Here is a 115,343-nt window from a genome sequence, read left to right as displayed (position 1 = left end):
CGACCTCGGAGACCAAGTCGTGGATTTTGCGGCCGAGCCGAGCGACCTTGCCCGCCGAGAGCCCGTCGTTGGCGGCGTTCAACAGGATGTCCTCGGCCGCCGCGCAGTCCTCATCGTTCAACCGCTGCACGGCGTCGGCAACCGTAGCCGCATAACCGAGCGACAGGTCACCGGTGGCCAGGTCCTTGCTCACCCGCTCCAGACGCGGCAACTGCCGGGCCAGGGTGATGCGTTCCTTGGCGCGGCCTTCCCGCATCCCCAGACGGCACCGCAGCCACGCTTGCGTTGAGGGGAATCCCCAGTGCTTCATTTCACCGGTGCGATCCACTACTGCGATCGTGCCCGCGAGCGCGAATTCGATTTGATCTGCGGCCCTCGCGAGCGTCTCGGTCAGCTCCATACAAGCGGCGCCGGAGTCGGGGGCGGGCCGGTGGGCGAGTTGGGTGGCGATCGCGGCTACCGCTTCCACCAATTCTGCGGTGGAGGCGGTCTCTAGATCCGCGACGATCGAATGCATGTCTTGATTATATCGACGGTGACGGATTGCAATTATCTGATTACGGACATTTCGATTGGCCGCAGGTGGCCAACAATTCACCGGGCGCAAACAGGTCGCGGCGGGCGGCACCGTTGGGTGGTTGATCAGGTCGCGGCGGCGGCACCGTTGGGTGGTTGATCGTCCAACGGTCGGCGGGTGGCCCGGGATGGGTGAGTCGGAGTCTCAGGCGGTTGCTGCTGGTGGATGGCTGAGCGGAGCCGGACTGACCCACAGCGCACGAGCCTCCGCCCCTTCGAGCGTTGCTGTCACGTTGGCGCAGGCCCCAGAGGTCCAAAGGTGCGCTTGGGCCGAGGCGGCGCTGCCGCCTGAGGTTGCGCCGACAACCCGCGCTTCGCGCGGCCCAAAGGTTCGAACATCAGCGACAAGCAACACCCGCACTATGACAGGAAAGCGCGACCGGCCGCCTACTTTCTTGTCGCTGCCGCGTTTGAGCAGCAGACCGCACCCACCCCGCACCCGGGAGATAGGCGCTAGCTAAAGGGGTGACCGAGGCCGCCAACCCCAAAGGGCTAATGATGTAAGCGGGAAATGTGCTGACCCCGCAGTGAAGCGCCAAAGCCCCAGCGCCCCACCCACTTTCTTGTCGATGCTGAGTTTGGACAGTGGATATCGCCCACCCGCAGGCGGGAAGAGGGATGAGCCAAAGGGGTGGCCGATGCCGCGAGGCGCAAGGCGCGAGGCGCGAGGCGCAAGGCGCCTATGGTCTGGCCGGAGTGGTGCCGTGGCCGCAGGTTGGCGCGAATTGCAGGCCCTGTCGCTACCTTCTTGTTGGTGACTAGAGAGAGAACCTCTAGTTGAGTCGACCTGTAGTTAGGGCGTTGGACAGGGCGGTTAGGGCGGCGGGGTAGGCGGAGTCGGAGGGCGCGGCGAAGCCTATGAGGAGGCCGCCGGGGCTGGTGCCGGGGTCTTGGTGGAGTTCGGTCAGGCCGCGGAGGGCGATGCGGGCGGTGGTGCAGACGGCGAGGGCCTGCTGCTCGTTCATGCCTGTGACCAGGGTGGAGAGGCCTGCGGGTACGCCGTGGACGGTGAGGTGGGAGAAGGCGGCCAGGCGGTCCAGGAGGAGACGGCGGCGACGGCTGTAGCGGAGGCGGCACGCCCGGATGTGGCGGTCGTAGGCGTGGGAGGCGATCAGGTCGGCCAGGACGAGCTGGGTGAGGGTCTCGGTGTGGGTGTCGGCTTCTTCTTTGGCCTGGACGAAGGGGGAGACCAGGTGGTGGGGGAGGGCCAGCCAGCCCAGGCGGAGGTTGGGGGAGAGGGTCTTGGAGATCGAGCCGGCGTAGACGACGTGGTCGGGGGCCAGGGCCTGGAGGGCGCCGATGGGCTGGCGGTCGTAGCGGAACTCGCCGTCGTAGTCGTCTTCGATGATGAGGGCGCCGGTGGAGCGGGCCCAGGTGCGGATGGCCCGGCGGCGGTGGGGGTGGAGGGGGACGCCGAGCGGATATTGGTGGGAGGGGGTGAGGAAGACGGCCTTCTCGGTGGTGAGGGATTCGACCTGGGCGCCGCGGGCGTCGACGGGCAGGGGCGTGGTGGTGAGGCCGCCGCGTTGGACGGCTTCGCGGTAGGCGTTGTGGCCGGGGTCCTCGTAGGCGGTGGTTCGTACGCCGTTCTGGCGGAGGACGTGGGCGAGGAGGGTGACGGCCTGGTGGTAGCCGGAGGTGACGACGATCCGGGTGGGGTCGGTGCGGACGCCGCGGGTGCGGCCGAGGTGGGCGGCGAGGGCGGTGCGGAGTTCGAGCTGGCCCTGGGGGTCGGGGGTGGCGTGGGCGGCGTGGTGGAGGACCCTGCGGGTGGCGGCGAGCCAGGCGCGGGTGGGGAACGTGCCCGCGGCGGGGCGGCCGGGGCGGAGGTCGTGGGCGGGGGGTTCGGTGAGGACGGCGGGCGGCGGGGCGGGGGTCTGCGGGATGTCGGCGACCCTGGTGCCGGAGCCGGGGCGGATGGTGAGGAAGCCCTCTTCGGCCAGCTGGTCGTAGGCGGCGGTGACGGTGCCGCGGGAGAGGGCGAGTTCGGTGGCCAGGGCGCGGGTGGACGGCAGGAGCGTGCCGGCGGTGAGGCGGCCGTCCTGGATCGCGGTGCGGAGGGCGGATTCGAGGGCGGCGCGGCGTTTGCGGGCCGGGTCCAGTTCGAGGTGGAGATCGGAACCGGACCAGGAATCGCGCATGAAACTGGATCTTATTAGTGGTCCGGTCCGATCGTAGGGTCGGGGGCATGATCGTGATCGCGCATTTGAGCGACGTGCATGTCGATGACGCCCGGAGCGTGGAGCGGACCCGGGCCGTGGCGGGTTACCTGCAGGGCCTTCCGTACGAGCTGGACGCCGTGGTGGTGACCGGTGACATCGCCGACCACGGGCTCGCCCAGGAGTACGAGGTGGCCCGTGAGCTGCTGGAGCTGCGGCATCCGACGTTCGTGTGCCCCGGCAACCACGACGAGCGGGACGCGTTCCGGCGGCATCTGCTGGGGCGGGAGTCGGGGAGCGGGCCGATCAACCAGGTGCATCGGGGGGACGGGTTCGTGCTGGCGTTGTGCGACTCGTCCGTGCCCGGCAAGGATCACGGGGAACTGGACGAGGAGACGCTGGGGTGGCTGGAGTACGTGCTCGCCGGGACGCCCGGGGACACGCCCGTGATCGTCGGGTTCCACCATCCGCCGGTGCCGCTGCACGTTCCGTACGTGGACGGGATCCGGCTGTTCGGGGAGGAACGGCTGGCCGAGCTGGCGGAACGATATCCGCGCCTGGTGGCCTTCCTGGTCGGGCACGCGCACACGGCCGCGGCCTCGTCGTTCGCGGGGCGGCCGGTGCTGGTGGCGCCGGGGGTGGTCTCCACGGTGCGGCTGCCCTGGGAGCCGGGCGACGGGGTCGTCCGGCTGGACGAGCCGCCCGCCCTCGCCTTCCACGTGCTGGACGAGGGCGGGCTGACGACTCACTTCCGGGTGGTCACGCCGGAGGCAGGCCCAGGGCTCGGGCGATGAGCATGCGCTGGACCTCGGAGGTGCCCTCGCCGACCTCGAGGATCTTGGCGTCGCGGTAGAAGCGGCCGACGGCGTACTCGTTCATGAAGCCGTACCCGCCGAAGATCTGGGTGGCGTCGCGGGCGTTGTCCATGGCGGCGTTGGAGGAGACCAGCTTGGCGATGGCGGCCTCCTTCTTGAACGGTTCGCCGGCGAGCAGCCTGGCCGCGGCGGCGTAGTAGGCGAGGCGGGAGGTGTGGGCGCGCAGCTCCATGTCCGCGATCTTGAACTGGATGGCCTGGTAGCGGCCGATCTCCTTGCCGAACGCCTCACGTTCACGGACGTAGCGCAGGCATTCGTCGACGCAGCCCTGGGCGAGGCCGACGGAGAGCGCGGCGATGGCGATGCGGCCCTCGTCGAGGATGCGCAGGAACTGGGCGTAGCCGCGACCGCGTTCGCCGACGAGGTTCTCGGCGGGCACGCGGACGTCGTCGAACGACAGTTCGCGGGTGTCGGAGGCGGACCAGCCGACCTTGGAGTACTTCCGGCCGACGGTGAAGCCGGGCGTGCCGTTCGGAACGATGATCGTGGAGATCTCGCCGTCGCCGGTGAACGCGGTGACGGTGACGAACGCGGTGATGTCGGTGCCGGAGTTGGTGATGAACGACTTCGAGCCGTTGATCACCCAGCTGTCGCCGTCGAGGCGGGCGGTGGTGCGCATGCCGCCGGGGACGTCGGAGCCGCCGCCGGGTTCGGTGAGGCCGAACGCGGCGAGGTTCTCGCCGGAGGTGAGGCGCGGCAGCCACCGGGCCTTCTGGGCGTCGGAGCCGAAGCGGTAGATGGGCATCGCGCCCAGGGAGACACCGGCCTCCAGGGTGATCGCGACGGAGGAGTCGACGCGGGCGAGCTCCTCGAGGGCCAGGCAGAGGGCGAAGTAGTCGCCTCCCATGCCGCCGTGCTCCTCGGGGAACGGCAGGCCGAAGAGGCCCATCTTGCCCATGGCCGCGACGATGTCGTACGGGAACTCGCCGCGCTCGTACAGGTCCCCGATCACCGGGGCGACGGTCTCGCGGGCGAACCGCTCGACCGTGCTCCGCAGCTCCTCCTGCTCGTCGGTGAGCGTGAAGTCGATCATCTGGGTCTCATTCCTTCTTCCTGGTCGCGGCTTCGTCGCCGCGGTGCGCGGACCTTGGTGCGCGGCGCCCGCTCACGACGGTGACAGGGCCTGGACGACGCGGGACGGGGACGGGCGGCCGAGGCGTCCGGCCATCCAGCGGCTGGTGGCGACGAGCTCGTCGAGGTCGACGCCGGTGTCGATGCCGAGGCCGTGGAGCATCCAGACGAGGTCCTCGGTGGCGAGGTTGCCGGTGGCGCTCTCGGCGTACGGGCAGCCGCCGATGCCGCCGGCGGAGGCGTCGACGGTCGTCACGCCGGCGCGCAGGGCGGCGAGGGTGTTGGAGAGCGCCTGGCCGTAGGTGTCGTGGAAGTGCACGGCGAGCCGGTCGGTGCCGATCCCGGCGGCGGCGCAACCCTCGATGAGGGCGGTGACCTGGCCGGGCGTGCCGACACCGATGGTGTCGCCGAGGCTGAGCTGGTGGCAGCCCATGTCCATGATCCGGGCGGCGACGGAGACGACCTGCTCGACCGGCACGTCGCCCTCCCACGGGTCGCCGCAGGCCATCGACACGTACGCGCGCACCCACAGGCCCTCGGCGAGGGCACGTTCGACGACGGGCGCGAACATGGCGAGCGACTCGTCGACCGAGCGGTTGAGGTTGCGGCGGGCGAACGACTCGGTGGCGCTGCCGAAGATGGCGATCTCGCGGCAGCCGTCGGCGAGGGCGCGGTCGAGGCCGCGTTCGTTGGGGACCAGGACCGGGTAGCGCAGCGCCGGGTCGCGGTCGAGGGCGGCGAGGAGCTCCTCGGCGTCGGCCAGCTGCGGGATCCACTTGGGGTGCACGAAGCTGGTCGTCTCGATCGTGCGCAGCCCGGCGGCGGCGAGCCGCGCGACGAACTCGGCCTTGTCGGCGACCGGGACGATCGTGTCCTCGTTCTGGAGCCCGTCGCGGGGGCCGACCTCGTAGATCGTCACCCGGTCCGGGAGCCCGTCCAGCGGTACGCGCATCAGCCCTCCTCGATCACGGCGAGCACCGCGTCCAGGGCGACCTGGGCGCCGGTGCGGGCGGGCAGCCGCGCGACGACGCCGGCGACGGGCGCGGTGACCGTGTGCTCCATCTTCATGGCCTCGACCACGACGAGCGGCTGGCCCTCCTCGACGCGATCTCCTTCGGCGGCCTTGACCGCGAGGACGGTGCCGGGCATCGGGCTGCGGAGCACGCCGTCACCCGTGGCGGCGGCGGTGCCGCCGCTCTCGGCGCGGACGTGCTCGGTCAGCGACCAGGTGCGCCCGCCGCGACCGAGCCACAGGGTGTGCCCGTCACGTGCGGCCTGGTAGGTGAGCGTGCGGCCCCCGTACGTCAGGGTCAACGACGATGCGCCCCCTGCCAGGGACGCGCCGCCTGGCAGCGATGCGCTGCCTGTCAGGGGTGCGGTGCCTGTCAGGGGTGCGGTGCCTGTCAGGGGTGCGGTGCCTGTCAGGGGTGCGGTGCCTGTCAGGGGTGCGGTGCCTGTCAGCGATGCGCCGCCTGTCAGGGACGCGCCGCCTGGCAGGGACGCGCCGCCCGATAGTGGTGTGCTGCCCGACGTGCTGCCTGGAAGGGGCGGGCCCGCCGACAACGCAGCGGGGACTGGTGTGCTGTCGCCGACGGTGACCTCGGCGGCGGACGCGCGGCCGCGGACGCCGACCTCGACCGCCTCGCCGCCGGACGGGGTGATGATCCACGGGGTCCGGGCGGGCCCGCCGGGACGCCAGCCGTCGGGGATCGCCCACGGGTCGGGGTCGGCGGTCTCCAGCGCCAGCATGCGTTCCAGGGCCGCCGCCGCCAGGACCTCGTCCGGGACGGCGTCCTCGCCGGTCAGCTCGTCCAGCGAACGTTCGACGAGGCCGGTGTCCAGACGCCCGGCGGTGACGTCGGGGTGCCGCAGCAGCGCCCGCAGGAACGCGACGTTGGTGCCGACGCCGAGCAGCGTGTACGAGCCGAGCGCGCGGTCGAGCCGCGCGAGCGCCGCGGCGCGGTCGGGGCCCCAGGCGACGACCTTGGCGAGCATCGGGTCGTACGCGCCGCCGACCTCGGTGCCGGTGTCGAGCCCGGAGTCGACGCGGACGTGGCCGCCGGACGGCTCCGACAGGGCGAGGACGCGGCCGCCGGTGGGCAGGAACCCGCGCGCCGGGTCCTCGGCGTAGACGCGGGCCTCGACGGAGTGGCCGCGCAGCGTCACGTCCTGCTGGGCGAACGGCAGCGGATCGCCCGCGGCCACCCGCAGCTGGAGCTCGACCAGGTCGAGGCCGGTGACCTGCTCGGTGACGGGGTGCTCGACCTGAAGACGGGTGTTCATCTCCATGAAGAAGTAGTCGCCGGGGCGGTCGGCGGAGACGATGTACTCGACCGTGCCCGCGCCCACGTAGCCGACCGCCTTGGCGGCGGCGACGGCGCTGGCGCCCATCCGTTCGCGGGTGGCCTCGTCCAGCAGCGGCGACGGCGCCTCTTCGACGATCTTCTGGTGGCGGCGCTGGAGGCTGCACTCGCGCTCGCCGAGGTGGACGGCGTGGCCGTGCGCGTCGGCGAACACCTGGATCTCGATGTGCCGCGGGTTCTCCACGAACCGTTCGACCAGCAGGGTGTCGTCGCCGAACGAGGCGCGGGCCTCGCGGCGGGCCGAGGCGATCGCGTCGGCCAGCTCCGCGGGGTCGCGGACGAGCCGCATGCCCTTGCCGCCGCCGCCCGCGGACGGCTTGAGCAGGACGGGCAGGCCGACCTCGAGCGCGGCGCCGGCCAGCGCCTCGTCCGAGAGGCCCGCCTCGTCGCGGCCCGGCACGACCGGGACCCCCGCCGCGGCCACGGTCAGCTTGGCGCGGATCTTGTCGCCCATCGCCTCGATCGCCTCGGCGGGCGGGCCGATGAAGACCAGCCCGGCGTCGCCGCAGGCGCGGGCGAACGCGGTGTTCTCGGCCAGGAAGCCGTAGCCGGGGTGCACGGCCTCGGCGCCGGTCGCCAGGGCGGCCTCGACGACCTCGCCGATGTCGAGGTAGGAGCCGATGCGGACCGCCTCGTCGGCGTCGCGCACGTGCCGCGCGCCCGCGTCCGCGCCGGTGTGGACCGCGACGGACGCGACGCCGAGGTCGCGCAGCGTGCGGAAGACGCGCACCGCGATCTCGCCGCGGTTGGCCACCAGGACCTTCCCGAACATCGGGCTCGTCCCGAACGGCGCGCCTGTCTCGACCATCATGTCCTCACATCCGGAAGACGCCGTAGCCGACCGGCTCCAGCGGTGCGTTGGCGGCGACGGACAGGCCGAGGCCGAGGACGCGGCGGGTGTCGGCCGGGTCGATCACGCCGTCGTCCCAGAGCCGCGCCGTGGAGTAGTACGGGTTGCCCTGGTCCTCGTACTGCTCGCGGATCGGCGCCTTGAACGCCTCCTCGGCGTCGGCGGGCCAGTCCTCGCCGCGCGCCTCGAACTGGTCGCGGCGGACGGTGGCCAGGACGCTGGCGGCCTGCTCGCCGCCCATCACCGAGATGCGCGCGTTCGGCCACATCCACAGGAAGCGCGGCGAGTACGCCCGGCCGCACATGGCGTAGTTGCCCGCCCCGAACGAGCCGCCGATGACGACGGTGAACTTCGGCACGCGCGCGCAGGAGACGGCGGTGACCATCTTGGCGCCGTGCTTGGCGATGCCGCCCGCCTCGTACTCGCGGCCGACCATGAAGCCGGTGATGTTCTGCAGGAAGACCAGCGGGACGCTGCGGCGGTCGCACAGCTCGATGAAGTGCGCGCCCTTCTGCGCGGACTCGCCGAACAGGATGCCGTTGTTGGCGATGACGCCGACCGGGTGGCCGTGGATGCGGGCGAAGCCGGTGACCAGCGTCGCGCCGTACTCCTTCTTGAATTCCTGGAAGCGGCTGCCGTCGACGACGCGGGCGATGACCTCGCGCACGTCGTACGGGGTGCGCGGGTCGGGCGGCACGACGCCGTACAGCTCGGCGGGGTCGAGGGCCGGGGCCTCCGGGGGAGCGGTCTGCCAGGGGCGCGGCTCGCGCGGGCCGAGCGTGCCGACGATGTCGCGGACGATGCGGAGCGCGTGCGCGTCGTCGTCGGCGAGGTGGTCGGTGACGCCGGACGTGCGGGAGTGCAGCTCGCCGCCGCCGAGCTCCTCGGCCGTGACGACCTCGCCGGTCGCGGCCTTCACCAGCGGCGGGCCGCCCAGGAAGATGGTGCCCTGGCCGCGCACGATCACGGCCTCGTCGCTCATCGCCGGGACGTACGCGCCGCCCGCCGTGCACGAGCCGAGCACCGCGGCGATCTGCGGGATGCCGCGGCCGGACATGGTGGCCTGGTTGTAGAAGATCCGGCCGAAGTGCTCGCGGTCGGGGAACACCTCGTCCTGCCTGGGCAGGAACGCGCCGCCCGAGTCGACCAGGTAGACGCACGGCAGCCGGTTGTGCAGGGCCACCTCCTGCGCGCGCAGGTGCTTCTTGACGGTGACCGGGTAGTACGTGCCGCCCTTGACGGTGGCGTCGTTGGCGACCACGACGCACTCGCGTCCGGCGACCCGGCCGACGCCGGTGATGATCCCGGCGCCCGGGGCCTCGCCGTCGTACATGCCGTGCGCGGCCAGCGGCGACAGCTCCAGGAACGGCGAGCCCGGGTCGAGCAGCGTGTCGACGCGGTCGCGGGGGAGCAGCTTGCCGCGCGCTACGTGCCGGTCGCGCGCCCGCTCCGGCCCGCCGCGCCCGGCGCGGTCGAGGCGCTCGCGGAGCTCGGCGGCCAGCTCCGCGTTGTGCGCGGCGTTGTCCTTGAACGCGGCGCTCCCGGGATCGGCGCGCGTGCCCAGCTCAGGTCCGGTCATCACCCGTCCTCGTCGACGAACAGCAGGCGGACAGTTAACGAGCATTAACAAGGTCGATGTTAACCATCATTAACATCCTCAGTCTAGACTTCCATCATGACCTCTCCAGCAGGGAGGATCACACCCGCCGTGCCGACCCGCAGGGCGGAGATCCTCGCCGCCGCGGCCGAGCTGTTCGCCCGGCGCGGCTACCACGGCGCGTCCATCGGCGATGTCGGCCGTGCCGTCGGGCTCACGGGCCCGGCCCTCTACCGGCACTTCACCGGCAAGGAGGCGGTGCTCGCCGAGATGTTGCTGGACATCAGCAGGCGGCTGCACGCCGAGGGCGTGCGCCTGTCCGCCGAGCCCGAGCCGGGCCGCGCGCTCGACGCCCTGCTGGGCTGGCACATCGCGTTCGCGCTCGACAACCCCGCGCTGATCACCGTGCACGAGCGCGAGCTCGACAACGTCCCCGAGGCGCAGCGCCACGAGATCCGCCGCCTTCAGCGCGCCTACGTCGAGGAATGGGTCGGCGTCCTGCGCCGCCTGCGCCCCGGCCTGCCCGAGGACCGTACCCGCGCCGCCGTGCACGCCTGCTTCGGCCTGCTCAACTCCACCCCGTACAGCGCCGCCGCCCTCGACCGCGACGCCATGGCCGGCCTCCTGCACACCATGGCCAGATCGGCCCTCACCACCGCCTGACCCGGCCGCCCTTCAGCCGCCGCCCGTCGCACGGGGGCAGGCGCTCAGCACTGGGCGGTCTTGCCGTCCAGGGAGTCGGACACGGCGCTGGCGAAGGCCTCCGGCGGGACGTCGGCGCCGCTCAGGATCTTGCGGGCGCAGCCGCGGAACGTCGTGGTGAACGTGGCGTAGTGCTCGCTGACCGGGCGCGGCCGGGCCCGGGTCAGCGCCGTCACGACGGCCTCGGCCAGCTCGGTGAGCCGGTCCTGGGTCACGCTGTCCGGCTCGCCGCCCGCGTTGTCGCGGTCCGACGCCTGCCGCGCGCGGTCCGAGCAGGTGGCGACGGTGCCGACGGCGTCCGCCCGCAGCACGCCCGGCGGCATCCCGAACGCCGAGAACCGGGCGGGCGCGAAGCCGCCGCAGGAGAAGATCTGCCGCTGGCTCTCGGTGCCGGTCAGGTAGCCGATCAGGGCGAGGGCGTCCCCCGCGTGCCGGGAGCGCGCCGACACCGCCAGGCTCTGCCCGCCGAGGACGGTCGCCCCGGGCGCCGCCGCGACGCCGAACCGCAACCGCCCGTCGTCGCGCAGCCGCGGGTCGTTGGCGAAGTGCCGGTAGGCGTAGGGCCAGTGCCGCAGGAGCGCGTCGTCGCCGCCGTCGGTGAACGCGTCGATGCTCTCCTGCTCCTTGAAACCCCGGGCGAACGACGTCCACAGCGGCCTGCCCGGCCTCATCCGCCGTGCCACCGCCGTGAGCGCGGGGTGCACCCGGCCGGCGAGCTCCGCGCGGGACGGCCGGTGCGTTTCGGTGAGGAGCCCGGCGCCGCCGTGGTTCCACACGTACTCCAGCGCGTTGACGGTGAGCCCCTCGTAGTCGCCGAGCTGGGCGATGTGGTCCTCGCCCGGCCAGTCCTGAGGAAGGGCGGGAAGCTCGGCCTTGTCGCGGTGGTAGAGCAGCCCGACGTCGAGGTTGAACGGCACGGCGTACTGGCGTCCCTGGTAGGCGCCCATCGCCAGCCCGGCGGGGAAGAAGTCGCGCCGGTCGTCGAGCGGGCGCCGGTCGATGTCGTCGAGCGCCTGGATGTGGCCGTCGTGGGCGAACTCCGCCGTCCACTGCGCGTCCATGATCAGCACGTCGTAGGCGCAGGTGCCGGACTCCTGAGCCGCCTTGAGCTGGCTGTACTGCAGGTCGGCGGACGGTGACACCTCGACCAGCCGGGCCCTCGGCCGTCCCCCGCGGGCGCCGGCGTTCCAGCTCTCGACGAGGGCCCGCCGCTGGTTGCCGAGGCTCACGTCGGTGCCGCCCGCGACGGTGATCTCGTCGCCGCACGTGCCGGGCAGCCCGTCGTGGGAGGAGGTGAGGCCGGGCACGACCGCCGCCAGGGTCACGGCCGCCGCCCCGGCGGCGGCGCAGAGGAGCGCGGCGAGCCGGTGGTCTCGCGTCCGGTCGAGGAACCTGGTGCCCATCGCGGTCACCGCATCTCCGAGAGCAGGCGCGCGGCCTGTGCCTCGTCCGGGTCGCCGTTCAGTTCGACGCACCGGCCGCCGACGGCGGCGCGCGCCTGCTCGACGGGCGTGCCGTCGCACCGTGACGGGCCGGTCAGCAGGAACGTGACCGTGACGTCGCGGTGCCGCTCCCGGAAGTCCTCGAGCCGGTCGAGCGCCCTGTCCAGGCCGGGGTTGGTCCGGGCGGACTGCCCGTCGGTCACGACGACGATGTTCCGGACGCCGAACCGCAGGTCGGCGGCGGTGATCGCGTCGGCCAGTGGCAGGTCGGGGCGGGCGGCGACGAGGCCGAGCAGCCGGTCGTTGACCAGGCCGCCCCGGTGCGAGGCGACCAGGCCGCCGCGCACGTGCGTGGTCACCGCCGTCTGCCCGCCCGCGGTGACCTTGGCGAACGACTGGAGCCCGAGGACGTCGTCGCCCTTGAGCTGCGCGACCATGCTCCGCAGCACGGAGACGGCGTGCGTCAGCCGGGACCGGTTGACCCGCGTCGTCGTCGGCGAGCCCATCGATCCGGACGTGTCGACGAGCACCGACACCAGCGCCTTGTCCCGGACGGAACTGATCTTGTCGAGCGAGTCCTGGACACCGGGCACCGCCGGGCCCTTCATCACCGCGGGCACGGTGCCGTCCGGCGGGGCCGGGCGCAGCCCGCCGCCGGCGTCGCGCAGGCCCTGGGAGGTCAGCGGCCGGTCGGCGAGCCAGCCGCGGAACCGCGCGACGGCGCCGGCGCGCTCCCGGTCGTCCTGGCCGGGCCATCGCACCTGGACGAAGCGGTAGTCCAGGGCCGGCAGGTCCCGCGCGTAGTAGGGGCGCAGCTTCCAGCGATCGTACGGGGGTCTGGCCGCGTCGACCGCGTCGCACCGGTCGCCGAGGGCGCGGCCGGCGTTGTAGTCGTTGAGCACGTGCTCCGGCACGGCGACCGCGTACCCGCGCGGCGGGCCCGCCTGCCCGCTGGACGCCCGTTCGCGGAACTCGCACAGCAGCGCCACCGCGTCCGGCGCGAGCAGGTCGGGCGGGCTGACGAACCGTTCGGCGGCCTTGCCCGAGTCGGCGAGGCCGGTGTTGGTGACGGCGGTGTGCAGGACCGGCGTGACGGCCAGCGCCGCCGCCGAGCTCTCCGGGATCGGCCGCGCGACGGCCTTCAGCCCCGCCGCCTTGAACCGTTCGAGCAGCTCGGCGGTGGTCTCCCGGCCGGGTCGGCTCGCCTCCCGGTAGACCACGCCGTCGTCCTCGCCGAACAGCGCGAGCACCATCGGCGACCCGCCGACCGGCGGCGGCCGCGTGGCCAGCGTCGGCGGCGGCCCGGCGGCGCCCAGGTCGGCGCGGTCGGCGGCGTAGGCGTACTCGGCCTGGGAGGACGCGACCCAGACGTCCGGCTGCGGCCCGAGCAACTGCGCGCCGGCCCCGGTCTGGTCGAGCCGCCAGTCACGCGCGAACCCGTTCCGCACCGGCGTCGCGCCCGGCTCGGCGGTGACCGTGACCGAGTACGCGGTGCAGCCGTCGGCCCTGGTGCCGGCGGTGAACGCGGCGGCCGCGGCCCGCAGCGGCGTCAGAGCCTCGGGGGTGGTCATCGCCCGGATCTCCAGCGGGCTCGCGCAGCCCCGCCCGGAGCTCAGGGATCCCCGCACCGCCGCGACCGCGCCCAGCACGAGCCCGGCGGCCGCCGCGCCCGCGGCGGCCCAGACCAGAACGGTCCACGACCAGCGGGCCAGATCGCCGGGCAGCAGGTGCAGCAACCTGCGGAGGATCTCCGGATGCCGGTAGAGCACGGTCACCCCGACCGCCAGCAGCACCAGCGCGAAGCCGACCCAGGCGACCAGCGCCACGCCGACGTTCCGCGACAACACCAGCAGCAGGGGAGAGGAGGCGACCAGCGCGGAGACGATCAGCGAGGTGGTCAGCTCGACCGTGAACGAACGGACGAAGGTCGTTCTCCTCGGGGGAGGAGGTGGCGCTTCCCGTCGCTGGGTGTCGCCCGGTTCGACCATGCAGTCCTCGTCGCCGTCCCTGCCCCCCGGATCGTTCCGATTCTAGAGCGGTGGTCGCGCTGCGTCAGGGCCTTCGCGCGGGCCGGAGTCGGCCGGATCTTGACTTCCGCTTTGTGGCGTAGGTCATATAAGGACAGGAGCGGCCTGGGCTTCGAGGAGACCCGGATGGGGGCCGCCGTACGGGTGTGGAGGGTGTCATGGGTGTGGAGGGCGGAAGCTTCTACGAGATCGCGGCGGCGCGTCCCGGCCGGCCGGCGGTCCTCACGTCCGGCGGGCACGTCACGTACGGCGAGCTCCACGAGGAGGTCAACCGGCTGACCCACGGGCTGCGCGGGCTCGGCGTGGCGCCCGGCGACACGGTCGCCACGGTGCTCGGCAACCGGCCGGAGTTCCTGACGGTCCTGCTCGCCGCGATGCAGGCCGGCATCTATCTGGTGCCGGTCAGCCGGCACCTGACCGCGCCGGAGATCCGCTACATCCTGGCCGACAGCGGCGCCAAGGCCGTGGTGACCGAGCCCGAGTACGCCCCCATGGTGGCAGGCGCAGTAGCAGGCGCAGCGGCAGGCTCAGTGGCAGGCGCAGCAGCAGGCGCAGCAGCAGGCTCAGTAGCAGGCGCAGCGGCAGGGCCGGCGGCGGGCGCGGTGGCAGGCGCCGCAGCGGGCCCAGTGGCGGACGGTGCGGTGGCGGACGGCGGCACCGGGATCGCGCTCATCTCCACCGAGCCCGTCGACCCGGCCGACCTGGCCCACTCAGCAGACTCAGCAGACTCAGCAGACTCAGCAGACTCAGCCGATCCCGCCGGCCCTGCCGGGTCCGCCGATGGCGCCGGGAGGTTCCGGCTGCTGGCGGACGTGTGCGCCGCGGGACGGCCGGAGCCGCCCGCCGAACGCCGGATGGGCTCGCTGATGCTCTACACCTCCGGCACCACGGGACGGCCGAAGGGCGTCCGGCGGCCGATCCTCGACATCACCCCGGAGACCCTCTTCCGGATCATGTCGTCGGGCCTCGGCAGCCACCTCGGCCTCGAACCCGGTGACGAGGTGCACCTGGCGGTCGGCCCGCTCTACCACTCGGCGCCGTGCGTGCACGCCCTGATGGCCCTCAACCTCGGCCACGCCATCGTGGTCAGCCCGCACTTCGAGCCGGAGGAGACGCTCGGGCTGATCGACCGGCATCGCGTCACCAACACGTTCATGGTGCCGACCATGTTCCACCGGATGTTGTCGCTCCCCGCCGAGGTGCGGGAGCGGTACGACGTGTCGTCGCTGCGGCAGGTGTACCACAGCGCCGCGCCGATCCCGGTCGAGACCAAACGCCGGATGATGGACTGGTGGGGGCCGGTGCTCTACGAGTACTACGGCTCGACCGAGTGCGGCGCGGTCGTGGTCGCGCGGCCGGAGGAGTGGCTGGAACGGCCCGGCACGGTCGGCCGCGCCGTCGAGGGCGTCGAGATCCGGATCCTCGACGAGGACGGCGACGAGCTGCCGGCGGGCGCCCCGGGCATGATCTACGCCACCGGCCACGCCGGCTTCGCGTACCACCGCGACCCCGCCAAGACCGCGTCGGCCATGCGCGGCGCCTTCTACACGCCGGGCGACATCGGCCACCTGGACGAGGACGGCTGGCTCTACATGAGCGACCGCCGCACCGACCTGATCATCTCCGGCGGCGTGAACATCTACCCGGCCGAGATCGAGTCGGTCCTCCTCCAGCACCCGGAGGTCGCCGACGTCGCCGTCATCGGCGTTCCGGACGAGGATTGGGGGCAGAGCGTCCTCGCCCTCGTCGAACCGCGCGCCGCGGACCCGGCCCCCGGCCTGGCGGACGACCTGCTGGCGCACTGCGGCCCCCGGCTGGCCCGCCTGAAGCATCCGCGCCGCATCGAGTTCCGCGCCTCGCTGCCGCGGACGCCGTCCGGCAAGCTGAGCCGGAGCCGCGTCCGCGACGCCTACGTCCGTGACCAGCAAGAACGCGCGGCCGCCACCAGCGAGTAGGCGTGGGACGAAAGAGATCCGAGTTATTCGGGCATCGTTCGAACGCTTCGCCGGGCCGCTGCGTATTACCCGGCATGACGGACCAGAAGGTGGCGCCTTTCGACGGCGGTGCGGTGGTCGGCCCTGAGACCGAAGGTGCGGTGGCGGTGTGGCCGTGCGCGAGTTGCGGACGTCCCGTCCCGCAGCCCGTGCGCGGCGCGCGGACGGTGCGTTACTGCGCGGACAACGACGAGGCGTGCGCGGTGGAGGCTCGGAAACGCCGCGCACGAGGCCGGGAGACCCCCGGGCTGACCGGTCAGGTCGCCTGGGCCTGGGAGATCGTCGAACGGCTGGAGGGTGCGGCCGACCAGCTCGCGGGCGCGCTGGCGTCCGAGCTGTCCGTGGCCGGCGTCGAACGGCAGGTGGCGGCGGCCCGCGCGGAGTCGGCCACCCACATCGCGGCGGCGCAGGAGGAACGCGACGCCTCGCAACGCCAGGCGGAGTCCGCCTGGCGGGAGGCCACCGTGGCCCGTGCCCGCGCGGAGAACGCCGAGAGCGCCGCCACGGTGGCGCGCTCGGAGGCCGAACAGGCGGTGGCCGAACGGGACGCCGCGAACCAGGAGCGCCACGAGGCCAAGGCCGCGGCGGAACAGGCCAATGCCGCCCGGCTCGCCGCGGAGAGCGAGCGCGACCATGTCACCGAGCGCGAGGGAGAGTTGCTCGCGGCGCTCGAGGCGGCGCGGGCCGAACTGGTCACCCTGCACTCGCGTCTGTCGGAGACGGAGACCGAGACGCAGGGACAGCGCATCGAGGCGGCCGCGGCGCGGCGTGCCGCCGAGGACCTGCGTTCGGCGGTGCGCGACGCCGAGGCCAAGCGCGGCCAGGCCGTCGCGGACCGCGACCAGATCCAGGCGCGGGTGCACGAGGTGGAACAGCACAACTGGCAGCTGGCCCAGGCGGTGGAGGAGTTGCGTGCCACGGTCGAGGCACTGACGGGTGAACGGGATGCGGCGCGGGCCGAGGCGGAACGGGCGCGCAAGCACATCGACACGCTCACCCGTCTGTCCGGCCGTGGTGCTCAGCACGGGCAGCCGGGGCGCCGGCCGGTCGAGCCGGAGCCGCCGACCGGGCTCCACTCCCTCAGCGACCTCAACGGGGTCACTCCGGTCCACGGGATCAACGGGGTCAACGGCATCAACGGGCTCCGGCTGCCCCGCACGGGCTGACCGCCTCGTGCCGACCGCCTCGCACTGATCAACCTGCACCGACCCGCACTGAGCGACTCGTCCTGACCGACCACCGATCGGCACACCGGCACACCGGGAGGAGGTGACGCGTTCTCTCCAAGCTTTGGCCCAGCACCGGCCGCCGCACCGGGGCGGCGGCCGGTGCATCCATCTGTGCGGAGTTCTATCCGTGCCCGTGCTTCATCTGCGACGGAGCCAGGCGGTGTAGTCCAGCGCTCCCGCGTGCACGGCGGAGTGCACCGCCCGCGCGATCCGCGCACCCCACACCGACCGCGGCCCGGCGAACGGTTCGGCTGCCCCGGCGGGGCCGGGACGTTCCAGCGCCGCGACGCAGACGGCGTCGGAAGCGGTGCCGGTGCACGGGTAGCCCGCTTCGAGGAGCGCCTGGGTCTTGGCCTCCGTCGCGGTCATCACGGCGTTGACGAGGGCCGCGTCCGTGAGCGCCACCGGGACCGCGACGACGATGTTGACCGTCCCCGGCGTGGAGGCGCCCGGTGTGCACGAGCCCGGTGCGGACGAGCCCGGTGCGCACGAGCCCGGCGTGGACGGGCCCGGCGCGGGGGTGCCGAAGGCGACGGCGGCGAGTTCGGGGTCGGCGGCCCCTGCCGGTGCGGCGGCCCAGGTGGGCACGCGCAGCCCGGTGGTCGCGGTGACCACGACCCCCTCGTCGGCGCGTTCGACCGTGCGGTCCACCGCGGCGGCCGTGAGCATCCCGACCCCGGGACCGGCCAGGCCGTACGACGCGGCGATCTCCAGCAGGTGCGCGGCCGGGTCCGTCCGCGAGTAGTCGCCGGGCACCTGCGCGTTCAGGACCCATCCGGCCGGGCCGATGCCGCCGCCGACCAGCGCCGACGAGATCATGCGCCGGCCCTCGCCCGCCCGCCAGATCGTCGCGGCCAGGCCGCCGTCACGCCGGACGAGTTCCACGTTCACGGGCGCTCCAGGGAGAGGATCGGACGGCCGTCGGGGCCGGGGGAGACCTGGACCCGCGCGTCGAAGTGCTCGGCGATGGCGGCCCTGGTGAGGACGCCGGCGGGCGGCCCCTCCGCCGCCACCGTGCCGCCCGACAACAACACCAGCCGGTCGGCGTACTGCCCGGCGAGCGTCAGGTCGTGGATCGTCGTCACGACGGTCAGCTCGTCGGCGAGCCGGAGCCGGTCGATCAGCTCCATCACCTGCTGCTGGTGGCCGATGTCGAGCGCGGTCGTCGGCTCGTCCAGCAGCAGCACCGACGTCTGCTGAGCGAGCGCGCGGGCGAGCACGACCCGCTGGCGCTCGCCGCCGGACAGGTGGTCGAGCGACCGGGACGCCAGCCCGGTCAGGGCGAGCCGGTCGAGCACGTCGGCCGCGACCGCGCGGTCGCGCGCGCTCTCCCGGCCCAGGTGCGGGATGTAGGGGGAACGGCCGAGCAGCGTGTAGTCGAAGACCGTCATCCCGGCGGGCAGGTTGGGGCTCTGCGGCGCGTAGGCGACCAGCCGCGCCCGCTGCCTGGGCTTGAGCGTGCGCAGGTCGGTGCCCGCCACCGTCACCTCGCCGTCGCCGTGGCGCAGCCCGAGGATCGCGCGCAGCAACGTCGACTTGCCCGCGCCGTTCGGCCCGATGACGGCCGTCCACGAACCGCCGGGCACCTCCAGCGACACGCCCTTCAGCACCGGGCGGCCGTCCAGAGCCACGTCCAGGTCCCGCACCGCGATCGTCATGCCGCCACCTCGTGCGGGGACGGCCCCCCGCACCCCCCGGCGACGACGGCGAACACGGACTCGCTTCGCCCGCTCACGTCGCCACCTGCCTGCGGGTCGCGCGCAGGATCACCACGAAGAACGGCGCCCCGATGAACGCCGTCACCACGCCCAGCGGCAGCTCGCCGGGCGCCACCACGGTACGGGCGACGAGGTCGACCAGCTCCAGGAAGGCGGCGCCGACGAGCAGGGAGAGCGGCAGCACGACCCGGTACGACCCGCCCGCGACCCGCCGCACGATGTGCGGCACCACGATGCCGACGAAGCCGATCAGGCCGCTGACCGCCACCGCGCAGGCCGTGGCCAGCGACGCGGCGGCGAGCACCGTCAGCCGGACCCGGGCCGCCGACACCCCGAGCGCCGCGGCCTCCTCCTCGCCGACGCTCAGCACGTCCAGCAGCCGCCCGTGCAGGAGCAGGACCACCGTCGAGACGACCGCGTAGGGGAGGATCATGCCGAGGGTCGGCCAGTCGGCCAGGCTGAGCCCGCCCAGGATCCAGGAGAAGATGCGCTGCAGCTCCTGCGCGTTGGCCTGCTGGAGGAACGTCTGCACGGCGGCGAGGAAGTTGGACACCGCCACCCCGGCGAGCACCAGCGTGGCCGCGCCCGGCCCGTTCCCGCGGCCCGCCATGCTGCCGAGCCCGTACGCGAGGAACACCCCGAGGATCGCGCCGGTGAACGCGGCCAGCGGCACCGCGAGCGCCGGGTCGCCCGGCATCACCACGATCACCAGGGTCGCGCCGACGCCGGCGCCCGCGGCGGCGCCGAGCAGGTACGGGTCGGCGAGCGGGTTGCGGAACACGCCCTGGTAGCCCGCCCCGGCCAGGGCGAGCAGCCCGCCCACCGCCGCGCCCAGCAGGACGCGCGGCAGGCGCAGCTCGAACAGCACGTTGAGCTCGACCGGGCTGAGCCCGGAGTCGAGCTCGACGAACGGCAGCCGGTCGAGCAGCGCCTTGACGACGCCGCCGGCCGGAAGCTCGGCCGCCCCCACCAGCAGGGCGGCCAGCATCGTCGCCGCGAGCACCGCGACGGCGACGATGAGCTGGAGGGGCCGCAGCCGAGCGGGGGTCACGCGCCGGTGGACGCCTTCTGCACCGCGGTCCCGATCGTCTGGACGAACTCGGGCAGGCGCGGGCCCCAGCGGGAGGCGATGTCGTCGTCCAGCGGGATCACGCCCTTGTCCTTCACCGCGGCGAGGCCCTGCCAGCCGGCCCGCTTGGCGACCGTGGCCTCGTTCTGCCCGCAGCACCTGGTGTCGGCGAGGAAGATCAGCGTGGGGTCGCTCTTGAGCAGGAACTCGGGGGACAGCTGCGGGTAGCCGCCGGCCGCCTTCTCCGCCTTGTCGGCGATGTTCTCCAGGCCGAACAGGCCGTACACCTGGCCGATGAACGTCGAGGACGTCACGGTGTGCAGCTGGTTGTCGAGCTCGTGGTAGTAGGTCAGCTTCTTGCCGGCGGGCACCTTGGCGGTGGTGACCGTGTCCTGGATCCGCTTCTTCATGTCGGCGGTGAGCCTGGCCGCCTCGGCCTCGCGGCCGGTGGCCTTGCCCAGGTCGGCGATCTCGTCGTACGCCTCGTCCAGCTTGGTCGCGGCGGGCTCCAGCAGGACCGGGATCTTGACCTTCTCCAGCGCCTTGACGATGCCGTCCATGTCGTCGGACAGCACCACCAGGTCGGGCTTGTAGCCGATGATCGCCTCGGCGTTGGGCTTGAACCCCGACAGCTTGGTCTTGGGCGCCTCGGCCGGGTAGGTGGAGTACTCGTCGGCCGCGACCACCTGCTTGCCCGCGCCGATCGCGAACAGGGTCTCGGTGTGGGTGGGGGAGAGGGACACGATCCGTTCGGGCGTGGCCGGGATCGTGACCGCGCCGTTGGCGGCCTGGACGGTGACCGGGGAGCCGGAGGTCTCGCCGCCTCCGGAACCGGTCGAGCCGCCGCCGCACGCGGCGGCCGACAGCGCCATCACGCCGATCGTGACGGCTGCGCCCAGGGAGCGCAGGCCGCCCAGGGAACGAAGGGGTCTCACAGAGGCCTCCATGCTGGCGGAAAGCCGTGACCCGGTGAGGGGACGGACCGGCCTTCCGCGAGGTCGATGAACGTCGGCGCGTGCGGAGGCGACCTGGCTCGGCCACTCGGCGGACCGGGGGGTCCGCGGGGCATCACAGTTGCGGGACAGCGCCGGGGTCACACCGGACTTCGCTCCATGACGCGCGTGATCTGCAACGTTAGCACCAGCCGGGACGGGTCCCCGCCGCGGTGACGGAGTGAGCGCTCACTTAGACCTTGACGGAGTGAGTGCTCACTCCGTACCGTGGTGGGCATGGTGCAGGACGGATTGGAGCGCAGGCCGGAAGGCGGCGTGCCCGACGGCGTGCCCGACGGCGTGCCCGACGGCGTGCCCGACGGCGTGGAGGACGGCGTGGAGGACGGCGTGGAGGACGGCGTGGAAGGCAGGGGCGAGAACGGAGCCGAGGACGGAGCCGGGGGCGGGCTCGGCGGCGGGGGCGCGAAGGCGGCCCGGCGGCGGGCGCCCGGGATGACCCCGGAGCAGCGCCGCGAGATGATCGTCCGGACCGCGCTGCCGCTCGTCGCCGAGCACGGCGCCGCCGTGACCACCGGTCAGATCGCGCGCGCGGCGGGCATCGGCGAGGCGACGATCTTCCGCGTGTTCGCGGACAAGGACGCGGTGCTGGACGCCTGCGTCGCCGAGGCGACGCGCGCCGACCACGTGCTCGCCGAGCTGGCCGGCATCGATCTCGACCAGCCGCTGGCCGGCCGCCTGGGCGAGGCGGCGGAGGCGATGGAGGCCTATCTCACCCGCATGGGCATGGTGATCGGTGCCCTGCACGCGACGGGCCGCCGCGACCGCGGCCGCCCCGGGGGCGGCGAGCACCCGGACGAGCACCCGGACGGGCGCGGGGGCGCCGCGCTCGACCGCGACGCGGCCATGCGGGACACGGTCGAGGCGCTCGCCTGCCTCTTCGAGCCAGAACGTGCTGCGCTGCGGCTGCCGCCCGAGCAGCTCGCGGCGATGTTCATGGGCCTGGTGTTCGGCCGCGCCCGGCCGCCCGTGCGGCCCGCCCCCTCGCTCGACGAGACCCTCGACGTCTTCCTGAACGGAGCCCTGACCGAAGGAGAACGGGCATGACGATCAGCCTCAACCACACCATCGTCCCGGCCGCCGACAACGAGGCGGCGGCGCGCTTCTTCGCCGGCGTGATGGGGCTGGAGTGCACCGGCCCGCATCCGCACGCCGCCCACTTCGTCCCGGTCAAGGTGAACGCGGGCCTCACGCTCGACTTCATGACCGTTCCGGACGCGCGCGGCCACCACCTGGCGTTCGACGTCGACCCGGCCACGTTCGACGCGGTCCTGGCCCGGCTGGACGAGCGGAACACCCCGTACGGCGACCACCCGGCGAGCCCGGACAACGGCCGCGTCGACACCGGCCACCCGCTCGGTGACCGGGGCCTCTACTTCGCCGACGCGACCGGCAACCTCTACGAGGTCATCTCCACCGAGTGACGGTCAGGCCGAGGCGGCGAGCGTCCTGAGGAAGGCGCGGGTGCGCTCGCGCTCGTCGCGGCCCAGGAACTCGCCCGCCACGAAGTCGGTGACCCCGGCCTTGGCCAGCTCCTCCAGCTTGCCGGCCACCGTGTCCTCGTCGCCGAGGATCGCCAGGTCGGCGGGGCCCTCCGCGCCCTCGCGGTCCATCATCGCGCGGTAGGACGGCAACGTCCCGTACACCTGGAACGCCTGGGCCGCCCGCTCCCGGGCCGCCGCGACGTCGCCGGTCACGCCGACCGGCAGGATGCACACGATCCGGGGCGCGGGACGCCCGGCGGCCTCGGCCGCCGCGGTGATCGTCGGCGCGATGTGGTCGCGGACGGTCGCCGGGCCGGTCATCCAGAGCACGGTGCCGTCGGTGCGCTCGGCGGCGAGCCTGAGCATCTTCGGCCCGAGCGCGGCGAGCAGCACCGGCACCCGGCCCTCGTTCGGCACCGACAGCCCGATCTGGGCCTTCACCGTCTCGCCGCTGAACGACACCGGCTGCGCGTCCAGCAGCGGCAGCAGCACCGAGAGGTACTCGTCCATGTGCCGCAGCGGCCGGCCGAAGTCGTAGCCGAACATGTCCTCGATGACGATCTGGTGGGACAGGCCGATGCCGAGCGTCAGCCGCCCGGGGCCGGCCGCGAGCGCGGTGGTGCGCGCCTGCTGCGCCAGCGTCGCGGGGTGGCGCGGGTAGGTCGGCACCACGGCGGTGCCGAGCTCGATCCCGGACGCCTGCGCCCCCGCCACCGCGAGCGCGGTGAGGGCGTCCACGCCGAAGATGTTCGACAACCAGGCCGAGGAGAACCCGTCGTCGGCGGCACGCCGGACGTCGTCGGTCAGCTTGACCAGCGAGTCCGGACCGCCACGTTCGCTCAACGACACGCCGATGCGCACGAGGACCTCCTGGGTTGCACGAAAAGACTTATCGGTCCCTTTTTATCAGCCGGGCGGCGGGCCAGGCCCGGCGGGCCCGGTCAGGAGGTCTCGCAGTGGGCGGCGGCCAGGCGCGCCAGGGTGCGCGACGCTGTCTCGACCTCCCGGATCGACACGCACTCGTCGGGCGCGTGCATGAGGGAGATGTCGCCCGGCCCGTACTGCACGGTGGGGATGCCGCCGATCCCGGTGAGCAGGCGCAGGTCGCTGCCGTACGGGGCGCCCCACACGCCGGGCTTCGCGCCCGCCACCGCCACGTGCGCGTCGGTCAGCGCGGCGAGCAGGCCGCCGTCCGCGGCGGGCAGCCGGCCCGCCGCGAACCGGCCGCCCCACCACTCGACCCGGGCCGGGTGGCGCGACAGCCAGGGGTCGGCGGCGCACGCGTCCGCGACGGCCCTTTCCAGGGCCCGGCGGGTGACGCGGGTGTCCTCGTCGAGCGCGACGCCGATGCGTCCCTCGGCGACCAGCTCGCCGGGCACCGACGACGACCAGTCGCCCGCGCGCACGCTGCCGATCTCGATCGCGTACGGGATCGTCCAGCGCCGCATCAGCGCGTCGACGCCGGTGTTGCGCTCGGCCTCCAGCGCGCGCAGCGCGGCGAACACCGGCCAGAACTTCTCCACCGCGCTCACCCCCGAGTCGCGGAACGCGGCGTGCGCGGCCTGGCCGGTCACGCGCAGCCGGAACGTCAGCGCGCCCGCGTTGGCGGGCACCACCTCCAGCCCGGTCGGCTCGGGGACCACGCACGCGTCGGCGCGCCAGCCCCGGCGCAGCAGCGCGTACGAGCCGAGGCCGCCGTCCTCCTCGCCCGCCACGCAGGCCACCAGCAGGTCGCCGCGCAGCCGGACGCCGTCGCGGCGCAGCGCGCGCACGGCCATGAGCGCGGACACCAGCCCGCCCTTCATGTCGCAGGCGCCGCGCCCGTACAGCAGGTCGCCGTCGACCCTGCCGCTGAACGGGTCGTCGCTCCACGCCGCGAGGTCGCCGGGCGGGACCACGTCCACGTGCCCGTTGAACATCAGCGAGCGGCCGCCGCCGCTGCCCGGCAGCCGTGCGACCAGTCCCGCGGCCCGGGCGCGCGGCACCTCCATGCCGGGGAAGCCGGGCTCGGCGGTGACCTCGTCCACCGGGATCTCCCAGTGGTCGACCTCCAGGCCCTCGGCGCGCAGCCAGGCCGCCAGCCGGTCCTGGATCTCGAACTCGGCGGGCGAGCCGCCGACGCTCGGGATCGCGACGAGTTCGGACAGCAGCGCGACGGTCTCGGCGTGCGCGGAGGCGTGCGGGGAGGAGGTCACGTCAGGGCCGGTCCGTCAGGTAGCCGCCCATCTTGCGGAACAGCTCGCGGGCGGGCAGGTCGGTGCCGTCCTCGGTGCGGACCCGTTCGATGACCAGGCCGTGGCCGCGCCCGCGCCGGGCCTCCGCGCCCGCGACGATGACCACGCCGTCGCCCTCGGGGATGAAGACGCGGCCCGGCGTGCCGCCGTAGACGCCCTGCGACACCGACGCCTTCAGCACGCGGACGCGCTCGCCCTTGTAGTAGGTGAACGCGTTGGGGTACGGGTCGGACTGCGCGCGCACGAAACGTTCGAGGTCCTCGGCGGGCCACGTCCAGTCGATGGCGCTGTCGCGGAGGGAGCGCTTGTGGAAGAAGCTGGCCTTCGACCGGTCCTGCGGGGTGAAGTTCGTCTCCCCGGACGCGATGAGCGCGAGCGACTCGTGCACGATCGGGGTGATCAGGTCGACGGTCGCGTGGAAGAGGTCGGTCGCGGTGTCGGCCGGCCCGACCGGGACGGCGCGCTGCACGACGATGTCGCCGGCGTCCAGGTCCTCGTCCATCATGTGCGCGGTGACGCCGACCTCGGACTCGCCCGCGATGAGCGCCCAGATGATGGGGGAGAAGCCGGCGTAGGCGGGCAGCAGCGAGTCGTGCACGTTGAGCGTGCCGCGCTTGGGCAGGTTGAAGATCTCCGGCGGGATCCAGGTGCGCCAGTTGTTGGCGACGATGAGGTCGGGCTCGGCCTCCTTGAGTGCCACCATCAGTTCCTCGTCGTCGGGCCGGTTGCGCAGCAGTACGGGAACGCCGTGCTCGGCGGCCAGATCGGCGACCGAGTCGCTCCAGATCTTCTCGTACGCGTGGTCGCTCTTGGGGTGCGTCACGACGAGGACGACCTCGTGCTCGGACTCCAGAAGTGCCTGCAGGGTGCGGTGTCCCCAGGTCTGGTAGCCGAACATCACGACCCGCATGGTGCCTCCTTGTGAGGGGGAAGACGACAGGTTAGGCTCACCTTAGTTTAGGTGAGCCTAACCTAATCGTATGAGCGTGTCCGCCACCCGGAAAGGCCCCCCATGTCCCTCGCGGCGAAGCATGTCCACGATCTGGTCGGCATCGGCTTCGGTCCCTCGAACCTCGCCCTGGCCATCGCGCTGCGCGAGTACAACGAGCAGAGCGGCGGAGACCCGATCGACGCGGTCTTCCTGGAGAAGCAGGCGGCGTTCGGCTGGCACAGGGGCATGCTGATCGAGGGCACCACGATGCAGGTCTCGTTCCTCAAAGATCTGGTCACCATGCGCAATCCGGGCAGCGACTACAGCTTCCTGAAATACCTTCAGGCCAAGGGCAGGCTTGTCGACTTCATCAACCACAAGACGATGTTCCCCTCGCGGATGGAGTTCCACGACTACCTCGAATGGGCCGCGACGTCGTTCACCGACGAGGTGGAGTACGGCGCGGAGGTGGTGGCGGTCACGCCGGTGACCGTCGACGGCGTGGTCGAGGCGTTCGACGTGCTGGTCCGGGAGGGAGCCTGTGCGGACGAGCTCACCACCCGCCGCACGCGCAACCTGGTCGTCGCCGCCGGGCTCGAGCCGGTGCTCCCGGCGGGCGTGGTCAGCGGGGAGCGGATCTGGCACAGCGAGGAGCTGCTCGACCGCCTGCCGTCGCTGCGCGACCCCCGTCGCGTCATCGTCGTCGGCGCCGGGCAGAGCGCCGCCGAGGTGACCGACCACCTGCACGGCTCCTTTCCCGCCACCGAGGTCTGCGCGGTCTTCGCCAAGTACGGCTACACGCCCGCCGACGACAGCTCGTTCGCCAACCGCATCTTCGACCCGGTCGCGGTGGACCACTTCTACGCGGCCGGCGAGCAGGTGAAGGGCATGCTGCGCGACTACCACGCGTCCACCAACTACTCGGTCGTCGACCTCGACCTCATCGACGAGCTCTACCGGCGGCACTACCAGGAGAAGGTGCGCGGCGTGGAGCGGCTGCGCATCATGAACGCCTCGCGCCTGGAGGACGTCGTCAGGACCGGCGACGGCGTGCGCGCCACCGTGCACTTCCTGCCGACGGGCGAGCGCACCGTCCTGGAGGCCGACCTCCTCGTCTACGCCACCGGCTACCGTCCGGGCGACCCGCTCACGCTGCTCGGCGAGGCGGGCAGGTTCTGCCACCGGCTGCCCGCGGGCGGCCTGCGGGTCGAGCGCGACTACCGCGTCGCGACCACCGGGGACGTGCGCTGCGGCATCTACGTGCAGGGCGCGACCGAGCACACGCACGGCATCACCTCGACGCTCCTGTCCAACACGGCCGTCCGGGTCGGAGAGATCGTCGAGTCGCTCGCGAGCCGCCTCCGCGAGGATGCCTACGCGATGTCCCGCTGAGGCCCCTCCCGGACGGGCCTCCTGAGGCCCCCTCCGGCTGAGGCCCCGTCCGAGGTCGCCCTTCCGGCTCGCGGCGGGCCGCCGGTGCGAAACGACCCCACACCGGCGGCCCGCCGCGGTACGTCCGGGGCGCGCCGCGGCGGACCGGATCTCAGGCTCCGAATCTCAGACCTCGGCCGTCGGATCTCGGCCCTCGGGCTCAGGCCTCGGCCCTCGGGCTCAGGCCTCGGCCCTCGGGCTCAGGCCTCGGGGACGTGATGGTGGCGGCCGATCGGGATGACCAGCGGCGTCCCGCTCACCGGGTCCGGGGTGACCTGGCAGCGCATGCCGAAGACGTCCTCGACCAGCTCGGCGTCGATCACGTCGGCGGGGCGGCCCTCGGCGACGATCGCGCCGGCCTTCATGACGATGACGTGGTCGGCGTACCGGCACGCCTGGTTGAGGTCGTGCAGGACCATCACGATGGTGCGGCCCTCGCGCCGGTTGAGGTCGACGACCAGGTCGAGCACGTCGATCTGGTGGGCGAGGTCGAGGAACGTGGTCGGCTCGTCCAGCAGCAGGATCGGGGTGCCCTGCGCGACCGCCATCGCGATCCAGGCGCGCTGGCGCTGCCCGCCCGACAGCTCGTCGATCGGCCGGTCGGCGTGCTCCAGCATCCCGGTCGCCTTCAGCGCCTCGGTGACGGCGTCCTCGTCGCCCGACGACCACTGCCGCCACCAGTTCTGGTGCGGGGACCGGCCCTGGCCGACCAGGTCGGTGACGGTCAGCCCCTCGGGCGCGACCGGCGACTGCGGCAGGATGCCGAGCCGCTGGGCGACCTGCCGCGTCGGCGTGGAGTGGATGGACCTGCCGTCCAGGTGCACGGTGCCGGCGCGCGGGTTCAGCAGGCGGGCGAGCGCGCGCAGCAGCGTCGACTTGCCGCACGCGTTCGCGCCGATGATGACGCTGATCTGGCCGGGCGGCACCACCAGGTCCAGGCCGTCGACGACGACGCGGTCGTCGTAGGCCAGCCGCAGCCCGCTCGCCCGCAGGTCGGGCCCCGGCGCGTCGTCGTGCTCGGGGGCGGCCTTGGCGGCGGCGGCCGTGCGCGACAGCGACTTGATGAACGTCACGGGGTCATCCTCCAGAGCCCGCGCGGTTGGTGCGGGCGAGTTGCCACAGCAGGAACGGTGCGCCGAGGACGCCGGTCACGACGCCGACCGGCAGCACCATGTCGGACAGAAGCCGCTGGCTGATGAGATCGCTCACCAGCACGATCGCCGCGCCGGTGAGCGCCGCGGCGGTCACCGGCGGCGCCGGGGTACGGGCCAGCCGCTGCGCGATCTGCGGCGCGGCCAGCGCGACGAACAGGACGGGCCCGGCCGCGGCCGTGGCGAACGCGGCCAGCGCCGAGCCGCACAGCAGCAGTGCCAGGCGGGTGCGCTGGACCGGGGTGCCGAGCCCGCCGGCGACCTCGTCGCCGAGCAGCAGCGTGCGCTGGAGCCGGCCGAGCAGGAGGACGGCGGGCAGCAGCACCAGCAGCGCCAGCGCGAGCGGCCGCGCCTGCGGCCAGCCGCGGTCGTTGAGGTTGCCGACGATCCAGCCGAGGATCTTCTGCGCCTGGTACGTCTCGGTGCGGCTGACCAGGTAGGCGGTCAGGCTCGTGCACATCCAGCTGATGCCGATGCCGACCAGCACGATGCGGTAGCCGGTGGTGCCGCGGTTCCACGCCAGCAGGTACATCGCCAGCCCGGCGGCGAGGGCGCCGATGAGCCCGAGCGACTGGGTGCTGAGCCCGCCGCCGACGCCGAGCACCAGGCCGGCCGCGACCGCGGCGCCCGCGCCCTGCGTGATGCCGAGCATGTCCGGGCTGGCCAGCGGGTTGCGGGTGACCGACTGGAAGATCGCGCCCGCGGCGCCGAACGCCAGCCCGCACAGCAGCGCGACCATGGCGCGCGGCAGCCGCAGCTCGCGCACCGCGAACAACGTCGCGAAGTCGCCGCTGCCCCACAAGGCGGGCACCACGTCGGCCGGCGGGACGGGGAAGTCGCCGCTGCCGAACGCGATCGTCACGCAGAACGCGCCGAACGCGGCGGCGGCGAGCACCAGCCAGACCAGGACCAGGCGGGGCCGCACCATCCCCGAGACCGGCGGCCTCGAGACGCGGAACCAGGCGCGGCCCGGGGAGCGGGCTACGTGGACGCCGGGCACGGAGGGCGTGGAGGACACGCGGGGCATGGCCTACAGCTCCGCGAGCCGGCGGCGGCGGACCAGCGCGATGAAGAAGGGCGCCCCGAGGAACGCCGCGACCAGGCTCACATCGATCTCCTGCGGGCGGGCGACGACGCGCCCGATGATGTCGGCGGCCAGCAGCAGGCACGGTGCGACGAGCATCGAGCCGGGCAGCAGCCAGCGGTGGTCCGGTCCTGTGATCATCCGCACTGCGTGCGGGACGACGAGGCCGACGAACACGATCGGCCCGACGACCGCGGTGATGGCGCCGGTCAGCAGCGTGACGGCGAGCGCGGCGCGCAGGCGCACCAGGCCGAGCCGCCGGCCGAGCGCCACCGCGACGTCGTCGCCGAGGGCGATGCTGTTGAGCGCGGTCGCGATGCTGAGCGCGAGCAGCGCGCCGGCCGCCAGGAACGGCGCGACGCGCAGCAGCGTGCCGGCGTCGTGCCCGGTCAGCGACCCCGACGACCAGTACCGGTACCGGTCCAGCGCCTCGGGGTCGGTGAGCGCGATGCCGCTGGTCAGCGAGTCGAGCAGGTAGGTGACGGCGATGCCGGCGAGGGCCAGCTTCACCGGTGAGGCGCCGCCGCGGCCGCGGCTGCCGAGCAGGTACACCACGACGGTGGCGGCGAACGCGCCGGCGAACGCGAACCAGATCGAGGTCATCAGCGCGGTGACCCCGAACACGCCGGCGGCGGTGACGATGCCGAACGCGGCGCCCGCGCTGACGCCCAGCAGGCCGGGGTCGGCGAGCGGGTTGCGGGTCAGCCCCTGCATGACGGCGCCGGCCAGGCCGAGCGCCAGCCCGGCGAGCACGGCGGCGATCGTGCGCAACATCCGGGTGCTCCGCACGATCGCCTCGGTCTCGGCGTCGACGGCCGGGTGGCCCGGGTCGGCCAGCGCGCGGACGACGACGTCGAGCGGGATGGACCGGCTGCCGATGGCGAGCGAGGCCAGGCACAGCAGCACGAGCGCGACGGCGGCCACGACGATCAGGAGCGGGCGTCTGAGCGAACGTCCTGCCTGCGGTGGTGCGTCGGCAGGCGGTGGAGCCTTCCGCACGTTTCGTGCGGATGCCGTGCTCTGACGTGTCACAAAGATCCGATCTGGCTGGGTATGGCAAGGCATACCTCAGGGGCCGTGGCCGTGCAACCCCCGGCGGGGATTGAACGTAGGTAAGGCTTACCTTAGTATCCAGTTCGCCGGTGTGTCCCGCCCTGCGCGGTTTCTCCCCCCTCGGGGATGTGTTCCGGCGGTGGCCCCGGTCGTCCGTCCGGCGTTCGACCCGAGTCCGAAGAGGAAACGATGTCCCAACCCCCCAAGCCCTTCGCGGGCATCCGGCGCGTCCGGCGCACGCTGACCGCCGTCGCCGCGCTCACGCTCGGTCTGTCCCTCACCGCCGCGTGCGGTTCGGACTCCGATGACAAGGCGGGCGGCGCCGCCTCGCCGAGCGCCGCGGCCACCGGGGCGTCCTTCCCCGTCACCGTCGAGCACACGTTCGGCAGCACGACGATCCCCAAGAAGCCCGAGCGCATCGTCACCATCGGCCTCAGCGACCACGAGCCGGTGCTGGCCCTGGGCTACAAGCCGGTCGGCGTGACGGACTGGTTCGAGCGCAAGCCGTTCTCCGACTGGCCGTGGGCCAAGAGCGCGTGGGGCGGCACCGAGCCGACCGTGCTCGGCCTGCGCGAGGACGGCGTCAAGATGGAGAAGCTGCTCGCCCTCAAGCCCGACCTCATCTTCGCCATGTACTCGGGCGTCCAGAAGCAGAACTACGACCAGCTCTCGAAGATCGCGCCCGTGGTCGCGCAGCCGAAGGGCTACGACCCCTACGCCGCGCCGTGGAAGGAGTACACCCTCCTGGCCGGCCGCGCGCTCGCGTCCGAGCAGAAGGCCAAGGACCTCATCGCCGGCATCGACGCCAAGTTCGCGCAGGTCCGCAAGGACAACCCGCAGTGGGCGGGCAAGACCGCCGTCGCCGCCGACAGCTTCGAGGCCGGCAAGTACTCCGCGTTCCAGAAGGGCGACCCCAAGTCGGCGTTCCTGGCCGACCTCGGCTTCACCGTGCCCGAGGAGATCACCAAGAAGGCCGGCAAGTCCAACGTCATGGAGTTCGGCTCCGAGGGGCTGAACGTCCTGGAGGTCGACCGCCTGGTGTGGCTGACCACCGGCAAGGAGCCGCACGGGCGCATCAAGGGCGACAAGGTCTACAAGGAGCTCAAGGTGGCCAAGGAGGGCCGCGACCTGTTCCTGACCTACCAGGACCCGCCGATCGGCGCGGCCCTGTCGTTCAACACGGTCCTCAGCATCCCCTACGCGATCGAGCAGACGGTCCCGCTGATCAAGAAGTAGCCGATCGGCGGCCGCACCGAACGACGGCGACGCCGACGGCACCGAGCACGACGGCGTCACCGAGTTCGCCGATGACACCGAGTTCGCCGATGACACCGAGCACGCCGATGACACCGAGCACGCCGATGACACCGAGCACGCCGATGACACCGAGCACGCCGATGACACCGAGAAGCACGCTCACTGCGGCGACGTGCGGGAAGGCTGGGGGACGATGTCCGGTGGCGGTTTCGAGCTGCCCGAGACCGAGCTGGCGCTGACCGGGGCACAGACCGGGATCTGGCTGGCGCAGCAGATCGAACCGGACAGCCCGGCCTACACGATCGGCTGTCACGTCGAACTGCCCGCGGGCGCGGACGCCGGCCGGCTGGCCGCGGCGGTCGCCCGGACGGTCGGCGAGGCCGGCAACCTGCACGTGGTGTTCGGTGAACGGGACGGCCGGCCGGTGCAGATCGCCCGGCCGCCCCGCGGTGAGTGGTCGCCCCACATGCTGGATCTGGCTCCCGAGCCCGATCCCGAGTCGGCGGCCCGCGCCTGGATCGGCGCGGACCTGGCGCGGGCCGCCGACCTCAGCGAGGGCCCGCTGTTCTCGCACGCGCTCATCCTGCTCGGCGACGGGCGGATCTGGTGGTACCAGCGTTACCACCATCTGCTCGTCGACGGCATGGGCGTGCTCATGCTCATCCTGCGGGTCGCCGAGCTGTACGGCGCCCCGGACGCGGCGCCGCACGGCTGGTCGCTGGCGGGGCTCGTCGAGGGCGACGAGCGCTACCGGCGTTCCGGCGAGCACGCCGCCGACCACGCGTACTGGCGCGACCGGCTCGCCGGGCTGCCCGAGGAGCCGGCCCGGCTGGTCGAGGTCGCGCCGGTCCAGGCCCGCCGGACCGAGCGGCGCACCGTGGAGTTGTCCGCCGGGCGCACCGACCGCGCGCGGTCGGCCGCCGCCGCCCTCGGCACCCGCCTGTCGCGGCTGCTCATCGCCGCGACGGCCGCCTACCTGCACCGCACCACCGGCGCCCAGGACGTGGTGCTGGGCCTGCCCGTCACCGCCCGGCTGGATCCGGAGCTGAAGAACTCGCCCGGCCTGCAGTCGAACGTGCTGCCGCTGCGCCTGACGGTGCGGCCCGGCATGACCGCGGCCGAGCTCGTCCGGGACGTGGCCCAGGGCATCCGCGACAACGCCGCGCACAGCCGGTACCGCGGCGAGGACCTCGCCCGGGAGCTGGGCCGGACCGGCGGGCTGCGCGACCTGACCGGCCCCGGCGTCAACGTGATGCCGTTCCACGAGGGCATCCTCTTCGGCGACCTCCCGGTGAAGGTCCACTACCACTCGCTCGGCCCGGTCGCCGACCTGTCGGTGGTGATGTACGACCGGCCCGCCGGGCAGGGCGTCCGCGTCGACCTGGACGCCGACGCCGACGTCTGCACGCCCCCGCGGCTGGCCGAGCACGAGCGCCGGCTGCTGGCGACGCTGGACGCGATGGCCGCCCACCCGGACCGGCCCCTCGGCGCCCTCGACCTCACGACCTCGCACGAGCGCTGGCAGGTGCTGGCGCAGTTCGGCGGCACGCTGCCGCCCGTTCGGGAACTGTCGTGGACCGCCGCGTTCGAGCGCCGGGCGGCCGAGGCCCCCGGCGACCTCGCGGTGATCTGCGAGGACGAGCGCCTCACCTACGCCGAGCTGAACGAGCGGTCCAACCGCGTCGCCCGGCTGCTGCGCGCCCGCGGCGTGTCCGCCGAGGACATCGTCGCGGTCGCCGTGCCGCGTTCGGCCGACATGGTGGCGGCGCTGTTCGGCGTGATGAAGGCGGGCGCCGCCTACCTCCCGCTCGACCTGGACCACCCCGCCGACCGCGTCGCCTACATGGTCGAGGACTCCGGCGCCCGCGCCGTCGTCTCGGTCGCCGCCGCGGCCGGCGACCTGCCGGCGATCCCGCACGTGCTGCTCGACGACCCGGCGGTCGCCGCCGAGCTGGCGGGCCTGGACGGCGCCGACCTGCCCGAGCCGCCCGGCGGCCTCGGCCGTGCCGCGTACGTCATCTACACCTCCGGCTCGACCGGAAGGCCCAAGGGCGTCGTCGTCCCGCACGACGGCATCGGCAGCCTCATCGCGACCGCCGCCGACCGGCTGGGCGTGGTGCCCGGCAGCCGCGTCGTGCAGTTCGCGTCGATCGGCTTCGACGTGGCGGTCTGGGATCTGGTGATGTCGCTGTGCGCCGGCGGCACCGCGATCGTCGTCCCGGCGGAGCGGCGCGTCGCGGGCGAGGAGCTCACCTCCTACCTGGCCGAGCACCGCGCCACCCACATGATCCTGCCGCCGTCGCTGGTGGCGGCGCTGCCGGCCGGATGCGAGCTGCCCGCGGGCGGCGTGCTGGTCGTCGGCACCGAGGCGGTGCCCGCCGAGCTCATCGCGCGGTGGAGCGACCGCATGCGCGTCGTCGTCGCGTACGGGCTGACCGAGGCGAGCGTCAACTCCACGTTGTGGCTCGCCGATCCGGCCGCCGAGGGCCCGGTGCCGATCGGCGTCCCCGACCCCGGCACCCGCTGCTACATCCTCGACCCGGCGCTGCGGCCCGTTCCGCCCGGCGTCCCCGGTGAGCTGTACGTCGCGGGCCGCGGACTGGCGCGCGGCTACCTGGGGCGGCCGGGCCTGACCGCCGAACGGTTCGTCGCCGACCCGTTCGGCGCGCCCGGCGACCGCATGTACCGGACGGGCGACCGGGTCCGCTGGCGCGCCTCCGGCGACATCGACTTCCTGGGGCGCGGCGACGGCCAGATCAAGATCCGCGGGTTCCGGATCGAGCCGGGCGAGATCGAGAGCGCCCTGATGGCGCACGCGTCGGTCGCGCAGGCCGCCGTCGTGGCGCGCGAGGACCACCGCGGCGTCAAGCGCCTGGTCGCGTACGTGACCGGCGCCGCCGCCCGGCCGGACGTGGTCGAGGTGCGCGCGTTCGCGGCCGGGAGCCTGCCCGACTACATGGTGCCCGGCACGATCGTGGTGCTGGACGGGGCGCTGCCGCTCACGCCGAACGGCAAGCTCGACAAGGACGCGCTGCCCGAGCCGGAGTGGACGGCCACCGCCGGGGACGCGCCGCCGGCCACGCCCGCGGAGCACGTCCTCGCCGGGTTGTTCGCCGAGGTGCTCGGCCTGCCCGCGGCGGGGATCCACGACTCCTTCTTCGAGCTGGGCGGCGACAGCATCGTCGCCATCCAGCTGGTCAACCGAGCCCGCCGGGCCGGCCTCGCCATCACCCCGCGCGACGTGTTCCGGCGCCGGACCGTCGCCGCGCTCGCGGCGGCCGCGGACGAGGCGGCCGAGGCGGGGGACGCCGTCACCGGACGCCCGCACGACCCGGGCGCCGGGGTCGTCGAACCGACCCCGATCATCCGCTGGCTGCGCGCCCAGGGCGGGGAGATCGACGCGTTCTACCAGTCGGTCGTCCTGGACGTTCCCGCGGACCTGGACGCCGAGGACCTCGCCGCCGCGCTGCAGGCCGTCCTCGACCACCACGGCATGTTGCGCGCACGGCTCGACCCGTCCGACTGGACCCTGCACGTTCCGCCGCCCGGGTCGGTCCGGGCCGCCGACCTGATCGAGCGGGCGCCGACGGGCCTTCTCGCCGCGCATCGGGAACGGGCCGTGGCGCGGCTCGACCCGGAGGCGGGGACGATGCTCCGGGCCGTGTGGTCCGCCGGCGAGGGGCGGCTGCTGCTGGCCGGGCACCACCTGGTGGTCGACGGCGTCTCGTGGCGGATCCTGGTCTCCGACATCGAGCGGGCGCTGGCGGGGGAGGAGCTGGAGCCGGTCGTCACCTCGTTCGGCGCGTGGTCGCGGCTGCTCGCCGCCCACGAGCGCACGTCCGGCGCGGGCGCCTGGCGTGAGGTGACCGGCGAGCCGGTCGCGGTGTTCGGCGACCGGCCGCTGGACCGGGAACGCGACGTCGCGGCGAACGAACGGTCGCTGACGGTGTCGCTGCCCGGCGACGTGACCGCGTCGCTGCTCACCGGCGTGCCCGCCGCCTACCACGGCACGGTCGACGACGTCCTGCTCACCGCGCTCGCGGTCGCCGTGTCCGGATGGCGCGCCGAGCACTCCGAGCTGCTCGTCCACCTGGAGGGCCACGGCCGCGAGCAGGACGAGGTGGCCGGTGACGCCGACCTCGCGCGGACGGTCGGCTGGTTCACCACCCTGCGCCCGGTGCGGCTCGCGGCGGGCGACGTCGACCGGGCCGACTTCGCGGCGGGCGGCGCGGCCGTCGGGCGCGCGTTCAAGCGGGTCAAGGAGCAGGCGCGGGCGGTGCCGGCGGGCGCCGGGCTCGGCTACGCGGGCGAGGCCGCCGCCGCGCAGGTGCTCTTCAACTACCTCGGCCGCTTCCGGGCGGAACGTTCCGGTGACGCCGAGGGTGAGAGCGGGAGCGAGCCGCTGGCCGCGGGACGTGACCCGCGCATGCCGCTGGCGCATCCGCTGGAGATCAACGTGCTCGTCCGGGACGTGGCGGCGACCGGGCCCGAACTGAGCGCGACCTGGTCGTGGCCCGACGGCGTGCTGGCGTTCGCCGACGTGGCCGACCTGGCCGGGGCCTGGCTGGAGGCGCTGCGCGGCCTCGTCGCGCACCTGCGCTGCCTCGGCGCCGGCGGCCACACGCCGTCGGACTTCCCGCTCGCGGCGATCGCGCAGGAGGAGATCGACGAGCTGGAGGCGTCGTTCGGGGAACTATCGGACGTCCTGCCGGTGACGGCGCTGCAGGAGGGCCTGCTCTTCCACGCGCTCTACGACGAGGACGCCGACGACGTCTACACCGTCCAGCAGGTCATCGAGCTGAGCGGCGACGTCGACCCGGACGCGCTGCGCCGCTCGGTGCAGGCGCTGCTCGACCGGCACGCGCCGCTGCGCGCCGGGTTCCTGCAGCGGGCGGACGGGCGGGTCGTGCAGTTCGTCCCGGCGGCGGCCTCCGTGCCGTGGCGCGAGGTGCACGGCGCGGACGCCGAGGAGGTGGCGGCGCAGGAGTTCGCGGACCGTTTCGACCCGGCCGCGCCGCCGCTGCTGCGCGCCGCGTACGTGCGCGGCGCCGGCGGACGCCGCACGCTCGTGCTCACGCTGCACCACCTGACGTCGGACGGCTGGTCGGTGCCGATCATGCTGCGCGAGCTCGCGGCGGGCGCGGACGCGGCCGCCGGTACGGGCGCGGGCAGCGGGACGGGCGCGGTCAGCGGTACGGGCACGGTCAGCGGGACGGGCGCGGGTGTGCGGCGGGCCGGGCCGGCGTCGTTCCGTGAGTACTTCTCCTGGCTGGCGGGCCGCGACAAGGAGGCGGCGCGGGCCGCCTGGCGCGAGGCGCTGGCCGGGCTGGACGAGCCCACGCTCCTGGCCGGCGCGGCCGGCGCCGCCGCCGCGGGCGGGGGCGCGCCGGGCCCGATGGGGCAGGTGCGCACCCAGCTGGACGGCGCCGTCTCGCGCGAGCTCGTCGCCTGGGCGCGTTCGCGCGGGCTGACGCTGAGCACGGTCGTCCAGGGCACGTGGGGCCTCCTGCTGGGCCGCCTGACCGGGCTGCGGGACGTGGTCTTCGGCTCGACGGTGTCCGGCCGCGAGGCCGAGGTCGACGGCGTCGAGTCGATGGTCGGGCTGCTGGTGAACACCCTGCCGGTACGGGTGACGTGGCGGCCCGACGAGCCGTTCGCGGCGCTCTTCACCCGGCTGCAGGACCGGCAGGCCGAGTTGCTCGACCACCAGCACCTCGGGCTGGCGGAGATCCAGCGGCTGGCAGGGTTCGCGGACGCCGGGACGCGCGGGCTCTTCGACACGCTCGTCGCGGTCGAGAACTACCCCCTGGGCGACGCCCTGGCCGTCCCGGGCGCCGCGTTCACGATCTCGGGCGTGGACGTCCGCGACGCCTCGCACTACCCGCTGTCGCTGACCGTCGTGCCGGGGGACCGGCTGGAACTGCGGCTCGAACACGACCTGGCGCGGTTCGGGCAGGACACCGTCGAGCGCCTGTCGGACGGGCTCGTCCGGTTGCTGGAGGCGGTCGCCGCCGGCGCCGGGACGCCGCTGGGCCGCCTCGACCTGCTGCCGGCGGACGAACGTGCCGCCGCGATGTCGGTGGGGGAGGCGCACGAGATCCCGGCGGAGACGCTCGCGTCGTCGATCGCGGCGCAGGCGGCCCGCACGCCGGACGCGACCGCCGTCATCTTCGGCGACGAGGAGGTCACCTACGCGGAGCTGGACCGGCGGGCCGGGCGGCTCGCGCGGCGCCTGGCCGCCGGGGGCGCCGGGCCGGGCACGTTCGTCGGGGTCGCGGTCCCGCGTTCGGCCGAGCTGGTGGTCGCGCTGCTGGGCGTGCTGAAGTCCGGCGCCGCGTACCTGCCGCTGGACGTCGGCTACCCGGCCGACCGGCTGGCGTTCATGGTCGCCGACTCCGGGGCGCGGACCGTGGTCACCACGGCCGGCGGCCCCGCCTTCGACGGCGTCGAGCGGGTCATCGTCGGCGCTGGGGACGGTGCTGGGGACGGCGCTGGGGACGGTGCTGGGGACGGTGCTGGGGACGGTGCGTTGGACGGCGCGGGGGACATCGGCGCCGAGGCGGCTCCGACTCCGGCGCGGCCGGGCGACCCCGCGTACCTCATCTACACCTCGGGCTCGACCGGACGTCCCAAGGGCGTCGTGGTGTCCCACCGCGCCATCGTCGGGCACCTGGAGTGGGCGCGGCGCACGTTCGGCATGGACTCCGGCGACCGCATGCTGCAGCAGGCGTCGGCGAGCTTCGACGTGTCGGTCTGGCAGCTGTTCTGGCCGCTGTACGGAGGCGGCGCCGTCGTACTCGCCGAACCCGGCGGCCACTTCGACCCGCTCCACCTGGCCGGGCTCGTCCAGCGGCGGCGCGTCACGCTGCTCGACAACGTCCCGTCGATGCTCCAGGCCGTGCTGGCCACCGAGGAGCTCGCGGACGGCTCCTGGGCGGCGAGCCTGCGCAGGGCGTTCGTCGGCGGCGAGTCGCTGGGCGCCGGCACGGCGCGGCGCTGGCTGGAGCTGACCGGGACGCCCCTGCACAACTGCTACGGCCCGACCGAGGCGACCGTCCAGGTCACCTGGGGCGACGGCTCGGTGCCCCCGGACGGTGACGGCGTCCCGATCGGCGGGCCGGTCTGGAACACCCGGCTGTACGTCCTGGACACCTGCCTGCGGCACGTCCCCGAGGGCGTCCCCGGCGAGCTCTACATCGCGGGCGACCAGCTCGCGCTCGGCTACCACGCGCGGGCCGGGCTGACCGCCGGCCGTTTCGTCGCCGACCCGTACGGGCCGCCCGGCGAGCGCATGTACCGGACGGGCGACCTCGTGCGGCGGCGGGCCGACGGCCTGCTGGACTACGTCGGGCGCACCGACCACCAGGTCAAACTGCGCGGCAACCGCGTCGAGCTGGGCGAGGTCGAGGCGCGCCTCGCCCGCGCGGACGGCGTCGCGGGCGCCGTGGCCGTCATCCGGGGCACCGGCGCGGGCGCACGCCTGGTCGGCTACGCCGTGGCCGCGGCCGGCGCGGACCCGGACGCGGCGGAGCTGCGCGCGGCGCTGGCCGCGGAACTGCCCGCGCCGATGGTGCCGACCGCGGTCGTGGTGCTGGACGCGCTGCCCCTCACGCCGAACGGCAAGGTCGACCGCGACGCCCTCCCCGAGCCGGAGGCCGCGCCGCGCGAGGTGCGGGCCGCGGCGAACGAGCGGGAACGGCTGCTCTGCGAGATCTTCGGCGCGGTGCTCGGCACCGGCGTCGGGGTGGACGACGACTTCTTCGTCCTCGGCGGCGACAGCATCAACTCGATCACCGTCTCCGGCCGTGCTCGCAAGGCCGGGCTGCCGATCAGCCCGCGCGACGTCTTCGCCCACCGCACACCCGCCGCCCTGGCCCTCGCCGTGACCACGGACCCCGCCGGTGCCGGGGACGGTGCCGGGGACGGCTCGGCCGCGGCGGAGCTGATCGAGCTGACCGACGAGGAGCGCGCGCACGTGCGCGCGCTGAGCCCGGTGCCGGTCGAGGACGTGTGGCCGCTGTCGCCGCTCCAGGAGGGCATCTACTTCCACGCCACCTTCGACACCGACGCCATCGACGTCTACACCTCGCAGGACGTCTTCACGTTCGCCGAACGCGTCGACGCGGACCGGCTGCGCGCGGCCCTCGTGGCGCTGCTGCGGCGCAACCCGAGCCTGCGCGCGGGCTTCACCGGGGACGGGCTGCCGCGGCCGGTGCAGTTCATCGGGACCGACGTGCCGCCGCCGCTGCGCGAGATCGACCTGACCGGGCTCCCGGCGGACGAGCAGGAGACCCGGGTCGCGGAGCTGCTGGCCGCCGGCCGTACCGAACGGTTCGACCTGGCGGCGCCGCCCGCGATGCGGCTGCTGCTCATCCGGCTCGGCGGCGGCCGCGACCGGCTGGTGCTCAGCCACCACCTGATCCTCTGGGACGGCTGGTCGGCGTGGCTCTTCCTGGACCAGCTGTTCACGCTGTACGCGCAGGCCGGTGACGAGGCGGGGATGTCGAGGCCCGGCACCTACCGCGACTACCTGGCGTGGCTGGCCGGGCAGGGCTCCGCGACCGCGCTGAACGCCTGGCGGGACGCGCTCTCCGGACTCGACGAGCCGACCCTGGTCCGGCCCGCCGACGACGGCCTGCACCCCGTCATCCCGCGCAACCTCGACGTCGACCTGCCCGCCGCGCTCACCGGCCGGCTGCGCGCCACCGCCCGCGAGCGCGGGCTGACGCTGAACACCGTCCTCAACACCGCCTGGGGCCTGGTCCTGTCGGCCCTGACCGGCCGCGGCGACGTGGTCTTCGGCGCGGCCGTGGCCGGGCGCCCGGTGGCGGTGCCCGAGGTGGAGAACACCATCGGGATGTTCCTCAACACGGTGCCCGTGCGGATCACCCTCGACCCGGCCGAGCCGGTGCGCGGCCTGCTGCGCCGCGTCCAGGACGAGCGGGTCGCGCTGATGCCGTACGAGCACGTCGGCCTGGGCGACCTGCAACGCGAGGCCGGGCACCGGCGGCTGTTCGACACGCTCTTCGTGCTGCGCGACGCCGACGGCGAAGACCGCATGCTGGAGTTCACCCGGAGCAACGGCATCGTGGACGTCGTCAACGCCGACGCCACGCACTATCCGCTGACGCTCATCATCACGCAGGGCGCGGGGCTGCGCGTGACGTTGTCGTACCGGCCCGACGCGTTCGGCCCGGACGAGGCCGGTGCGCTGATGGAGCGCTTCACCCGCGTGCTCGACGCGCTCGCCGGCGCCCCCGGCACCCACCTCGGCGCGGACGGCCCGGAAGACCTGGTCGGCGGGATGGACCTGCTGCTCCCCGGCGAACGGTCCGTGCTCGCGGAGGAGTGGGACGCCGCCGTGCGGCCGGTGCCGGCGCAGACCGTCGCCGAGCTGCTGTCGGAGCGCGCGTCGCGGTCGCCCGGCGAGATCGCGCTGGTGTTCGGCGCGGAACGGCTGACCTACGCGGAGCTGGACGCGCGCGTCAACCGCATGGCCCGGCTGCTGCTCGCGCGCGGCGCCGCGCCCGAACGGGTGGTGGCGCTGGCGCTGCCGCGCACGGTCGACATGGTGGTCGCGCTCTTCGCGGTGCTCCAGACGGGCGCGGCGTACCTGCCGCTGGACCTGGAGTACCCGGCGGAGCGGATCGCGTTCATGCTGGACGACACCGCGCCGGCGTGCGTGCTGACGACGGCCGCCGTGGCCGCCACGCTTCCCGGCGCCCTGCCAGGGACGCCGCCCGGCGCCGGGATCGAGCGCATCCTCCTCGACGACGCCGCGATCATGGCCGAGCTGGACGGGCTGCCCGGAGGGCCCCTCGAAGACGCCGAGCGGCCCGCGTTCGCGCCGGGCCTGCCGCACCGCTGGGAACACCCCGCGTACGTGATCTACACCTCGGGGTCGACCGGCCGGCCGAAGGGCGTCGTCACCCCCTACCGGGGCCTGACGAACATGCAGTTCAACCACCGCGAGGCCATCTTCGACCCGACGATCGCGTCCGCGGGCGGGCGGCGGCTGCGGATCGCGCACACCGTGTCGTTCTCGTTCGACATGTCCTGGGAGGAGCTGCTGTGGCTCGTCGAGGGCCACGAGGTGCACATCTCCGACGAGAACCTGCGGCGCGACGCCGAGGCCCTGGTGGCCTACTGCGACCGCGAGCTCATCGACGTCGTCAACGTGACGCCCACATACGCCCACCACCTCATCGACGAGGGGCTGCTCGACGGGCACCGGCCGCCGCTGGTGCTGCTCGGCGGCGAGGCGGTCTCGGAGACCGTGTGGACCGCGCTGCGGGACACGCCCGGGACGTTCGGCTACAACCTGTACGGGCCGACCGAGTACACGATCAACACGCTCGGCGCGTCCACCGGCGACAGCGCGACGTCCACCGTCGGCCGGCCGATCTGGAACACCCGCGCCTACGTCCTGGACGCGGCGCTGCGCCCGGTGCCGCCGGGCACCCCGGGCGAGCTCTACATCGCCGGGGTCGGGCTGGCCCGCGGCTACCACCGGCGCGCGGGGCTGACGGCCGCGAGCTTCGTCGCCGACCCGTTCGCCGCCGAGCCCGGCGCCCGCATGTACCGGACGGGCGACCTGGTACGCCGCCGCCCCGACGGAAACCTGGACTTCCTGGGCCGGACCGACGACCAGGTGAAGATCCGCGGCTACCGGGTCGAGCTCGGCGAGATCGGCGCCGCCCTGGAGGACCATCCGCTCGCCGCCCACGCCGCCGTCATCGCCGACGCCTCCGGGCCGGGCGGCGTCAAGCGGCTCGTCGGCTACGTCGTCCCGGAGACGCCGGGCGGCGACCCGGACGCGCTCGTCACCACGCTGCGCGAGGCGTTGAAGGCGCGGCTGCCCGGCTACATGGTCCCGGCCGCGCTGATGGTCGTGGACCGCCTGCCGATCACCGTGAACGGCAAGCTGGACGTGCGGGCGCTGCCCAGGCCCGAGGCCGGCGCCGCCGCCGGCGGACGCCCGCCGCGCACGCCGCGGGAGCGCGCACTGTGCGAGATCTTCCAGGAGCTGCTCGGCGTCGGGCGGGTCGGGATCGACGACGACTTCTTCGACCTCGGCGGGCACTCGCTGCTGGCGACCCGGCTGGTCAGCAGGGCCCGGACGGTCCTGGACGCCGACCTGGCGATCCGTGACCTCTTCGAGGCGCCGACGGTCGCCGAGCTGGCCGCACGGGCCGCGGCGGGCGAGGCCGGCGTCCGCCGTCCTGAGCTGGCCGTGGCCGCCGTACGGCCGGACGAGCCGCCGCTGGCGTTCGCGCAGCAACGCCTGTGGGTGATCGGACAGCTCGAAGGCCCGTCCGCCGCGTACAACTTCCCGCTGGTCATGCGGCTGCGCGGCGTCCTCGACACCGCGGCGCTGCGCGCGGCGCTCACCGACGTCATGGCGCGGCACGAGGCGCTGCGCACGCTGATCGCCGAACGTGAGGGACGCCCGTTCCAGCGCGTGGTGCCCGCCGCCGGGGCGCGGCCGGAGTTCGCCGAACTGGAGGCGACCGAGGCGCAGGTGGACGCCGTGCTGGCGACCGTGCTGGGCCGCCCCTTCGACCTGTCCGCCGAGCTGCCGCTGCGCGCCACCGTCGTCCGGCTGCCCGGCGGCGAGTGGGTCGTCGCGCTGCTGCTGCACCACATCACCACCGACGAATGGTCCGACGGGCCGTTCCTGCGCGACCTGTCGGCGGCGTACGAGGCGCGCGCGGCCGGGCGGGCGCCGGAATGGGAGCCGCTGCCCGTCCAGTACGTGGACTACACGCTGTGGCAGCGCGAGCTGCTCGGCGACCGCGGCGAGGCCGGGAGCCTGGCCGCCCGGCAGCTCGCGTACTGGCGGGAGACCCTGCGCGGCGCGCCCGAGCGGCTCGAACTGCCGGCCGACCGGCCGCACCCGGCCCGGCCGAGCATGTCGGGCGGCGAGCTGACCATCGAGCTGGACGGCGACGCCGCGGCCGGGCTCCGGCGCATCGCCCAGCGCGCGGGCGCGAGCATGTTCATGGTGTGCCACGCCGCCGTGGCGGCGCTGCTGCACCGCCTCGGCGCCGGCGACGACCTGCCGCTCGGCGCGCCGATCTCCGGCCGCACCGACGGCGCGCTGGACGAGCTGGTCGGCTTCTTCGTCAACACGCTCGTCCTGCGGACCGACGTGTCGGGCGCCCCGACGTTCGCCGAACTGGTGGACCGGGTCCGCGAGACCGACCTGGCGGCCTTCTCCCACCAGGACGTGCCGTTCGAGGCGGTCGTCGAGGAGGTCAACCCGGTCCGCTCGCCCGACCGCAACCCGCTCTTCCAGGTCATGGTCGGCTACCGCAACCGTGCCGGGGACGGTGCCGGGGGCGGGGTGACGCTGCCCGGGCTGGCGGCGGTGCCGCAGTTCGTGGAGGCGCGCACCGCCAAGTTCGACCTGGTCTTCAGCTTCGCCGAGGACGCGGCCGGCGGCCGGATCGGCTGCGTGCTGGAGTTCCGTTCCGACATCTTCGACCGTTCGACGGTCGCGGTGCTGGGGGAGCGGCTGTCGCGGCTCGTCGCCGCCGTCGCCGCCGACCCGGACGTGCCGGTCGGCGACGTCGACGTCCTCACCGAGGCCGAACGCCACCAGGTGCTGACCGGCTTCAACGACACCGGCCGGGACGTGGACGGGCTCACCTTCCCCGGCCTGTTCCGGCGGAACGCCGCCGCGCGCCCGGACGCCGTCGCCGTGGTCGACGGCCCGCGCTCGGTCACCTACGCCGAGCTCGACGCCCTCTCCGACCGGATGGCCTCGCTGCTCGCCCGGCACGGCGTGCGCGCCGAGGGCATCGTCGCCGTCGCCGTCCCGCGTTCGGTCGAGATGGTCGCGGTGATGCTGGCCGCGACCAAGCTCGGCGCGGCGTTCCTGCCGCTCGACCTGGCCCACCCCGCCGACCGGCTCGCCTACATGCTCGACGACGCCCGCGCCGCCGTCGTCGCCGTCACCGAGCAGGTCGCCGGCAAGGTGCCCGAGGTTCCGGGCGTGGAGGTGCTGTCGCTGGACACCCCCGCGGTCGCCGCCGAGCTCGCCGGCATCGAGGCAGGCGAACCGTTCGGCGAGGTCGCCCTCGACCAGGCCGCGTACGTCATCTACACCTCGGGCTCGACCGGGCGCCCCAAGGGCGTCGTCGTCCCGCACGAGGGCATCGCCGGCCTCGTCGCCACCGCCGTGGACCGGATGGGGCTGCTGCCCGACAGCCGGGTGCTGCAGTTCGCGTCGATCGGCTTCGACGTCACCGTCTTCGAGCTGTCGATGGCGCTGTGCCACGGCGGCTCGCTGGTGCTCGTCCCGGACGAGGCACGGGTGCCGGGGCACGAGCTGACCGGCTTCATGAACGAGCAGCGCGTCACGCACGCGATCCTGCCGCCGTCCCTGGTCGCCGCGCTGCCGGCCGGCTGCGTCCTGCCCGAGGGCGCGACCGTGCTGGTCGGCACCGAAACCGTCCCGCCGGACGTGATCGCCCGCTGGGCCGGGCACCTGCGGCTCCTGGCCGCCTACGGCCTGACCGAGGCCACGGTCAACTCCACGTTGTGGGCCGCCGAGCAGGGCTGGACCGGCGCGGTGCCGATCGGCGTCCCCGACCCCAACACCCGCGTCTACGTGCTGGACGGCCGGCTGCGGCCCGTGCCGCCCGGCGTCGTCGGCGAGCTGTACGTGGCGGGCAGCGGCCTGGCCCGCGGCTACCTCGGCCGTCCCGGCCTGTCGTCCGAACGTTTCGTGGCGTGCCCGTTCGGCCCGCCCGGCACCCGGATGTACCGCACCGGCGACCGCGCCCGGTGGCGCGCCGACGGCAACGTCGACTTCCTCGGCCGCGCCGACGACCAGGTCAAGATCCGCGGGTTCCGGATCGAGCCCGGCGAGATCGCCGGCGCCATGACCCGGCATCCCGCCGTCACCCAGGCGGCCGTCGTGGCCGACCGCACCGGCGCCGACGCCCGCCTGATCGGCTACGCGGTCACCACCGGCCCCGCCGAGCCGGGCGAGATCCGGGCCCACGTCGCGTCCCTGGTGCCCGACTACATGGTCCCGGCCGCGATCGTCCTGCTCGACGGCCCGCTGCCCCTCACCCCCAACGGCAAGCTGGACCGGCGCGCCCTGCCCGCGCCCGACTGGTCGGCGCGCACCGGCACCGCGCGGCCGGCCACCGGCCGCCAGCAGGCCCTCGCCGCGCTCTTCGCCGAGATCCTCGAACTGCCCGAGGTCGGCGCCGACGACAACTTCTTCGAGCTGGGCGGCCACTCCATGTCGGCGATGCGCCTGCTGGGCCGCGTCCGCACCGTCCTGGACGCCGACCTGGCCCTGCGCGACGTCTTCGACGCCCCCACCGTCCGGGACCTGGCCGAACGTCTCGGCACGGCCTCCGGCCGCCCGCGCCTGACCCGCGCCGAACGTCCCGCCGTCCTGCCCGCCGCCCCACCGCAGGAGTGGCAGTGGACCCGGCACCGCGCGGGCGGCCCGTACGACATGGCCTTCGCCCTGCGTTCACCGGACGCCACCGCCGCGGCGGCGGCGCTCGCCGACCTGGCCGGACGCCACGAGCCGCTGCGCACCGTCATCACCGAACGCGACGGCCGCCTGGTGCAGCGACCGGCGGGCCTGTTCCTCGAACACGTCCACGTGACAGCCCTCGACGAGGGCCTGACCTCGCTCGCCGCCGAACGCGCCGACCTCACCCGGCCGCCGCTGCGCGCCCGCCTGGTCACCGACGCCTCCGGCGCCCAGGCGCTCCTCCTCGCCATGCACTACATCGGCGTCGACGAATGGTCGGTCGTCCCGCTGCTGAACGACTTCGCCACGGCCTACGCCGCCCGCCGCGACGGCCGGGCGCCCGAGTTCGAGCCGCTCCCGGTCTCGTACGCCGACTACACCGTCTGGTCGTCCGGCCTGGACCACCGGCTCGCCTACTGGCGGGACACCCTCGCGGGCATGCCCCGCGAACTGGCCCTCCCGTACGCCCCATCCGCCCGCGAGCCCCGCGGCGACTTCGTCCACCTGGTCTTCGACCCCGGCCTCCACCGGGCCGTCGACGCCCTGGCCGCGCGGACCGGCACCAGCATGTTCATGGTGCTCCAGGCGGCCCTGGCCACCCTGCTCACCCGCAACGGAGCCGGCACCGACCTGCCCATCGCCTCGTTCGTCGCGGGCCGCACCGAGGAGAGCCTCACCGACCTGGTCGGCTGCTTCTTCAACACCGTCATCCTGCGCACCGACACCGCGGACGCGACGTTCCGCGAACTCCTGGCCCGCGTCCGCGAGACCAACCTCGACGCCCTGGACCGCCAGGACGTCCCCTTCGACCAGGTGGCCAAGGCCCTCGGCCTCGCCGCCCCGCAGGTCATGCTCGTCCACCACGAGAAGGCCCGCATGGACGGCTCCTTCGCGGGCGTCCCCACCGGCGCGCTGAACGCCCACTTCACGGTGAGCTTCTTCGAGCCCCCGGGAGACGGCCCCGTCGACTGCCTCCTGGAGTACGACACCGCCCTCTTCGACCGGGCCACCATCGAGCGCCTGGCCGCCGAGTTCCACACCATCCTGACCGAGGAGACCGCATGAACCCCTTCGAAGACCCCGAGGGCCGCTACAACGTCCTGGTGAACGACGAGGGCCAGCACTCGCTGTGGCCCACGTTCGCCGACGTCCCCAGCGGCTGGACGGTCACCTTCGGCGAGGACACCCGGGACGCCTGCCTCGCCTACGTCGAGGCCAACTGGACCGACCTCCGCCCCACCTCCCTGATCGAGGCCATGAACGGCTGACCGCCCCCCGCGCGGAAGGCACGCGACTCCGCTGGCCACCGAGGTGAACGATCAAGCGTCCCACCTCGCCCCCGCACTCGTACTCGCCCACCGGAACGGGCCTTTACCCCTCGTCAGGGCAGCCGCCGTCCCACCCCTCCGAGCCGACCACTGGGCTGGCCGTCGCGTCGCTGATCACCGGTGCCCTCGGCTGCGGCGCGGTCGTCGGCCTGGCGCTCGGCATCGCCGCCCTCGTTCAGATCGACCGCCGGGGACGGCGCGGGCGCGGGCCGGCCGTCGCCGGCATCGCCGCGTCCATGGTCTGGGTCGTGATCCTCACTGTCATCGTCACCGCGTCGCTGGTCGGCGGGGGCGGCGAATCCCGGCGACCGCCGGTCTCGAGCCAAGTACTCCGGAGAGCCCGAGTCGCAGCTCAGCTCCATGTGTCCGACCGAACGGGCCTGGCGCTGGGGCGCCCGCGGCGACCGCGTCATCCAGTGCGTCGTCGTGTCGGCGGCCCCTGCGCGCCGGTGAGTGCGTCAAGGAATCCCCGCTCAGGCTGCGGGCCGCGTTCGTCGCGACCACGTCCTGCCGCACACCGCGCAGATGATCGTCAAGACCTCGCTGCCCGCGGGGGCCTGGCCTGGTCAGGAGAAGGCGGGCCGGCAGGTGATCGACAGGTGCGAGCGCCTGCTCACCAGGTTCTTCAAGAGGAACCCGCCGTCGCAGGACCTCCGGTACACGTCCCTGTCCCCGTCCGAAGGGCACTGGAAGTCGAACGTCCGCACCGTCCTCTGCTTCGTCGTCGCCGGTAGGGGCCCGCTCAAGAGGCCGATGATGCCCTGACCGCCGGGCCGTCCCGGACCACACCGCGCACCTCGTCCAGGGTGAAGGCCTCCGGGTCGAACTCGGGCAGCCACCAGGTCGCGCCCGCCGCCGCGTACGGCGCGGGATCGACGCCCACCGGCGGCCCGACGGCGATGTCGAACGCCCCGTCGTCCTCGCGCAGCCCGGCGAGCATGCCGGTGACCTCGGCCAGCTGGTCGGGATGGGAGAGGTTGACCGGGAAGAACCCGTCGTGCCGCGCCGCACGCCGCAGCGGCCTGACCTTGCCGGGCAGCCCCGCGGCCCAGACCGGGATCCCGGGCCGCTGGACGGGCCGCGGCAGGAACGTGAAGTCGTCGACCGTGTAGTGCTCCCCGTGATGCGTGACCGGCTCGCCCGTCCACGCCGCGGCGAGAACGCCGAGCGACTCGTCCAGCATCGCGCCGCGCACCCGGTCGTCCACCTGCTCGCCGGTGCCTGACAACTCCCTGCCGAACCGGTCGTCGCCCAACCCGACCCCCAGAACCAGCCGCCCGCCGCTGAGCCGGTCGAGGGTCACCGTCTCCCGCGCGACCTTGGCGGGCCGCCGCCGGGCGAGCGGCGTCACCATCGGCCCGATGCGCACCCGTTCGGTAGCGGCGGCGATCGCCGCCAAGGTGATCCACGGATCCCCGACACGGCTGACCGGCGCCTGCCAGCGCAGGTGATCCCACACGAAGACACCGTCCCACCCGGCCTCCTCCGCCTCCCCGGCCACCCGCGCCACCACCCGCGGATCAGCGAGCTCGTCGAACAACGGCAACCACAGTCCCGAACGCAGACCGTCCACGAGCCACCTCCAGTAAGCAAGCCGTCCACGACCAGGATGGAACGCCCGCACCCTTTCGCCCAACCCGAACACCAGCCTCAACCTTACTTTGTCAAGGCCAGCGCCAGTGAGCACCCATCACACGAGATCAGACCCGCACCCGCCCGCGCTGCGCGGCCAGCGCGATCCTCATCGCCCTGACTACGCGCACGGCCTCGTCGTGCGCCACGGCCGGCCCCCGTGCCCGACCGGCCCGACGCCCGGGGGAGGAGCGAACAGATACCCGGTCGCACCCGGTGGGCCCACTCGCACTAGCACCCCGAAGCTCACGGCTAGCAGCATGACGTGCACGTCTGGAGCCAGATGTATGGGGCTGGTCCACGAACTCGCCCTGACCCGGGCTCGCGTGTGGATGTGTGTGCGGTTGTCTCACCCCGCACGGTGGCCCTAGGTGTGCGGCTGACATCACGGGTAGGCGCCGCGCTCGTTGCGCGTGCGCGGTGGTCGCACGGGTGCGTCATGTTGGCATGACAGGGTGCGGGCGCCCGTATGTGCGCGGACGCGGGGTTAGTGGGTGATGTGGTGGTCGTGGGGATGAGGTGGGACTGTTTTGTGGGTGATCCGGCGGGTGGCTGAGCGGGCCTGGGGGCCGGGGAGGTTGGTGGCGTTGGCGTAGGTGATGGTCGCGTGGGCGATGGCGCCGGTGTTCAGGAGGAGGGCCTTGGGGCTGATGTTGGCCGTGGTGTCGCAGGCCAGGTGGTAGCAGGCGTCGTACGCGGCTTTCGCCGTGCCGCCGAACTTCTTGGCCTCTTCGGCGGTCTTGAGGCCCTCGGCGCCGGTGAAGAGGCCGCCGGCCGGGATGCCGACCTTGATGAACGGGCCGTAGTCGGAGCGGCCGCTGAAGTCGGTGCCGGTGTGCGGGACGCGCCGGGCGTCGAAATAGCGCTCGAAGGTCTTCTCGATCGCGTCGGAGCCGGGCGGGCCGGCGGGCGCGCCCTCCTTGTCGGAGTCGTCGCCGTCGTAGATCCCGAGCATGTGGTTGGGCGAGGCGGCCATGTCGTAGTTGAGGTAGAGCCTGATCCGGTCGCGCTCGTTCCGGGGCAGGGCCTCGACGTAGTGCTCAGAACCGAGCAGGCCGAGCTCCTCGGCGCCCCACCAGGCGAAGCGCGTCTTGTTCTTCACCGGCGATTCGCCCATGCGGAGGGCGACCTCCAGCAGCGCGGCGCTGCCGGAGCCGTTGTCGTTGATGCCGGGGCCGGCGAGCACCGAGTCGAGGTGGGCGCCGCTCATGACGACCTTGCCCGCGTCGCCGGCCGTGGACTCGGCGAGGACGTTCCAGGTGGTGCGGACCTCGCTCTCGGTGTCGGTCCTGATCCGGGCGACCGTTCCCGCGGGGGAGGCCAGGTCCTTGCCGAGGGCGAAGTCGGCGCCGACCACCGGGATGGTGACGTCCGCGCCGGTGATGCGGCCCAGCAGGGTGTCGGTGCGCCCGGACTGGCCCTCGTTGAAGATGATCACGGCGGACGCGCCCGCCGCCTGGGCGTTGACGGCCTTGACCTTGAAGTCGCAGGTGCCGCGTTGCAGCAGGGCGATGTTCCCCGGCTTGAACCGGGAGAAGTCGGACGCCTCGCAGCCCGAGGTGGAACGGGGCTTCGCGGGCGGCGGCAGCAGGAGGTCGACGCCCTGCACGGTCGCGGTGACGTCACCGCTCCGGGACGAGACCATCGTCGCGAAGTCGCCCACCACGCTGCCGTCCGGCAGGGTCGGCTTGTAGGACTTGGGCTTCGGCGAGACCCGCTCGAGGGTCGGTGTGCTGTTCTCGCGGTAGAAGGGGAATTCGAACGGCTGGACGCTGACGTCGTAGCCCGCCTTCCTGAGCAGGCCGGCCACGTAGTCGCGGGACGCCGCGTACCCGGGGGTCCCCGACGCCCGGGTGCCGCCGTGGGCGTCGGCGATCTCCTGGAACGCCTCCAGGTGCCGTTCGACCGCGGCCACCGGGATCGACGTGGCGAAGGCGTCCGGACGGGGCTCGGCCCTGGCCGCCGTGGTGAGGCCGAGCGGCAGCGCGGCGAGAGTCGCCACGGCGGTGGCCCGGTACGCCGTACCACGAAGGTGCATCGCGAACTCCTTCACTCCGTGCTCCGGCCGGAGCACGGCCTCCCGAGAACCGTCACGAACGGTCAGTGATGTCCGTATGAGGAACGGTTCGTCCTGGAGTGCTCGCATGCCTCGGACGCCCCCGCCAGCCCCACGGGGGCTACCTACCCACTCCTGATCTTGTCGATCACGTCCGGCTGTGATGGGCGTCGTCCGACCAGGCCTCCCAGAGCGCCGCGTACCGGCCGCCGGCGCGGACGAGGTCGTCGTGCGCGCCGTTCTCCACGACCCGGCCGCCGTCGAGGACGACGACCCGGTCGGCCTGCGCGGCCTGGGTGAGCCGGTGGGCGACGATGAGCGCGGTCCGGCCCTCGATCGCGGCCGCCGCCGACGCCTCCAGCACGCGGGCGCCGGCGCTGCCCGCCTCGGCCGTGGCCTCGTCCAGCACCACGACCGGCAGATCGGCGAGGACGAGGCGGGCGAGCGCGAGCTGCTGGGCCTGCGCGGCGGTGAGCCGGTGACCGCTCTCGCCGACGACGGTGCCGAGACCGTCCGGCAGCGCCTGCGCCCAGCTCAGCGCGCCGACGCGGTCGAGCGCGGCGTGCAGTTCGTCGTCGCCGGCGTCCGGCGCCACCAGCCGCAGGTCGTCGGCGAGCGTGCCGGCGAACACGTGGACCTCCTGGGTGACGAGCGCGACCGTGCGTGCGCCGTTCATCGCCGCCCCGTCCGAGCCGACGGTGATGGTGCCCTCGTCCGGATGATGAACGCCCGCGATCAGCTTGGCCAGGGTGGTCTTCCCGGCCCCGCTCGCCCCGACGAGGGCGACGCGTTCCCCGGCCGCGATCTCCAGGTCGATCCCGCGCAGCACCGGGTGCCCGGCCCGGTACGCGTACTCGACCTCACGGACCTGAACGGCGGCGCCCACATGCGCCCGAGACCCGTCCGCGTCGCCGGGGGCCTCCGGGGCGGGGAGGTCGGCGACGCCCACCAGGCGGGCCAGGCCGGCGGTGGCGGCCTGGGCGTCGTCCACCAGGCCGAGGGCGATGTTGATCGGGGTGAAGAGGCTGTGGAAGTAGAGGGCGGCGGCGCTCGCCGTGCCGATGCTGACGGCGTCGTTGCGGACGAGCACGAAACCCATCACCAGCACCGCGGACAGGCCCACGAACTCGGCGAGGTTGAGGCGCGAGTAGAAGCGCGTCACCAGGCGCATGCCGCGCAGCGCGAGGTCGACGGCCTTGCCGGAGGCGGTCGCGACCTGGCCGACGTGCTCGTCGTTGAGCCGGAACGCGCGCACGGTCGAGGCGCCGCCGATCGTGCCCAGGAGGCGTTGCTGCTGGTCGCCGACCGCCACGCGCTGCGCCGCGTACAGCGGGACCGCGCGGCGGACGTACCAGCGCACGGTCCAGGCCTGGATCGGCACCGCCAGCAGCGCGACCAGCAGGAAACGCCAGTCGAGGATCGCCAGCGCCACCAGCGTGAGGCCCAGCGTCAGGACGGAACGGGCCAGCGCGGGCAGGGCGTCCCGGAACGCGCCGGTGATCATCGTGACGTCGTTGGTGACGCGGGAGGTGAGATCGCCTGATCCGGCGCGTTCGACCCGTTCGAGCGGCAGCCCGAGCGCGCGTTCGACGAACAGCTCGCGCAGGGTCGCCAGCATGTTCTCGCCGAACCGGGCGACCAGGATGATGCCGAGGGCGGTCGCGACGCCCTGAACGGCCGCGATCACCGCGAGCCAGGTGACCGGCGTCGTGATCGCGCTCGCCGGGCGGCCGTCGGCGACCAGGTCGATGATGTGGCCGAGCACGGGCGCGGTGAGCAGCCCGACCGAGGTCGCGGCGGCGAGCACCAGCAGCCCCGCCACCGCGATCGTGCGGTGCGGGCGGGCGAGTTCGCGCAGCGCGGCGCGGGTGCGCGCGGCGTCGGCGGTCGGCAGCAGTTCGCGCTGGTCCTCGGGGGGCATGCGTTCTCCTCGGCTCGGTCAGGCCAGGACCGCGGCGCGGTAGGCGTCGTGCGCGTGGACCAGGTCGGCGTGGGTGCCCTCGGTGACGACGGCGCCGTCCGCCACGTACACCACGCGGTCGGCGGCGGCGAGCAGCGCCGGGCTGGTGGCCACCATGATCGTCGTACGGCCGGCCCGGGCCGCGCGGACGCCGGCGGCGATCCGCGCCTCGGTCACCGCGTCCACCGCCGTCGTCGGGTCGTGCAGGACCAGGACGGGCGGGACGGCGGCCAGCGCGCGGGCGAGCGCCACCCGCTGGCGCTGCCCGCCGGACAACGACCGGCCGCGCTCGGTCAGCGGGGTCGCGGTGCCGGACGGCAGCGAACCGGCGACCTCGTCGGCCGCGGCGGCGGACATCGCCGCGTCGGTGGCCTCTCCCGCGGCGGCCACGTTGTCGAGCAGCGTGCCCTCGAAGAGGTCGGCGTCGTGCTCGGCGACCACGACGGCGGTACGGATCGCGGTCGGGTCCAGTTCGGTGAGCGGGCAGCCGTCGAGCTCGATCGTCCCGCCGTCGGGGTCGGCCGCGCGGCCGAGGAGCCGCAGCAGCGCGGTGGCCACCGCCGGATCGGCGACCACCCCGACGTGCTCGCCGGGCGCGACGTCCAGGTCGAGGCCGTGCAACGACTCGTACGAGACGTCGCGCAGCCTGAGCCCGCCCCGCACGTCCGCGGGCACGTCGCCGGTGCCGCCGGCGACCGCGTGCGGCGTCGCCAGCACCGCCGCGATGCGGGTCGCGGACGCCCGCGCCTGGGCGAACTCGCCGTTCGCCCACGACATGATCGACAACGGGGTGAGCAGGAACTGCGCCAGCCCGACCGCGGCGACCAGCTGCCCGATCGTGATGTCGCCGGACGCGGCGAGCCGGCCGCCGACCAGCGCCACCACCGCGATGAAGATCCCTGTCAGCGCCAGCATGCCGCCGTCGTGCCAGGCCTGCGCGCGCGCCGCCCGCAACGTCGCCGCCAGCGAGTCGCGGCTGGTCCGCCGGTAACGATCGACCGCCGTGGGCTCGGCGCCGAGCCCCTTCAGCACCCGCAGCCCCGAGACCAGGTCCGCGGCCACCCCCGACGCGTGCGCCGCGCGTTCCTGCTCGGCGCCGCTCCGCCGTTCCAGCGGTTTGCCCATCAGATGCGCGAGCAGCAGCACCGGGGGAATCCCCAGCAGCACGACCAGCCCGAGCGGCACCGAGACGCGCAGCAGCGCCACCCCGCCCGCGATCAGACCGGCCAGCGCCGCGATGCCCGCGACCAGCGCCAGGTGCACGGCGCCCACCCGCTTGGCGTCACCGCTGGCGATGTTGACCAGCTCGCCCGGCAGCCGCCCGGCCTCCGCACCGCCCCTGGCATGCAGGATCCGCTCGGTCAGCTCCAGCCGCACCTCATGGGCGGCCTGCTCCGAGGCCCGCTCGGCCGCGCGGAAACTGAACCGGTAGCTGAGTGAGAGCCCGGCGAACACCGCCGCCAGAACGGCGATCCAGCGGAGCAGCGCATCGGTGTCCCCGGTCGACACCGCCTCGTCGATCACCACCCCGATCACGACGGGCACGAGGGCCTCGCCCGCCTGGTGCCCGGCGGCCAGCAACGAGCCGCCCGTCGTGTACCGCCACTGACCGATGATCGCGCGTCTCAGCACGCCGGCTCCTTCACACAGCAGGTCGGACAGGCGTCGTTGCCGGGCAGCGTCACCCACAGGCAACACGTGCGCCGCCGCCCGGACGTCATGTCGATCAGTCCGGCGATCGGCCCCCCGACCGCCGCCGTCAGCTCCTCGGCCCCTGCCGCACCTGGCATGCCGAGCAGGTCGAACGGCTCCACGAACGCCTCCGCCACCGAGCCCCAGAGCCCCCTCCGCCCGGCCCGCGTCAGCGCGTTCAACCTCTCGATCACGGGAGCGTGCAGGCCCTCGATCAACGTCTCCCGGATGATCCGCCCCTCACCGGGAGCCACCTGCGGCTCGATCAGCCCGATGAGCATATGCGGCGCCTCCGACAGCGGCAGCACCGCCGTCGTCTCCATGGTCATCACCGGAACGCGCCGCGTCATGGCCCACCCCATCACCACCGGCAGCGCCGTCCAGTAGGAGAACCCCTTCCACCACAGGGCCGCCGCCACATGCGGGGGAGCGCTCCACCGCTCCGCCGCCGCCTGGATCATCTCCTCCAGCGGCATGTCCTCGACGGACGCCCACCCGTCCTGCGTCCCCGCCCGCAGCCCGGGAGCCACCCCTGCCGCGTTCCCGGCGCGCAGGCCCGCCACCAGCGGCCCGAGCGCCTCAAGCGCCCGCCCGCCGACCAACGTCCCCTCCACCGCACCTCCGAGACCCGCACAAATAAGGCATGCCTAACTTAACCCCAACCCCCACCCCACCCAACCCCTCACCCGACTCCACCCCGCCACCCCCCGCCTTGCCCGGGCTGTGTCTGTCCGCGTCGGACCGTGGTCCCCTTCTCCGGTCGCGCACCGGAGAAGGGGACGCGGGGGCGCCGACGCTCGGGCTGGTCTCGTTGGACGTGCCCGGCCTGAGCCATGGACGGTGGTGGGGGCGGGGGGCGCCTGTCGTGGCGGCTCGCCCGGCGGGCCCCGGGCTGTGCGCGGGGCCAGGGTCTACAACCGGTGGTTGTGGCCTGGCGCGAGGCGGTTGTTTGATCGGGGGATCTGTTGCCCGTTGGATGTCGGTGTTCGTGACGGGGTCGGTCGGGTGTGGCAGGTGAACGATGGGGGCCGAGCAGTCGCTGGAGGTCAAGAAGCCGCCGGGGGCAAGACGGTCGCCGGGGGTGAGGCGGCCACGGGAGGGCAGGCGGTCACTGGGGCGGCCATTCGCCTGGTTCTGGGCCTCCTACGCGGTCAGCGCGCTTGGGACCCGGCTGGCGTTCGACGCGTTCCCGCTGATCGCGATCATGGTGCTGGACGCGGGGCCGACGCAGGTGTCGGCACTGGCGGCCGCCGGGCTCGCGGTGGGCGCCGCGGTGGCGGTGCCGCTCGGGCCATGGGTGGACCTCCACCGCAAACGGCCGGTGATGATCGGCATGGACCTGGTCAGGTTCGCGGTGCTCATGAGCGTTCCCCTCGCGTTCACGTTCGGCCTCCTCACCTTCGTTCAGCTCCTGATCGTGTCGGTCGTGGTCGCGACGGCCGACATCAGCTTCGGCGCGGCCAGCGGCGCGTACCTGAAGGCGATCGTGCGGCCTGCGGACCTGCTCGCGGCGAACGCGCGGCTGGAGTCCACGACATGGACCACCACGGTGCTCGGGCCTCCTCTCGGCGGGGCCGCGATCGGAATGTTCGGCCCGGTGATCACGGTGATCATGAACGCGGTCAGCTTCCTGCTGTCCGCGCTGGGGATCCGTGCGATCGCGACGCAGGAGTCTGCCCCGCGGGCCGCCCGGCAGCGTCAGCGGCTCGGTGACCTGCTCGAAGGCTGGCGATACCTCCTTGGCCACCCCATCCTGCGCCCGCTGTTCCTGAACACGATCTTGGTGAACGGCCTCATCATGGTGGCCTCGCCGCTGCTCGCCGTTCTGATGCTGGGAGATCTCGGCTTCGCGCCCTGGCAGTACGGACTGGCGTTCGCGCTGCCCTGTGTCGGCGGGCTGATCGGCTCCTGGCTGTCGCGTCGGCTCGTGGGGAGGTTCGGGCGGGACGCGGTCATGCTCACCGCAGGCACGCTGCGCGTGTGCTGGCCGATCGGGTTGGCCTTCATCGGCCCTGGAACCTGGGGGCTCCTCCTCGTCATCGTCGTTCAGTTCGGCCTGGTCACCTGCATAGGCGTCTACAACCCCCTGCTGGCCACCTGGAGGCTCGACCAGACCCCGACGGACCGCGTCGCCCGAGTGCTGACCGCATGGTCGGTCACCAGCAAAGCCACCACCGCGACCATGACAGCCCTGTGGGGCTTGCTGGCCGCCGTCACCAGCCCCCGAACAGCCGTCGCGATAGCCGGTCTCCTCCTCTTGCTGACCCCCCTCCTACTCCCATGGCGCCGCCCCACCGACCCCACCTCACGTCCCCACCCGCATTCCACGGCGGGCGTCTAGCCGGCCTCCGCCAACGCCCGCCCCTGGCAGTGCTGATCGGACGAGGCACGCCGGAGCAGACCCGGGGCCCGCACTCGCCGGACGCGGGCCACCCTCCGTGACCGCGGGAGCAACCGTACGCATCTCGCGCCCGCCCTACACCCGACCAGCCCGGCCCCCACACGCCGTCACCGCGACCCCGTCGCGCCCATCACCGCGCCGCCCCGGACGCCCGTCACCGCACCGCCAGCACACCCCTGACCGCGCTGCTAGCAGGCCTGTTGCCGCGCCGCCCGGACGCCCGTCACTGCACCGCCAGGAGGGCAGTCACCGAGCCCGGCACGTCCGTCACCGCGCTGCCCGGACGCCCGTCACCGTGCTGCCCGGACGCCCGTCACCGTGCCGCTCGGACGCCCGTCACTGCGCCGCCAGGAGGGCAGTCACCGAGCCCGGCACGTCCGTCACCGCGCCGCCCGGACGTGCGTCATTGCGTCGCCAGCATGCCCCTGGCCGCGCCGCTAGCAGGCCTGTCACCGCGCCGCCCGGACGCCCGTCACTGCGCTGCTAGCAGGCCTGTCACCGAGCCCGGCACGTCCGTCACCGACTCCGGTCGCGCCCGTCACCGCGCCGCCAGGACGGGCGTCATTAAGCCCGGCGTGTTCGTTGCCGCGTTCCTCGTGGTGGCGGTGACCGTGGCGGTCGCCGCGTGTTCGTCATGGCGCCACGGGCCTGTGCGTCATCGAGCCCGGCGTGTCTGTCACCGCGTTCGTGGCGATGGCGGTCAGCACGTTTGTCACCGCGCCACCGGCACGTGCGTCACCGAGTTCACGGGCTGGTCACCGAGGTCGTGCCGCGCGCCGACCTGGACGTGCGGGTGGCCGAGCCGGCGGGCGTGATCGCCGCCGAGAGCCCGATCGGCCTGCGCCTGGGCCGCCAGGCGTTCTTCGCCATCGAGGGCCGCCCCTGGAAGACCAGGTCGCGCCACCGTGTTCGTCATCGCGCGTTGGTCATCGCGCGCCTCCAGCGCGTCCGTTGTCACAGCGGCCGTTGGCTTGTGGCGGGGTGGTCAGAACTGGCCCAGGTAGAAGTGGGTGCCTTGGTCGTCGGTGCATTCGGAGCTGATGCCGTAGGGCTGGGTTTCGGGGTCGGTGGCGGTGCCGCCGGACTTGCGGACGCGGTTGACGGCGGTGGTGATGTCGCGGACGGCGTACATCGGGACGACGGTGGGCTGGTCGTGGCCGCCGTGCAGACCGGCGGGCGGAGACACCTCGCGGCCCCGGTTGGTGATGAGCCAGCCGTCGGTGACTCGGCCGGGGGTGAACTCCCAGCCGAGCACGGCGCCGTAGAACGCGCGGGCGCGTTCGGAGTCGGGGACCTCGAAGGTCAGGTAGGCGACCTCGCCGTCGGCAGGCGAGCCGGAGGGAGGGGCGTCGGCCGCGGGAGGCTCGTTCGGCGGGAGCGAGGCGATGGGCGTGGGCTCTCCGGTCTCCGGGAGGCCGGGGTCGTCGGAGGGCTGGTAGACGGCGAAGGTCAGGCCTTGGTCGTCGGTGCACAGGGAGATGAGCCCGTACGGCTCCTCGGTGGGCTCGGCGGCCTCTCCGCCGGCGGCGCGGACGCGCTGGACCGCCTCGCCGACGTCGTCCACGGTGAAGCAGACGAAGAGCGTGCGGTGCTCCTGGCCGCCCCACAGGCCGATGCGCTGTGCGGGCAGGCCGGTGACCTGCCGCCCCTCCGGGCTGCTGCCGGGTGTGAACTGCCAGGTCAGCACGCCGCCGTAGAAGCCGACGGCACGTTCGACGTCGGGGAGCCACAACGAGACGTAGCCGACGTCGCCGTGGCGCGGGCCGGTGTGCTCTTCGGCGGGTGTCCCGGGCGCGGGCGAGGTGATCATCCAGCGGTGGCCGAACGGGTCGTTGATGACGCCGTTGCGGCCGTGCGGGTAGTCCTGGACCGGGCGGGTGAGCTCGGCGCCGAGCTCCACGGCGCGGTCGACGACGAGGTCGGCGTCCGGCACGGTCAGGTAGATCGACTGGCTGGGGCCGCCGCGTGCCTTGGGGCCCAGCAGCCCGAGCTCGGGCCACTCGTCCGCCAGCATCAGGACGGAGTCGCCGATGGCGAGCTCGGCGTGGCCGATCCTGCCGTCGTCCATGACGACCGGGTCGTCCCGCCAGACCGCGTCGAACGCCTGGACGTACCAGTCGAGGGCGCGCCTGCCGTCGTCCACGCAGATGTAGGGCGTCAGGGAACGCAGCCGGGCTTCCAGCGGCGAGCTCGTGGTCATGGGGTCTCCCAGGGTTCGGAGCAGCGCGTGCCGTACACGCTCGCGCAGTCGCGCCGCGAAGATCGGGTCGGGGGCGACCGGCACGATCGGCTCGAGAAGGGCCTCGAAGGGGTCGTTCATCGTGGACCCTCCTTTCGCGGGTCGATGGCGTCGCCGGGGGCTTCCTGCCCCTGGCCGCTGCTGGCAGCCCTTTCCGGAGGGTCTGGAGGGGGTTGCCCGGGGGCGGCGTCGGCGCATGCGCCGGGCGGTGCTGCGGTGCCGGGTGATTCAGCGTCGGGTGGTGCGGTGTCGGGTGGTGCGGTGTCGGGTGGTGCGGCGTCGGGTGGTGCGGGGTCCGATGGTGCGGGGTCTGGTGGTGCGGTGTCCGGCCGCGTGGTGCCCGGGGGCGTGGTGCTTGGAGGTGTGGTCTCCGGGGGAGGGCGCTGGTCGTGGATGGGAGGGAGCGCGTGCGGACTGGGTGATGGCGGGGTGTGTGGGGGGCGCGGGGTGGGGCATCTGCGGTCGTATTCCTGGCGGAAGGCGGCTTTGGCTCGGACCAGGAGGGCCTCGGTGGCTCGGACGGTGCGATCCAGGTGTTCGGCGACCTGGGGGACGGGGAGGCCGTCCAGGTAGCGCAGGGTCAGGACGGCGCGGTGGTGGGGGCCCAGCTCCTGGAGCACTTCGCGGGCGAGCAGCGCGTCGAGGCGTTCGTCCCAGGGGTCGTCGGTGTCGGGGCCGCCGCCGTCAATGGCGCGCAGCATGCGTTGCTCGCGGTCGGCGCGGCGCCAGTGGTCGGCGAGCTTGTGCCGGGCGACGCCGACCAGCCAGGCCGTGGACAACTCCGGTGGCGCCTCCTTGCGCACCGCCTCGACCGCCGCCAGGAAGGTCTCCGCGGTGAGGTCCTCGGCCAGCGTGCGCAGGCCGCACCGGGACAGCAGGTAGCCGTAGACCTCGGGGAGCGCCGCGTCGTAGAGGTCGAGCAGCGCCGGTCCCGGATCCGGCTCCAGATGTCGTGGTCGGCCCATACCTTTTACATCGCTCGGCGGCGCGGTTCTCCGACGGGTGAAATCCAAGATTTTCCCGGGCGTCGGCTGGGCACACCGGACGATGACCGATCATTGAGAGGTGCGAGACCCGGATCCGATCACCCTCTTCACCAGCGACGCCGTGCGCATCGACGCCGGGCACCTGGAGGGTGACGGCGGGCTGTGCTTCGTCCTGGCGCACGGTTTCACCTGTTCCTGGCGGCAGCCGGCGCTGCGGCGGATCGCGAACGTCCTCAACCGGCGCGGCGGCGTGATCGCGCTGGACTTCCGCGGCCACGGCAACTCGTCCGGGCGGTCGACGGTCGGCGACCGCGAGGTGCTGGACGTGGAGGCGGCCGTCGCGGCGGCCCGGCGGCGGGGATACGAGCGGGTCGTCGTCACCGGGTTCTCCATGGGCGCCGCGGTCGCCGTGCGGCATGGCGCCCTGTACGGAGGCGTCGACGCGGTGGTGTCGGTGAGCGCGCCCGCCCGCTGGTACTACCGGGAGACGGTGCCGATGCGCCGGGTGCACTGGGCGATCGAACGCCGGGCCGGGCGCCTGGCGGTACGGCTGGCACGGGGCACGCGCGTCGCGGCGAACGGGTGGGATCCGGTGCCCGAGGCGCCGCACGAGGTGGCCGGGCGGATCGCGCCCATACCGCTGCTGGTGGTGCACGGGGACGCGGACCTGTTCCTCCCGCTCGACCATGCCCACCAGTTGTACGACGCGGCCCGCGACCCCCGGGAACTGTGGATCGAGCCCGCGTTCGGTCACGCGGAGGTGGCCGTCACCCCGGAGCTCATCCAGCGCATCGCCGATTGGGCCGCAACTCAGCGGTAGGACGGCTCAGGCCATGCGCCGCTGGAGGTGGGCGGCGGGTCACCGACCGTGTCAGGGGAGGGCGGGAGCCGGTTCCGTTCTGGGGGAGGGGCGTGGCGGGGCGGTGGCGCGGGTTCGTTCGGCCCAGCGGACGGCGGGGGCCATGGCGGCGCCGGCGGCGAGGAAGACGCCGCCCAGGGCGAGCCATCCGGGGGCTCCCCAGCCCAGGACGACGGTGGTGAGCAGCGCCGGGCCCAGCATGCGCGCCAGCGGGACACCCATGCCGAAGAAGCCCTGGTACTGGCCTTGCCGTTGCGCCGGGGCGAGCCCGAAGCTGATCTCCCAGGCGCCGGACGCGAGGACCATCTCGGCGGTGACCTGAAGGAGGACGGCGACGAGCAGGGCGAACGCGGCGGTCCAGGCGGACGGCCCGTACCCGGAGAGCGCGAAGACCGCGCAGGACGCCAGCATGATCAGGCCGGAGAGCCGGACGAACCGGACGGCGCCGAGCAGGCCGGTCACGCCGCGCGCGACGCGCACCTGGAAGAGGACCACGCAGATCGTGTTGATGACGAGCAGCGCGGACACGATCCAGCGCGGCGCGTCCGTACGTTCGACGATCCAGAGCGGCATGACGAGGCTCAGCATCGGCATGTAGAGCAGCATCACCGCGTTGATCAGGGAGATCAGGGCGTACGGGCGGTCGCGCAGGACGGCCGGCCCGGGTTCGCCCGCGGTGACGGGCGGCGCGGCGGGGACGGCGGGGAGCCGCGTCAGCAGGAGCGCGGCCAGGACGAAACTCACCGCGTCCACCGCGAAGACGGCGAGATAGGCGGGCGCGGTGTCGGCCTGGAGGGCGAGGCCGCCCAGGGCCGCGCCGATGGCGAGGCCCGCGTTGGCCGTCGACTGCATGAAGGCGCGGGCCTCGGTGCGGTCCGCGGGGGCGACGAGCCCCGCGAGGAGGGCCTGCCGGGCGGCGCCGAGACCGCTCTGGAAGCTCGCGTACAGGCAGGCCACCAGGATGAACGGCACCAACGACCGTACGGTCAGGAACGCCCCGACCGCGGCGGCGGTGCCGAGGGCGAGCAGGATCGCGGTGCCGCGCGGGCCGCGGCGGTCGGCGAGGGAGCCGAGCGGGACGCCCGCGATCGAGCCGATCGCCCAGGCGGCGGTCAGCCCGAGGCCGATCTGGCCGGGCGACATCCCGACGACGCGGATGAAGAAGAGCGCCGAGCACACGAGGAACGCGCCGTCCCCGAGAGACCCGGCCAGCTGCGCGGCCGCGAGGGCCCGGGAGGGGCCGGGCGGGGGAACGAACCTGCTGGTCATCGTTGCCATGGTCCGACTATGGCAAGATGACTTGGCTCCTTGTAAGAGCCAATCATCGCCATACTGATTGGGCCAAGATGGACCTCCACATCAGCCTCGAAGGGCGCGGTGACCTGTCCGCCCGCATCTACCGGCAGATCATGGAGGCCGTCCTGGACGGGCGCCTCCGCCCGGGGGAGCGCCTGCCGCCCACGCGCGAGCTGGCCCCGCGCCTGGAGGTGTCGCGCAACACTGTGGCCGCCGCGTACGACCGGCTGACGGCCGAGGGGTTCCTCGAGGGACGTTCCGGCGCGGGCACGTTCGTCAGGGCGGAGTCGCGGCGGCCCGGCCGGAGGCGGCCGTCGAGGGGAGGGGTCCGGCCCGGGCGGCGCTGGGAGACGCCGATGGCGCCGCCGAACGACCGCGCGGAGTTCACGTTCGACTTCCGGCTCGGCATGCCCGACGTGCGGCTCTTCCCGCTGGAGACCTGGCGGCGCCTGGTCTCACGCGAGCTGCGGCCCGCGTCGCTGCGTTCGCCCGGATACGGCGAACCGGCCGGGCATCCGGCCCTGCGCGAGGCGATCGCGCGCTACGCCGGTGTCTCGCGCGCCGTACGGGCCGAGGCCGACGACGTCATCGTCACCCAGGGCGCCCAGCAGGCACTCGACCTCATCGCGCGCGTGCTCATCGAGCCGGGCGACTGCGTGGCCGTCGAGGAGCCCGGCTATCCGCCCGCACGGCTGCTCTTCCAGTCGCTGGGCGCCCGTGTCGTCGGCGTACCGGTGGACGAGGAGGGCCTGGACGTCTCCGCGATTCCCCGTGCGGCGCGGCTCGTCCATGTCACGCCGTCCCACCAGTTCCCGCTGGGCACCCCGATGTCCCTGGCGCGCCGTACGGCACTGCTCGCCTGGGCGGAACGCAGCGACCGCGCGGTCGTCATCGAGGACGACTACGACAGCGAGTTCCGCTTCTCGGACCGGCCCCTCGAACCCCTGCAGAGCCTCGACCGCACGGGACGCGTCATCTATGTGGGCTCGTTCTCCAAGACCCTGCTTCCCCTGCTGAGAGTCGGGTTCATGGTGGCACCCGCCTCGCTCCAGGGCGCGCTCCGCACCGCCAAGCAGCTGTCCGACTGGCACGGGGACCTCACCACGCAGGCGGCGTTGGCGCGCTTCATCGACGAGGGCCTGCTGGCGCGCCACATCCGCAGGGCGACGCGCGAATACGCCGTCCGCCACGAACGCATCCTCGCCGCGCTGCACGGCGACCTGGCCGAATGGCTGGCCCTCGTGCCGTCGGCCGCGGGCCTGCACCTGTGCACACGCCTCGTACCGGGGCGGAACGTGGACGTTCAGCGGGTCGTGGCAAGCGCGCGCGGGGCGGACGTGGCGGTCGAGTCCCTCGCCGCCTACTGCGCCGCCGAACCCGCACAGCACGGCCTGGTCATCGGCTACGGCGCCATTCCGGCGGAACGTGTGGACGAGGGGCTCCGCCGCCTCGCCACGGCCCTCCGCGCGGCCACCTGAACGCGGGGCCGCGCACCTTTCCGTGGTTTCGCGCCTGTGCGAAAAGATTTCGCGCCACCGGCCGAAGATCGTAAAACTCCGGGCATGCGCAGTTACCGCGAGCTGTACCGGACACCGGAGTTCACGCCGCTCTTCGTCACGGTCTCCACCCAGATCGCCGCCGTCACCGTGACCGGGCTCGCCCTGGCCACCCTGGTGTTCGCGGCCACCGGCTCGCCGCTGCTGTCCGCTCTCAGCATGTTCGGCCCTTCGATCGCCCAGGTACTGGGCGCCACCCTGTTCCTGTCGGCCGCCGACCGGCTGCCGCCGCGCGCCGCGATCACCGGCCTGGCCCTGGTCGGGTGCGTGAGCACGGCGGCGCTGGCCCTGCCAGGCCTCCCCGTCGGGGCGCTCTTCGCGATCGTCCTCGTGCAGGGCCTGGTCGGCTCGGTGGGCGGCGGCGTGCGCTACGGGCTGCTCAGCGAGATCCTCCCCGAGGACGGCTACCTGCTCGGCCGCTCGGTGCTCAACATGAGCAGCGGGATCACGCAGGTCTGCGGCTTCGCCGCCGGCGGCCTGCTCGTCACGTTCCTCTCCCCGCGCGGCACCCTGCTCGCCGGCGCCGGGCTCTACCTCCTCGCCGCCGCGTCCGCCCGCCTGGGCCTGGCCCGCCGCCCGCCCCGCGCGGCGGGCCGCCCGTCGATCGCGCAGACCTGGCGGACCAACGCGCGCCTGTGGTCATCGGTGCAGCGCCGGACCGTGTACGTCGCCAACTGGGTGCCGAACGGCCTCGTCGTCGGCTGCGAGGCCCTCTTCGTCCCGTACGCGCCCCACCGCGCCGGCGTCCTCCTCTCCGTGGCGGCGGCCGGCATGCTGCTCGGCGACGTGGTGGTGGGCCGCTTCGTACCGTTCGCCCTGCGCCTCCGCCTGGCCCCGGTCCTCCGCCTGCTCCTGCCCGCCCCCTACCTGATGTTCGCCGCCCATCCGCCCCTGGCGCTCGCCCTCGTCGCCGTCGGTCTCGCCTCCGTCGGCTTCTCCGCCAGCCTCCTGCTGCAAGAACGCCTGATGGCGCTCACCCCCGACGACATGCACGGCCAGGCCCTCGGACTCGACAACTCCGGCATGCTCACCATGCAGGCGGCGGGCGCCGCCCTGGCCGGAGCCGTCGCCCAGCAGACGTCCCCCGCGACCGCCATCACCGTCATGGCGGCCCTCTCGGCCACAGTGACCCTGGCCCTGGCTCCCGGCCTGCGCCCCACTCCCCCCAGACCACCCACAAATCCTTGACCCCCGGCCAAGCCCCCGCCCTGCGATCCCGCCCGCACCTTGGCGGTGCTCGTACCGCTCTGGGAGGTGGCGCGAGGTGGGGGGCTTGGGTCAGTCGAGGGGGCGGTCGGATTCGTGGGCGGCGTAGAAGCCGGCCTGGCGGGACATGATGGTGCGCATGGAGGTGCCTCGGGGGACGCCGTAGACGGTGCCGGGGAAGTCGAGGTCGCGCTGGGTCTCCCAGAGGGCGTCGTGGCGGTCGGGGGAGAAGAGCTCGGCGGGGTCTCCCGCGGCGATCCAGCCGATGGGGACGACGGTCTCGGGGGCGAGCCGGGAGTTGACGTGCAGGACGCTGTTGATGCGCAACTCCGAGCGGGTGCCCGCGACGGCGCCCGGGAAGAGGGACGCGCCGGTCGCCACGAAGACCTCGTCCTCGATGGTGGCGCCGTTGACGTGGGCGTGCGGGCCGACGAGGACGGCGTCTCCCAGGACGGCGGGATGGCCGGCGCGTCCTCTGACCAGGGCGTTCTCCATGACGACCACGTCCCGGCCGGTGCGGATCTCGCCGTTCTCGGCGGTCAGGACGGCGCCGTGCAGGACGCGCGCGTTCTCGCCGAGCGTGACCGCACCGCAGAGGACGGCGGAGGGCGCGACGTAGGCCGACTCCGGGACGACGGGACGCCTGCCGCGGTGTTCGAGCAACATGTGATCAGCGTACGGCCCTCCTGATCGGGTGCCGGAGACGGAACAGGTGGGCGGCGATGGTGTCCATCGTGGTGTCGGCGGGGCACCAGCCGCGTTCGAGCATGGCGGTCAGCAGCGCCTCGAGGTAGGGCGCCGGGCGGGCGAGGAAGTCGCGGCGCAGCGGGATGACCTCCCAGCCCATCCGGTCGCGCAGCCAGCGGAGGCGGCGCTCGTCGCGGGCACGGGCGGCGGTGCCGGAGTGGTGGCGCTCGCCGTCGTACTCCAGGCCGACCCGCAGGTCCTCGTAGCCGAGGTCGATGTAGACCCACCGGCCGTTGGGGCCCATCGCGGGCGCCTGGGTGCGCGGACGCGGGAAGCCCGCGTCCAGGATGACCATCCTGGCCCGGCTCTCGCCCGGGGACTCGGCGCCGTCGTCGGCCGCGGCGAGCGCGCCGGCCACGCGTCTGGACCGGCGGTATCCGGCGGGCGCGGCCATGGCGGCCAGGTCGGCGGGCGCGACGCCCCGGCGCAAGAACTGGTCGACGGCGGCGACGGCGTCGCGGCGGGGCAGCCAGCGGGCGCAGTCGAGCGCGGTGCGGGCGGGCGTGGTGACGCGGACGCCGGACTCGATGGTGACGTGGCCGGGCGGCAGCGTGGCCTCGAACGACTCGCTGCCGGGGTGGTCGAACGGCGGGTGGCCGGGTGGACGCAGGAGCTCGATCGTGAGGTCGGCCCGGCCGGTGCCGGACGGGAGGACGTCCAGGCCCCATAACCACGCGGCGGTGCTGCGCGCGACGACGAAATCGGGCGGCGCTGCGCGGATGACGTCCAGGGCGCGCGCGGTCAATTCGTCCATGGGGGCGATGTTGTCCGTGACCGGCCGGGGAGGGAAGGGGCCGCCGGAACTGTGGATGACCGGCGGTGTTGCAGAATATTGTTCTAGTGCACCAGAATCATGTTCTGTGAACGAGCTGGGCCGGGACAAGGTGCTGCGGGCCGCGCTGGAGCTGTTCGGCCGCGACGGCGTGGCGGCGACGACGCTGAGCAGCCTGCGGCAGGCCGGCGGCGTGAGCGTGGGGAGTTTCTACCACCATTTCGCCGGCAAGGAGCAGGTGGTCGAGGCGCTCTTCGTGGAGTGCATCGGGCTCTATCAGGCCGCGTTCCTGGAGGAGCTGCGCCGCAACGACGACCCGCGGGCGGGTGTGGCGGCGGTGGTCGCGTTCCACGTGCGCTGGTGTATGGACAACCCCGGGCGCGCGCGGTTCCTGTTCACCGAGCGCCCGCCGTCCGGGCCTGAGCTGGCCGGGCTCAACAAGGCGTTCTTCGGCGAGGTGCTCTCGTGGTGGCGGGCGCACGTTCACCACGGCGCGCTGCCCGAGCTGGACCTGGTGAGCGCGTACGTGTTGTGGCTCGGCCCGGCGCAGGAGTTGTGCCGGCTCTGGCTGAACGGGGAGGTCGCCGCTCCCGGGGACGAGCAGATCGCGCGGCTGGGCCGGGCGGCCTGGCGGGCGCTCGAAGGAGACTCTGATGATCGTTGATGCCTGGATGCAGCACGGCACGGTCCGCTTCCTGCAACACGAGATGCTCGACTCGTTGTGGCGCTGGATCGGGAGCAAGCCTCCCGCCGAGGAGATCCCGGTGGCGGCGACGGTCGCCGCGATGGACGGCGGGGGAGTGGACCTCGGCCTGATCAGCGCCTGGTACGGGCCCGAGGGCGACCTGGTGAGCAACGACGAGGTCGCCTCGTTCGTCGCCGCCGCCCCCGGGCGCCTCGCCGGGATCGCGTCGGTCGACATCCGCAAGCCGATGGAGGCCGTCCGGGAGCTGCGGCGCTGCGTGAACGAGCTCGGCTTCAAGGGGCTGCGGATCGTGCCGTGGTTGTGGGAGCTGCCGCCGACCGACCGCCGGTACTACCCGCTGTTCGCCGAGTGCGTCGAGCTGAACGTTCCGTTCTGCACCCAGGTGGGGCACACGGGCCCGCTGCGGCCGAGCGAGACCGGGCGCCCCATCCCGTACGTCGACCAGGTCGCGCTGGACTTTCCCGAGCTGGTCATCGTCGGCGGCCACATCGGCTACCCGTGGACGGAGGAGATGGTCGCGGTCTGCCGCAAGCACCCCAACGTCTACATCGACACGTCCGCGTACACCGTGCGGCGTTATCCGCCGGAGCTGGTCCGCTACATGACCGGGGACCGGCACCACAAGGTCATGTTCGGCACCAACTACCCGATGATCACGCCGGACCGGGCGCTGGAGGGCCTGGACGATCTCGGCCTGGACGACGCCGCCCGCGAGGCCTTCCTCTCCGGCAACGCGCGCCGCGCGTTCCGGCTCTAGAAAATCTACAATGTAAAGGGCGGCGCTTTCGTCCGAACTCACCCCTAGGCTGGGCCGACACGACGAAATCCTCTGTCGAGGGGTCCGCCATGAAATGGTTCCGGAAGCGCCGGCCAGACTCACGTCCCTCCAGCGACGCCTCCACCGACCCTTCCTCCTCACCTCGCGTGGGTGGCGGCGCCCCGGATACCGGCGCACCGCCCTCGGACGCGGCAGCCCTGCCTGCCCACCCCGACAGCCCTTCCCGCGAGCCCGGCGGCATGCCGCCGGTCAGTGCTGCCGGTGCCCTGCCCGCGGACCAGGGCGAACTGCCACAAGACCCGGGCGCCCTGCCTCCGGAGCCAGGTGCCCTGCCTCCGGAGCCAGGTGCCCTGCCTCCGGAGCCAGGTGCCCTGCCTCCGGAGCCAGGCGGTCTGCCTCAGGAGGCAGGACACTTGCCCTCGGATGAACGCGGCGGTTTGCCGGAGGGCACCGGGGGCCTGCCGGCGCCTACCGGCGGTGGTCTGCCCGGAGCCGCCGACGACGGCCTGCCCGCGGACACCGGTGGCACCCTGCCCGGCGGCGCCGGGACCTTGCCCGCCAGGGCGGATGGCGAGAACGAGGGAACGGGCGGTCCCGCGCGCGACGACGGCGATCCCCTGGTGTCGTTGCTCGTCGCGGTGATCGAGCATCACGGCTACCAGTGCACGATCGTCAGCAACGATCAGGTGGAGATCACCCGGCCCGGCCGCGACGGGCCGTTGCAGATGTGGCTGACCAACCTGCGGCAGTGGGTGGCGCAGGAGCCGCGCGAGGAGTGGGCGGCGATCGTCAGCGACTTCGTGAGCAGCCTGATCGCGACGACCGAGACCGACGAGGAGGACGAGCTCGACCTGGAGGACTATGCGCTCGTCCGCCCGTTGCTGCGCACCCGGTTGTACGCGGACGACTTCCAGGCCGGGCCGGGCGAGGTGATGCGGCGGCCGGTGGCGCCGGACCTCGCCGAGATCCTCGTGGTCGACCGGCCCACCTCGCTGATGCTCGTCCGTGCGGACATCGCCGCCGCGTGGCCGGTCAGCGAGGACGAGGCGTTCCGCGCCGCGTACGACAACGTGCGCCGCGACGGGCCGCTGGAGGTGGAGAACGAGCTCATCGACGGCGTCCGGCTGGCGTCGCTGCACGGGGAGACCGCCTATGTCACGGCGCACGCGCTCTGGGTGGGCGACTATCCCGTGACCGGCCCCGAGGGTGTCCTGGTCGCGGTGCCCGCGCAGGGCATCGTGCACGCCGCGCCCATTCACGGCATCGACGTCATCAACGCGATGAACCTTCTCATCAAGGTCGCCTGGCTGGGCTACCAGGAGGGTCCGCGTTCCATCAGCCCGCACGTCTACTGGTGGCGGGACGGCTCGCCGCTGCTGCTGGCCGGCGCGGTGGAGCCGGGCGAGGAGTCGCTGAGCGTACGGATCACCGCCGAGTTCCAGGATCTCCTCGAACGGTTCGCCGACGACCGACCCGGCGACTGACCCGCCGGCCGACCCGGCGGCAGGTCACTTCTCCGGGGAGGTCAGGGGTTGGCGGGTGCGGAGGGTGCGGCAGGTCAGGAGGCCGATGGGGACCGGGGCCCAGAAGGTGATGGCCCGGAAGAGGAGGACGGCCTGGAGGGCCGGTCCGGCGGCGATGCCCAGCGCGGCCAGCGCGGCGACCAGGGCGGCTTCGGTGGAGCCGACGCCGCCGGGCGCCGGGAGCGCGGCGCCCGCCGCGGCGCCGACGAGGTAGGCGAGGACGAGCGCGACGGTGTCGCCCGGCCCGGCGGCGCCCGGGACGGCGAGCACGCTGAGGGCGAAGGCGACGCCCATGACGAGGGTGGTCGCGGCGGACGCGGTGAGGGTCAGCGCCAGGTCGCCGGGCCGCCGGCACAGGTCGGTGAGGCCGCCGAGGGTCCGTCCGACGGCGGCCGAACGGGCGGCGCGGCGGCCCCCCAGGATCGCGGCGGGGAGCAGGACGCCCACGACCGCCAGGACGGGCCAGGGCGGGACCATCTCGGCGACGCGGGACGCGTGCGCGCCCATGGCGCCGAACACCCGCCCGTCGCCGCCGTCGACGCCGATCACCAGGCCCATGAGGATCAGGTCGGCCGGCAGCCCGACGACCTGCATGACGGCGACGGCGACGGCCGCGCGGGACAGCGGGATGCCGTGGCACACCAGGTAGCGGGTGTTGACGGCGACGGCGCCGAGCCCGCCGGGCGTGACCCGGTTGGCGGCCGCGGCGGTGAACTGCGCGAGCGTCGTCTCGACCATCGGCAGCCGCCGTCCGGCCGCGCCGCGCAGCGTGATCGCGGCGAGCACGTAGTGCAGGACCGACAACACCGCCAGCGCGGGCACGAACTCCCAGCGGACGTCGCGGAACGCGGACGCGATCGCGGCGAACGGCGCGGTGCCGTGCCACGCGAGCGTCACCAGGACGCCGGTGGTCAGCAGGAGCGCGGTGACGAGGAGCGGGGATCTGAGGGCCCGGCGGAGGACCGGAGAGGCAGGGGCGAGGGTGGCGGGGTGTCTCGCGGCGTCACCGCCGAGGGTCGCGAGCCCGGCGGGCGCCGCGCGTTCAGCGCCGGCGGCGATTGTCTCCACACCTTATTTGTCGGCTTTTCGTCTGAAGGTTATGCGACGAGGTGATTCATCGCAGGGGAACGCTGGGCGGAATCGTCGAGATCATGACCGTGCCCGGGTCGCGTTCCGGGTCACCCTACGTGCCGTTCGGCACTGCTCGGCCACCGGCGACGCGGCCTTCAGGCGGCGGGCTGGTAGCGGTGTTCGCGGGTCTGCGAGCCGATGTAGCGGAGCGTGCTGCGCAGCGTCCAGTGGTTGAGGCGCATGGGCATCATGCGGTAGCCCTGCCGGTAGGCGAGCGTCATCGCGTTGAAGCGCATCTGGTCGGAGGCGCTCCACGGGATGTCGAAACGTTCGCGCACGATGGACGGCAGGCAGCCGAACGTGACGAAGCGCATCGGCCGTTCGGCCACCCGCTTGCTCGCCTTGTCGAGGACGGCGGGGACGGCGGTGTGCATGGGCATCAGGGAGATGCTCTCGGAGCCGTGCCTGGCGATGTCGAGTGCGCGGGCCGCCGCCGGGGTGAGTTCCAGGACCTTGGCGCTGACGTGCCAGAACTTCGACTGGAACGCCGCGTAGTCGGCCGGCACCGGGCGCATGCTGACGCCGTAGCGCGAGTACCAGGTGACGGTCTCGGCGTAGAGGGTCTCGTGGTCGTCGGCGGTCAGCCGGCGCGGGTGGAACAGCTCGGCCGCCTTGAAGATCTCCCAGGTGAACGTGGCGTGCGCCCACCAGAACGTCTCGGGCTCCAGGGCGTGGTAGCGGCGGGCGTGCTCGTCGGTGCCGCCGATGCCGCGGTGCAGGTCGCGGATGCCTGTCGCGCGGGGGACGGCGTCCGGTTCGAGGATCGTCGCCCAGATCTGCGGGACGGACCGGTAGATGCGGTCGAACGGGGCGTCGAAGAACGCCGAGTGCTCGGCGACGCCCGCGCCGATGCCCGGGTGCAGGAGCTGCATCAGCCCGGCCGCGGCGCCGGGCATGAGGGAGCGCAGGTCACTGGCGTACCGCCAGAGCAGCGAACCGCGTTCGATGGGCGCCATGGCGGGATGGGCGGGCATCGCACCTCCAGTAATCCGTCACTTGCCAGAGTAGAGATCATGAGACGAAAGTCAATATCTGTCTCATGTCTGGTCGCGGGATGGCGCAGACCATGAAGACCGGCCGCGTACTTCTGTGATTCGCGGTCAGGCGGCCGGCGGATGCTCTGGGATCGACGGCTTGCGGCCAGGAGGAGACGCCGCGTGCTGGCAGGGTGAACGTCCGGGCGGTCTGGTCGGGGTGCCGGCCAGACCGCCGGGGGACGGGCTCAGGAGGAGGGCTTGGTGTAGACGGCGACGGCGCAGGCGCTGCCGAGGCCGATGTTGTGCTGGAGGGCGACCTTGGCGTCTTCGACCTGGCGCTTGTCGGCCTTGCCGCGCAGCTGCCAGGTGAGCTCCGCGCACTGCGCGATGCCGGTGGCGCCGAGCGGGTGGCCCTTGGAGATGAGCCCGCCGGAGGGGTTCACGACCCACTTCCCGCCGTACGTGGTGGCCTGGTCGTCGACGAGCTTGTGGCCCTCGCCGACCGCGGCCATGCCGAGCGCCTCGTAGGTGATGAGCTCGTTGGCGCTGAAGCAGTCGTGCAGCTCGATGACGTCCACGTCGTCGATGCCGACCTGGGCCTCGTCCAGCGCCTTCCGCGCCGCGCGCTGCGAGCAGCCGAAGCCGACGACCTGGATGGAGGAGTGGTCCTCGAAGCTCTCGGGGGTGTCGGTGGCGATGTAGTGGCCGGAGATCTCGACGGCCTGGCCCCACAGGTCGTTCTCGTCCACGAACCGCTCGCTCACCACGAGCGCGGCGGCGGCGCCGTCGGAGGTGGGGGAGCACTGCAGCTTGGTCAGCGGGTCGAAGATCATGGGCGCGTTCTTGACGTCGTCGAGCGAGTACTCGTCCTGGAACTGCGCGTACGGGTTGTTGACCGAGTGCTTGTGGTTCTTCCAGCCGATCCACGCGTAGTGCTCGGGCGCCGACCCGTACTTCTCGATGTGCTCGCGGCCGGCGTTGCCGAACATCTGCGGCATCGGGGCCTTGTCCATCTCCCACTCGCGGCCCGCCACCATCGAGTTGAGGTGGTGGTCGATGATGGTGACCTTCGACTTGCCGACGCCCGCGCCGAGCGAGCCCTTCTGCATCTTCTCCATGCCGAGCGCGAGCACGCAGTCGGCGAGCCCGCCGCGCACCGACTGCCGGGCGAGGAACAGCGCGCTCGATCCGGTCGCGCACGCGTTGGCGACGGTCATCACCGGGATGCCGGTCATGCCCGTCTCGTAGAGGGCGCGCTGGCCCATCGCGCCGTACATCGAGCCGGCGTAGGCCTGCTCGACCTTGTCGTAGGCGACGCCCGCGTCCTCCAGTGCCTTGCCGACGGCCTCCTTGGCCATGTCCGGGTACTCCCAGTCGCGGGAGCCCGGCTTCTCGAACTTGGTCATGCCCACGCCGACGACGAAGGTGCGGTTGGCCATCCGGCTCGCCTCCTGTACCGAATCGAGTTCGACACCACGATAGCCGGATGGCCCAAGCAAGTGCTCGGTCAGGGGTGCGCCTCGCGGCACCCCCCGCGGCGGGGCGTCAGGCGGCGAGCTCCTCGGCGAGCGCGGCGGCGAACGCGGCGACGTCGCCCTCGGTCGTGTCGAACGAGGTCACCCAGCGGACCTCGCCGGTGTGCGCGTCCCACACGTAGAACGGGAAACGTTTGCGCAGCCGCTCGGTCACGTCCTTGGGCAGGACCGCGAAGACGGAGTTGGCCTCGACCGGGCGCATGATCTCCACGCCGGGCAGGTCGCGCACCGCCGCCGCCAGCGCGCGCGCCATCGTGTTGGCGTGGCGGGCGTTGCGCAGCCACAGGTCGCCCTCCAGCAGCGCGAGCAGCTGCGCCGACACGAAGCGCATCTTGGACGCCAGCTGCATGCTCGACTTGCGCAGGTAGAGAACGCCGCGCACCGCGTCGGGGTCGAGCGCCAGCACGGCCTCGCCCAGCATCAGGCCGTTCTTGGTGCCGCCGAACGAGAGCACGTCCACCCCGGCGTCGGTGGTGATGGCGCGCATCGGCACGTCGAGCGCCGCGGCCGCGTTGGCGATGCGGGCGCCGTCCATGTGCAGCAGCATGCCGCGCTCGTGCGCGGCGGCCGCGACCACGGAGATCTCGTCGGCGGTGTAGACGGTGCCGAGCTCGGTGCACTGGGTGATGGACACGACCTGCGGCTGCGCGCGCTGCGGCTCGCCGAACCCGGTGGCATACCGGTCGATGAGCTCGGGCGTCAGCTTGCCGTCGGGGGACGGCGCCGCGATGAGCTTCATCCCGGCGACCTTCTCCGGCGCCCCGCCCTCGTCGGTGTCGATGTGCGCCGAGTCGGCGCAGACCACCGCGCCCCAGCGGTCCATCATCGCCTGGAGCCCGACCACGTTGGCCCCGGTGCCGTTGAACACGGGGAACGACTCGGTGCGTTCGCCGAAGTGCCGCTTGAACACCTCGCGCAGCCGCGCCGTCACCACGTCGTCGCCGTAGGCGGTCTGGTGGCCGTCGTTGACGGCGGCGATGGCGGCCAGCACCTCCGGGTGGATCCCGGAACGGTTGTCGCTGGCGAAGGTACGGGCCCCGGCGTCGGGGATGGCGTCAGGAGTGAGAGACGGCGATGTCATGCCCCCATCCTCCACCCGGCGGCGATCACCCGATCGATCAGCCCAGGGGATCGGCGACCGGTTCGGCGTGCTTGCCGTTCACCGGGACGGGTTCGCCGTGCTTGCCGTTGACCTCGCCGTGCACGCCGTTCACCTGGACCGCGCCGCCGTTGACCGGCTTGGCGTCGATGGGCACCGGGCCGGTGTCGCCGCCCTGCGCCACCGGGCGGGCGGCGACGCGGGCGCGCAGCGTGTCGATGTCGTCGCCGAGCCGCGCCAGGTTGCCCTGGAGCTCGCGCCACAACCCCGACCGCTCCTCCAGGCGCGCCAGCTTGCTCCGCAGGTCGGAGACGCGCCGCTCGACGTGCTCGAGGCGGCCGCTGTTGCCGGCGGTGTCCTTGCCGGTGCGCACCAGCGTGGTCGCCACCACCGCCAGGTCGCGCTCGGTGTCGTCCATGCGCTCGTCGATGTGCGGCAGCAGCCGGTCGTTCAGCTGGGTGACGAGCGAGTCGAGGTCGGTGCGCAGGGTGCGCAGGTCCGCATCCTGCCCTTTGAGCGTTTCCTCCAGAAAGCTCAGCCGCTCGTCGTAGGCTTTGAGCCGATCGAACGACACGCAGCGTTCGCGGGTGTCCTGGCCGAGTCTGGTGAGCAGGGCGATGGCGCCCCCGCGCACCTGGCGCTCCGCTTCGGCGGCGACGCGGCGGACGAGACCCGAGAACACGGTCATGATGCTCCTCTGGAGTAGGGGATCCGACGTGAGTACGCCCCCTAAACTCTAGGCGAACCAGGCGAAAACGGAGCGGGTCATTCAGGTGTTCTTGAGGTGAACTACGCTCTCGACGGCCGGTTCGACCATGGCCGCCCGACGCTGACCGGTCCGGTGCCGGGTCGCCGCCGGGCACAGGCACAGACCGCGATCGACGATCAGCTGGGCGCGTTCGGTGGTGTAGTCGGCCCGGTCCTCCGCCGGGCGCACGCGACCGCATGTCAGGCACAACATCAAGGCTTCCTCCCCCTCGCCCGGCCCGCCGCCCTGCCGCGCCCTCCCCCTCCGGAGGACGTCACAGGACGGCGGGGCCCCCGACGGCGGGGCCGGCGGCCCCGGCCGGTCCGGACCGAACGGTAACCACGCCGGGGTTGCAAGCACGTTGCAGTCGCCCTGTCACCGTCAGTGGGAACGGCAAGGTAGACGCGTTCCCCCGAACCGGTTGCGGCGCCTACCGGATGCGGCGATGCTCGGGACCGTTACAGGTTCTCGTGAACGCGGGAGTTCCGATGAGGCAGGGCTCCACCGCAGCGGATCCACCGACGGATCCGGCCGGCCCGCAGGCGGATCCGACCGACCCGCCGATGCCGCACGCGTGCCGCGAGGCGACCGGTCTCATCCGCAGGCTCAGCGCGCTGCACGAGACCGGGCAGCGCGGCGGCGCCCGGCGGCCGATCTCCGAGTCCTGGCGCCGGTCCTGGGACGCCGGCATCGACGTCGAGGTCGCGTCGGCGCCGCTGGTGTACGACCGGGACGTCATCGCCGACGCCCGCGCCGCGCATCCGCTCGACCCCCACCTGCCGATGTTGCGCGACCTGCTGCGACAGGTCGCCGACGAGGCCGAGCACATCATGGTCATCACCGACGCCGAGGGGCACGCGCTGTGGTCCGACGGGCCCGCGCCGGTACGCCGCAAGGCCGAGCGGATCGGGCTGACCGAGGGCTTCTGCTGGTCGGAGGGGTCGGTCGGCACCAACGGCATCGGCACCGCGCTGGCCACCGGCAGGCCGCAGTACGTCTACGCCGCCGAGCACGTCGCCCGCATCCTGCACCGCTGGTCGTGCGTGGGCGCGCCGATCACCGACCCCGACTCCGGCGCCGTGATCGGCTGCATCGACGTCAGCGCCACCGTCGAGGTGCTGCACCCGGCGACGCTCGCCCTGGTCAGCGCGGCGGCCCGGCTCACCGAGGCGCACCTGGAGATGGAGATGCGCCGCCGGGACGAGGTGCTGCGCGAACGCGGCATGCGCCACCTCAAGGCGCTGCGCGGCGAACGCGGCGTCCTCGTCACCCCGACCGGGCGCGTGCTCGCGGGCGACCCCGCCGACTGGCACGGCGTGCGGCTCGCGGCGCCCACGGCCGGCGAGCACGTCACGCTGCCCGACGGGCGGAGCGCGGTCGCCGAGCCGGCCGGGGAGCTGTTCCTCGTCCGGTCGCCGGCCCCGCCCGGATCGGTGGTCTCCACCGCGGACGCCGGCGCCGCGGACGGCCCGGGGGCGGACGGCGAACGGCCGCTGCTGACGTTGTCGCTGCTCGGCACCGACCGCCCGTACGCGCGGGTCGACGGGCGGCGCGTCCCGCTGTCACTGCGGCACGCCGAGATCGTCGCGCTGCTGGCGCTGCACCCCGACGGCCTCACCGGCGACCGCCTGTCGCTGGAGCTGTACGGCGAGGACGGCAGCCCGGTCACGATCCGCGCCGAGATCCACCGGCTGCGCGCCCAGCTCGGCGACCTGGTCCGCGCCAAGCCCTACCGGCTCGAATGCGAGGTCGACGCCGACTTCCTCGCGGTGCGGCGGCTGCTGGAGGAGAACGACGTCACCGGCGCGGCGCGGTTGTGGCGCGGCGGGCTGCTGCCCCGTTCCGACGCGCCGGCCCTGCGCATCGAACGCGACGAGCTGTCGGCCCGGATGCGCCGCCAGGTGCTCGACCGGGGCGGCAACGAGGTGTTGTGGACGTACGCGCAGACCGAGCCCGGACGCGACGACTACGAGGTGCTCGAACGCCTGGCGAACGTCCTGCCGCCCGGCGACCCGAGACTCGGCACCGTCGCCTCCCGGCTGCACGAGTTCTAGACCCCGGAGCACCTCCAGGCCGCCCGCGACGCCTGGCGGACCAGCCGGAGCGCCGTGTGGTCAGGGGATCGCGGGCAGATGGTCGCAGGCGTTGTAGGTGACGGCGCTCAGCTTTCCGCCGTTGCTGCGCCACCGGGTGACGGAGCAGTTGAGGACAGGGTCCTTCTCGATGTCCAGGATCTCCCGTTCGCCCAGGCCCTCGACCACGTAGCGGGTCATCACCACGATCGCGTCGTGGGCGATGACGAACGGCCGTCCGCCGGGGTGGTCCTGGGCGAGGTCGCGGTAGAAGCTGCGCAGCCGCAGCGCCAGGTCGCACCATGACTCGCCGCCGGGCGGCCGGTAGTAGAACTTGCCGAGCCGCCGCATCCGCACGGCCTCCTCGGGGAACCGCAACCCGACGCCGCGCGGCGTGAGCCCTTCGAGCACGCCCAGCTCGCGGTCGCGCAACCGCTCGTCCACGCGCAGGTCGACGCCGTAGGGCGCCTCGGCGAGCGCGAGGCGCGCGGTGTTGAGGCTGCGCAGATAGGGGGAGGACACGGCCACCGTCGGCCGTTCGTCCTCGGGGAGCCCGGCGAGCCAGCCGCCCAGCAGCGCCGCCTGCTCGCGGCCGGTGTCCGACAGCGGGATGTCGGAGTCGCGTTCGCGCAGGCCCAGCTCCTCGGCGTCGGTGCCCATCGCCGTGCGGTAGGCGACGTTGCCGGTGCTCTCTCCGTGCCGTGTCAGGATGAGCCATTCGAGCGTGTCCACGGACCTCATGATCCCATGACGTGCCCGCCCGCCGCCGAAAGTACCGCTCATCGCGTGTGCCCGGGCGGCACCCGCCCGCCGCGGCGAGCTCTACAGGGCGTAGTACTCTCTCTTCGTGACGAACTGGCTGGCCACCACGATCATCGTCGTGTCGTTGCTCGGAGCCGCGTACAGCCTGGTGACGGCCCTGCGCGACCGGCCGATGGACGTCGGGCACCTGATCATGCTCGGACTGGTCGAGGTGCTCCTGGTGGTCCAGGCGGTGCTCGGCTTCGTCAAGCTCGGCGACGACCAGGGACCCGCCGACTCCGCGACGTTCATCGGGTACATGCTCGGCATCCTGCTGATCCCGGCCGCCGGGGCGGGCTGGGGAGTCCTGGAACGTTCGCGCTGGGGCCCCGGAGTGATCGTCGTCGCCTGCCTGTCGGTCGCCGTGATGATCGTCCGGATGAACCAGATCTGGGCCGGCGATGTCTGACCAGGGCGTGGCGACGCGGAGCGGGCCCGGGCGGTTGCTGGTGGCGGTGTACGCGATCTTCGCGCTGGCGGCGGGCGCGCGGGCGGGCGTGCAGATCGCCACCAGGTTCGACGAGGCGCCGCTGGCCTACACGTTGTCGGCGGTCGCCGCCGTCATCTACGTCCTGGCGACCGTGGCGCTCGCGCTGGGCGGGCGCACCTCGCGCCGGGTCGCCTTCGCGGCGCTCACGATCGAGCTGGCCGGGGTGCTGATCGTCGGCACCCTGAGCCTGGCCGACCCGGAGGCGTTCCCGGACGCGACGGTCTGGTCCGGGTTCGGCCGCGGGTACGGCTTCATCCCGCTGGTGCTGCCGGTCATCGGCCTCTACTGGCTGCGCCGCACCCGGCCCGCCGCGCCTTGAACGGGCCGGGTGAGGCTCAGGCCGCAGGGGTCATGGTGCGGCCGCCGATCGGCAGCGTGTGCACAGCCGCCTGAGCGATGATCTCCACCTCGGAGGGGGAGAAGTCGGCGTGCGGGTTCCGGCGCGTCCACCGCAGCAGCCTGAACGGCCTGGCGAAGACGATGCCGTCCGCGTTGAACGGCGACCGCGCCAGCTGCCCGCCGTGCACGGCCAGCACCGGGGTCACGGTCACCAGCAGCCCGGTGCGGTCGGAGAGCATGCGGGACGCCGCGGTCGCGGCCCCGGTCAGCCGTTTGACCAGCTCTGACTGGGTGCGCCCGTCGATGAAGAGCCTGCCGCCGTGCGGGGCGATCTCCGCCTCGGGGTGCCAGGCCTCGTTGTGGACCAGCCAGACCCCGCCGGGGCCGACGAGGAGCTGGTCGACCACGCAGTGGCCGGGCACGGAGCGCTGGTGCAACACCCGGTGGCCGCGGCGTTCGGCGGTGAAGCGCAGCAGCCGGCTCATGCGCTCCTCGCCGCGCAGGCCCAGCCGCCAAACGCGCGAGGCATTGTAGCCACGCCAATGGAAGTAAGCGTCGGCGGCCCCCACCAAGACCGCCATCGCCACGCCGAAGATGGCGTTGACCAGCACTGCCCCGAGTATGAGCGACGCCCCGGCCAGAATTGCGCGGGTCCGCAATCTGCCCTTTCGGCCACGCTGCCAGAGTTCTTCGTACACCGCCTGCGGCGTCCCGCCGGTGAAGGCTGCCCTGTCCCTGAGATAGATGGAGCTGCCGATCATCCCGAACCTCCCTGCACCTGCGACTACGGCCCGATTATGGGACATACCCAGTGATTGGCGGGAGGTGCGGGAAGGTGAGGAAAGTCGAACGTAAAAGAAATGGAAAGCCGAAGAGTCGTTGCTTTTCTGTGGTAAATGCGAAATGCACGATGCAACTATCACCGCAAGGTCCGTGCGGCCTTTCATTGGGACATGCGCCACACTGTACGGATGCACACCCTCCGGCAGGATGCCCTTTCCGCGCTTCCTGTAAGCCACTCCGTGCCCGAGATGCGGGCCGTTTTGTCCGGCCATGGCGCGGCGGTGCTGGTGGCCCCGCCCGGGACCGGCAAGACGACCCTGATGCCGCTCGCCCTGGCGGGCCTGCTCGACGACGAGGAGGCCGGGGACGGGAAGGTGATCGTGGTGGAGCCGCGGCGGCTGGCGGTCCGGGCCGCGGCCCGCCGGATGGCGTGGCTGCTGGGGGAGAAGGTCGGCGAACGGGTCGGCCTCACCGTCCGCGGCGAGCACCGGCCGGGGTCGCGGGTGCAGGTGATGACGACGGGCGTCCTGCTCCAGCGGTTGCAGCGGGAGCCCGAGCTCGCGGACGCCGCCACGGTGATGCTGGACGAGTGCCACGAGCGGCACCTGGACGCCGACACCGCGCTGGCCTTCCTGCTCGACGTCCGTGCCGCGCTCCGGCCGGACCTGCGGCTCGTCGCCGCGTCCGCCACCGCCGACGCCGGGCCGTGGGCGCGCCTCCTCGGCGGTGAGGACGGGCCCGCCCCGGTCGTGGAGACCGCGGCGGCACTGCACCCGGTGGAGGTCGTGTGGGCGCCGCCGGACCGGCCGCTGCCGCCGCCGCACGGAATGCGGGTCGACCCGGCGCTGCTCGCGCACGTCGCCGCCCAGGTGCGCCGGGCGCTCGCGGAACGCGACGGCGACGTGCTCTGCTTCCTGCCCGGGGTCGGCGAGATCGCGCGGGTCGCGGGGATGTTGTCCGGCCTCGGTTCCGCCGACGTCCTCCAGGTCCACGGCCAGGCGCCGCCCGCCGCGCAGGACGCGGTGCTCGCGCCGGGGGAGCGCCGCCGGGTCGTGCTCGCGACCTCGGTCGCCGAGTCCAGCCTCACCGTCCCGGGCGTGCGGGTCGTCGTCGACGCCGGGCTGGCGCGCGAACCGCGCACCGACCACGCCCGCGGGCTCGGCGCGCTGACGACCGTCCGGGCGTCGCGCGCCGCCACCGAGCAGCGCGCCGGCCGGGCGGGCCGGGAGGCGCCCGGCACCGTCTACCGGTGCTGGGGCGAGGCCGACCACGAACGGCTGCCCGCCCGGCCCAGGCCCGAGATCGAGCTCGCCGACCTCACCGCGTTCGCCCTGCAGATCGCCTGCTGGGGAGAGCCCGACGCGCGCGGCCTCGCGCTGCTCGACCCGCCGCCGGAGGCCGCGCTGCGGGCGGCCCGCACGACCCTGGAGGCGCTCGGGGCGGCCGGCGACGACGGCCGGGTCACCGAGCGGGGCCGCCGGCTGGCGCGCGTCGGCGTCCACCCGCGGCTCGGACGCGCGCTGCTGGACGGCGCGCCGCGGGTCGGCCGCCGCACCGCCGCGCAGGTCGTGGCGCTGCTCTCCGAGCCGCCGCCGCGCGGCGCGGGCGACGACCTGACCGCCGTATGGCGCGGCCTGCGGCGCGGCGGCCCGCCCGCGGACGCCCACGCCGCGCGCTGGCGTGATGAGGTGCGCCGGCTCGAGCAGGCCGTCGGCGCGGCGGACGGCGAGCGCCTCACCGACGACGCCGCGGCCGGGACCGTGGTCGCGCTGGCCTTTCCCGAACGCGTGGCGCGCGTCCGGCCCGGCGGCGGCTACCTCATGGCGTCGGGCACCGGCGCGGCCCTGCTCGGCGAGGGCTCGGGGCTCGCGACGGCCCGCGCCGAGTGGCTCGCGATCGCCGTGGCCGACCGCCCGGCGGGCGCCGCGTCCGCCCGCGTGCGACAGGCCGTCGTCATCGACGAGGACCTCGCCCGCCTCGCCGCCGCGCCGCTGCGCCACGACGAGGAGGAGGTCGCCTGGCGGGACGGCGACGTGACCGCCCGCCGGGTCGAGCGGCTCGGCGCGATCGAGCTCAACGCCCGGCCGCTGGCGCGTCCCCGCCCCGACCTGGTCCGCGCCGCGCTCGTCACCGGCCTGCGCGAGGAGGGGCTCGCCCTGCTCACGTGGACCCCGGCGGCCACCGCCCTGCGCGAACGCCTGGCGTTCTGCCGGCACGCGCTCGGCGACCCCTGGCCGGACGTGGACGACGCCGCTCTGCTCGACCACGCCCTGGACTGGATGCCCGCGAACGCGCGCCGCCGCGCCGACCTGGCCAGGATCGACCTGGTGGGCGCGCTGCGCGGCCTGCTGCCCTGGGAGTGCGCGGCCCGCCTCGACGAGATGGCGCCCGAACGGGTGGAGGTGCCGTCCGGCTCGCGGGTCCGCGTCGACTACTCGGGCGAGCGGCCGGTCCTGGCGGTCAAGCTGCAGGAGCTGTTCGGCTGGCAGGAGGCGCCCCGGCTGGCGGGCGGCCGGGTGCCGCTGGTCGTCCACCTGCTGTCACCGGCGGGCCGCCCCGCCGCGGTCACCGCCGACCTCGCCTCGTTCTGGCGGGAGGGCTACAAGGCCGTACGGGCCGAACTGCGCGGCCGCTACCCCCGCCACCCCTGGCCCGAGGACCCGGCCCAGGCCCCCGCGACCCGCCGTCCCAACCCCCGCCGTTAGGGCGTGTCTCGCTTCGAGGCACGCCTCAGCCTCCGGGCCCGGGTCACCGCGGGTGGTCGGCGGAGCGGGCGGCGATGAGGACCTCGATGCCGTCCAGGATGCGCTGGAGGCCGAACTCGAAGGCGTGCTCGGGGCCGATGGCGCCGCCGTAGACCTGCGCGGCGGCCGTCCCGACCCGTTCGCCGAGCGGGTAGTCGCCGGGCCGGATCACCGTCTCCAGGACGGGGGCGGTGATCTCCCACCACTCCTCGTCGGTCATGCCGGTGCGCCGCTCGGCCTGCGCGGCGTCGACCGAGCTCTTGGCCGAGCTCTGCGCGTGCCCGTTCACCAGCGCGATCACCGAGTCCATCTCGACGTCGGTGAGGCCCAGGCCGTCGACGGTGCGCAGCTCGTACTCGTACTTGCCGATGAGCTGGGGGCCCATCGGCGGCCGGCCGGTGGAGATCTCCAGCAGCCACGGGTGCCGGTGGAAGAGGGCCCAGTTCTGCCGGGCGATGTGCTCCAGCCCGGACCGCCAGGCGTCCCGGACCCCGCCGGGCGGCACGTCGGGCGGCGGGGCGAGCTCGCCGCTGGCCCGGTCGACCATCACGTCGATCAGCTCGGCCTTGCTCGGCACGTAGGTGTAGATCGACATCGCCGCGACGCCCAGCTCGTCGGCGATGCGGCGCATGGACAGGGCGCCCAGGCCGTCCGCGTCGGCCAGCGCCATCGCGGTCGTCACGATCCGGTCGACGGTCAGCTTGGGCTTGGGGCCGCGCCGCGGCGGCCCCTGGACGCCCCACAACAGCTCCAGGCTGCGTTTGGGGTCGCCGGTCCCGCTGTACTCCACGCTCACGATCTCCATCCTGGCAGACCACCCCGGGAAATCTCGTACGCCCTACGGGATGAAATCTTGTACGGCGTACGTTATAGTTTGCGGCATAACTTCGTACGGTGTACAGAGTGGAGGGCGGAACCATGGGCTCCACAGAGTTCGCGGTCGCGGCCGAGGGGCTGCGCAAGCGTTACGGCGACACCCGGGCCCTCGACGGGGTCGACCTCAGGGTGCCCGCGGGCACCGTGCACGGCGTTCTCGGCCCCAACGGCGCGGGCAAGACCACGCTGGTCCGCGTCCTGACCACGCTGACCCGACCCGACGCCGGGCGTGCCGAGGTCGCCGGGCACGACGTCGTCCGGGCCGCCGGGCGGGTGCGGTCGCGGGTCGGCCTGGTCGGGCAGCACGCCGCGGTCGACGAGGTCATCGGCGGCCGGCAGAACCTGGTCATGTTCGGGCGGCTCTACCACCTGGGCACGCGCACCGCGCGGAGCCGGGCCGACGAGCTGCTGGAGCGGTTCCGGCTCACCGACGCCGCGCACCGGCCGGTCGGCACCTACTCCGGCGGCATGCGGCGCCGCCTCGACCTGGCGGTGGGCATGATCCTCGCACCGCCCGTGCTGTTCCTGGACGAGCCGACCACGGGCCTCGACCCGCGCGGCCGGATCGAGGTGTGGGACGCGGTCCGCGCCCTGGTCGGGGGCGGCACCACCGTGCTGCTCACCACGCAGTACCTGGAGGAGGCCGACCAGCTCGCCACGGACGTCTCGGTCGTCGACCACGGCCGGATCATCGCCTCCGGCACGCCCGAACGGCTCAAGACCCGGCTGGGCGGCGACCGGCTCGACGTGGTCGTGCGCCACCCCGCCGACCTGGCCGTCGCGGCGGAGATCCTGGGCAAGATCGGCGGCACCGGCGCCGACGTGCACGCCGACGCCCGCCGCATCGACACCCCGGTCACCGACCGGGTGGCCGCGCTCACCGACGCCGTCCGCGCGTTCGACGCCGCCGGCATCGCGGTCGAGGACATCGGGCTCCGGCGGCCCACGCTCGACGAGGTGTTCCTGGACCTGACGAAGGAACGAGAGGAAGTGGCATGACGCTCGCCACGCTCACCCCGATCCCGGTGCCCGAGCCGCCGCGCGGCCTCGCGGCCCGCCTCCGCTGGACGCTGGCCGACGCCTGGACGATCACCGGCCGGGCCTTCGCGCACTGGGGCAGGCGGCCCGACGAGGTCCTGATCGGCCTGTTCTTCCCGGTCATGGTCGTGCTGATGATGGGCTACCTGTTCGGCGGCCAGATGCAGGTGCCGGGCGGGGGCGGCTACCGGGAGTTCATCATGCCCGGCATGTACGCGATGACCATGGTGTTCGGCATCGAGGCCACGTTCACCGCGATCGCCAACGACGCGTCCAGGGGCGTCACCGACCGGTTCCGCTCCATGCCCATCGCCGCGTCCGCGGTCGTGCTCGGCCGCTGCACCGCCGACATGATCAACTCGATCGCCGGGCTGGTCGTCATGGTCACCTGCGGGCTGCTCGTCGGCTGGCGGTGGCACGAGGGCCTCGGCAACGCGATGCTCGCGTTCGGGCTGCTGCTGCTCCTGCGCTTCGCGCTGCTCTGGATGGGCGCCTATCTGGGCCTGGTCGCCAAGGGCTCGGAGTCGGTCATGGCCATGCAGATCCTGGTCTGGCCGATCAGCTTCCTGTCCAGCGCGCTGGTGGCGCCCAGCACGATGCCCGGCTGGCTCGGCACGATCGCCGAGTGGAACCCGATGTCGGCCACCGCCACCGCGACCCGCGACCTGTTCGGCAACCCGGGCGTCACCGACGGGACGTCGTGGGCGGGGGAGCACGCCCTGCCGCTGGCGGTGGCCTGGCCGCTGGTGATCGTGGCGGTCTTCCTGCCGCTGGCGGTGCGCCGCTACCGCCGCCTCGGCCGCTGAGCCCCTACCGGTCAGTATCCTGGGTGCGTGACTGCCAAGAGCCCCCGGCTGATGTTGCCCGCGCTGCGCGAGGTGTACGAGGCGTACGTCCGCGCGGCCGGCGAGCTGCCGGCGCTGCCGGGCGCGCTCCAGGCGGAGGTGTGGACCTCCGCCCAGCTCGGGACCCTGGAGGCCGCCGCCCCCAACGCGCAGGGGCGGCGGGCCGCCCTGGCCGACCTGATGATGAGCCTGCGCGCCGCGGGCACGCCCGGCGCCTACGCGTTCCTGCGCGCGCTGGAGGCCATCGGCCCGGAGGAGGGCCGCCGCGCCGCGGGCAAGGCCGCCGACGGGGTGCGCAACCTCGCCGAGCCGTCCTGGCTCAGCGCCCTCGGCCGGGTCACCCCCAGCCAGGTCTGGCTGATCCAGGAGGGCCCGCTCGACGGCGACCGGCTGATCTGCGAGTTCCGCTACGAGAACGGCGACCTGCACGCCCTGGCCGTACGCCTCCAGCACGGCGACGTGCCCAGCGAGATCGTCATCGTCGGGGACGTGCCCGCGCTGATGACGGCGGCCCGGCAGGCGATGCAGGCCGAGCTGTGCGTCGTCCAGCCGTACGACCCCAGGGCCGTCGGCGCCCGCCTCCGCGCCGCCCTCGACGACCCCGGCCCGCTGCCCGAGGACTGCTACCCCGCCCTGACCCTGGCCCGCCACCGAGCCGCCGCCCTCCCCTCCTGACCCGACCCGGCCGCTCAGCCGGCTCGAGGCGGGTCGGGAAGGACGTCCGCGGCGTCCAGGGGCCAGCGGCTCTCACGGAGGCTGATCCGATCCTCGTAGGGGTACCGGTCGTGCTCATCGGCGGGAAGCGGTGACGTGACGAAGCAGCGGTTGAGGAGCAGTTCCCGGCGTTGCTCCAGGGTCGGCCCGGCGGCCGGATCGTGGTCCGGAGGCGCGGACCGCCCGGCGAGGCTGCGATCGCCGTCCCAGTTGAAGTGCAGGCCGTCGGAGTCCTCGTAGAAGCGTGGGAAGGACGTGCGCCACTGGGAATTGGACCCCCACCCGTGGGAAGGGTCGTCGGCGCCGCGCGGTGTCCGCCGGAAGGTGAAGTAGAGGGTGGACGTGGTCGCCACCGTGGCGTCGATGAGGCGGGACGGCGCCCGGAGGTGCACGCCGGCACGGCAGAACAGCAGGTCACCGAAGCGGAAACCGGGCCAGACGACGTCCTCCACCGTGACCTCGCCGGCGGTCTCGTCGACGCTGACCGCGAAGATCTCATGGTGGAACGGTGAGAACGCGGCACCGTGCTCGAACCGCTGCAGGCCCACCTGGGCGAAGAACCGTTCGTGCTCGGACAACCATCGGTGGTCGGGCCTGCGCCCGCCGGTGACGCCGAGACCGGGCCCGGGATCACCGGCGGGGCAGCCGAGCTCGATCAGGAAGTCGCCGACCCGGCTGAGCGCGTACAGGGCCCAGAGATCCTCACCGCCGGACCGGAGCGCGGAATCGCGGCGCCGCAGCGGCGCCAGAGCCTCCAGCGCCTCGGCGACGGGCGCCCGCCATGCGCGGAGCACGGTGTGCTCCTCGCCCTCCCGCACGTCGATCAGGGCGGAGTAGAGGTCGCGGAAGAGCCGGCGGCGGTCCATGGTCGTATCTTCGGCGGCCCGGTGCCCGGGCGCACGCGGATTTCCGGCGTGCGCCCGGCGGGGTCAGGCGGGGATCGTGAGGAGGGTGTGGTCGTCGCCGGCGGTCCGGACCTCGTACCGGCTGATCTGCGCCGGGGTGAGCGACGTGGCGCCCTGGACGGTCAGCGGCGGCCCGGACCCGGGCTGGCCGTAGCCCTTGGGCGGGACCTTCCAGCCCGCGATCTGGTGGGCCCGCCCGTCGCGGTCGATCGCGACCAGGTTGCACTCCAGCGGGCCGCGGACCCGGTCGAGCTTGAAGGCGATGGAACTGCCCCATAGCTTGCCCTGCGTGGCGACGGTGGCGGCGACGCCGGTGACGGAGTTGGTCGCGGACTTGGCCTGGGCGCCGCTGAGCAGGGCGTCGGCGCCCGCGTCCGGGGGCGGCGCCGCCACGGTCGGTGTCGGCGACGGGGTCCCGCCGTCCGAGGCGATCGTGGTGCCCAGGCCGAACGCCCCGGCGAGCAGCACGACCCCGGCCGCCACGCTGACCAGCGTGCGCGAGGCGGCGCGGCGCCGGTCACGGCGCACGCGGCGCTGGATCAGGTCCGACACCACCGCCGGGTCGGGCTCGACGGGGAACGTCCTGAGCGGGTCCTCGATCGGCGCGATGCCGTCGAGGGTGGCGGCCACGTTGCGGAGCACCCCGAGCTCCTCGTGGCAGGACAGGCAGGTGGACAGATGGGCCTCGAACGCGCGCCGGTCGGGCTCCTCCAGGAGGCCGAGGGCGTAGGCGCCGACGTCGATGTGCTGAATGCCGGCGGTCATGGCGTGACGCCCCTTTCCTCCAGAGCGACCCGAAGGGCCCGGAGCGCGTAGTAGACCCGTGACTTGACCGTGCCCACGGGTATCCCCAGATGGTGCGCCGCCTCGTTCACCGTGCGATCTCGGAAGAAGGTCTCGTTGAGGATCTCGCGGTGCGCGGGCGACAGGGACAGCAGGGCCTCGGAGACGACCACTGAGCGCAGGAGATCCTCCATCCCGTCGGGGGCCCGCAGGTTCTCCAGCGGGCCCTCGCCCGCCTCCTGGGGCCTGGCGTTCTTGCGGCGCTGGTCGTCGATGACGATGCGCCGGGCGACCGTCGCCAGCCACGGCAGCAGGGAGGCGGCGTTCTCGTCGAGCTGGGCGGCGCTGCGCCAGGCGCGGATCATCGTCTCCTGGACGACGTCCTCGGCCCAGTGGCGGTCACCGCCGGTGAGCCGCAGCACGAACGACAGCAGCGGGCGGCCGTACACGCGGTACAGCTCGGTCACGATCACCTGGTCGTCCACGTCGCCGGGGCGCGTGCCGCGGAACCAGCTCCACGGGCCGCTGGACACGCGGTCGGCGGCCGGGGCGGTGGGGGATCGGTGGGCCATCGGGGATCTCCGGGGGCTGCGGGGGTACGGGGGACGAGTGCGCCGGCGGGCCTTCGGCCCGCGCCGGGGGTTCCGGGCCTGCGCCCGGACCGGTGTGCCGGGCCGCTAGCCCGGGCCTCCTCCGCCTCCGTATCCGCCCCCAGTCTGCGCCGGACCGGGCGCCGGCGCCGTCGTTTTCGCGCCATTGGGCTTGCTGACGAACCACGCGCCGCCCATGCCCTGGCCGAGCGCGTCACCGGGGCCCTGGTCCTTGGCGTACCGGTACAGCGGCCAGCCGCCGACGGTGAGCTGCCAGGTGCCGTCGGGCCTGAGCAGGCGGCCGATGGCCGCGCGGTCGACGCCGGTCGTCTTCAGGTCGGGGAACCAGCGGGCCGGCGGCCAGGTCTGGGCGCAGGCGCCGATGCAGTTCGACCGCGACGGCCGGGCGAGGTCCTTGTCGTACCGGTAGAGCGTGCGGCCGCCGCCGTCCATCAGCATGCGGCCCAGGTGCAGGCTCGTCATGGCGCGCAGGCTGCGCTGGCTGGTCTTCGCCTCGGGCGCCGCGCCGACGGGGGCGCCGCTCGCCGTTCCACCGGAGCGGCCGGTGCCGCTCGCCGCCGACGTGCCGAAGCCGTAGTTTCCGCCGCAGCCGGCCAGCGTCAGCGTCAACGCCGTCGCGCCGCCCATCAGGGCGACCCGTCGCCGCACCTCCATCGTGCTCCTCCGGTGTGAGCCAGGTGTCACGTTGGGAAGCAGTACGCGGGTGAGGTGCCGCGCGGTTCAATGCCGGTCCTTCACTAACTAGTTCGCTAGATCTTCCTTACCTGTGGGGCGTCGGGGCACGGCATGCCGTCGTAGACATGTCGTCGTGGTCCTCCGCCAACGGCAACACTCACTCCCACTTGGAGCGAATGCGGGCACGGGGCCCGACTTTGCTCGGAGGACCGGAAGGCGACGGATGAACAGCAACGGGCACCTGGTCTACCGGCTGCTGCTGGCGGTGGACATCCAGGCGTACAGCAAGCGCGACGTGCGCGAGCAACTCCTCGCGCAGCAGCACCTGTCCGACGCGCTCGACCGCGCCGCCGCGAGCGTGGGGCTCGACCGCGCCCTGTGGGCCAAGCAGGTCGGGGGAGACGGCGAGCTCGCCACCCTCCCCGAGGGCGTCGACCCCGCGCCGGTCGCCGGTGACTTCGTGATCCGGCTGGCCGCCGAGCTGCGCGCGATCAACGGCGAGCGGCGGGCGGGCGCGCGGCTGCGCGTCCGGCTGTCGCTGCACCACGGCACGCTGACCGCGGGACCGTTCGGCCCCGCCGGCGACGCGCCGATCGTCGTCCAGCGGCTGCTCGACTCCGGGCCGCTGCGCCGCCTGCTGGCGGCCGGCACCGACCGCGACCTCGCCTACATCGTGTCGGACTCGCTCTACGAGGACGTCGTGCAGACCGGGTTCTGCGCGCTGCCACCGGCCGGGTTCGAGCAGATCAAGGTCACCGCCAAGGGCGCGGTGTTCCGCGGTCACGTCTACACCGCGGGCATGGCGCGCGTGGACGACGGCGCGGCCGGCGGGGGAGACGGCCCGCCGGGCGGAGCCCGGCCGGACGCCCGCGTCTACGACTTCCCCGCGCTCGCCGGCCAGGGCTGAGCCACCGGTCAGGGCCGGGCCGGGAAGCAGAACGCGTCTCCGGGGGTTGAGCCCGGCAGAGACCCTGACGAGAGAGGCGGGACCCGGATGACCGACGACGCGGCGCTCAGGCGGCTGCTGGCGGACCGTGACCTGGGAGTGCTGGTCACGATCAAGAAGGACGGGAGGCCGCAGCTGTCCAACGTCAACTACCACTACGACGAGGACAGGGCGCTGATCCGGGTGTCGGTCACCGACGACCGCGCCAAGGCCCGCAATCTCAGCCGTGACCCGCGGGCCAGCCTGCACGTGACGACGCCGACGGGCGCGGCGTACGTGGTCGCCGAGGGCACCGCCGAGCTCTCGCCGGTCGCCCGGGACCTCGACGACGCGGCCGTCGAGGAGCTGATCGAGGTGTACCGCGACGTCCGCCGTGAGGAGCACCCCGACTGGGACGACTACCGCCGCGCCATGGTCGCCGACGGGCGCCGGGTCGTGCGCCTGCGCGTGGAACGGCTCTACGGCTACGCGCCGCCGTCCGCCTGACCTCGGGCGACGCGTTACCGCGGCGCGCCGGGCTCCCGGCCCGGCGCCCGCGTACGCCCGCCAGGGTAGGGCCGGGGGCCGCCGCTACCCCGCCCGGAGCAGCGGCGAAGCCTCCGGCCGTGCGATGTGCGGCAGGGGGCCGCACCGGCACCGTCGGTTCCATGACGACCACGACCCGTACCCCGAAACCCGCCGCGGGCACCGGACGGTGGCGCATGTCGCCGCGCACCCGCAAGGCCAACCTGGTCCTGCACGTGATCGTGTCGATCACCTGGCTGGGACTGGACGTCGGCCTCCTCACGCTGACGCTGGTCGGCCTGACGACCGAGGACCCCGAGACGCTGCGCGCCGCGTACGTCTCGATGCGGTTGTTCGGCGACCTGCTGCTGATCCCCGCGGGCCTGCTGACGCTGGTCACCGGCCTGGTGCTCGCCGTCGGCACGCACTGGGGCATCACCCGGCACTACTGGGTGCTGGTCAAGCTCGTGCTGACGCTGACGGCGTTCACCCTCACGATCTTCGCGCTGCGGCCCGGCCTGCACGAGGCGGCCGAGGCGGCGGCCGCCACGCCCCTGGCCGACAGCGGTCCGGAGATGCTCTACCCGCCGGTCGTGTCGCTCGCGATGTACGTGACCATGGCGGTCCTGTCGGTCTACAAGCCCTGGTCCCGCACCCCCTGGGCGCGCTGACCCGTGCCGGTGACCGGGGGCGGCGACCAGGGCCGCCGACCAGGGGTCCGGTGCGATGGACGGGCGGGGCGTTCAGCGGATCGCGCAGAGCAGACGGTCGTCGCCGCGCTGCCACCACGTGGTCACACCCCGCGCACGCGCGCCCGTTCCCCGCCGCGACGTTCCGTGTCACGCTGACGATCGCGGCGAACGGGACACCGGACGAACGGGAGACACCGCATGTGCGACGATCCGACGCTGCCCCCCGAGGTGAGGCGGGCGCTGGCGGAGTACCGCGACCTGCTCGACCGGCACGGTCCGACCTGGGGTGAGGACCCCATCATGTACGTCCGCCAGATGGACGTCGACGCGTTCATGACCGACGAGGCCACGTTCTGGCTGACGTGCGTGCTGCGCGCGGCCGAGCTCCACCCCGGCGCGACCGACGACGAGCTCGCCGCGCGCATCGTCGACCTGGACTTCCACCGGATCATCCGCGACGTCCTCGGCGGGCAGGTGCTCGACAACCTCGGCGCGCTGCGCGTCACGCCCGGCGGTGTCACGCTCGACGCCCGCCCGCGCGCGGTGATCGGCGGCGAGCCCGTCGCCACCCACCTGCTCGTCGACTCCACCCGGGCGGTGCCGGTGGTCGTCAAGGTCGACGGCGCCGCCCACGAGATCGAGCCGGGCGGCGCCCGCATCGTCGCGGTGACCGGCGCCGGCTCGCTCTCGGTCGACGGCGAGGCCGTGGCGCTCGACGGCCTCACCCGCCCCGCCCGGGCCGCACGGCTGCGGCTGCGCGCCGGGTTCCCGTGCCGGTGGACGGTCGTCGGCGAGCACGGCCAGGGCTGGTACCCCGAGGGCGCTCCGCCCAACCGGGACGCCGACCGCATGCCCTACTTCCACGGCGACGACCTCGTCCTGGACGTGCCCGCCGAGCCGCTGACCGTCCGCGTCACGCGCGGGATGGAGTACGAGACGCTCGAACGGGCCGTCGCCCCCGAGGGGGAGACCCTGGTCGAGCTGACGCCCGCCCGGCTCTACGACGCCGCCTCGCTCGGCTGGTACGGCGGCGACCTGCACGTCCATCTCAACTGGGGCGGCGACGACGTCGGCACGCCCGCCCAGGCCGCCGCCCTCCAGCACGGCGAGGACCTGCACGTCCTCAACCTGGTGGCGGGCAACGTCTCCTCCGACCGCGTCTACGACCGCGAGGCCCTCGAACACTGGGCCGGGCAGGACCTGCCCTGGTCGGATGCCACCCACATCGCGCGCATGGGCGTCGAATACCGCAACGACGTCCTCGGCCACCTGTACGCGTTCGGCGTGCCCGTCCCGCCCGAGCGGTACCACACCGGGTTCCTCGGCACCGTCGACTGGCCGCCCAACAGCGCGGCCTGCCGGGACCTGCGGGCACGCGGCGCCATCATGGGCTACAGCCACCCGTTCCACATCCCGATGCGCGAGGACGACCCGCCCGCCGCCGCGCTGACCGCCGGGCGCAACTGCTCGGCCCGCGAGTGCGTCGCCGACGCCGCGCTCGGCCTCATCGACAGCATGGACGTGCTCAACCACTCATCGATCGTCACCACCGCGATCGTCTACCGCCGCCTCCTCGGCGCCGGCAACGTCCTGGCCGTCACCGCGAGCACCGACGCGATGTTCTCGTTCAACCGGCGCGGCAGCCAGTCGAGCCCGCCCGGCTGGGAACGGGTCTACGCCAAGGTCGACGGCCCGCTCAGCGCCGAGTCGTTCGCCGACGCCGTCCGGCGCGGCCGCACCTTCGCCACCACCGGGCCGTTCCTCCGGCTGGACGTCGACGGGCACGGCCCCGGCGACACCCTCGCCCTCGACGCGGGCGACCGCGTCACCGTCACCGCCGGCACGATCGGCCCCGAGGTCGCGCACGTGGAGATCCGCACCGCCGAGGGCGTCATCGCCGCGGGGCCGCCCGACCGGATCACCGCCGAGCTCACCGTCACCGAGCCGACCTACGTCGTCGCCGTCGCGACCGGGCCCCGCAACCCGCGCTCGTTCCACCTCATGGGCTCCTACGCGCACACCAGCCCCGTCTACCTCGACGTCGGCGGCGCCCGCGTGGCCCGCGAGGACGACCTGCGCTGGTGCCTGGACTACCTCGACGCGTACGAGGAACGGATCCGCGCGCACGCCCGCCTGGAGACCGCCGGGCAGCTCGACGACCACCTGCGGCTCATCGAGGACGCCCGCGGCGTCTACCGCGCCCGCCTCACGGCGCGGGAATGAGCAGCTGGCGCGAGGCGCACGAGGCGTCGCACCGCTTCACGTGCTGCGACAGCCAGCGCACGAAGGCGGCCAGCATCAGCCGGAGCCCCACGCGCAGGAACGGGCCGGTGCCGGGTATCAGCGGGTCGAACACGGCCTGCCAGCGGATGAAGGTCGCGCCGTCCCTCTCCTCGAGCCGGACGTCCGAACGGTAGTTGCGGACCGGCATCCCGGACAGGGCGACGTAGGCGAAGTGGAAGGGCGGGTCGAAGACCACCGTCTCCTCCCGCACCGGCGGGACCTTCTTCACGCTGCCGACCCCGTAACGCTGCTCGTCGCCCTGGCGGGCCTGCCGGGCGCGCGCCGGGAAACGGCCCCACTCGCTCCAGGCCTCGGGCACCGCCAGGTGCTTGAAGACCGTCTCGGGCGAGCAGGCGGCCGTCGCTGTGACTTCGATCTCGTACGGCATGACGACTCCGGATAAGGGCGTAGGAGCGAAGGCACCCCGCAGTTCCTTCGCTCCTACGCGTTCGTGAGGGCCCCGTTAGGTGAGGTCGGGACCGTAGACCTCCCAGAGTTCGCCCGCGAAGAACCGGCCGAACTTCAGCATCGCGCCCGGCCCGCTAGGGCCGGACGTGCGGAACGTGGTCAGCTGCCGCGCGAAGTCGGTCAGCTGGATGTGCAGCACGCCCGCCGCCACCACCTCGGCGCCGGAGTCCCCGTCCTCGTCGACGTGCCCGTCCAGCACCCTGCAGTACAGGGTGGAGGTGTCGGGCCAGATGCGCGTCGGCGGGCCGTGCAGCACGTTCTTCTCACCTGTGAGGGTGCGGGGCCGGTCGTGGTCGTCGGTGAAGAACAGGCGGTACTTCATCAGACGACGGTCCTCCGCGCCGGTCGGCGCGAAGAGGTTGAACCAGCCCCGCTGGACAGGACGCCGGCCCCCGCAGCCAGCGGCGTCGATCCACCCTTCGGCCCGCGCGGTGTGCTCGGGTTCGTCCAGGAACCGGGCCACGTCGTCGGCGGTGATGGTGAGGCGGAACGACGCGCGTTCCCGGCCCTCGCCGATCGCGCCGGTGCGCGGCTCGGTCGCCCCGAAGGTGAGGAAACCCTTCATCTCCTCGGTGAACGACAGCGACGTACGGTCGGGCTCTTCCGCGGACGACCCCCGAGTCTCCACGGTCTCCCCCGAATCCGACGCGTACGCCGAGTCGTTCACCACCCCGTTCGGCGAGCCGGTCCCCGTTACCGGCTCGGCCCCCGTGACGGGGTGCTTTCCTGGCGCGGCCGCCTTCTCCAGAAGGCGCGTGCTCATCCGGTCGGCGAGCGCCGCGATGGTCAACGAGGGGTTCGGTCCCACCGGTCCCGGCATCGCCGCCCCGTCGGCGATGTAGAGACCGGGGAACCCGAACACCTCGCCGAAGGCGTCACAGACGCCCCGGTCAGAGTCGACTCCCATGGGCGCGCCGCCGAGCGGGTGCGCGGTGATGACCCGCTTGCGGAACCACATGGGGTTGTCGGAGTAGTCGGCGCCCAGCACGTCGGCCAGGGCCTGCATGGTCTTGCGGAGCCGGATGAAGTGCGCCTCGCTGGTCTCGGTGGTCCACAGCGCGTTCAGCCGGTCGTCCTTCAGTTCCAGGCGCCCGTCGGCGGTGTCGCGGCCCATGCCGAGCAGGGGCAGCGAGCTGATCGACAGCGCCCCGTCGCCGATGAGCTCCGACAGCTCCTTGGACAGGTTGGTGTCCGGCGCGTCCTGGAAGAACTCCAGGAACCTGCCGAGCATGAACTTGACGGCCCGCTCGATCTGGTCGCCGATGTCGAACGGCTGCACCATCCAGTCGACGAAACCGGGGTAGCCGCCGTCCTGGATGTAGGCGCCGCGGCCCGCGCCCGGGTAGCCGTCCCGCTCGTCGGGCAGCCGGATGGTGCTGGTGATGACCGGGCCCCGGCTGGCGTCCAGCGGCCGGACCCGGTTGCGGTCCTTGGCCCTGAGCAGGAACGTCAGCAGGTCGCCGTTGCCGCTGAAGCGGGTGCCCAGCGTGTCGCTGAGGCCCTTCAGGTGCTTGCGCGACTTCAGGAGCAGGAACGTGGTGCCGTAGGTGCCCGCCGCGAGGATCAGCCGGTTGCAGGTGATCTTCTTGATGCGGCGCTTGCGCAGCCGGTCCTCGATGTCGTGGTGCAGGTAGTCCACCTCGTACCCGCCGCCGGGCAGCGGCCTGATCGCCTTCACCTCGTGCGAGGTGCGCAGGTCGGCGCCATGGTGGGCGGCGGCGGACAGGTAGGTGTGGTCGAGGCTGTTCTTGGAGCCCTCGTTGCAGCCGATGTCGCACTCGCCGCACAGCCGGCAGGTGCGCCGCTGGCGCAGCCCGTGCACGTTGCCGTAGCCGGCGTCCACGATGGGCAGGCTGAGCCCCGGCGCGGCGCCGCGCTCGGGCGAGAAGCTGACCGCCAGCGGCGGCAGGCTCCAGTTGAGGCCGAGCTCGGCCGCCGCGTCCTGCATCGCGTGCGTCTTGGGCGTGTCGTCGTAGGGCGCGCGGTCGATCGGGTACGGCGTGACGCCGAGCAGCTTCTCGACCTCGTCGTAGTGCGGGTCGAGGTCCGCTCGGGTCACCGGCCACGACTCGTAGCCGCCGCTGGGCATCTCCTCGTCCTGCACGAACCAGTGCTCGTCCTTGCGCAGCATCACGTTCGCGTAGAGCAGCGAGCCGCCGCCCAGGCCGCTGGAGACGATCGAGTCGAAGCCGCGGAAGTGCCAGACGTCGAACATGCCGTACAGGCCCGCGTCGGGGTCCCAGAACGCCCGCCCCATCGCGCTGGGGGAACGGGGGAAACTGCCGGGAGGGTACGGCTGGCCGCGTTCCATCACCACGACCTGGTGCCCGGCCTCCGCCAGCCGGTAGGCCGCCACCGAGCCGCCGAAGCCGGACCCGACGACGAGCGCGTCAACGTGTTCCATGTCAGCTTGCCTTCCGCTTCAGGAAGTCGAGCACCTGCGGGAACACCTCGGAGACCGAGTCCTTGCCCATGAACGGGTCCTGATGGCCGTAGCCGGGAAGGATCTCCAGCTCGTGCCGTCCGGGATCGGTCGTCTCCAGAACGCGGTGGAACTCGATGTTGGAATCGGTGAAGACGTGGTTCTCGTCTCCGGTCAGCAGCAGGATCGGCGTGTCCAGCTGGAACTCGCCGGACCGGAAGGCCGCCAGGTAGTCGTCGGGCAGGGCGGCGTGACGCGGGTCGCGCGGGGCGTACTTCACCGCGTGGCCCGCCTTCGCCATCTTGTGGATGTGGCGGTAGTAGTGCACGCCGACCGCGCCGAAGAGGTCGGGCAGCCGCCCGTGGGTGACCGGCGACATCTTGTCGTGGCTGTAGATGGGCCGGCCGCCGCCCCACATGAACGAGAGCATGTGGCACGCGCGCTCGCGGCACTCGCGGTGGAACGGCGAGACCACCCGGGAGAGCATCCAGCCGCGGGTGAGGACCGGGCTGGCGCCGAACCGCGGGTCGACGAACGGCGGACCCAGCACGTACTCCATCAGGGCCGGGCCGTAGGCCAGCTTGATCCTGGACCAGGCCGGCGTCCGGACCTCCAGGCTGACGCTGCTGCACGTGAGGCTGGCGATGTCGCTCACGAGCCCGGCGAACAGGCTCATCGTGAAGCTCACCGAGCCCAGGCAGTGCGTGATGACGTGCACCCGCCGGTCGCCGACGTGCCGGCGCAGCTCGGCGAGCGCCGCCGGGTGGTCGAAGAGGGCGACGTCGTCCAGCGTGTAGCGGTGCGTCTCGGTGTCGTACGGGTACCGGCTGCTCATCCGCAGCTCGACCGTCCAGACGTCGCCGAAGCCCGAATCGTGCAGGTGGTTCACCAGGTTGGCGTGCTCCGGCATGATGAACATGTCACTCGACGTGGTCAGGCCGTGGACGAGCAGCACGACGTCGTCGCACTCCGCGCGCTTGTACCTGGTCAGGCTGAGCCCGAGACCGTCCTCGGTGGCGAACGGGTGCATGGACACGTCCGCCTCGGTCACGCCCGAGAGCGTGAACCGTGCGATGCGCTGTTCCATGGCGTGATCCCTCCGTCTTCGTGACGCCCTTACCTTGCCAAACACGTACGAGATCACGGCATCGTGGAATACCCGTACTTACGTCCGACCGGAGCCCAGGACGACTCCGTAGAGGGCGTACGTGAGATAAGAGTCGAAACTACCCTTGCCGGTTCATGGTGGTCGCGACGCCTACCCGCGAACTCACGCCGACCTTGGCGAACACCCTGGACAGATGCGTCTCGACGGTGCGGACGCTGAGGAACAGGCGCTCGGCGATCTGCTGGTTGCTGCAGCCCTCGGCCACCAGCGTCGCGATCTCGTGCTCCCGCGGCGACAGGCCGAACGGCAGCTCCTCCTTGCCGCCGGCGCCGCCCCCGCGGCTGGTGCCCGGCACGCGCACCCCGAGCTTGCGCTGCTCGCGCACGGTCTTGGCGAGCAGGGCGGCCATGTCGCAGGAGTCGAAGATCTTGGCGGCGGCGCTCAGCCGTTCGCGCGCCTGCGCGCGGTCGCCGGCGTCGCGGAAGGCGATCCCGGCCGCGAACGCGGCGCGCCCGGCCTCGGGGCGCCGGCCCGCCTTCTCCAGCAGTTCGACGGCCTCGTCGGCCAGCACGGCGGCCTGCGCGGGCTCGGCGGCGCGGATCGCGTGGGACACCGCCAGCCGGGCCACCCCGACCTCGCCGTTGAAGTCCTGGAAGGCCAGGGCCTCGGCGATGTCGGCCCACTTGCGCGCCTCGTCGGGGCGGTCCCGCTCGGCGCTGACCCAGGCCAGCATCTCGGCGAACGCCACCAGGGAGCCGAAGTCGAGCCCCTGGGTGCCGTCGCCGCAGGCCTCGATGAGGGCGGCGGCGCCCTCGTCCAGCCGGCCGGAGTTGATGACCGCGACCGCCAGGGCGCAGTGCGTCATGCGGGCCCACCAGTCGTCGGCGCCGGTGTCGTGGGACACCGCCTCCTTGCCGAGCCGCAGCGCGGCCTCGTGCTCGCCCATCCGGCTCAGGGCCAGGCACTGGTAGGTGAGCCCGTACGCGGTCACCTCGGGGGAGCGCAGCAGGCGGCCGAGCGCGGCGGCCTCGTCGGCGAGGGCGGCGGCCTCCTTGAGCCGTCCCTGCAGCGTGTGGACGCGCGCCTGCGCGGCCAGCAGGTAGCCCATGATGTAGCTCTGCCCGGTGGCGCGGGCAATCGTCATGAGGCGCTCGGAGTGGCGCAGCGCGTCGTCGTAGCGGCCCAGCAGGGTCTCCGACCAGACCAGCCACTGCACGTAGTCGAGGCAGGCGGTGAAGTCGGTGTCGGAGGCCGCCGAGAACATCTGGGCGGCGGCCTCGAGGTGGCGGATGGCGTCGGAGATGCGCCCGGCGCCGTACGCGGGCAGCGGCCGCATCGAGGCGACGGCGGCCTTGAGCCCCGGGCCCCATTCCGGCGCGCTGTCGGGGAGGGTGTCGAGGACGGCCTGCGCGCCGCGCACGTCGATGCGCTGGATGCGGTCGGCCACCAGCCGGATGCGCAGCAGCACCGCCTCGGGCGTCTGGCGGTCGGTGATGCGGTGCAGCTCGTCCAGGACCAGCGCCCGCGCCTCGTGCACCCGGCCCAGCTGGCGTTCCATCCGCGCGCACAGGTGAACGGCGGCGGCGCGGCGGGAGATGTCGTCGGGCGGCAGCAGGTCGAGCAGCGTGCGGGCGGTCTCGGTCGCCTCGACGGCCTGGCCGCTCACGGTCTGCACGTGCGCGAGCTCCAGCAGCAGCTCCAGCCGGTCGGGCCGGCCGGGGCCGGTCTCGTCCGCGTCCTGCTGGGCCGGGTCGCGCGCGGGGTCGGGCTCGTCGGGCATCAGCCGCAGCGCGGCGCCGAGCCAGTGCGCGGCGGTGGCGGGCGCCTGCGCCGACACCGAGCGCGCGGCCTCGGTGAGGGTGGTGATGGCCGACCGGTCGCCGAAGCGCGCGGACCGTACGACGTGGTGGGCGCGGACGGGGGCGGGTGCGCCGAGCGCGGCCAGGTGCGCGGCGACGCGGTCGTGCGCGGCCAGCCGCCACCCGGCCGCGGTGGAGGCGTAGGCGACGTGCCGGACGAGCGGATGCCGGAACCGGAACCGGCCGGTCGCGGTGGCGCGGACGACGTCGCGGCCGGTGAGCATGTCGAGCGCGGCCAGCGCCGTCGGCTGGTCCATCTCGGCGGCGACCGCGGCGAGCGCCGGCTCGAACTCGTCGGCGGCGACCGCGGCGGCGCGGGCGAGCAGCAGCGCGTCGGGCGGCAGGGCGCTCAGCTCGACCTGGAGGGCGGTCCGCACCGTCGACGGCACGTCGGTGAGCTCGGCGACGCCCATCTCCCAGCTCTGCTGCTCGGCGTCGTCCTCGTTGCGGCCCTGCTCGTGCCCGCGGTCCATGCGCGCGAGCGCTTCCAGGTAGAACGGGTTGCCGCCGCTGGCCTTGAAGAGCGCCTCGGCGCGGGGCCGGCCGACCTGCGGGCCGAGGAACTCGCCCACCTCGGCGCGGGTGAGCGGCTCCACCGGGACGTAGACGCCCTGCGCGGCGGTGTTGACCAGGGCCGCGAGCCGCGGCGACGCCTGCGCGGGCCGGTAGGCCGACACGATGAGCACGCGCGCCCGCGGCGGATGCCGGACCACGTGGTCAAGCAGCTCGATGGTGGCGTCGTCGGCCCAGTGCAGGTCGTCGAGGATCAGCACGAGCCCGTGGGCGGCGGCGAGCTGTTCGAGCAGGTGACGGACGGTGCGGTGCAGCTGGTAGCGGGCGACGCGCGAGCCCGGGTCGGGCGGCGTCCCGGCCGCGCCCGGCAGCGGCGAGGTCACGTCGGCGAGCGAGGGGAAGATGGTGCCGAGCGCGTCGAGGGTCGCCGGGTTGAGGTTGGGGCGTTCCTCTTCGAGGAGGTCGTCCATCGCGTCGACGACGGCGCCGAACGGCATCTCCTGCTCGAACTCGGCCGCGCGCCCCGACAGCCAGGTCAGCTTGCGCGCGTCGGCCGCGGTGGCCAGCTCGCTCAGCAGGCGCGTCTTGCCCGCGCCCGGCTCGCCGACGAGCGTGACGAAACGAAAGTCGCCCTTGTCGGCGGCCTCGAGAGCTCTCTCCAGCACACGGAGCACGTCCTGCCGCCCCACCAGCGGTGCGCCGGCAGGTGGCCTCCCGGAAGACTGGCCCGCACGACCCTCCATGTCCACACCCCAACAGCGACAGGCGGTCGATACGCCACTTCGTCCCACAGGTAGCGGTTCCCGGGAACCGCGGGGGACACTTTACCGATTCGTTAGTCCGCCATCGCCAGGTAACACGCCCCGGTCCGTCCGATCCATCCGAATTCCGTTCTGCTCTGACCCGCTGTACACGTGCTATCAACCGTCGTCGGGCGCGCTCTGTCAACAGCGGAGCCGGAACTGTACCAATGTCGTCACGTGTCAATGATCGGTTCAGTGCCGTTCCCGGGACCGACACCCTGCCCGGCCAGCGTGCCCACGACGCCCACCCGCGAGGAAACGCCCAGCTTGGCGAAGATGTGGGACATGTGGGTCTCGACCGTCCGGATGCTGATGAAGAGCTTCTCGGCGATCTGCTGGTTGGAGTCGCCGGCGATGACCAGCCTCGCCACGTCGAGTTCCCGCGGTGACAGACCGTGGCCGCCGGCCCTGCGGTCGCTCTTGGACGGAACGTAGACGCCGAGGCGCCGTTGCTCGCGGACGACCTTGGCGTGCAGGCCGCGCATGCCGCACGCGTCGAAGACCTCGCGGGCGGTGCTCAGCCGGGTGCGGGCGAGATCGCGGTCGCCGGCCTCGGCGTGCGCGAGCCCCGCCGCCAGCTCCGCCTGTCCGACCTCGGGCATGCGGCCCGCCGCCGTGAGCAGGCCCGCCGCGTCGGCGGCCAGCCCCGCGGCCTCGTGCGGGTCGCCCGCGCGCAGGGCGTGCGCCTGCGCCAGCTTCGCCAGCCCGGCCTCGCCGTCCAGCTCGGGCGCCGCGAGCTCGGCCGCCACTCCGGCCCACCGCAGCGCCTCGTCCGGACGCGCCTGGGCGGCCTGCGCGGCGGCCATGCGCTCGGCGCTGGACACCAGCGTGCCGGGATCGAGCCGGGTGGCGGTGCCGTCGTTCCACATCCTGCCGAGCGCGCGGGTCCCCTCCTCCAGCCGTCCGGCCGCCACCAGCGCGACCGCGTGCGTGTAGGAGGCCATCGCCTCCCACCATTCGTGCGCCCCGGTGATGCTGGCCACCGCCGCCTCGCCCAGGGCGACCGCCGTGTCGTGGTCGCCGGCGTGGCTCGCCCGCAGGCACTGCTGGGTGACGCCATAACAGAGGACCTCGTCCGAACGCAGCAGCCGTCCCACCTCGGCGGCGTCGTCGGCGATGTCGGCCGCCTCCGCCAGCCTCCCCCGTATCGTCAGCAACCGCGCGTGGCCCGCGAGGACGTAGCCGAGGACGTAACTCTGCCCGGAGGCGCGCGCGATCGTGGTGACACGTTCGAGGTGCCGCAGCGCCGGACCGTACCGGCCCATCAGGATCTCGGCCCAGCAGAACCAGCCGAGGGCGTCCATCTGCTCGGTCAGGTGCTCGTCGGGGGTCGCGTCGACGAGCGCGCCCGCCAGGTCGAGCCGCCGCAGCGCCTCGCCGACGCGGCCGTCCCCGTACGCGGTGAGCGGGCGCATCGACGCGGCGGCCACCTCGAGCCCCGGCGTCCAGCCGGGACCGGTGTCGGGCACCTGGTCCAGGGTCGACCGCGCGCCCTCGATGTCCAGTGACTGGAGCAGGTCGGCGACCCGGCGCAGGTTGAGCATCGCCGCCGCGGGCGTGCGCTGGTCGGAGATGAGGTCCAGCTCGGCCCGGACGACCGCGCGGGCGTGGTCGTGCCGGCCGAGCTGGCGCTGCATGACCCCGTACAGCTGGACGGCCTTGGCCCGGCGGACCCGGTCGCCCGGGCCCAGCAGGCGGAGCAGCCTCGCGGCGGTCGCGCTGCCCTCCTCCGCCTGTCCGCTCACCGCCTGCGCCTGAAGGAGCTCGAAGAGCACCTCGACCTGGTCGGCCTCGCCGGGCATCAGCGCGAGCGCCGCGGTGAACCAGTGCGCGGCCGCGGTCGGGGCGTGCGTCGCGACCGAACGCGCCGCGTCGGTCAGGGTGGCGATGGCGGCGGGGTCGCCGCGCCGGGCCGAATGCTCGACGTGGCGGGCGCGTGCCGTCGCCGGTGCTCCCAGCCCCTCCAGGTAGGCGGCGACGCGGGCGTGCACCGACAACCGCCAGCCCGCGCCGGCCGACTCGTACGCCGCCCGGCGCACCAGCGGATGCCGGAACCGGAACCGGGTGGGCCCGGCGGGGCGCAGGACGTCGCGGGCGACCAGCTCGTCCAGCGCGGTGAGGGCGTCGGCGTCGTCGAACCCGGAGGCGGCCGCGGCCAGGTCGGCGGCGAACTCGTCGGCCGCGACGGCGGCGGCCTGGGCGAGCGTCAGCGACGCCGGGGCGAGCCCCATGAACTCCCGCTCCAGCGCCGCGCGGACCGCGAACGGCAGCCCGCCCGGCACCTCGGGGTCGGCGGCCGACCGCCCGGCGTCGGCGGGGCCGTCCGTGTGCGCGTCCATGTGCGCGTCCATGTGCGCGTCCATGTGCGCGTCCATGTGCGCCAGCGCCTCGAGGTAGAACGGGTTGCCGCCGCTGGCCCGGAAGAGCTCGCGGCGCCGGGACCGGCTGATCCCGGCGGGGAGGAACTCCGCGACCTCCTCCTCGGTCAGTGGCCGCACCGGCACCCGGCTGGCATGCCTGCCCTCGGTGATCGCCAGCAGGCGCGACCTCGCCTGCTGCGGGCGGTAGGACATCGCGAGCAGGACGGGCCCGCGCGGCGGATGCCGGGCGAGGTATTCGAGCAGTTCGAGCGAGGGCTCGTCGGCCCAGTGGACGTCGTCGAGCGTCAGCACGAGGCCGCGCGGCCTGGCCATCGTCTCCAGCAGCCGCCGCATCGCCCGGTGCAGATGGTGGCGGGCCAGGCCCGACACGTCCTGGAACGAGCCCGCGGTGGACGTGGACAACGCCGAGAAGACGGGCGCCAGCATGTACCGCGTGTCGGGGTCGAGGTCGAGGTCGGCCTCCTCCAGGTGGTCGTCGAGCGCGTCGACCACCACGCCGAACGGGGTGTCCTGCTCGAACTCGGCCGCGCGCCCCTCCAGCGACGCCAGCCCGCGTTCGGTCGCCGTGCGCTCGAGCTCGCGCAGCAGCCGGGTCTTGCCCGCGCCCGGCTCGCCGACGAGCGTGATCTGCTGGAAGCCGTTGTCGCGCGTGGCGGTCAGGGCGTGGCCGAACGTCTCCAGCACGTCGGCACGCCCGACCAGCGGAGCGGGTCGGGCGAAGGGTGAAGCGGCACGAGGCGCCATGGTCGTTCCGCGTGGATCGGGGTTTTCGGGAGTTACGAAGTTTGGCACGCGGACGACCGAGAATCCATGTGAACCATGACAAGTGAGTCAAGTCGGTCAGGGGGCCGGGATCGGCACACCGTGCCCGGCGTTCACGCTCAGGACTTGAGCCTCGCCCAGATCCACTTGCCGCCGCCCGGATCCTCGACGTCGCCGTGGTCGGCGGCGAGCGTGGTGATGATGGTCAGCCCCCAGCCGCCGTTGTCGTCCCAGCGCTCGGGGGAGAGGTCGAGCGTCTCCAGGGAGAGGTTCGGCGGCGGGCCGGGGTCGGGCAGCCCGGGCCCGCCGTCCCAGACCGCCATGAGGACGTCGGCGGGCTGGCGGATCAGGAGATAGCGGATCTCCTCGTCCGGGGTCAGCTCGATGGCGTTGGTCGCGAGCTCGGTCGCGACCAGCAGTCCGTCCGCCGTGATGTGGGCGCGGCCCCACCGGCGCAGCTGCGCCTTGGTGATGACGCGGATGAGATGCGTCGCCTCGGGGACGGCGAGGACGGAGACGAGGACGTGGTCCGGCTCGGGCGCCGTGGGCGTGGCCCTGGCGGTTCGCTGGCTGATGTCCTTCTCCTCGCCTACGAGACGAGTGTGCGGAAGGCGGCGCTCGGCTCTGCCTGGAGCTCGCGGCGGAGCAGCCCGGCGTAACGTACGTACACGCGGCGCGCGCTGACCGTGTCGCCCTGCTCGAGGTGGGCGGTGGCGAGGATGCGGTGCGGCCGTTCCGCCAGCTGGTCGATCCGCGTCGCGACGCTCGCGACCTCGGCGGCGCCGGCCGCCTGCCCGGTCTCCAGCAGCGCGATCGCCATCTTCTCCAGGGCGAGCCCGCGCAGCCGGTCCCAGCGTTCCCGTTCGCGGACGGCCTCGTCGTCGTGCGAGCCGCGCAGGAGCTCGGTGCCCAGCAGCTTGACCACGAGCGGGTCGGTGTCGGTGGCCGGGCTGACCCCGTTCATGATGTTGTGCGCCAGCGAACGGGCCGCCCAGTAGTCCACCGAGACGTCGTCGGCGAGGCAGAGCTGCCCGCCGTCCACCCGGAGGACGGCCGTGCCGGTCTTCACCCGGATGCGCCACAACGCCTGGCTCAGCTTCTTGGACGAGTGCGCCGGGTCGGAGTTCGGCCACAGGCCGGCGGTCAGCGCCTTGCGCGACATCTCGCCGTTGAGCGCGAGGAGGATGATGATCCGGCCGGGGAGCCGGGAGAGACCGATCGGGTTTCCGCCGAGCGAGAGGTCGAACTCGGGGAGGAGACCGATGACGGCCTGCCCGCGCGGGGTCGTGTGGTGGGGGTTCACGGTGGCCTCAGGACTTGTGGGGAGCATGCGACCCACCATCTCCATCGGGTCGCCCGCGCGGCATCGTGGCTGACCCTGATTCACCACCGACCCGTACGTGCGTGGGCAGCCGCTAAATGGTCTTAGTGGTCGGCCCCAATCTCCGGGACCGGTCCAAGTCCGCCGTTCAGAGGCCGAGGCGCGACCAGGAGCGCCGCGGAGAGTCGGCCACCCGGCTCAGCGCGACCACGGCGGCCGGGGGAGACCCCGCCCGGTCGGGGGTGAGGCCGCGCATGAACGCGATCTGCTCGAGGCTGGGCGGTCCCACCGCGAGGCTGCGCGCCGTCGCCTCGGCAGCGGTGGCCTGACCGGTGCGGACGAGATAGGCGGCGGCCATCGAACCGGTCCTCCCCACCCCGGCGCCGCAGTGCACGAACACCGGCCCGGGAGAACGTTCGACCGCCGACAGGAACCGCGCCACCTGGTCCTGCGCGGGCGCCTGGCCGTCGCGCACCGGCACCCGCACCACGGGGAGCCCGGCCCGGGCGGGCGCGCGCAGGTCGGCGGCGGAGAGCCGCTCGGCGCGCAGGTCGATCACGGTGCGCACGCCGAGCGCGGACAGCCGCTCGTACCCCTCGGAGGTGGGCGCGCCGCCGCGCCACAGATGACGGTCGACGTGCGTGAAGTTGTGGACGCCCGGAACTCCCTGGACGCGCTGGGCGGCGGCCGCGCGCTGGGCCGACCGTGCCGAACCGCTCATCGCGAGGATGGAGAGGCTGACGACGATCCACGCGAGCGCGTACCCCGCCATGCCGGCGAGCAGGAACCAGCACAGGGGGCGCGGACGCGGACGTGGGAGCGGCACGTTCCGACGATAACGGCGGCCTCGCGATGCCCTGACCGCTACGCGCGAACGCCGCCCGGCGGGCGGCGCCCGGCGGCGGGCCGGGCTCAGCGCTTGACGCCGACGCCGACGAGGCGGGCGAAGGTCTCGGCCGTCTCGATCTCGTCGTCCGGACGCCACTTGGCCGGGTGCGTGAGCCCTGGCTCCAGCAGCTCGAAGCCCTCGAACATGCGGGTCAGTTCGGCGCGGTCGCGGACGGTGAACCCGGTGCTGACCCTCTTGTAGATCTCGTGCGCCCGATCGATGATCTTCGGGTACGAGTCCTTCTCCAGGTGCGAGATGGCCAGGTGGCTGCCCGGCACCAGCCGCGGCCGGAACCGTTCGAGGATGCCGTACGGGTCCTCGTCGTCGGAGACGAAGTGCAGCACCGCGACGGCGAGCAGTCCCACCGGCTCGTCGAAGTCGATGAGCTGCTCGGTGACTGGGTGCTCGAGGATGTCGTCGGGCTTGCGGATGTCGGCCTGCACGAAGCCGACGCCGTCGGCCCCGGCGAGCAGCGCCTGGCCGTGCGCGGCCACCACCGGGTCGTAGTCGACGTAGACGACGCGGGCGGCCGGGTCGATCCGGCGGGCCACCTCGTGCACGTTCTTCTCGGTGGGCAGCCCGGACCCGAGGTCGAGGAACTGCCGGACGCCCGCCGCCACCGCGGTGCGGACGGCACGGCCGAGGAACGCGCGGTTGAGGCGCGCGTCGTGCCGGATCCAGCCGTGCGTGATCTTGACGATCTGCTCGGCGGCCTCGCGGTCGGCGGCGAAGTTGTTCTTCCCGCCGAGCCAGTAGTCGTACATCCGCGCGGCGTTCGGCACCGTGGCGTCGAATCCCAGTGGCCCGCTCATGTCAACTCCCCGTCCTGCGCCCCGCCATTGTGCCGTGTTTGCGGTGATATTGGGGAGAATGATCGGCCATTGCCACTCCCGGCCGTTCACCGGGTCGCCGATCAAGGTTGCCCGGGCCGTCACCGGCCAGGTCCTGGCCGGGGTGACCCCCGCCGGATACGTTCCGGTCGGCGGTGATCCACCCCGGCGACGGACGCCGCGGGGACGCCGCGGAGAGCCACCGCGGACGCACCGCGGGAGAGGAGCCGAGATGGTCGCCCGGACAACCCTGAAGGGGAAGGCCGCGCTGCTGGCGGCGGGTGCGGCGCTGCTGCCCCTGCTCGTGTCCGCCGGATCCGCGGAGGCGGCCCCGGCGGGCGAGTCGGCGCGCGGGCCGCTCGTGCTCGGGCACCGGGGCGCCTCCGGTTACCGTCCGGAGCACACGCTGGCCTCGTACGAGCTGGCGGTCAGGCTCGGCGCCGACTACATCGAGCCGGACCTGGTGCCGACCAAGGACGGCCAGCTCGTCGCCCGGCACGAGAACGAGATCGGCGGCACCACCGACGTCGCCGCGCGGCCCGAGTTCGCGAGCCGCCGGACCACCAAGACCATCGACGGCGCGCAGGTCACCGGATGGTTCACCGAGGACTTCACGCTCGCCGAGCTCAGGACGCTGCGCGCCGCCGAGCGCCTGCCCGCCATCCGGCAGGAGAACACCATCTACGACGGGCGCTACCAGGTGCCGACGCTGCAGGAGGTCCTCGACCTCGCCAAGCGCCTGAGCCGCCGGCACGAACGCCGCGTCGGCGTCATCCCCGAGACCAAGCACCCGACGTACTTCCGTTCCATCGGCCTGCCGCTGGAGCCCGCGGTGGTGCGGACCGTCAAGGCGAACGGCCTGGACCGCGCCGACGGCCGCGTCATCCTCCAGTCGTTCGAGCCGACGAGCCTGCGGACGCTGCGCCGGTCGCTGCGCGTCACGCTGCTCCAGACGATCTCGGCCACCGGCTCGCCCTACGACACGATCGCGAACGGCGGCGGGCCGACGTACGCCGAGATGATCACTCCGGCCGGGCTGAAGCAGGTGCGGGCGTACGCCGGCTGGATCGGCCCCGACAAGAACCTGGTCATCCCGCGGAAGGCCGACGGCTCGCTCGGCACCCCGTCCACGCTGGTCAAGGACGCGCACGCCGCCAAGCTGAAGGTCGGTCCCTACACCTTCCGCAACGAGAACGACTTCCTGCCCACCGACCTGCGCAACGGCACCGTCCGCAGCGACTACGGCAAGGCGCTCAAGGAGTACGACCTCTTCTACCGCACCGGGATCGACGCGCTCTTCAGCGACAACCCCGACACCGCCGTCGAAGCCCGCACGGAGTTCAGCGGCGACTGAGGGCCCCGCTCCGGATATCACCCCGCCGGGGTGCGCCAGCGGGTGAGGACGGCGTCGACGGCGGGGCGGATGGCGGCGCGGGCGTCGCGGCGGGGCTCGCCGTTCATGAGCCGGGCGTCGTAGTCGGTGTCCAGGTGGCGGACGGACGCGATGACGGCGAGCGTGACGGCCTCCTCGCCGAGGGCTCGGCCCGCCGCCGTCCGGCCGACGCGCCCGCTGCCGCGGACGGCGGCGTGCCCGGCGATAGCGTCGGCGCGGCCGGGCGGGCAGCCGGGGAACAGCCGCACGATCTCGGCGGCCATCCGGCGCTGGAACGTCTCGTCCAGGTGTTCGCGCCGTTCCCGGTCGCGGTCGCGGCGGCGGGCGCGTGACTCCTCGTCGGCCAGGCACTGCTCCTCGGCACGTTCGAGGGCGGTCTCCTCGACGAGGATGCCGCGGCGTTCGTACCGCTTGCGCCGCCGGTTGAGCTGCATCACGACCGCCGACAGCCCGCTCTCCTTCTTGGCGCGACGGCTCAGCGCGGCGTCGCCCGACGGCAGGAAGACCAGGTGGTCCATGTCGGCGCAGGTGAGGCAGTGCGGCGTGTCGTCCTCGATGACGTGCAGCTCCCCGGTGCCGTGACAGGCGGCGCACGTCCAGGCCTGGAGGGGGAGGACCGCCACCAGGTCCGGGGCCTTGGTGTTCCTGGCCGCGAGGCGGGCGCGCCGGGCGGGGGAGAGATCGGGCGAGATCCAGTGCGTGCGGTACGCACGTTCGGTGGTCTCGTCGCCGGACGCGGTGAAGCGGAGCGGGCGGCGGTCGCGGGCGGCGGAGATGTAGGCCGCCTCGTCCGGCTCCAGGCCCCGGCGTTCCGCCCAGGAGCGGAGCGCGGCGAGGACCGTGGCGATCTTGTCGGGGCGGACGGTGAGGGCGGCCTCCAGATGGGCGATCCTGCCCTGGCGCCACTCGTCCACGCGGGACGTCCGGATCCAGCGGATCTCGACGAAGACGTCGATCGCCGACACCGATCCCGACCGTCCGAGCACGGCCTCCGCCGCCTCCGTCACCCGGCGCGCCAGCCGCGACTCATGGACCTCGCTCACGTCCGCTCACGCTAGCGGCCCGGGGCGGGGCGAGGCGGCGATGTCACGGAGCGTAATTTTGATCTCATGGGGAGTGATCGGGGGGAATCGCGCTGCTGGGCCGGCCCGGGCGCCTTACGGGTGACCGGGGTACGGCTCGTGGGCGCGCACCGGGTGTGGGCCGACTTCGCGGGCATACCGGCGGGGGTGGAGAGCGCCTTCGTGGTGACCGACGAGAACGGCCTGGTGGGCCGGGGCTACTACACGTCCGTGCGGGAGCTCGGCGAGGTGGTCGATCTGGCCGCCCTGACCCCGTGCTGACGTCCGTGCCGGCCCCGGGGCGCGGTGAACGATCGGATCCGGGCTTGCGGGATGACGAAGATCCGTGTAAACGTTTACACTGATGCTGATGTAAACGATTACATCAGGCTCTCGGGAGTCAGGTCTCCGGGAGTTCGGAGTTCGGGAGGTGGCCATGGCGAGCGTCAAGGACGTCGCCCGGCTGGCGGGCGTATCGGTCGCCACCGTCTCCCGGGTGCTCAACGACAGCGCGCCGGTGACGGCCGGGACCCGGGAGCGCGTGCTGGCGGCGGTCGCCGAGCTCGCCTACCGGCCCAACGCGGTCGCACGCTCGCTGCGCACCGACGCCACCCGGACCATCGGGCTGATCATCGGCGACATCCTCAACCCGTTCTTCACCGAGCTGGCGCGGGCCGTCGAGGACGAGGCCCGCGTCACGGGCTACTCGGTGGTGATCGGCAACGCCGACGAACGTCCCGAACGCCAGGACCACTACGTGCGGACCCTGCTGGAGCAGCGGGTCGACGGCCTGCTGCTGTGCCCGACCGCCGAGATCACCCCGCTGGTGCGGGACGCGGTGGCCGACGGGACCCCGCTGGTGTTCCTCGACCGGACGCTGCCCGGCCTGGACGTGCCCACCGTGCGCGCGGACGGGACGGCGGCCATCGGCGAGCTGATCGCCCATCTGACCCGGCTCGGGCACCGGCGGATCGCGTTCATCTCCGGGCCCGCGCTGCTGTCGACCGGGCGCGACCGCACCGCCGCCTTCGTCGCCGCCATGGCCGGCCACGGGCTCCCCGTCCGGGACGAGTACCTGGAGGCGGGCGACTTCCAGGCCGCCAGCGGGCGGGCGAGCGCGGCGCGCCTGCTCGCCCTGCCCGAGCCGCCGGAGGTCATCTTCGCCGGCGACAACCTGATGGCGCTCGGCGCGCTCGACGAGATCCGGGCGCGGGGGCTCCGGATCCCGGCCGACGTCGCGCTGGCCTCCTACGACGACCTGCCGTGGTTCACCCACGTCGACCCGCCGATCACCGCCATCGACCAGCCCGTCCAGGAGCTGGGGCGGCTCGCGGTGCGCGGGCTCGCCGAGCGCATCGGCGGGCGCCCGGCGGACCCGGTCGTGCTGGCGGCCCGGCTGGTGGTGCGCCGGTCATGCGGAGAGAACGACTCGATGGAAGGGAGCGCCCGACGATGACGGAGCCCCACGAGATCCTGCGGGTGCACGACCTGCGGAAGACCTTCCCCGGCGTGGTCGCCCTGGACGGGGTCGACTTCGACCTGCGTCCCGGCGAGGTCCACGTCCTGCTGGGGGAGAACGGCGCGGGCAAGAGCACCCTCATCAAGGCGCTGTCGGGCGCGCACCGGCCCGACGCGGGCCGCATCGTGGCCGACGGCGCCGAGACCGAGATCCGCTCCCCCGAGGACGCGCAGCGGCTCGGCATCGCGACCATCTACCAGGAGTTCAACCTGGTACCGGAGCTGACGGTCGCCGAGAACCTCTTCCTCGGCCGCCCGCCGCGCCGGTTCGGGCTGGTCGACAAGCGCGCCATGGCCGAGAACGCCCGCCCGCTCCTCGACCGGGTGGGCGTGGCCGCCGACCCGCGGCAGCGCATGGGCGACCTCGGCATCGCCCGCGCCCAGATGATCGAGATCGCCAAGGCGCTCGGCCAGGACGCGCGGGTGCTGATCATGGACGAGCCCACCGCGGTGCTGACGACAGGCGAGGTCGACACCCTCTTCACGATCGTCCGCCAGCTGCGCGACCAGGGCGTGGCGATCGTCTTCATCACCCACCACCTGGAGGAGATCCCGCGGATCGGCGACCGGGTGACGGTGCTCCGGGACGGCCGGTCGGTCGCCGAGGTGCCCGCGGACACCCCGCACGACGAGCTCGTCCGGCTGATGGTCGGGCGGCCGATCGAAGCGCAGTACCCGCGGGAACGGTCCGATTCCGGCGACCCCCTCCTGAAGGTGCGCGGCCTCGGCCGCGACGGCGCGTTCACGGACGTCTCGTTCGAGGTCCGCGCGGGCGAGGTGGTCGGGCTCGCCGGCCTCGTCGGCGCCGGCCGTACCGAGGTGGCGCGGGCGATCTTCGGCGCGGACCGCTACGACACCGGCGAGGTGCTCGTCGGCGGCAGGCGGCTGCGCGGCGGCGACGTGCACGCCGCGCTGGAGGCCGGCGTGGGGCTGGTGCCCGAGGACCGCAAGGGCCAGGGCCTGGTGCTCGGCGCCGACGTTCAGGAGAACCTCGGCCTGGTGACGCTCGGCCGGTCCAGCCGCGGCGGGTTCGTCGACCGCGCCGGGCAGCACCGCGCCGCCGCCGACATCGCCGGGAAGCTCAACGTCCGGATGAGCGGGCTGCGCCAGGAGGTGCGCACGCTGTCCGGCGGCAACCAGCAGAAGATCGTGATCGGCAAGTGGCTGCTCGCCGACGCCAGGGTGCTCATCCTCGACGAGCCGACCCGCGGCATCGACGTCGGCGCCAAGGTCGAGATCTACCGGCTCATCAACGACCTCACCGCCTCCGGCCACGCGGTGCTCATGATCTCCAGCGACCTCCCCGAGGTCCTCGGCATGAGCGACCGGGTCCTGGTCATGGCCCGCGGCCGCCTGGCCGGCGAGCTGAGCGCAGGCGAGGCGACCCAGGACTCGGTGATGGCACTGGCCGTCGCCGATCTGACCAACGGCCATGCGGCGGGCGACGGCGCCGCGGGCGGTGGCCCGAGCTTGAAGAAGAACGACGGGACCGAGGACGGCGCCGGGGACGGCGCCGGCGGCACGACTGGGGTGGAGGGGTCCGATGCCCACTGACACGCTGCGCGAGCAGTCTCCGAAGCAGGACGGCGGTGGCGCCGGGCGCACGGCGGCCCGGCTGCTCGGCGAGAACGGCGCGCTGGCGGGCCTGGTCATCCTGGTGGTGGCGCTGGCGCTGCTGTCGGGCGACTTCCTGACCGTCGACAACCTCCTGAACGTCGGGGTGCAGGCGGCCGTGGTCGCCATCCTGGCGTTCGGGGTCACGTTCGTCATCGTCACCGGCGGCATCGACCTGTCGGTCGGCGCGGTCGCCGCGCTGTCCGCGGTCGTGCTCGCCTGGACGGCGACCGACCACGGCGTGCCCTGGCCGATCGCGCTCGTCCTCGCGATCGCGGTCGGCGTGGCCGCCGGGCTGGTCAACGGCGTGCTCATCACCTACGGCAAGCTGCCGCCGTTCATCGCGACCCTCGCGATGCTCGGCATCGCGCGCGGCCTCGCCCTGGTGATCTCCGAGGGCAGCCCCATCGCGCTGCCCGACGCGGTCACCCGCCTGGGCGACACGATCGGCTCCTACCTGCCCGTCCCCGTCATCGTCATGGCCGTGATGGGCCTGCTGACCGCGCTCATCCTGGCCCGCACCTACCCGGGCCGCGCGATGTACGCGATCGGCGGGAACGAGGAGGCGGCGCGGCTGTCGGGCATCAAGGTCTCCCGGCAGAAGCTCCTCACCTACGCGCTGTCCGGCGCGTTCGCCGCCGTCGCGGGCATCGTGCTCGCCGCCCGGCTCTCCTCGGCGCAGCCGCAGGCCGCGTCCGGGTACGAGCTGGACGCGATCGCGGCCGTCGTCATCGGCGGCGCCAGCCTGTCGGGCGGCAAGGGCAAGGCGTTCGGCACGCTCGTCGGCGCGCTGATCCTCGCCGTGCTGCGCAACGGGCTCAACCTCCTGTCGGTGAACGCGTTCTGGCAGCAGGTGGTCATCGGCGTGGTCATCGCCCTGGCCGTGCTGCTCGACACGCTCCGCCGCCGCGGCACCTCGTTCAGCCCGCGCACGCTCTACACCGGAGGCGGCGTGGTGATCGCCGCCATCGCGGCGCTGGCGATCGCGGTGTCGGTGAACAACACCGGCGGCGACGGCCCCAAGGTCGGCCTGTCGGTGTCGACGCTCAACAACCCGTTCTTCGTGCAGCTGCGCCAGGGCGCCGAGGCCGAGGCCGACCGCCTGGGCGTGGACCTGACCGTGGGCGACGCGCAGAACGACGCGTCGCAGCAGGCCAACCAGCTGCAGAACTTCACCACGCAGGGCATGAAGGCGATCATCGTCAACCCGGTCGACTCCGCCGCCGCCTCACCCGCCGTGCGGGCGGCCAACAAGGCCGGCATCCCGGTGATCGCGGCCGACCGCGGCGTCGACGACGCCACGATCGCGCAGCTCGTCGCGTCCAACAACGTGGCCGGCGGTCGCGACGCGGCCAGGACCCTCGCCGAGGCCATGGGCGGCAAGGGCGAGATCGCCTGGATCCAGGGGCAGGCGGGCACCTCCGCCTCCCGCGAGCGCGGCCAGGGCTTCGCCGAAGGGCTGAAGGCCTACCCGGACATCAAGGTCGTGGCCAAGCAGCCCGCCGACTTCGACCGCACCAAGGGCCTGGACGTCATGACCAACCTCATGCAGTCCAACCCCGGCATCACCGGCGTCTTCGCCGAGAACGACGAGATGGCGCTGGGCGCGGTCAAGGCCCTCGGCGGCAGGTCGGGCGCCCAGGTCAAGGTGGTGGGCTTCGACGGCACGCCCGACGGCATCAAGGCGGTCCAGGAGGGCACGATGACCGCGTCGATCGCGCAGCAGCCGCGGCTGCTCGGCCGGATCGCGGTGCAGAGCGCCGTCAAGGCGGCGAACGGTGAAAAGATCGGTGCGACGTACGCCGTGCCGGTGAAGGTCGCGACCAAGGCGAACGCGTCCGAGTTCACCTCCTGACCGTTCGCCTTCCGGCCGTTCGCCTCCCATTGATACGCCTCCCATCGATACGCCTCCTCTGAAGGAGAGACAGGTGACACACGAAGTCGTCGTCGTGGGGTCGGTCAACGCCGACCTGGTGGTCTCCGTCGACCGGCGCCCGGACCCGGGCGAGACGGTGCTGGGCTCGGACCTGGCCACCTATCCGGGCGGCAAGGGCGCCAACCAGGCCGTCGCCGCGGCCCGCCTCGGCGCCCGGACCGCGATCGTCGCCCGCATCGGCGACGACGCCCACGGCGGGCTTCTCCGTGACGCCCTCTCCTCGGCCGGAGTGGACCTCGCCGGGCTCCTCGTCACCGAGGGGCCCAGCGGGGTCGCGCTCATCACGGTCGGCCCCGACGGCGACAACAGCATCATCGTGTCGCCCGGCGCCAACGCCCGCCTGCTGCCCGCCGACCTCGACCCCGGCCTGCTCTCCGCCGCCGTGGTGTCGTTCCAGCTGGAGATCCCCATCCCCACGGTGGTGGCCGCCGCGAAGCAGGCCTCCGACACTGGTGCCCGGGTCGTCCTCAACCTCTCGCCGGCCACGGCCGTCCCCGACGAGCTTCTCGCCCTCTGCGACCCCCTCGTCGTGAACGAGCACGAGGCCGCGTTCCTCCTGGACGCCGAGGACGACGCCGCCGCGATGGCCGCCGCCCTCCTGGAACGTGGTCCGCGATCGGTCGTCATCACCCTCGGCGCCGACGGAGCCCTGACCGCCGACTCCGCGGGCGTCACCACCGTTCCGTCCCCCAAGGTCGAGGCCGTCGACACCACCGGCGCCGGCGACGCGTTCACCGCCGCCCTCTGCCTCCGCCTCGCTCGCGGCGACGCGCTCCCCGACGCGGCCCGCTACGCCACCCGGGTGGGCGCCGCCGCCGTTCGCCGCCCGGGCGCGCAGAGCTCCTACCCTTCGGCGGACGACGACCTCCCCGCCTGATTCGCCGCCTGATTCGCCGCCTGGTTCCCGCCTGATTTCCTCGGCCGCGTGCCTGGGTCTCGGGCCTGGTCTCGGGCCTGGTCTCGGGCCTGGTCTCGGGCAGGTCATGGGTTCAGGCCGCTCGATGCCATCCATCCATCTATGGCCGAGACTGGCTGACGCCCGATGTGACCGGGCACGGCCAGGGCTTGGTGCACGGCCACTTCAAACTTTTGGCAGCGACAAGAAGGAAGGTGCAGGGTTAGGGCTCTGCGTCTACTCTCCTGGGTCGGTGTGTCTCTGGGTTAATTATTAGGCGCTTCGCGCTTTGCGGCCTCGGTCGCCCCTTTGGCTCGTCCTTTTGTCCGGGTGTGAGTGGGTGCGGTCTTCTGTTCAAACTCGGCAGCGACAAGAAAGTGGGCGGGCGGCTGGGGTTTTGCTGCTTATGGTGCGGGGTTTGTTGGTCGCTCA

At 73.4% G+C, this 115,343-nt stretch carries 88 protein-coding genes and 1 pseudogene (1 of these 89 only partly in view); 36 read left to right on the top strand and 53 right to left on the bottom strand.

The window, feature by feature from the left end:
• Positions 1-517: the start of a DUF222 domain-containing protein gene (locus ABZ810_RS15930; protein ID WP_358403546.1), read on the bottom strand. It extends 773 nt beyond the left edge of the window; only the first 517 of its 1,290 coding nucleotides appear in the window; the start codon lies at positions 515-517; its stop codon lies beyond the left edge, outside the window.
• Positions 518-1,349: 832 nt separating this feature from the next.
• Positions 1,350-2,717 carry a PLP-dependent aminotransferase family protein gene (locus tag ABZ810_RS15925; RefSeq protein ID WP_358403545.1) on the bottom strand — a complete coding sequence of 456 codons (1,368 nt, stop codon included), beginning with the start codon at positions 2,715-2,717 and terminating at the stop codon, positions 1,350-1,352.
• A 47-nt stretch (positions 2,718-2,764) separates the two neighbouring features.
• Here ABZ810_RS15925 and ABZ810_RS15920 point away from each other — a divergent pair, with 47 nt between their 5' ends.
• On the top strand, positions 2,765-3,529 hold the full coding sequence (locus tag ABZ810_RS15920) for a metallophosphoesterase (protein WP_358403543.1): 765 nt from the start codon (positions 2,765-2,767) through the stop codon (positions 3,527-3,529).
• Here the strand turns inward: ABZ810_RS15920 and ABZ810_RS15915 are convergent.
• From ABZ810_RS15915 to ABZ810_RS15900, 4 genes are all read right to left on the bottom strand, one after another.
• Positions 3,495-4,643, bottom strand: a complete 1,149-nt coding sequence (locus ABZ810_RS15915; RefSeq protein ID WP_358403541.1) for an acyl-CoA dehydrogenase family protein — start codon at positions 4,641-4,643, stop codon at positions 3,495-3,497. The two genes, ABZ810_RS15920 and ABZ810_RS15915, sit on opposite strands and share 35 nt — an antisense overlap.
• Before the next feature lie 72 nt (positions 4,644-4,715).
• Positions 4,716-5,633: a hydroxymethylglutaryl-CoA lyase gene (locus tag ABZ810_RS15910; RefSeq protein ID WP_358403539.1), complete on the bottom strand. Its 918-nt coding sequence runs from the start codon at positions 5,631-5,633 to the stop codon at positions 4,716-4,718.
• Positions 5,633-7,816, bottom strand: coding sequence for a biotin carboxylase N-terminal domain-containing protein (locus ABZ810_RS15905; protein ID WP_358403659.1), 2,184 nt, complete (start codon positions 7,814-7,816; stop codon positions 5,633-5,635). The genes ABZ810_RS15910 and ABZ810_RS15905 overlap by 1 nt, the downstream gene beginning before the upstream one ends.
• Positions 7,817-7,859: 43 nt before the next feature.
• Positions 7,860-9,473 (bottom strand): carboxyl transferase domain-containing protein, encoded by a 1,614-nt coding sequence (locus ABZ810_RS15900; RefSeq protein WP_358403537.1) that lies wholly within the window; start codon positions 9,471-9,473, stop codon positions 7,860-7,862.
• Positions 9,474-9,569: 96 nt separating this feature from the next.
• On the opposite strand from ABZ810_RS15900, the gene ABZ810_RS15895 reads away from it, so the two are divergent.
• On the top strand, positions 9,570-10,154 hold the full coding sequence (locus tag ABZ810_RS15895) for a TetR/AcrR family transcriptional regulator (protein ID WP_358403536.1): 585 nt from the start codon (positions 9,570-9,572) through the stop codon (positions 10,152-10,154).
• Between the two features lie 44 nt (positions 10,155-10,198).
• Here ABZ810_RS15895 and ABZ810_RS15890 read toward each other — a convergent pair whose 3' ends face one another.
• Both ABZ810_RS15890 and ABZ810_RS15885 read right to left on the bottom strand, forming a co-directional pair.
• Positions 10,199-11,596 carry an extracellular solute-binding protein gene (locus ABZ810_RS15890; protein ID WP_358403535.1) on the bottom strand — a complete coding sequence of 466 codons (1,398 nt, stop codon included), beginning with the start codon at positions 11,594-11,596 and terminating at the stop codon, positions 10,199-10,201.
• A 5-nt stretch (positions 11,597-11,601) separates the two neighbouring features.
• Positions 11,602-13,623: a VWA domain-containing protein gene (locus ABZ810_RS15885; RefSeq protein ID WP_358403533.1), complete on the bottom strand. Its 2,022-nt coding sequence runs from the start codon at positions 13,621-13,623 to the stop codon at positions 11,602-11,604.
• Between the two features lie 197 nt (positions 13,624-13,820).
• Between ABZ810_RS15885 and ABZ810_RS15880 the strand changes: the two genes are divergently transcribed.
• Together ABZ810_RS15880 and ABZ810_RS15875 are read left to right on the top strand one after the other, a co-directional pair.
• Positions 13,821-15,617: an AMP-binding protein gene (locus ABZ810_RS15880; RefSeq protein ID WP_358403531.1), complete on the top strand. Its 1,797-nt coding sequence runs from the start codon at positions 13,821-13,823 to the stop codon at positions 15,615-15,617.
• Positions 15,618-15,691: 74 nt separating this feature from the next.
• Positions 15,692-16,822 (top strand): chromosome segregation ATPase, encoded by a 1,131-nt coding sequence (locus ABZ810_RS15875; protein ID WP_358403529.1) that lies wholly within the window; start codon positions 15,692-15,694, stop codon positions 16,820-16,822.
• Between the two features lie 201 nt (positions 16,823-17,023).
• Here the strand turns inward: ABZ810_RS15875 and ABZ810_RS15870 are convergent, their stop codons facing one another.
• From ABZ810_RS15870 to ABZ810_RS15855, 4 genes are all read right to left on the bottom strand, one after another.
• Positions 17,024-17,776 (bottom strand): adenosylcobinamide amidohydrolase, encoded by a 753-nt coding sequence (locus ABZ810_RS15870; protein WP_358403527.1) that lies wholly within the window; start codon positions 17,774-17,776, stop codon positions 17,024-17,026.
• The gene (locus tag ABZ810_RS15865) at positions 17,773-18,543 is read right to left on the bottom strand and encodes an ABC transporter ATP-binding protein (protein ID WP_358403525.1); all 771 of its coding nucleotides are present in this window, start codon (positions 18,541-18,543) and stop codon (positions 17,773-17,775) included. The genes ABZ810_RS15870 and ABZ810_RS15865 overlap by 4 nt, the downstream gene beginning before the upstream one ends.
• Before the next feature lie 73 nt (positions 18,544-18,616).
• Positions 18,617-19,591 (bottom strand): iron ABC transporter permease, encoded by a 975-nt coding sequence (locus tag ABZ810_RS15860; RefSeq protein WP_358403658.1) that lies wholly within the window; start codon positions 19,589-19,591, stop codon positions 18,617-18,619.
• Positions 19,592-19,650: 59 nt separating this feature from the next.
• Positions 19,651-20,607, bottom strand: a complete 957-nt coding sequence (locus ABZ810_RS15855) for an ABC transporter substrate-binding protein (RefSeq protein ID WP_358403523.1) — start codon at positions 20,605-20,607, stop codon at positions 19,651-19,653.
• A gap of 294 nt (positions 20,608-20,901) precedes the next feature.
• Between ABZ810_RS15855 and ABZ810_RS15850 the strand changes: the two genes are divergently transcribed.
• A complete protein-coding gene (locus ABZ810_RS15850) occupies positions 20,902-21,729 on the top strand; it encodes a TetR/AcrR family transcriptional regulator (protein WP_358403521.1) in 828 nt (275 codons plus the stop codon).
• A complete protein-coding gene (locus ABZ810_RS15845) occupies positions 21,726-22,106 on the top strand; it encodes a VOC family protein (protein WP_358403519.1) in 381 nt (126 codons plus the stop codon). The genes ABZ810_RS15850 and ABZ810_RS15845 overlap by 4 nt, the downstream gene beginning before the upstream one ends.
• A 3-nt stretch (positions 22,107-22,109) precedes the next feature.
• On the opposite strand, the gene ABZ810_RS15840 is transcribed toward ABZ810_RS15845, so the two are convergent.
• The 3 genes from ABZ810_RS15840 to ABZ810_RS15830 all read right to left on the bottom strand — a co-directional run bounded on the left by ABZ810_RS15840 (position 22,110) and on the right by ABZ810_RS15830 (position 25,310).
• On the bottom strand, positions 22,110-23,027 hold the full coding sequence (locus ABZ810_RS15840; RefSeq protein ID WP_358403518.1) for an LLM class F420-dependent oxidoreductase: 918 nt from the start codon (positions 23,025-23,027) through the stop codon (positions 22,110-22,112).
• An 80-nt stretch (positions 23,028-23,107) separates the two neighbouring features.
• Complete coding sequence (locus ABZ810_RS15835) at positions 23,108-24,361, bottom strand: ArgE/DapE family deacylase (RefSeq protein WP_358403516.1); 1,254 nt, start codon at positions 24,359-24,361, stop codon at positions 23,108-23,110.
• Between the two features lies 1 nt (position 24,362).
• Entirely contained in the window at positions 24,363-25,310 is a 948-nt protein-coding gene (locus ABZ810_RS15830) for a methionyl-tRNA formyltransferase (RefSeq protein ID WP_358403514.1), read from the bottom strand.
• 102 nt (positions 25,311-25,412) lie between these two features.
• Here ABZ810_RS15830 and ABZ810_RS15825 point away from each other — a divergent pair, with 102 nt between their 5' ends.
• Complete coding sequence (locus ABZ810_RS15825; RefSeq protein WP_358403512.1) at positions 25,413-26,723, top strand: lysine N(6)-hydroxylase/L-ornithine N(5)-oxygenase family protein; 1,311 nt, start codon at positions 25,413-25,415, stop codon at positions 26,721-26,723.
• A 239-nt stretch (positions 26,724-26,962) separates the two neighbouring features.
• On the opposite strand, the gene ABZ810_RS15820 is transcribed toward ABZ810_RS15825, so the two are convergent.
• The 3 genes from ABZ810_RS15820 to ABZ810_RS15810 form a co-directional block, all read right to left on the bottom strand.
• Complete coding sequence (locus tag ABZ810_RS15820) at positions 26,963-27,754, bottom strand: ABC transporter ATP-binding protein (RefSeq protein WP_358403657.1); 792 nt, start codon at positions 27,752-27,754, stop codon at positions 26,963-26,965.
• Between the two features lie 85 nt (positions 27,755-27,839).
• Positions 27,840-28,940, bottom strand: a complete 1,101-nt coding sequence (locus tag ABZ810_RS15815) for an iron chelate uptake ABC transporter family permease subunit (RefSeq protein WP_358403510.1) — start codon at positions 28,938-28,940, stop codon at positions 27,840-27,842.
• Positions 28,941-28,943: 3 nt separating this feature from the next.
• Positions 28,944-29,921, bottom strand: coding sequence for an iron chelate uptake ABC transporter family permease subunit (locus tag ABZ810_RS15810; RefSeq protein ID WP_358403508.1), 978 nt, complete (start codon positions 29,919-29,921; stop codon positions 28,944-28,946).
• 318 nt (positions 29,922-30,239) lie between these two features.
• On the opposite strand from ABZ810_RS15810, the gene ABZ810_RS15805 reads away from it, so the two are divergent.
• A complete protein-coding gene (locus ABZ810_RS15805; protein ID WP_358403507.1) occupies positions 30,240-31,286 on the top strand; it encodes an iron-siderophore ABC transporter substrate-binding protein in 1,047 nt (348 codons plus the stop codon).
• On the opposite strand, the gene ABZ810_RS15800 is transcribed toward ABZ810_RS15805, so the two are convergent.
• On the bottom strand, positions 31,276-31,470 hold the full coding sequence (locus tag ABZ810_RS15800; RefSeq protein ID WP_358403505.1) for a hypothetical protein: 195 nt from the start codon (positions 31,468-31,470) through the stop codon (positions 31,276-31,278). The genes ABZ810_RS15805 and ABZ810_RS15800 overlap by 11 nt on opposite strands.
• Positions 31,471-31,500: 30 nt before the next feature.
• On the opposite strand from ABZ810_RS15800, the gene ABZ810_RS15795 reads away from it, so the two are divergent.
• The 4 genes and pseudogenes from ABZ810_RS15795 (at position 31,501) to ABZ810_RS15780 (ending at position 47,903) form a co-directional block, all read left to right on the top strand.
• Entirely contained in the window at positions 31,501-46,875 is a 15,375-nt protein-coding gene (locus tag ABZ810_RS15795) for an amino acid adenylation domain-containing protein (RefSeq protein ID WP_358403503.1), read from the top strand.
• On the top strand, positions 46,872-47,078 hold the full coding sequence (locus ABZ810_RS15790) for an MbtH family protein (RefSeq protein WP_358403502.1): 207 nt from the start codon (positions 46,872-46,874) through the stop codon (positions 47,076-47,078). The genes ABZ810_RS15795 and ABZ810_RS15790 overlap by 4 nt, the downstream gene beginning before the upstream one ends.
• 50 nt (positions 47,079-47,128) lie before the next feature.
• Positions 47,129-47,389 (top strand): annotated as a pseudogene (locus tag ABZ810_RS15785) (DUF4190 domain-containing protein); the annotation flags it as partial.
• Positions 47,390-47,663: 274 nt separating this feature from the next.
• Entirely contained in the window at positions 47,664-47,903 is a 240-nt protein-coding gene (locus ABZ810_RS15780; protein WP_358403500.1) for a hypothetical protein, read from the top strand.
• Here ABZ810_RS15780 and ABZ810_RS15775 read toward each other — a convergent pair.
• The 5 genes from ABZ810_RS15775 to ABZ810_RS15755 form a co-directional block, all read right to left on the bottom strand.
• Positions 47,881-48,711, bottom strand: a complete 831-nt coding sequence (locus tag ABZ810_RS15775) for an LLM class flavin-dependent oxidoreductase (RefSeq protein ID WP_358403498.1) — start codon at positions 48,709-48,711, stop codon at positions 47,881-47,883. The genes ABZ810_RS15780 and ABZ810_RS15775 overlap by 23 nt on opposite strands.
• A 546-nt stretch (positions 48,712-49,257) precedes the next feature.
• Positions 49,258-50,808: a M28 family metallopeptidase gene (locus ABZ810_RS15770; RefSeq protein ID WP_358403496.1), complete on the bottom strand. Its 1,551-nt coding sequence runs from the start codon at positions 50,806-50,808 to the stop codon at positions 49,258-49,260.
• A gap of 166 nt (positions 50,809-50,974) precedes the next feature.
• On the bottom strand, positions 50,975-52,747 hold the full coding sequence (locus ABZ810_RS15765) for an ABC transporter ATP-binding protein (protein ID WP_358403495.1): 1,773 nt from the start codon (positions 52,745-52,747) through the stop codon (positions 50,975-50,977).
• Between the two features lie 18 nt (positions 52,748-52,765).
• A complete protein-coding gene (locus tag ABZ810_RS15760) occupies positions 52,766-54,418 on the bottom strand; it encodes an ABC transporter ATP-binding protein (protein ID WP_358403493.1) in 1,653 nt (550 codons plus the stop codon).
• Positions 54,412-55,092, bottom strand: coding sequence for a (2Fe-2S)-binding protein (locus ABZ810_RS15755; RefSeq protein ID WP_358403492.1), 681 nt, complete (start codon positions 55,090-55,092; stop codon positions 54,412-54,414). The genes ABZ810_RS15760 and ABZ810_RS15755 overlap by 7 nt, the downstream gene beginning before the upstream one ends.
• Positions 55,093-55,559: 467 nt before the next feature.
• Here ABZ810_RS15755 and ABZ810_RS15750 point away from each other — a divergent pair, with 467 nt between their 5' ends.
• Positions 55,560-56,819: an MFS transporter gene (locus ABZ810_RS15750; RefSeq protein ID WP_358403490.1), complete on the top strand. Its 1,260-nt coding sequence runs from the start codon at positions 55,560-55,562 to the stop codon at positions 56,817-56,819.
• Between the two features lie 804 nt (positions 56,820-57,623).
• Here ABZ810_RS15750 and ABZ810_RS15745 read toward each other — a convergent pair.
• The 3 genes from ABZ810_RS15745 to ABZ810_RS15735 form a co-directional block, all read right to left on the bottom strand.
• Positions 57,624-57,749, bottom strand: coding sequence for a hypothetical protein (locus tag ABZ810_RS15745; protein ID WP_358403488.1), 126 nt, complete (start codon positions 57,747-57,749; stop codon positions 57,624-57,626).
• 115 nt (positions 57,750-57,864) lie between these two features.
• The gene (locus ABZ810_RS15740; RefSeq protein ID WP_358403487.1) at positions 57,865-59,199 is read right to left on the bottom strand and encodes a VOC family protein; all 1,335 of its coding nucleotides are present in this window, start codon (positions 59,197-59,199) and stop codon (positions 57,865-57,867) included.
• Positions 59,196-60,083 (bottom strand): sigma-70 family RNA polymerase sigma factor, encoded by an 888-nt coding sequence (locus tag ABZ810_RS15735; RefSeq protein WP_358403486.1) that lies wholly within the window; start codon positions 60,081-60,083, stop codon positions 59,196-59,198. The genes ABZ810_RS15740 and ABZ810_RS15735 overlap by 4 nt, the downstream gene beginning before the upstream one ends.
• A 100-nt stretch (positions 60,084-60,183) precedes the next feature.
• On the opposite strand from ABZ810_RS15735, the gene ABZ810_RS15730 reads away from it, so the two are divergent.
• Positions 60,184-60,924 (top strand): alpha/beta fold hydrolase, encoded by a 741-nt coding sequence (locus tag ABZ810_RS15730; RefSeq protein WP_358403485.1) that lies wholly within the window; start codon positions 60,184-60,186, stop codon positions 60,922-60,924.
• A gap of 51 nt (positions 60,925-60,975) precedes the next feature.
• On the opposite strand, the gene ABZ810_RS15725 is transcribed toward ABZ810_RS15730, so the two are convergent.
• Positions 60,976-62,232: an MFS transporter gene (locus tag ABZ810_RS15725; RefSeq protein WP_358403484.1), complete on the bottom strand. Its 1,257-nt coding sequence runs from the start codon at positions 62,230-62,232 to the stop codon at positions 60,976-60,978.
• A 77-nt stretch (positions 62,233-62,309) separates the two neighbouring features.
• Between ABZ810_RS15725 and ABZ810_RS15720 the strand changes: the two genes are divergently transcribed.
• Together ABZ810_RS15720 and ABZ810_RS15715 are read left to right on the top strand one after the other, a co-directional pair.
• On the top strand, positions 62,310-63,737 hold the full coding sequence (locus ABZ810_RS15720; RefSeq protein WP_358403483.1) for a PLP-dependent aminotransferase family protein: 1,428 nt from the start codon (positions 62,310-62,312) through the stop codon (positions 63,735-63,737).
• Between the two features lie 84 nt (positions 63,738-63,821).
• Positions 63,822-65,003 carry an MFS transporter gene (locus ABZ810_RS15715; protein WP_358403481.1) on the top strand — a complete coding sequence of 394 codons (1,182 nt, stop codon included), beginning with the start codon at positions 63,822-63,824 and terminating at the stop codon, positions 65,001-65,003.
• A gap of 90 nt (positions 65,004-65,093) precedes the next feature.
• Here ABZ810_RS15715 and ABZ810_RS15710 read toward each other — a convergent pair whose 3' ends face one another.
• Positions 65,094-65,687, bottom strand: a complete 594-nt coding sequence (locus ABZ810_RS15710) for a gamma carbonic anhydrase family protein (protein ID WP_358403480.1) — start codon at positions 65,685-65,687, stop codon at positions 65,094-65,096.
• A 4-nt stretch (positions 65,688-65,691) separates the two neighbouring features.
• A complete protein-coding gene (locus tag ABZ810_RS15705; protein WP_358403478.1) occupies positions 65,692-66,522 on the bottom strand; it encodes a hypothetical protein in 831 nt (276 codons plus the stop codon).
• Between the two features lie 106 nt (positions 66,523-66,628).
• On the opposite strand from ABZ810_RS15705, the gene ABZ810_RS15700 reads away from it, so the two are divergent.
• The 3 genes from ABZ810_RS15700 to ABZ810_RS15690 all read left to right on the top strand — a co-directional run bounded on the left by ABZ810_RS15700 (position 66,629) and on the right by ABZ810_RS15690 (position 69,508).
• Positions 66,629-67,204, top strand: a complete 576-nt coding sequence (locus ABZ810_RS15700; protein ID WP_358403476.1) for a TetR/AcrR family transcriptional regulator — start codon at positions 66,629-66,631, stop codon at positions 67,202-67,204.
• Entirely contained in the window at positions 67,194-68,003 is an 810-nt protein-coding gene (locus ABZ810_RS15695; RefSeq protein ID WP_358403474.1) for an amidohydrolase family protein, read from the top strand. The genes ABZ810_RS15700 and ABZ810_RS15695 overlap by 11 nt, the downstream gene beginning before the upstream one ends.
• A gap of 434 nt (positions 68,004-68,437) precedes the next feature.
• Positions 68,438-69,508: a hypothetical protein gene (locus ABZ810_RS15690; protein WP_358403472.1), complete on the top strand. Its 1,071-nt coding sequence runs from the start codon at positions 68,438-68,440 to the stop codon at positions 69,506-69,508.
• 24 nt (positions 69,509-69,532) lie between these two features.
• On the opposite strand, the gene ABZ810_RS15685 is transcribed toward ABZ810_RS15690, so the two are convergent.
• From ABZ810_RS15685 to ABZ810_RS15660, 6 genes are all read right to left on the bottom strand, one after another.
• Complete coding sequence (locus ABZ810_RS15685; RefSeq protein ID WP_358403471.1) at positions 69,533-70,615, bottom strand: lysylphosphatidylglycerol synthase domain-containing protein; 1,083 nt, start codon at positions 70,613-70,615, stop codon at positions 69,533-69,535.
• 158 nt (positions 70,616-70,773) lie between these two features.
• Positions 70,774-71,652, bottom strand: a complete 879-nt coding sequence (locus ABZ810_RS15680; RefSeq protein WP_358403469.1) for an oxygenase MpaB family protein — start codon at positions 71,650-71,652, stop codon at positions 70,774-70,776.
• 248 nt (positions 71,653-71,900) lie between these two features.
• Positions 71,901-73,094, bottom strand: coding sequence for a beta-ketoacyl synthase N-terminal-like domain-containing protein (locus tag ABZ810_RS15675; RefSeq protein ID WP_358403468.1), 1,194 nt, complete (start codon positions 73,092-73,094; stop codon positions 71,901-71,903).
• A 106-nt stretch (positions 73,095-73,200) separates the two neighbouring features.
• Positions 73,201-74,271 (bottom strand): beta-eliminating lyase-related protein, encoded by a 1,071-nt coding sequence (locus ABZ810_RS15670; protein ID WP_358403466.1) that lies wholly within the window; start codon positions 74,269-74,271, stop codon positions 73,201-73,203.
• A 37-nt stretch (positions 74,272-74,308) separates the two neighbouring features.
• Positions 74,309-74,977, bottom strand: coding sequence for a hypothetical protein (locus ABZ810_RS15665; RefSeq protein ID WP_358403464.1), 669 nt, complete (start codon positions 74,975-74,977; stop codon positions 74,309-74,311).
• A gap of 81 nt (positions 74,978-75,058) precedes the next feature.
• Positions 75,059-75,226 (bottom strand): hypothetical protein, encoded by a 168-nt coding sequence (locus tag ABZ810_RS15660; protein ID WP_358403462.1) that lies wholly within the window; start codon positions 75,224-75,226, stop codon positions 75,059-75,061.
• Between the two features lie 299 nt (positions 75,227-75,525).
• Between ABZ810_RS15660 and ABZ810_RS15655 the strand changes: the two genes are divergently transcribed.
• Positions 75,526-77,091 carry a GAF domain-containing protein gene (locus ABZ810_RS15655; RefSeq protein ID WP_358403461.1) on the top strand — a complete coding sequence of 522 codons (1,566 nt, stop codon included), beginning with the start codon at positions 75,526-75,528 and terminating at the stop codon, positions 77,089-77,091.
• 60 nt (positions 77,092-77,151) lie between these two features.
• Here ABZ810_RS15655 and ABZ810_RS15650 read toward each other — a convergent pair whose 3' ends face one another.
• Positions 77,152-77,850, bottom strand: coding sequence for a histidine phosphatase family protein (locus tag ABZ810_RS15650; RefSeq protein WP_358403459.1), 699 nt, complete (start codon positions 77,848-77,850; stop codon positions 77,152-77,154).
• A 106-nt stretch (positions 77,851-77,956) separates the two neighbouring features.
• Between ABZ810_RS15650 and ABZ810_RS15645 the strand changes: the two genes are divergently transcribed.
• Complete coding sequence (locus tag ABZ810_RS15645; RefSeq protein WP_358403457.1) at positions 77,957-78,319, top strand: hypothetical protein; 363 nt, start codon at positions 77,957-77,959, stop codon at positions 78,317-78,319.
• Complete coding sequence (locus ABZ810_RS15640) at positions 78,312-78,719, top strand: hypothetical protein (RefSeq protein WP_358403456.1); 408 nt, start codon at positions 78,312-78,314, stop codon at positions 78,717-78,719. The genes ABZ810_RS15645 and ABZ810_RS15640 overlap by 8 nt, the downstream gene beginning before the upstream one ends.
• Before the next feature lie 16 nt (positions 78,720-78,735).
• Here ABZ810_RS15640 and ABZ810_RS15635 read toward each other — a convergent pair whose 3' ends face one another.
• Positions 78,736-79,350, bottom strand: a complete 615-nt coding sequence (locus tag ABZ810_RS15635; RefSeq protein ID WP_358403454.1) for a nuclease-related domain-containing protein — start codon at positions 79,348-79,350, stop codon at positions 78,736-78,738.
• A gap of 342 nt (positions 79,351-79,692) precedes the next feature.
• On the opposite strand from ABZ810_RS15635, the gene hrpB reads away from it, so the two are divergent.
• Positions 79,693-82,227: an ATP-dependent helicase HrpB gene (hrpB, locus tag ABZ810_RS15630; protein WP_358403452.1), complete on the top strand. Its 2,535-nt coding sequence runs from the start codon at positions 79,693-79,695 to the stop codon at positions 82,225-82,227.
• Positions 82,228-82,270: 43 nt separating this feature from the next.
• On the opposite strand, the gene ABZ810_RS15625 is transcribed toward hrpB, so the two are convergent.
• Positions 82,271-83,062, bottom strand: coding sequence for a TetR/AcrR family transcriptional regulator (locus ABZ810_RS15625; protein WP_358403450.1), 792 nt, complete (start codon positions 83,060-83,062; stop codon positions 82,271-82,273).
• A 122-nt stretch (positions 83,063-83,184) separates the two neighbouring features.
• Here ABZ810_RS15625 and ABZ810_RS15620 point away from each other — a divergent pair, with 122 nt between their 5' ends.
• Genes ABZ810_RS15620 through ABZ810_RS15610 form a run of 3 tightly spaced genes read left to right on the top strand, consistent with a single transcriptional unit; the run spans position 83,185 to position 85,700 of the window.
• Positions 83,185-84,141, top strand: coding sequence for an ATP-binding cassette domain-containing protein (locus ABZ810_RS15620; protein ID WP_358403449.1), 957 nt, complete (start codon positions 83,185-83,187; stop codon positions 84,139-84,141).
• Positions 84,138-84,986, top strand: coding sequence for an ABC transporter permease (locus tag ABZ810_RS15615; RefSeq protein WP_358403447.1), 849 nt, complete (start codon positions 84,138-84,140; stop codon positions 84,984-84,986). Before ABZ810_RS15620 ends, ABZ810_RS15615 begins: the two co-directional genes overlap by 4 nt.
• A gap of 27 nt (positions 84,987-85,013) precedes the next feature.
• Positions 85,014-85,700, top strand: a complete 687-nt coding sequence (locus ABZ810_RS15610; protein ID WP_358403446.1) for a hypothetical protein — start codon at positions 85,014-85,016, stop codon at positions 85,698-85,700.
• Between the two features lie 14 nt (positions 85,701-85,714).
• Here ABZ810_RS15610 and ABZ810_RS15605 read toward each other — a convergent pair whose 3' ends face one another.
• The 4 genes from ABZ810_RS15605 to ABZ810_RS15590 form a co-directional block, all read right to left on the bottom strand.
• Positions 85,715-86,605, bottom strand: a complete 891-nt coding sequence (locus ABZ810_RS15605; protein ID WP_358403444.1) for a hypothetical protein — start codon at positions 86,603-86,605, stop codon at positions 85,715-85,717.
• Between the two features lie 63 nt (positions 86,606-86,668).
• On the bottom strand, positions 86,669-87,409 hold the full coding sequence (locus ABZ810_RS15600; RefSeq protein WP_358403442.1) for a zf-HC2 domain-containing protein: 741 nt from the start codon (positions 87,407-87,409) through the stop codon (positions 86,669-86,671).
• On the bottom strand, positions 87,406-87,894 hold the full coding sequence (locus ABZ810_RS15595) for a sigma-70 family RNA polymerase sigma factor (protein ID WP_358403655.1): 489 nt from the start codon (positions 87,892-87,894) through the stop codon (positions 87,406-87,408). Before ABZ810_RS15595 ends, ABZ810_RS15600 begins: the two co-directional genes overlap by 4 nt.
• Before the next feature lie 210 nt (positions 87,895-88,104).
• The gene (locus ABZ810_RS15590) at positions 88,105-88,692 is read right to left on the bottom strand and encodes a hypothetical protein (protein ID WP_358403441.1); all 588 of its coding nucleotides are present in this window, start codon (positions 88,690-88,692) and stop codon (positions 88,105-88,107) included.
• A 244-nt stretch (positions 88,693-88,936) separates the two neighbouring features.
• Between ABZ810_RS15590 and ABZ810_RS15585 the strand changes: the two genes are divergently transcribed.
• The 4 genes from ABZ810_RS15585 to ABZ810_RS15570 all read left to right on the top strand — a co-directional run bounded on the left by ABZ810_RS15585 (position 88,937) and on the right by ABZ810_RS15570 (position 93,078).
• Positions 88,937-89,620: a hypothetical protein gene (locus ABZ810_RS15585; protein ID WP_358403439.1), complete on the top strand. Its 684-nt coding sequence runs from the start codon at positions 88,937-88,939 to the stop codon at positions 89,618-89,620.
• 87 nt (positions 89,621-89,707) lie between these two features.
• Positions 89,708-90,145 (top strand): PPOX class F420-dependent oxidoreductase, encoded by a 438-nt coding sequence (locus ABZ810_RS15580; protein ID WP_358403437.1) that lies wholly within the window; start codon positions 89,708-89,710, stop codon positions 90,143-90,145.
• Positions 90,146-90,306: 161 nt separating this feature from the next.
• Positions 90,307-90,834: a hypothetical protein gene (locus ABZ810_RS15575; RefSeq protein WP_358403436.1), complete on the top strand. Its 528-nt coding sequence runs from the start codon at positions 90,307-90,309 to the stop codon at positions 90,832-90,834.
• A 219-nt stretch (positions 90,835-91,053) separates the two neighbouring features.
• Complete coding sequence (locus ABZ810_RS15570) at positions 91,054-93,078, top strand: CehA/McbA family metallohydrolase (protein WP_358403434.1); 2,025 nt, start codon at positions 91,054-91,056, stop codon at positions 93,076-93,078.
• On the opposite strand, the gene ABZ810_RS15565 is transcribed toward ABZ810_RS15570, so the two are convergent.
• The 9 genes from ABZ810_RS15565 to ABZ810_RS15525 form a co-directional block, all read right to left on the bottom strand.
• The gene (locus ABZ810_RS15565) at positions 93,062-93,526 is read right to left on the bottom strand and encodes an SRPBCC family protein (RefSeq protein WP_358403433.1); all 465 of its coding nucleotides are present in this window, start codon (positions 93,524-93,526) and stop codon (positions 93,062-93,064) included. The genes ABZ810_RS15570 and ABZ810_RS15565 overlap by 17 nt on opposite strands.
• 75 nt (positions 93,527-93,601) lie before the next feature.
• Positions 93,602-96,010 carry a GMC oxidoreductase gene (locus tag ABZ810_RS15560; RefSeq protein ID WP_358403431.1) on the bottom strand — a complete coding sequence of 803 codons (2,409 nt, stop codon included), beginning with the start codon at positions 96,008-96,010 and terminating at the stop codon, positions 93,602-93,604.
• A 1-nt stretch (position 96,011) separates the two neighbouring features.
• The gene (locus ABZ810_RS15555; RefSeq protein ID WP_358403429.1) at positions 96,012-97,115 is read right to left on the bottom strand and encodes an alpha/beta fold hydrolase; all 1,104 of its coding nucleotides are present in this window, start codon (positions 97,113-97,115) and stop codon (positions 96,012-96,014) included.
• 139 nt (positions 97,116-97,254) lie between these two features.
• The gene (locus tag ABZ810_RS15550) at positions 97,255-100,251 is read right to left on the bottom strand and encodes an AAA family ATPase (protein WP_358403427.1); all 2,997 of its coding nucleotides are present in this window, start codon (positions 100,249-100,251) and stop codon (positions 97,255-97,257) included.
• 233 nt (positions 100,252-100,484) lie between these two features.
• On the bottom strand, positions 100,485-103,436 hold the full coding sequence (locus ABZ810_RS15545) for a LuxR family transcriptional regulator (protein WP_358403425.1): 2,952 nt from the start codon (positions 103,434-103,436) through the stop codon (positions 100,485-100,487).
• Between the two features lie 137 nt (positions 103,437-103,573).
• Positions 103,574-104,029 (bottom strand): ATP-binding protein, encoded by a 456-nt coding sequence (locus ABZ810_RS15540; RefSeq protein WP_358403654.1) that lies wholly within the window; start codon positions 104,027-104,029, stop codon positions 103,574-103,576.
• A 14-nt stretch (positions 104,030-104,043) separates the two neighbouring features.
• Positions 104,044-104,784 (bottom strand): bacterial transcriptional activator domain-containing protein, encoded by a 741-nt coding sequence (locus ABZ810_RS15535; protein WP_358403423.1) that lies wholly within the window; start codon positions 104,782-104,784, stop codon positions 104,044-104,046.
• A 139-nt stretch (positions 104,785-104,923) separates the two neighbouring features.
• Complete coding sequence (locus ABZ810_RS15530; protein ID WP_358403422.1) at positions 104,924-105,601, bottom strand: dual specificity protein phosphatase family protein; 678 nt, start codon at positions 105,599-105,601, stop codon at positions 104,924-104,926.
• A gap of 86 nt (positions 105,602-105,687) precedes the next feature.
• Positions 105,688-106,476 carry an SAM-dependent methyltransferase gene (locus ABZ810_RS15525; protein ID WP_358403421.1) on the bottom strand — a complete coding sequence of 263 codons (789 nt, stop codon included), beginning with the start codon at positions 106,474-106,476 and terminating at the stop codon, positions 105,688-105,690.
• A gap of 250 nt (positions 106,477-106,726) precedes the next feature.
• Here ABZ810_RS15525 and ABZ810_RS15520 point away from each other — a divergent pair, with 250 nt between their 5' ends.
• Complete coding sequence (locus ABZ810_RS15520; RefSeq protein ID WP_358403419.1) at positions 106,727-107,848, top strand: glycerophosphodiester phosphodiesterase; 1,122 nt, start codon at positions 106,727-106,729, stop codon at positions 107,846-107,848.
• Positions 107,849-107,865: 17 nt separating this feature from the next.
• On the opposite strand, the gene ABZ810_RS15515 is transcribed toward ABZ810_RS15520, so the two are convergent.
• The gene (locus ABZ810_RS15515) at positions 107,866-108,930 is read right to left on the bottom strand and encodes a DUF2293 domain-containing protein (protein WP_358403418.1); all 1,065 of its coding nucleotides are present in this window, start codon (positions 108,928-108,930) and stop codon (positions 107,866-107,868) included.
• A gap of 120 nt (positions 108,931-109,050) precedes the next feature.
• On the opposite strand from ABZ810_RS15515, the gene ABZ810_RS15510 reads away from it, so the two are divergent.
• The 5 genes from ABZ810_RS15510 to ABZ810_RS15490 all read left to right on the top strand — a co-directional run bounded on the left by ABZ810_RS15510 (position 109,051) and on the right by ABZ810_RS15490 (position 114,893).
• Positions 109,051-109,230, top strand: coding sequence for a hypothetical protein (locus tag ABZ810_RS15510; protein ID WP_358403416.1), 180 nt, complete (start codon positions 109,051-109,053; stop codon positions 109,228-109,230).
• Between the two features lie 154 nt (positions 109,231-109,384).
• The gene (locus tag ABZ810_RS15505) at positions 109,385-110,404 is read left to right on the top strand and encodes a LacI family DNA-binding transcriptional regulator (RefSeq protein WP_358403414.1); all 1,020 of its coding nucleotides are present in this window, start codon (positions 109,385-109,387) and stop codon (positions 110,402-110,404) included.
• Positions 110,401-112,020, top strand: a complete 1,620-nt coding sequence (locus ABZ810_RS15500; RefSeq protein ID WP_358403412.1) for a sugar ABC transporter ATP-binding protein — start codon at positions 110,401-110,403, stop codon at positions 112,018-112,020. Before ABZ810_RS15505 ends, ABZ810_RS15500 begins: the two co-directional genes overlap by 4 nt.
• Positions 112,010-113,935 (top strand): substrate-binding domain-containing protein, encoded by a 1,926-nt coding sequence (locus ABZ810_RS15495; RefSeq protein WP_358403410.1) that lies wholly within the window; start codon positions 112,010-112,012, stop codon positions 113,933-113,935. The genes ABZ810_RS15500 and ABZ810_RS15495 overlap by 11 nt, the downstream gene beginning before the upstream one ends.
• A 73-nt stretch (positions 113,936-114,008) precedes the next feature.
• A complete protein-coding gene (locus ABZ810_RS15490; protein WP_358403408.1) occupies positions 114,009-114,893 on the top strand; it encodes a ribokinase in 885 nt (294 codons plus the stop codon).
• Positions 114,894-115,343 lie beyond the last annotated feature (450 nt).

Origin of the sequence: Spirillospora sp. NPDC047279, from assembly GCF_040643285.1 — a bacterium.
Taxonomy (GTDB): domain Bacteria; phylum Actinomycetota; class Actinomycetes; order Streptosporangiales; family Streptosporangiaceae; genus Spirillospora.
The sequence above is the reverse complement of the archived record's forward strand: the minus strand, read 5'-3'. Positions and strand labels throughout refer to the sequence as shown.

What these genes read in the sequence shown, in the direction of transcription:
- ABZ810_RS15715 (WP_358403481.1), top strand. Translation starts at nt 63,822, where the DNA reads ATGCGCAGTTACCGCGAGCTGTACCGGACACCGGAGTTCACGCCGCTC.
- ABZ810_RS15830 (WP_358403514.1), bottom strand. Translation starts at nt 25,310, where the DNA reads ATGCGGGTCGTGATGTTCGGCTACCAGACCTGGGGACACCGCACCCTG.
- ABZ810_RS15795 (WP_358403503.1), top strand. Translation starts at nt 31,501, where the DNA reads ATGTCCGGTGGCGGTTTCGAGCTGCCCGAGACCGAGCTGGCGCTGACC.
- ABZ810_RS15550 (WP_358403427.1), bottom strand. Translation starts at nt 100,251, where the DNA reads ATGGAGGGTCGTGCGGGCCAGTCTTCCGGGAGGCCACCTGCCGGCGCA.
- ABZ810_RS15640 (WP_358403456.1), top strand. Translation starts at nt 78,312, where the DNA reads ATGTCTGACCAGGGCGTGGCGACGCGGAGCGGGCCCGGGCGGTTGCTG.
- ABZ810_RS15500 (WP_358403412.1), top strand. Translation starts at nt 110,401, where the DNA reads ATGACGGAGCCCCACGAGATCCTGCGGGTGCACGACCTGCGGAAGACC.
- ABZ810_RS15740 (WP_358403487.1), bottom strand. Translation starts at nt 59,199, where the DNA reads ATGAACGACCCCTTCGAGGCCCTTCTCGAGCCGATCGTGCCGGTCGCC.
- ABZ810_RS15725 (WP_358403484.1), bottom strand. Translation starts at nt 62,232, where the DNA reads ATGACCAGCAGGTTCGTTCCCCCGCCCGGCCCCTCCCGGGCCCTCGCG.
- ABZ810_RS15570 (WP_358403434.1), top strand. Translation starts at nt 91,054, where the DNA reads ATGTGCGACGATCCGACGCTGCCCCCCGAGGTGAGGCGGGCGCTGGCG.
- ABZ810_RS15600 (WP_358403442.1), bottom strand. Translation starts at nt 87,409, where the DNA reads ATGACCGCCGGCATTCAGCACATCGACGTCGGCGCCTACGCCCTCGGC.
- ABZ810_RS15650 (WP_358403459.1), bottom strand. Translation starts at nt 77,850, where the DNA reads ATGAGGTCCGTGGACACGCTCGAATGGCTCATCCTGACACGGCACGGA.
- ABZ810_RS15900 (WP_358403537.1), bottom strand. Translation starts at nt 9,473, where the DNA reads ATGACCGGACCTGAGCTGGGCACGCGCGCCGATCCCGGGAGCGCCGCG.
- ABZ810_RS15590 (WP_358403441.1), bottom strand. Translation starts at nt 88,692, where the DNA reads ATGGAGGTGCGGCGACGGGTCGCCCTGATGGGCGGCGCGACGGCGTTG.
- ABZ810_RS15705 (WP_358403478.1), bottom strand. Translation starts at nt 66,522, where the DNA reads ATGGACGAATTGACCGCGCGCGCCCTGGACGTCATCCGCGCAGCGCCG.
- ABZ810_RS15865 (WP_358403525.1), bottom strand. Translation starts at nt 18,543, where the DNA reads ATGACGATCGCGGTGCGGGACCTGGACGTGGCTCTGGACGGCCGCCCG.
- ABZ810_RS15815 (WP_358403510.1), bottom strand. Translation starts at nt 28,940, where the DNA reads ATGCCCCGCGTGTCCTCCACGCCCTCCGTGCCCGGCGTCCACGTAGCC.
- ABZ810_RS15720 (WP_358403483.1), top strand. Translation starts at nt 62,310, where the DNA reads ATGGACCTCCACATCAGCCTCGAAGGGCGCGGTGACCTGTCCGCCCGC.
- ABZ810_RS15765 (WP_358403495.1), bottom strand. Translation starts at nt 52,747, where the DNA reads ATGCCCCCCGAGGACCAGCGCGAACTGCTGCCGACCGCCGACGCCGCG.
- ABZ810_RS15745 (WP_358403488.1), bottom strand. Translation starts at nt 57,749, where the DNA reads ATGGCGAAGAACGCCTGGCGGCCCAGGCGCAGGCCGATCGGGCTCTCG.
- ABZ810_RS15675 (WP_358403468.1), bottom strand. Translation starts at nt 73,094, where the DNA reads ATGGCCAACCGCACCTTCGTCGTCGGCGTGGGCATGACCAAGTTCGAG.
- ABZ810_RS15545 (WP_358403425.1), bottom strand. Translation starts at nt 103,436, where the DNA reads ATGGCGCCTCGTGCCGCTTCACCCTTCGCCCGACCCGCTCCGCTGGTC.
- ABZ810_RS15605 (WP_358403444.1), bottom strand. Translation starts at nt 86,605, where the DNA reads ATGGACCGCCGCCGGCTCTTCCGCGACCTCTACTCCGCCCTGATCGAC.
- ABZ810_RS15895 (WP_358403536.1), top strand. Translation starts at nt 9,570, where the DNA reads ATGACCTCTCCAGCAGGGAGGATCACACCCGCCGTGCCGACCCGCAGG.
- ABZ810_RS15805 (WP_358403507.1), top strand. Translation starts at nt 30,240, where the DNA reads ATGTCCCAACCCCCCAAGCCCTTCGCGGGCATCCGGCGCGTCCGGCGC.
- ABZ810_RS15845 (WP_358403519.1), top strand. Translation starts at nt 21,726, where the DNA reads ATGACGATCAGCCTCAACCACACCATCGTCCCGGCCGCCGACAACGAG.
- ABZ810_RS15850 (WP_358403521.1), top strand. Translation starts at nt 20,902, where the DNA reads ATGGTGCAGGACGGATTGGAGCGCAGGCCGGAAGGCGGCGTGCCCGAC.
- ABZ810_RS15505 (WP_358403414.1), top strand. Translation starts at nt 109,385, where the DNA reads ATGGCGAGCGTCAAGGACGTCGCCCGGCTGGCGGGCGTATCGGTCGCC.
- ABZ810_RS15825 (WP_358403512.1), top strand. Translation starts at nt 25,413, where the DNA reads ATGTCCCTCGCGGCGAAGCATGTCCACGATCTGGTCGGCATCGGCTTC.
- hrpB (WP_358403452.1), top strand. Translation starts at nt 79,693, where the DNA reads ATGCGCCACACTGTACGGATGCACACCCTCCGGCAGGATGCCCTTTCC.
- ABZ810_RS15520 (WP_358403419.1), top strand. Translation starts at nt 106,727, where the DNA reads ATGGTCGCCCGGACAACCCTGAAGGGGAAGGCCGCGCTGCTGGCGGCG.
- ABZ810_RS15615 (WP_358403447.1), top strand. Translation starts at nt 84,138, where the DNA reads ATGACGCTCGCCACGCTCACCCCGATCCCGGTGCCCGAGCCGCCGCGC.
- ABZ810_RS15565 (WP_358403433.1), bottom strand. Translation starts at nt 93,526, where the DNA reads ATGCCGTACGAGATCGAAGTCACAGCGACGGCCGCCTGCTCGCCCGAG.
- ABZ810_RS15695 (WP_358403474.1), top strand. Translation starts at nt 67,194, where the DNA reads ATGATCGTTGATGCCTGGATGCAGCACGGCACGGTCCGCTTCCTGCAA.
- ABZ810_RS15665 (WP_358403464.1), bottom strand. Translation starts at nt 74,977, where the DNA reads ATGACCGTGTTCTCGGGTCTCGTCCGCCGCGTCGCCGCCGAAGCGGAG.
- ABZ810_RS15910 (WP_358403539.1), bottom strand. Translation starts at nt 5,633, where the DNA reads ATGCGCGTACCGCTGGACGGGCTCCCGGACCGGGTGACGATCTACGAG.
- ABZ810_RS15560 (WP_358403431.1), bottom strand. Translation starts at nt 96,010, where the DNA reads ATGGAACACGTTGACGCGCTCGTCGTCGGGTCCGGCTTCGGCGGCTCG.
- ABZ810_RS15920 (WP_358403543.1), top strand. Translation starts at nt 2,765, where the DNA reads ATGATCGTGATCGCGCATTTGAGCGACGTGCATGTCGATGACGCCCGG.
- ABZ810_RS15680 (WP_358403469.1), bottom strand. Translation starts at nt 71,652, where the DNA reads ATGCCCGCCCATCCCGCCATGGCGCCCATCGAACGCGGTTCGCTGCTC.
- ABZ810_RS15885 (WP_358403533.1), bottom strand. Translation starts at nt 13,623, where the DNA reads ATGGTCGAACCGGGCGACACCCAGCGACGGGAAGCGCCACCTCCTCCC.
- ABZ810_RS15525 (WP_358403421.1), bottom strand. Translation starts at nt 106,476, where the DNA reads ATGAGCGGGCCACTGGGATTCGACGCCACGGTGCCGAACGCCGCGCGG.
- ABZ810_RS15620 (WP_358403449.1), top strand. Translation starts at nt 83,185, where the DNA reads ATGGGCTCCACAGAGTTCGCGGTCGCGGCCGAGGGGCTGCGCAAGCGT.
- ABZ810_RS15535 (WP_358403423.1), bottom strand. Translation starts at nt 104,784, where the DNA reads ATGCTCCCCACAAGTCCTGAGGCCACCGTGAACCCCCACCACACGACC.
- ABZ810_RS15710 (WP_358403480.1), bottom strand. Translation starts at nt 65,687, where the DNA reads ATGTTGCTCGAACACCGCGGCAGGCGTCCCGTCGTCCCGGAGTCGGCC.
- ABZ810_RS15670 (WP_358403466.1), bottom strand. Translation starts at nt 74,271, where the DNA reads ATGACATCGCCGTCTCTCACTCCTGACGCCATCCCCGACGCCGGGGCC.
- ABZ810_RS15585 (WP_358403439.1), top strand. Translation starts at nt 88,937, where the DNA reads ATGAACAGCAACGGGCACCTGGTCTACCGGCTGCTGCTGGCGGTGGAC.
- ABZ810_RS15575 (WP_358403436.1), top strand. Translation starts at nt 90,307, where the DNA reads ATGACGACCACGACCCGTACCCCGAAACCCGCCGCGGGCACCGGACGG.
- ABZ810_RS15905 (WP_358403659.1), bottom strand. Translation starts at nt 7,816, where the DNA reads ATGTTCGGGAAGGTCCTGGTGGCCAACCGCGGCGAGATCGCGGTGCGC.
- ABZ810_RS15875 (WP_358403529.1), top strand. Translation starts at nt 15,692, where the DNA reads ATGACGGACCAGAAGGTGGCGCCTTTCGACGGCGGTGCGGTGGTCGGC.
- ABZ810_RS15735 (WP_358403486.1), bottom strand. Translation starts at nt 60,083, where the DNA reads ATGGGCCGACCACGACATCTGGAGCCGGATCCGGGACCGGCGCTGCTC.
- ABZ810_RS15655 (WP_358403461.1), top strand. Translation starts at nt 75,526, where the DNA reads ATGAGGCAGGGCTCCACCGCAGCGGATCCACCGACGGATCCGGCCGGC.
- ABZ810_RS15495 (WP_358403410.1), top strand. Translation starts at nt 112,010, where the DNA reads ATGCCCACTGACACGCTGCGCGAGCAGTCTCCGAAGCAGGACGGCGGT.
- ABZ810_RS15770 (WP_358403496.1), bottom strand. Translation starts at nt 50,808, where the DNA reads ATGCACCTTCGTGGTACGGCGTACCGGGCCACCGCCGTGGCGACTCTC.
- ABZ810_RS15925 (WP_358403545.1), bottom strand. Translation starts at nt 2,717, where the DNA reads ATGCGCGATTCCTGGTCCGGTTCCGATCTCCACCTCGAACTGGACCCG.
- ABZ810_RS15915 (WP_358403541.1), bottom strand. Translation starts at nt 4,643, where the DNA reads ATGATCGACTTCACGCTCACCGACGAGCAGGAGGAGCTGCGGAGCACG.
- ABZ810_RS15580 (WP_358403437.1), top strand. Translation starts at nt 89,708, where the DNA reads ATGACCGACGACGCGGCGCTCAGGCGGCTGCTGGCGGACCGTGACCTG.
- ABZ810_RS15780 (WP_358403500.1), top strand. Translation starts at nt 47,664, where the DNA reads ATGATCGTCAAGACCTCGCTGCCCGCGGGGGCCTGGCCTGGTCAGGAG.
- ABZ810_RS15860 (WP_358403658.1), bottom strand. Translation starts at nt 19,591, where the DNA reads ATGCTGGCCGCCCTGCTGGTGGGGGCGGCCGAGCTTCCGGCCGGCGGC.
- ABZ810_RS15555 (WP_358403429.1), bottom strand. Translation starts at nt 97,115, where the DNA reads ATGGAACAGCGCATCGCACGGTTCACGCTCTCGGGCGTGACCGAGGCG.
- ABZ810_RS15890 (WP_358403535.1), bottom strand. Translation starts at nt 11,596, where the DNA reads ATGGGCACCAGGTTCCTCGACCGGACGCGAGACCACCGGCTCGCCGCG.
- ABZ810_RS15790 (WP_358403502.1), top strand. Translation starts at nt 46,872, where the DNA reads ATGAACCCCTTCGAAGACCCCGAGGGCCGCTACAACGTCCTGGTGAAC.
- ABZ810_RS15880 (WP_358403531.1), top strand. Translation starts at nt 13,821, where the DNA reads ATGGGTGTGGAGGGCGGAAGCTTCTACGAGATCGCGGCGGCGCGTCCC.